General features: G+C 36.4%; 104 protein-coding genes, 1 pseudogene and 1 riboswitch. Of the genes and pseudogenes, 32 read left to right on the forward strand and 73 right to left on the reverse strand.

What is annotated here, in order from left to right:
• The first annotated feature begins 531 nt into the window (after positions 1–531).
• Positions 532–1,716: an MFS transporter gene (locus H7K77_RS14310; RefSeq protein ID WP_186578704.1), complete on the forward strand. Its 1,185-nt coding sequence runs from the start codon at positions 532–534 to the stop codon at positions 1,714–1,716.
• Positions 1,717–1,784: 68 nt separating this feature from the next.
• Here the strand turns inward: H7K77_RS14310 and H7K77_RS14315 are convergent, their stop codons facing one another.
• The 3 genes from H7K77_RS14315 to H7K77_RS14325 form a co-directional block, all read right to left on the reverse strand.
• Positions 1,785–2,693 (reverse strand): DUF1002 domain-containing protein, encoded by a 909-nt coding sequence (locus H7K77_RS14315; RefSeq protein ID WP_186578536.1) that lies wholly within the window; start codon positions 2,691–2,693, stop codon positions 1,785–1,787.
• A gap of 179 nt (positions 2,694–2,872) precedes the next feature.
• Positions 2,873–3,484: a hypothetical protein gene (locus H7K77_RS14320; protein ID WP_186578537.1), complete on the reverse strand. Its 612-nt coding sequence runs from the start codon at positions 3,482–3,484 to the stop codon at positions 2,873–2,875.
• 225 nt (positions 3,485–3,709) lie between these two features.
• Positions 3,710–4,087 (reverse strand): RidA family protein, encoded by a 378-nt coding sequence (locus H7K77_RS14325; protein WP_186578538.1) that lies wholly within the window; start codon positions 4,085–4,087, stop codon positions 3,710–3,712.
• 113 nt (positions 4,088–4,200) lie between these two features.
• Here H7K77_RS14325 and H7K77_RS14330 point away from each other — a divergent pair, with 113 nt between their 5' ends.
• Positions 4,201–4,602, forward strand: a complete 402-nt coding sequence (locus H7K77_RS14330; RefSeq protein ID WP_186578539.1) for a secondary thiamine-phosphate synthase enzyme YjbQ — start codon at positions 4,201–4,203, stop codon at positions 4,600–4,602.
• A 55-nt stretch (positions 4,603–4,657) separates the two neighbouring features.
• On the opposite strand, the gene H7K77_RS14335 is transcribed toward H7K77_RS14330, so the two are convergent.
• The 21 genes from H7K77_RS14335 to argC form a co-directional block, all read right to left on the reverse strand.
• Positions 4,658–5,383 (reverse strand): NAD-dependent protein deacylase, encoded by a 726-nt coding sequence (locus tag H7K77_RS14335; RefSeq protein ID WP_186578540.1) that lies wholly within the window; start codon positions 5,381–5,383, stop codon positions 4,658–4,660.
• A 108-nt stretch (positions 5,384–5,491) separates the two neighbouring features.
• The gene (locus H7K77_RS14340) at positions 5,492–7,411 is read right to left on the reverse strand and encodes a glycoside hydrolase family 127 protein (protein WP_235988945.1); all 1,920 of its coding nucleotides are present in this window, start codon (positions 7,409–7,411) and stop codon (positions 5,492–5,494) included.
• A gap of 675 nt (positions 7,412–8,086) precedes the next feature.
• Entirely contained in the window at positions 8,087–9,268 is a 1,182-nt protein-coding gene (locus H7K77_RS14345; RefSeq protein WP_186578542.1) for a family 43 glycosylhydrolase, read from the reverse strand.
• 30 nt (positions 9,269–9,298) lie between these two features.
• Entirely contained in the window at positions 9,299–10,510 is a 1,212-nt protein-coding gene (locus tag H7K77_RS14350) for a sn-glycerol-1-phosphate dehydrogenase (protein WP_186578543.1), read from the reverse strand.
• Between the two features lie 92 nt (positions 10,511–10,602).
• Complete coding sequence (locus H7K77_RS14355) at positions 10,603–10,866, reverse strand: DUF6171 family protein (RefSeq protein WP_186578544.1); 264 nt, start codon at positions 10,864–10,866, stop codon at positions 10,603–10,605.
• A 19-nt stretch (positions 10,867–10,885) separates the two neighbouring features.
• Complete coding sequence (locus tag H7K77_RS14360; RefSeq protein WP_186578545.1) at positions 10,886–12,364, reverse strand: alpha-N-arabinofuranosidase; 1,479 nt, start codon at positions 12,362–12,364, stop codon at positions 10,886–10,888.
• A 382-nt stretch (positions 12,365–12,746) separates the two neighbouring features.
• Positions 12,747–13,859 (reverse strand): GntR family transcriptional regulator, encoded by a 1,113-nt coding sequence (locus H7K77_RS14365; protein ID WP_186578546.1) that lies wholly within the window; start codon positions 13,857–13,859, stop codon positions 12,747–12,749.
• Between the two features lie 149 nt (positions 13,860–14,008).
• Complete coding sequence (locus H7K77_RS14370; RefSeq protein WP_186578547.1) at positions 14,009–15,127, reverse strand: GntR family transcriptional regulator; 1,119 nt, start codon at positions 15,125–15,127, stop codon at positions 14,009–14,011.
• Positions 15,128–15,360: 233 nt separating this feature from the next.
• A complete protein-coding gene (gene araA / locus H7K77_RS14375; protein ID WP_186578548.1) occupies positions 15,361–16,845 on the reverse strand; it encodes an L-arabinose isomerase in 1,485 nt (494 codons plus the stop codon).
• Positions 16,846–17,022: 177 nt separating this feature from the next.
• On the reverse strand, positions 17,023–17,715 hold the full coding sequence (gene araD / locus H7K77_RS14380; RefSeq protein ID WP_186578549.1) for an L-ribulose-5-phosphate 4-epimerase: 693 nt from the start codon (positions 17,713–17,715) through the stop codon (positions 17,023–17,025).
• Between the two features lie 425 nt (positions 17,716–18,140).
• Positions 18,141–18,497 (reverse strand): DUF2680 domain-containing protein, encoded by a 357-nt coding sequence (locus H7K77_RS14385; protein WP_186578550.1) that lies wholly within the window; start codon positions 18,495–18,497, stop codon positions 18,141–18,143.
• Positions 18,498–18,570: 73 nt separating this feature from the next.
• On the reverse strand, positions 18,571–19,572 hold the full coding sequence (locus H7K77_RS14390; RefSeq protein ID WP_186578551.1) for an NADPH:quinone oxidoreductase family protein: 1,002 nt from the start codon (positions 19,570–19,572) through the stop codon (positions 18,571–18,573).
• Between the two features lie 224 nt (positions 19,573–19,796).
• Complete coding sequence (locus H7K77_RS14395) at positions 19,797–20,591, reverse strand: C40 family peptidase (RefSeq protein WP_222599377.1); 795 nt, start codon at positions 20,589–20,591, stop codon at positions 19,797–19,799.
• 31 nt (positions 20,592–20,622) lie between these two features.
• Positions 20,623–20,799, reverse strand: a complete 177-nt coding sequence (locus H7K77_RS14400) for a hypothetical protein (protein WP_186578720.1) — start codon at positions 20,797–20,799, stop codon at positions 20,623–20,625.
• Between the two features lie 563 nt (positions 20,800–21,362).
• A complete protein-coding gene (locus H7K77_RS14405; RefSeq protein WP_186578555.1) occupies positions 21,363–22,010 on the reverse strand; it encodes a queuosine precursor transporter in 648 nt (215 codons plus the stop codon).
• Between the two features lie 47 nt (positions 22,011–22,057).
• Entirely contained in the window at positions 22,058–22,555 is a 498-nt protein-coding gene (gene queF / locus H7K77_RS14410; RefSeq protein ID WP_186578557.1) for a preQ(1) synthase, read from the reverse strand.
• 141 nt (positions 22,556–22,696) lie between these two features.
• A riboswitch (PreQ1 riboswitch) is annotated at positions 22,697–22,743 on the reverse strand.
• Between the two features lie 79 nt (positions 22,744–22,822).
• The gene (purU, locus tag H7K77_RS14415; protein ID WP_222599383.1) at positions 22,823–23,692 is read right to left on the reverse strand and encodes a formyltetrahydrofolate deformylase; all 870 of its coding nucleotides are present in this window, start codon (positions 23,690–23,692) and stop codon (positions 22,823–22,825) included.
• A 96-nt stretch (positions 23,693–23,788) separates the two neighbouring features.
• On the reverse strand, positions 23,789–24,976 hold the full coding sequence (locus H7K77_RS14420) for an acetylornithine transaminase (RefSeq protein WP_186578561.1): 1,188 nt from the start codon (positions 24,974–24,976) through the stop codon (positions 23,789–23,791).
• Positions 24,969–25,772, reverse strand: coding sequence for an acetylglutamate kinase (gene argB, locus H7K77_RS14425; protein ID WP_186578563.1), 804 nt, complete (start codon positions 25,770–25,772; stop codon positions 24,969–24,971). The genes H7K77_RS14420 and argB overlap by 8 nt, the downstream gene beginning before the upstream one ends.
• Before the next feature lie 14 nt (positions 25,773–25,786).
• Positions 25,787–27,025: a bifunctional ornithine acetyltransferase/N-acetylglutamate synthase gene (argJ, locus tag H7K77_RS14430; protein WP_235988946.1), complete on the reverse strand. Its 1,239-nt coding sequence runs from the start codon at positions 27,023–27,025 to the stop codon at positions 25,787–25,789.
• 12 nt (positions 27,026–27,037) lie between these two features.
• Complete coding sequence (gene argC, locus H7K77_RS14435) at positions 27,038–28,087, reverse strand: N-acetyl-gamma-glutamyl-phosphate reductase (protein WP_186578565.1); 1,050 nt, start codon at positions 28,085–28,087, stop codon at positions 27,038–27,040.
• Positions 28,088–28,434: 347 nt separating this feature from the next.
• Here argC and H7K77_RS14440 point away from each other — a divergent pair, with 347 nt between their 5' ends.
• Entirely contained in the window at positions 28,435–28,947 is a 513-nt protein-coding gene (locus tag H7K77_RS14440) for a GNAT family N-acetyltransferase (RefSeq protein ID WP_186578567.1), read from the forward strand.
• Positions 28,948–29,179: 232 nt separating this feature from the next.
• Here the strand turns inward: H7K77_RS14440 and H7K77_RS14445 are convergent, their stop codons facing one another.
• The 10 genes from H7K77_RS14445 to H7K77_RS14490 form a co-directional block, all read right to left on the reverse strand.
• Positions 29,180–30,115: a fumarylacetoacetate hydrolase family protein gene (locus H7K77_RS14445; RefSeq protein ID WP_186578569.1), complete on the reverse strand. Its 936-nt coding sequence runs from the start codon at positions 30,113–30,115 to the stop codon at positions 29,180–29,182.
• Between the two features lie 115 nt (positions 30,116–30,230).
• Positions 30,231–30,953: an amino acid ABC transporter ATP-binding protein gene (locus H7K77_RS14450; RefSeq protein WP_186578571.1), complete on the reverse strand. Its 723-nt coding sequence runs from the start codon at positions 30,951–30,953 to the stop codon at positions 30,231–30,233.
• Positions 30,950–31,606 (reverse strand): amino acid ABC transporter permease, encoded by a 657-nt coding sequence (locus tag H7K77_RS14455; RefSeq protein WP_186578707.1) that lies wholly within the window; start codon positions 31,604–31,606, stop codon positions 30,950–30,952. Before H7K77_RS14455 ends, H7K77_RS14450 begins: the two co-directional genes overlap by 4 nt.
• 178 nt (positions 31,607–31,784) lie before the next feature.
• Entirely contained in the window at positions 31,785–32,636 is an 852-nt protein-coding gene (locus H7K77_RS14460; protein WP_186578573.1) for a basic amino acid ABC transporter substrate-binding protein, read from the reverse strand.
• A gap of 249 nt (positions 32,637–32,885) precedes the next feature.
• Positions 32,886–33,779 (reverse strand): NAD(P)/FAD-dependent oxidoreductase, encoded by an 894-nt coding sequence (locus H7K77_RS14465; RefSeq protein ID WP_186578575.1) that lies wholly within the window; start codon positions 33,777–33,779, stop codon positions 32,886–32,888.
• A gap of 665 nt (positions 33,780–34,444) precedes the next feature.
• On the reverse strand, positions 34,445–35,350 hold the full coding sequence (locus tag H7K77_RS14470) for an AEC family transporter (protein WP_186578577.1): 906 nt from the start codon (positions 35,348–35,350) through the stop codon (positions 34,445–34,447).
• Between the two features lie 23 nt (positions 35,351–35,373).
• The gene (locus H7K77_RS14475) at positions 35,374–35,817 is read right to left on the reverse strand and encodes a threonine/serine exporter family protein (RefSeq protein ID WP_222599378.1); all 444 of its coding nucleotides are present in this window, start codon (positions 35,815–35,817) and stop codon (positions 35,374–35,376) included.
• A 26-nt stretch (positions 35,818–35,843) separates the two neighbouring features.
• On the reverse strand, positions 35,844–36,593 hold the full coding sequence (locus H7K77_RS14480; protein ID WP_186578579.1) for a threonine/serine exporter family protein: 750 nt from the start codon (positions 36,591–36,593) through the stop codon (positions 35,844–35,846).
• Positions 36,594–37,252: 659 nt separating this feature from the next.
• Positions 37,253–38,188, reverse strand: coding sequence for an alpha/beta hydrolase family protein (locus tag H7K77_RS14485; protein ID WP_186578581.1), 936 nt, complete (start codon positions 38,186–38,188; stop codon positions 37,253–37,255).
• A 6-nt stretch (positions 38,189–38,194) separates the two neighbouring features.
• Complete coding sequence (locus tag H7K77_RS14490; RefSeq protein WP_186578583.1) at positions 38,195–38,722, reverse strand: helix-turn-helix domain-containing protein; 528 nt, start codon at positions 38,720–38,722, stop codon at positions 38,195–38,197.
• A gap of 202 nt (positions 38,723–38,924) precedes the next feature.
• On the opposite strand from H7K77_RS14490, the gene H7K77_RS14495 reads away from it, so the two are divergent.
• Entirely contained in the window at positions 38,925–39,785 is an 861-nt protein-coding gene (locus tag H7K77_RS14495) for an ROK family protein (protein WP_222599379.1), read from the forward strand.
• Between the two features lie 325 nt (positions 39,786–40,110).
• On the opposite strand, the gene H7K77_RS14500 is transcribed toward H7K77_RS14495, so the two are convergent.
• The 5 genes from H7K77_RS14500 to H7K77_RS14520 form a co-directional block, all read right to left on the reverse strand.
• Positions 40,111–41,268 carry an MFS transporter gene (locus tag H7K77_RS14500; RefSeq protein ID WP_186578586.1) on the reverse strand — a complete coding sequence of 386 codons (1,158 nt, stop codon included), beginning with the start codon at positions 41,266–41,268 and terminating at the stop codon, positions 40,111–40,113.
• 188 nt (positions 41,269–41,456) lie between these two features.
• Positions 41,457–42,131, reverse strand: a complete 675-nt coding sequence (locus tag H7K77_RS14505; protein ID WP_186578588.1) for a CAP domain-containing protein — start codon at positions 42,129–42,131, stop codon at positions 41,457–41,459.
• Between the two features lie 110 nt (positions 42,132–42,241).
• Entirely contained in the window at positions 42,242–43,252 is a 1,011-nt protein-coding gene (locus H7K77_RS14510; protein WP_186578590.1) for an asparaginase, read from the reverse strand.
• A gap of 66 nt (positions 43,253–43,318) precedes the next feature.
• Positions 43,319–44,047: a ZIP family metal transporter gene (locus H7K77_RS14515; RefSeq protein ID WP_186578592.1), complete on the reverse strand. Its 729-nt coding sequence runs from the start codon at positions 44,045–44,047 to the stop codon at positions 43,319–43,321.
• 113 nt (positions 44,048–44,160) lie between these two features.
• Positions 44,161–44,604 carry an Lrp/AsnC family transcriptional regulator gene (locus tag H7K77_RS14520; RefSeq protein WP_186578594.1) on the reverse strand — a complete coding sequence of 148 codons (444 nt, stop codon included), beginning with the start codon at positions 44,602–44,604 and terminating at the stop codon, positions 44,161–44,163.
• Positions 44,605–44,764: 160 nt separating this feature from the next.
• Here H7K77_RS14520 and H7K77_RS14525 point away from each other — a divergent pair, with 160 nt between their 5' ends.
• The 3 genes from H7K77_RS14525 (at position 44,765) to H7K77_RS14535 (ending at position 47,931) form a co-directional block, all read left to right on the forward strand.
• A complete protein-coding gene (locus H7K77_RS14525) occupies positions 44,765–45,391 on the forward strand; it encodes a YitT family protein (RefSeq protein WP_186578596.1) in 627 nt (208 codons plus the stop codon).
• 353 nt (positions 45,392–45,744) lie between these two features.
• Positions 45,745–47,178: an amidase family protein gene (locus H7K77_RS14530; RefSeq protein WP_186578598.1), complete on the forward strand. Its 1,434-nt coding sequence runs from the start codon at positions 45,745–45,747 to the stop codon at positions 47,176–47,178.
• A gap of 162 nt (positions 47,179–47,340) precedes the next feature.
• Complete coding sequence (locus H7K77_RS14535) at positions 47,341–47,931, forward strand: hypothetical protein (RefSeq protein WP_186578600.1); 591 nt, start codon at positions 47,341–47,343, stop codon at positions 47,929–47,931.
• Positions 47,932–47,947: 16 nt separating this feature from the next.
• Here H7K77_RS14535 and H7K77_RS14540 read toward each other — a convergent pair whose 3' ends face one another.
• Both H7K77_RS14540 and H7K77_RS14545 read right to left on the reverse strand, forming a co-directional pair.
• Entirely contained in the window at positions 47,948–48,544 is a 597-nt protein-coding gene (locus H7K77_RS14540) for a cysteine hydrolase family protein (protein WP_186578602.1), read from the reverse strand.
• 292 nt (positions 48,545–48,836) lie between these two features.
• Positions 48,837–50,186: an MATE family efflux transporter gene (locus H7K77_RS14545; protein ID WP_186578603.1), complete on the reverse strand. Its 1,350-nt coding sequence runs from the start codon at positions 50,184–50,186 to the stop codon at positions 48,837–48,839.
• Between the two features lie 182 nt (positions 50,187–50,368).
• Here H7K77_RS14545 and H7K77_RS14550 point away from each other — a divergent pair, with 182 nt between their 5' ends.
• Both H7K77_RS14550 and H7K77_RS14555 read left to right on the forward strand, forming a co-directional pair.
• The gene (locus H7K77_RS14550; RefSeq protein ID WP_186578605.1) at positions 50,369–51,886 is read left to right on the forward strand and encodes an HD-GYP domain-containing protein; all 1,518 of its coding nucleotides are present in this window, start codon (positions 50,369–50,371) and stop codon (positions 51,884–51,886) included.
• Positions 51,887–51,960: 74 nt separating this feature from the next.
• Positions 51,961–52,188 (forward strand): hypothetical protein, encoded by a 228-nt coding sequence (locus H7K77_RS14555; protein WP_186578607.1) that lies wholly within the window; start codon positions 51,961–51,963, stop codon positions 52,186–52,188.
• Positions 52,189–52,201: 13 nt separating this feature from the next.
• Here H7K77_RS14555 and H7K77_RS14560 read toward each other — a convergent pair whose 3' ends face one another.
• Entirely contained in the window at positions 52,202–53,011 is an 810-nt protein-coding gene (locus H7K77_RS14560; protein ID WP_186578609.1) for a glycosyltransferase family 2 protein, read from the reverse strand.
• Positions 53,012–53,230: 219 nt separating this feature from the next.
• Between H7K77_RS14560 and H7K77_RS14565 the strand changes: the two genes are divergently transcribed.
• On the forward strand, positions 53,231–53,455 hold the full coding sequence (locus H7K77_RS14565) for a Fur-regulated basic protein FbpA (protein WP_186578611.1): 225 nt from the start codon (positions 53,231–53,233) through the stop codon (positions 53,453–53,455).
• 46 nt (positions 53,456–53,501) lie between these two features.
• Here the strand turns inward: H7K77_RS14565 and H7K77_RS14570 are convergent, their stop codons facing one another.
• From H7K77_RS14570 to H7K77_RS14600, 7 genes are all read right to left on the reverse strand, one after another.
• Positions 53,502–54,950, reverse strand: a complete 1,449-nt coding sequence (locus H7K77_RS14570; RefSeq protein WP_186578712.1) for an aldehyde dehydrogenase family protein — start codon at positions 54,948–54,950, stop codon at positions 53,502–53,504.
• Positions 54,951–54,974: 24 nt separating this feature from the next.
• Entirely contained in the window at positions 54,975–56,021 is a 1,047-nt protein-coding gene (locus tag H7K77_RS14575; protein ID WP_186578613.1) for a homoserine dehydrogenase, read from the reverse strand.
• Positions 56,018–57,241, reverse strand: coding sequence for a M20 metallopeptidase family protein (locus tag H7K77_RS14580; protein WP_222599380.1), 1,224 nt, complete (start codon positions 57,239–57,241; stop codon positions 56,018–56,020). The genes H7K77_RS14575 and H7K77_RS14580 overlap by 4 nt, the downstream gene beginning before the upstream one ends.
• A 47-nt stretch (positions 57,242–57,288) precedes the next feature.
• On the reverse strand, positions 57,289–58,485 hold the full coding sequence (locus tag H7K77_RS14585) for a cystathionine gamma-synthase family protein (RefSeq protein WP_186578615.1): 1,197 nt from the start codon (positions 58,483–58,485) through the stop codon (positions 57,289–57,291).
• Positions 58,486–58,530: 45 nt separating this feature from the next.
• Positions 58,531–59,739 carry a M24 family metallopeptidase gene (locus H7K77_RS14590; protein WP_186578617.1) on the reverse strand — a complete coding sequence of 403 codons (1,209 nt, stop codon included), beginning with the start codon at positions 59,737–59,739 and terminating at the stop codon, positions 58,531–58,533.
• Positions 59,740–59,999: 260 nt separating this feature from the next.
• Complete coding sequence (locus H7K77_RS14595; RefSeq protein WP_186578619.1) at positions 60,000–61,673, reverse strand: PucR family transcriptional regulator; 1,674 nt, start codon at positions 61,671–61,673, stop codon at positions 60,000–60,002.
• A gap of 141 nt (positions 61,674–61,814) precedes the next feature.
• Positions 61,815–62,138, reverse strand: coding sequence for a MerR family transcriptional regulator (locus H7K77_RS14600; protein ID WP_186578621.1), 324 nt, complete (start codon positions 62,136–62,138; stop codon positions 61,815–61,817).
• A gap of 204 nt (positions 62,139–62,342) precedes the next feature.
• On the opposite strand from H7K77_RS14600, the gene H7K77_RS14605 reads away from it, so the two are divergent.
• The 4 genes from H7K77_RS14605 to H7K77_RS14620 all read left to right on the forward strand — a co-directional run bounded on the left by H7K77_RS14605 (position 62,343) and on the right by H7K77_RS14620 (position 67,510).
• Positions 62,343–62,513: a Fur-regulated basic protein FbpA gene (locus H7K77_RS14605; protein ID WP_186578623.1), complete on the forward strand. Its 171-nt coding sequence runs from the start codon at positions 62,343–62,345 to the stop codon at positions 62,511–62,513.
• Positions 62,514–62,538: 25 nt separating this feature from the next.
• Positions 62,539–62,718 (forward strand): hypothetical protein, encoded by a 180-nt coding sequence (locus tag H7K77_RS14610; RefSeq protein ID WP_186578722.1) that lies wholly within the window; start codon positions 62,539–62,541, stop codon positions 62,716–62,718.
• Between the two features lie 619 nt (positions 62,719–63,337).
• Positions 63,338–65,428: a metallophosphoesterase family protein gene (locus tag H7K77_RS14615; protein ID WP_186578625.1), complete on the forward strand. Its 2,091-nt coding sequence runs from the start codon at positions 63,338–63,340 to the stop codon at positions 65,426–65,428.
• A gap of 78 nt (positions 65,429–65,506) precedes the next feature.
• The gene (locus H7K77_RS14620) at positions 65,507–67,510 is read left to right on the forward strand and encodes a bifunctional diguanylate cyclase/phosphodiesterase (RefSeq protein ID WP_186578627.1); all 2,004 of its coding nucleotides are present in this window, start codon (positions 65,507–65,509) and stop codon (positions 67,508–67,510) included.
• Between the two features lie 61 nt (positions 67,511–67,571).
• Here H7K77_RS14620 and H7K77_RS14625 read toward each other — a convergent pair whose 3' ends face one another.
• Positions 67,572–69,281, reverse strand: coding sequence for an ABC transporter ATP-binding protein (locus H7K77_RS14625; RefSeq protein WP_186578629.1), 1,710 nt, complete (start codon positions 69,279–69,281; stop codon positions 67,572–67,574).
• A gap of 329 nt (positions 69,282–69,610) precedes the next feature.
• Here H7K77_RS14625 and H7K77_RS14630 point away from each other — a divergent pair, with 329 nt between their 5' ends.
• The 3 genes from H7K77_RS14630 to H7K77_RS14640 all read left to right on the forward strand — a co-directional run bounded on the left by H7K77_RS14630 (position 69,611) and on the right by H7K77_RS14640 (position 72,882).
• Positions 69,611–71,977, forward strand: coding sequence for an immune inhibitor A domain-containing protein (locus tag H7K77_RS14630; RefSeq protein WP_186578631.1), 2,367 nt, complete (start codon positions 69,611–69,613; stop codon positions 71,975–71,977).
• Between the two features lie 305 nt (positions 71,978–72,282).
• On the forward strand, positions 72,283–72,462 hold the full coding sequence (locus tag H7K77_RS14635; protein ID WP_186578633.1) for an H-type small acid-soluble spore protein: 180 nt from the start codon (positions 72,283–72,285) through the stop codon (positions 72,460–72,462).
• A gap of 132 nt (positions 72,463–72,594) precedes the next feature.
• Positions 72,595–72,882 carry a HesB/YadR/YfhF family protein gene (locus H7K77_RS14640; protein WP_186578635.1) on the forward strand — a complete coding sequence of 96 codons (288 nt, stop codon included), beginning with the start codon at positions 72,595–72,597 and terminating at the stop codon, positions 72,880–72,882.
• Between the two features lie 276 nt (positions 72,883–73,158).
• Here the strand turns inward: H7K77_RS14640 and H7K77_RS14645 are convergent, their stop codons facing one another.
• Entirely contained in the window at positions 73,159–74,868 is a 1,710-nt protein-coding gene (locus tag H7K77_RS14645) for a formate--tetrahydrofolate ligase (protein ID WP_186578637.1), read from the reverse strand.
• A 190-nt stretch (positions 74,869–75,058) separates the two neighbouring features.
• Between H7K77_RS14645 and H7K77_RS14650 the strand changes: the two genes are divergently transcribed.
• Together H7K77_RS14650 and H7K77_RS14655 are read left to right on the forward strand one after the other, a co-directional pair.
• Positions 75,059–76,357 carry a helix-turn-helix domain-containing protein gene (locus tag H7K77_RS14650; RefSeq protein ID WP_186578639.1) on the forward strand — a complete coding sequence of 433 codons (1,299 nt, stop codon included), beginning with the start codon at positions 75,059–75,061 and terminating at the stop codon, positions 76,355–76,357.
• A 276-nt stretch (positions 76,358–76,633) separates the two neighbouring features.
• Positions 76,634–77,422, forward strand: coding sequence for a formate/nitrite transporter family protein (locus H7K77_RS14655; RefSeq protein ID WP_186578641.1), 789 nt, complete (start codon positions 76,634–76,636; stop codon positions 77,420–77,422).
• Positions 77,423–77,481: 59 nt separating this feature from the next.
• On the opposite strand, the gene H7K77_RS14660 is transcribed toward H7K77_RS14655, so the two are convergent.
• Complete coding sequence (locus H7K77_RS14660; RefSeq protein ID WP_186578643.1) at positions 77,482–78,483, reverse strand: iron-hydroxamate ABC transporter substrate-binding protein; 1,002 nt, start codon at positions 78,481–78,483, stop codon at positions 77,482–77,484.
• Positions 78,484–78,645: 162 nt separating this feature from the next.
• Here H7K77_RS14660 and H7K77_RS14665 point away from each other — a divergent pair, with 162 nt between their 5' ends.
• A complete protein-coding gene (locus H7K77_RS14665) occupies positions 78,646–79,695 on the forward strand; it encodes a FecCD family ABC transporter permease (protein WP_186578645.1) in 1,050 nt (349 codons plus the stop codon).
• A complete protein-coding gene (locus H7K77_RS14670) occupies positions 79,695–80,690 on the forward strand; it encodes a FecCD family ABC transporter permease (RefSeq protein ID WP_186578647.1) in 996 nt (331 codons plus the stop codon). The genes H7K77_RS14665 and H7K77_RS14670 overlap by 1 nt, the downstream gene beginning before the upstream one ends.
• Before the next feature lie 535 nt (positions 80,691–81,225).
• On the opposite strand, the gene H7K77_RS14675 is transcribed toward H7K77_RS14670, so the two are convergent.
• Both H7K77_RS14675 and H7K77_RS14680 read right to left on the reverse strand, forming a co-directional pair.
• Complete coding sequence (locus tag H7K77_RS14675; protein ID WP_407926439.1) at positions 81,226–82,389, reverse strand: aminotransferase; 1,164 nt, start codon at positions 82,387–82,389, stop codon at positions 81,226–81,228.
• Positions 82,389–82,886, reverse strand: coding sequence for an Lrp/AsnC family transcriptional regulator (locus H7K77_RS14680; protein WP_186578651.1), 498 nt, complete (start codon positions 82,884–82,886; stop codon positions 82,389–82,391). Before H7K77_RS14680 ends, H7K77_RS14675 begins: the two co-directional genes overlap by 1 nt.
• Positions 82,887–83,038: 152 nt before the next feature.
• On the opposite strand from H7K77_RS14680, the gene H7K77_RS14685 reads away from it, so the two are divergent.
• From H7K77_RS14685 to H7K77_RS14695, 3 genes are all read left to right on the forward strand, one after another.
• Positions 83,039–83,731: a class I SAM-dependent methyltransferase gene (locus H7K77_RS14685; RefSeq protein ID WP_186578653.1), complete on the forward strand. Its 693-nt coding sequence runs from the start codon at positions 83,039–83,041 to the stop codon at positions 83,729–83,731.
• A gap of 13 nt (positions 83,732–83,744) precedes the next feature.
• Entirely contained in the window at positions 83,745–84,566 is an 822-nt protein-coding gene (locus tag H7K77_RS14690) for a DUF2268 domain-containing protein (protein ID WP_186578655.1), read from the forward strand.
• 119 nt (positions 84,567–84,685) lie between these two features.
• Complete coding sequence (locus H7K77_RS14695) at positions 84,686–84,946, forward strand: hypothetical protein (RefSeq protein ID WP_186578657.1); 261 nt, start codon at positions 84,686–84,688, stop codon at positions 84,944–84,946.
• 112 nt (positions 84,947–85,058) lie between these two features.
• Here the strand turns inward: H7K77_RS14695 and H7K77_RS14700 are convergent, their stop codons facing one another.
• The 10 genes from H7K77_RS14700 to yeiL form a co-directional block, all read right to left on the reverse strand.
• The gene (locus H7K77_RS14700) at positions 85,059–85,871 is read right to left on the reverse strand and encodes a DUF817 domain-containing protein (RefSeq protein ID WP_186578659.1); all 813 of its coding nucleotides are present in this window, start codon (positions 85,869–85,871) and stop codon (positions 85,059–85,061) included.
• 49 nt (positions 85,872–85,920) lie between these two features.
• Positions 85,921–86,139, reverse strand: a complete 219-nt coding sequence (locus H7K77_RS14705) for a helix-turn-helix domain-containing protein (protein ID WP_186578661.1) — start codon at positions 86,137–86,139, stop codon at positions 85,921–85,923.
• Positions 86,140–86,151: 12 nt separating this feature from the next.
• Positions 86,152–86,634: a DUF2975 domain-containing protein gene (locus H7K77_RS14710; RefSeq protein ID WP_186578663.1), complete on the reverse strand. Its 483-nt coding sequence runs from the start codon at positions 86,632–86,634 to the stop codon at positions 86,152–86,154.
• A 206-nt stretch (positions 86,635–86,840) separates the two neighbouring features.
• Positions 86,841–86,993, reverse strand: a complete 153-nt coding sequence (locus tag H7K77_RS14715; RefSeq protein ID WP_186578665.1) for a hypothetical protein — start codon at positions 86,991–86,993, stop codon at positions 86,841–86,843.
• Between the two features lie 282 nt (positions 86,994–87,275).
• Positions 87,276–87,446 (reverse strand): aspartyl-phosphate phosphatase Spo0E family protein, encoded by a 171-nt coding sequence (locus H7K77_RS14720; RefSeq protein ID WP_186578666.1) that lies wholly within the window; start codon positions 87,444–87,446, stop codon positions 87,276–87,278.
• 210 nt (positions 87,447–87,656) lie between these two features.
• On the reverse strand, positions 87,657–88,199 hold the full coding sequence (locus H7K77_RS14725; RefSeq protein ID WP_222599382.1) for an NAD(P)H-dependent oxidoreductase: 543 nt from the start codon (positions 88,197–88,199) through the stop codon (positions 87,657–87,659).
• 378 nt (positions 88,200–88,577) lie between these two features.
• Positions 88,578–88,703: a hypothetical protein gene (locus H7K77_RS21555; RefSeq protein ID WP_268911921.1), complete on the reverse strand. Its 126-nt coding sequence runs from the start codon at positions 88,701–88,703 to the stop codon at positions 88,578–88,580.
• 173 nt (positions 88,704–88,876) lie between these two features.
• Complete coding sequence (locus H7K77_RS14730) at positions 88,877–91,282, reverse strand: ABC transporter permease family protein (protein ID WP_186578670.1); 2,406 nt, start codon at positions 91,280–91,282, stop codon at positions 88,877–88,879.
• Complete coding sequence (locus H7K77_RS14735; RefSeq protein ID WP_186578672.1) at positions 91,279–91,944, reverse strand: ABC transporter ATP-binding protein; 666 nt, start codon at positions 91,942–91,944, stop codon at positions 91,279–91,281. Before H7K77_RS14735 ends, H7K77_RS14730 begins: the two co-directional genes overlap by 4 nt.
• A 444-nt stretch (positions 91,945–92,388) precedes the next feature.
• Complete coding sequence (yeiL, locus tag H7K77_RS14740) at positions 92,389–93,060, reverse strand: transcriptional regulator YeiL (RefSeq protein ID WP_186578674.1); 672 nt, start codon at positions 93,058–93,060, stop codon at positions 92,389–92,391.
• A gap of 82 nt (positions 93,061–93,142) precedes the next feature.
• Here yeiL and H7K77_RS14745 point away from each other — a divergent pair, with 82 nt between their 5' ends.
• From H7K77_RS14745 to H7K77_RS14765, 5 genes are all read left to right on the forward strand, one after another.
• Positions 93,143–94,315, forward strand: a complete 1,173-nt coding sequence (locus H7K77_RS14745) for an MFS transporter (protein WP_186578676.1) — start codon at positions 93,143–93,145, stop codon at positions 94,313–94,315.
• Between the two features lie 748 nt (positions 94,316–95,063).
• Positions 95,064–96,143 (forward strand): iron-siderophore ABC transporter substrate-binding protein, encoded by a 1,080-nt coding sequence (locus H7K77_RS14750; protein WP_235988947.1) that lies wholly within the window; start codon positions 95,064–95,066, stop codon positions 96,141–96,143.
• Complete coding sequence (locus tag H7K77_RS14755) at positions 96,136–97,176, forward strand: FecCD family ABC transporter permease (RefSeq protein WP_186578680.1); 1,041 nt, start codon at positions 96,136–96,138, stop codon at positions 97,174–97,176. Before H7K77_RS14750 ends, H7K77_RS14755 begins: the two co-directional genes overlap by 8 nt.
• Complete coding sequence (locus tag H7K77_RS14760; protein WP_186578682.1) at positions 97,173–98,204, forward strand: FecCD family ABC transporter permease; 1,032 nt, start codon at positions 97,173–97,175, stop codon at positions 98,202–98,204. The genes H7K77_RS14755 and H7K77_RS14760 overlap by 4 nt, the downstream gene beginning before the upstream one ends.
• Complete coding sequence (locus tag H7K77_RS14765) at positions 98,204–99,019, forward strand: ABC transporter ATP-binding protein (RefSeq protein WP_186578684.1); 816 nt, start codon at positions 98,204–98,206, stop codon at positions 99,017–99,019. The genes H7K77_RS14760 and H7K77_RS14765 overlap by 1 nt, the downstream gene beginning before the upstream one ends.
• Before the next feature lie 441 nt (positions 99,020–99,460).
• Here the strand turns inward: H7K77_RS14765 and H7K77_RS14770 are convergent, their stop codons facing one another.
• The gene (locus tag H7K77_RS14770; RefSeq protein ID WP_186578716.1) at positions 99,461–100,030 is read right to left on the reverse strand and encodes a DUF1836 domain-containing protein; all 570 of its coding nucleotides are present in this window, start codon (positions 100,028–100,030) and stop codon (positions 99,461–99,463) included.
• Positions 100,031–100,162: 132 nt separating this feature from the next.
• Between H7K77_RS14770 and trhA the strand changes: the two genes are divergently transcribed.
• On the forward strand, positions 100,163–100,813 hold the full coding sequence (gene trhA, locus H7K77_RS14775) for a PAQR family membrane homeostasis protein TrhA (protein ID WP_186578686.1): 651 nt from the start codon (positions 100,163–100,165) through the stop codon (positions 100,811–100,813).
• 398 nt (positions 100,814–101,211) lie between these two features.
• Here trhA and H7K77_RS14780 read toward each other — a convergent pair whose 3' ends face one another.
• Positions 101,212–101,409 (reverse strand): transcription initiation factor TFIIIB, encoded by a 198-nt coding sequence (locus H7K77_RS14780; RefSeq protein ID WP_186578688.1) that lies wholly within the window; start codon positions 101,407–101,409, stop codon positions 101,212–101,214.
• A gap of 109 nt (positions 101,410–101,518) precedes the next feature.
• Positions 101,519–101,701 (reverse strand): annotated as a pseudogene (locus H7K77_RS14785) (IS1595 family transposase); the annotation flags it as partial.
• A gap of 187 nt (positions 101,702–101,888) precedes the next feature.
• Between H7K77_RS14785 and H7K77_RS14790 the strand changes: the two are divergent.
• On the forward strand, positions 101,889–102,977 hold the full coding sequence (locus H7K77_RS14790) for a mechanosensitive ion channel family protein (protein WP_186578690.1): 1,089 nt from the start codon (positions 101,889–101,891) through the stop codon (positions 102,975–102,977).
• A 23-nt stretch (positions 102,978–103,000) separates the two neighbouring features.
• Here H7K77_RS14790 and H7K77_RS14795 read toward each other — a convergent pair whose 3' ends face one another.
• Positions 103,001–103,474: a CBO0543 family protein gene (locus H7K77_RS14795; RefSeq protein WP_186578692.1), complete on the reverse strand. Its 474-nt coding sequence runs from the start codon at positions 103,472–103,474 to the stop codon at positions 103,001–103,003.
• A gap of 295 nt (positions 103,475–103,769) precedes the next feature.
• On the opposite strand from H7K77_RS14795, the gene H7K77_RS14800 reads away from it, so the two are divergent.
• Positions 103,770–104,411, forward strand: a complete 642-nt coding sequence (locus H7K77_RS14800; RefSeq protein WP_186578694.1) for a spore coat protein — start codon at positions 103,770–103,772, stop codon at positions 104,409–104,411.
• Positions 104,412–104,482: 71 nt separating this feature from the next.
• Here the strand turns inward: H7K77_RS14800 and treR are convergent, their stop codons facing one another.
• From treR to H7K77_RS14825, 5 genes are all read right to left on the reverse strand, one after another.
• Positions 104,483–105,196 (reverse strand): trehalose operon repressor, encoded by a 714-nt coding sequence (gene treR, locus H7K77_RS14805; RefSeq protein ID WP_186578696.1) that lies wholly within the window; start codon positions 105,194–105,196, stop codon positions 104,483–104,485.
• A gap of 14 nt (positions 105,197–105,210) precedes the next feature.
• The gene (gene treC / locus H7K77_RS14810) at positions 105,211–106,893 is read right to left on the reverse strand and encodes an alpha,alpha-phosphotrehalase (RefSeq protein WP_186578698.1); all 1,683 of its coding nucleotides are present in this window, start codon (positions 106,891–106,893) and stop codon (positions 105,211–105,213) included.
• 112 nt (positions 106,894–107,005) lie between these two features.
• On the reverse strand, positions 107,006–108,475 hold the full coding sequence (gene treP / locus H7K77_RS14815; RefSeq protein WP_186578700.1) for a PTS system trehalose-specific EIIBC component: 1,470 nt from the start codon (positions 108,473–108,475) through the stop codon (positions 107,006–107,008).
• A gap of 192 nt (positions 108,476–108,667) precedes the next feature.
• On the reverse strand, positions 108,668–109,012 hold the full coding sequence (locus H7K77_RS14820) for a hypothetical protein (protein WP_186578702.1): 345 nt from the start codon (positions 109,010–109,012) through the stop codon (positions 108,668–108,670).
• 126 nt (positions 109,013–109,138) lie between these two features.
• Entirely contained in the window at positions 109,139–110,842 is a 1,704-nt protein-coding gene (locus H7K77_RS14825; RefSeq protein WP_328701135.1) for a putative bifunctional diguanylate cyclase/phosphodiesterase, read from the reverse strand.
• Between the last annotated feature and the right edge of the window lie 469 nt (positions 110,843–111,311).

Raw genomic sequence — 111,311 nt, forward strand, 5'->3', positions numbered from 1 at the left:
TTATGGTTTCTCTAATTTCGCAACGTTAGCTGCCCTCTAACAAAGCGAAATCTTATGGTTTTTCTAATTTCGCGACGTTAGCTGCCCTTTAACAAGGCGAAATCTTATGGTTTTTCTAATTTCGCGACGTTAGCTGCCCTTTAACAAAGCGAAATCTTATGGTTTTTCTAATTTCGCGACGTTAGCTGCCCTTTAACAAAGCGAAATCTTATGGTTTCTCTAATTCGCGACGTTAGAAGTCCTTTCGATTCTCAATCCACAGCGTCGCATTTGCACTCAGTTAATTAAAGATTATAGTTACTGCGGATTTTATCTCTAATATGATAAACCCCATTCTATATAAAAAGTATCACTTATCATCTTGATCTTATATAGATCAGGGAATTATACGAATATCCTTAACATGTTGCAAATCACTTCATAATCTAAGTAAAGTTCGTTATCATTATTATTTAGTGTTACGAAATAACCGAGAAAGAAGTGATTTCCATTTCACAGCAAGAAAAAACGATAAAAAGAAACGTATTGATCATGTGGTTTGCAAACTTCTTCATTGCAGGAAGTATTACAATGGTTTTACCATTTCTATCTCTTTATATAGAAACACTTGGCAGCTTTTCAGATAAATATGTACAGAACTGGTCCGGTATTACATTTGGAGTCACGTTTGTTGCTGCCTTTATTTTTTCTCCTATTTGGGGTAAATTAGGGGACCGCTATGGAAGAAAACATATATTAGTTTTATCCGGTTTAGGGCTAGGTCTTTCGGTGTTTTTAATGGGTTTTGTGACGACGGTTTGGCAATTATTCTTATTACGGTTATTTATGGGAGTTTTTACAGGTTTTATTTCGATGTCCCAAGCCTTAATATCAACGCAAACACCGAAAAAGATAGCCGGAAAAGTATTGGGAACTCTCCAGACAGGGAGTGTAACAGGAAGTTTAATGGGGCCTCTAGTAGGCGGTGTACTTGCAGATACCTTTGGCTATAGTTCCACCTTTAAGTGGCTATCGATTATCCTTATTGCTTCTGCCCTTTTAGTTTTAATTGGTATTCATGAAAGTAAAATAAAGGAGGAAGATAATAGCAAATCTAGTTATTCTAGTAAAGAAGTAATCCATCATATCTTCCACCATCCAATGCTTCTCATGGTTATGTTGGTATCCATGTTTATTCAAATTGCTCATTTTAGTATTCAACCTATATTATCGTTATATGTTGGGGAATTACATGGTCCTGCAAGTATCGCTTTATTTTCAGGTATGGCTTTTTCAGCAGCTGGTCTTGGTAATTTAATGATGGCAAGGAAATGGGGGAAACTAGCCGACAGAGTTGGTTATATAAAAATACTAGTCACTCTGTTACTTTTAGCTGGTGTATTTTATTTTCCCGGAGCGTTCGTCACAAATATTTGGCAGCTAATCGTTTTACGGTTCCTACTAGGTATGTCTATTGGTGGGATTATACCTGTTAGGATCGCGTATATTAGACAAGAGGCTCCTATTGCTATGCAAGGTGAGGTGCTTGGCTACAATACGAGCATCCGTTTCTTTGGTAATATTATCGGTCCTGTTATGGGTGGTATACTTGCCGGTGCATTCGGATTTTCCTCTGTGTTTTTAGTTACTAGTATTCTTTTAATAGCATGTGGGGTCACTCTTTTTATAACACTCCAAAGACAAAACAGATTGCCACATGAGACACAATCCGTATAGAAAGAAGCATAAAAACAGGCATTATCCCGTATAGGATAGTGCCTGTTCATTTTCAACGTGCTAAAATATTATTTAAACAAATTACTAATGCTTTCAAATAAGTTTTCAAAGAAAGCAGCTACGCTTTTCCAGAAACCTTCATTGCCTGCAACTTCTTCAATTTTACCTTTTATATCCTTGGCTATGTCTTCTAATTGGCTAGAGACATTTCCAAAGTCGATATCAATCGCACGCATTTTTTCAAATAGGCTTGTAAGCATTTGGATATCCTCTGGACTTAATTCGATATTTAGCTTGTCTAATTGTGCTTGTACTATTTTTTCAATATCCTCTTTAGTAGCAGGATTCTGATCAGCAATTTCCTTCTTTATTTCGGTTAATAATTCACTGACCTTTTCTTGATTCATTCCTTCTTCGTCAGCAAGATCCGTCGCCACAGATAGCTCTTCATTAGCTACTTCCATTCGATCTTTATCTAAAGATTCACCATCAACATTATATGCTTTGTAAATACCTGTTAAAGCAGAGTGTCCACTTACTTTAAGTGGGGAAGCTACTTCTACTAATGCATTTTCAACCCCTGCAGTAAGTAGCGCATTTGCATACATCTCATTTGTAACCTCTGTAATATTTTCAGCATTTACAATGTTAACGACTAATCCGTAGCCTTCATCTTTCCGTGTGATTTTTGCAGATGAATAAAGGTTAGAATTCGGGTCACCATTAATATAATTAACAAGGTCTTCTGCTGTGATAATGTACTCTTGTACTGATTCAGGATCGCTAACATCAAGCAAACTTCTAACCTGTTCCTTTTGCGGCTCTGTTAACGATTCACCGTAAACAACGATAGGCTTTCCGAACTTTTCATCTATCGCTTCTGTTTCATCTCCATCACTAGCCATCACAACATTACTGAAGCTCAGTGCACTTGCTATAACTAAAGCTATGATTATTAGATACTTCAACCGCTTCATTCACAAATGTCTCCTTTTATCCTTATGATCCTATTAGGCTATCTTAGTTCCCATGCCCTTATGAGTAATAACAATAAAAAGATAGCAAAATTAGAAACCAACACGTTAATAATTTCCAAATCCCATTTCATAGGATTTACTATATATTACTTGTTTTTCATTGTAATGGAAAGAGGAAATTATACCTTTTCTAGTTTTAACTCTGCCTTATCCGATATATTAATAAACTGTTCATAACGATCTACTAGTAGGATAGAACTACCTTTTGGCAATAGATTGTGAACAAGTTTCCATTCTGTAAGCCAATCGATTTGTAATCCACTTACTGTACAACTTGCATTAGATAGTAGATTGTTTTCTTTTATTGAAATTCTCAACTTACCATGATTATCAGATTCACTTAACTCCTTAACCGCTATTATTATGTTAATAGGTTGATTAGTTTTAAATCTTTTTTCAAGTATTTCTTGGTAGATTTGTTTAATTTGAGTTTGAGGTAATTCCTTACAAATAAAAATACAATCTGCAGCAGGCAAATCTACCTGTTTCGCTTTTGATTTCCATTCTAAAAACTGCGACACTTCCAACCTTTTTTCTGCCAAGAAGTAAAACGTGCCGCTAGATTTTAGTATATTCAAAGCCATCTTAGTAAGGCTTTGTGGTACTCCAAATTTTTTTAACACATCTATGGTTAAAAAGGGTTGAAAATTCCCTTCATATGCCGAAAAATCTATTGCTTCAATCCATTTATTTTGTGTGTTCGATAATACTGCATCCGAATAAAAAATCATAAACAGCCCCCTATACATTTCTTACTTATACTATACGCGTAATCTTCCATTTTATGGTTAATAAATCGTTAATTTGTTGTAAATTTTGAATTTTATAGGATGGATAAGATTAAGTTCCCTCCTACCGATCCCTTGCTAAGATGAAGAAATTCTGGGCAAAGTTAAAGTATTTATATAAAAAAAGCCCCTCTTCCTATAGAAGAGAGACTCCACTTACTAACATTATTATCTTTTTGCAATTACATCGATTTCTACACCAACACCTTTTGGAAGCTTACTAACCTCCACACATGCACGTGCTGGGTATGGTTCACTTAGGAATTTAGCATAAACTTCATTAACCTTTGCAAAATTCTCCAAGTCTGTAAGGTAGATCGTAAATTTCGCAACGTTAGAGAACGTTAAACTTGCCTCTTTTAATACAGCCTCAATATTTTTCATTACCTGTTCCGTCTGTTCCTCAATACCTGTTTCCTCTACTTCACCTGACGCAGGATTAATTGGGATTTGTCCAGAAACAAAAACCAGATCTCCTAAATCTATAGCTTGAGAGTATGGCCCAATAGCCTGTGGAGCATCATTTGTATGTAATGCTTTTACCATAATTTTATCATCCTTCCTAATTCTATACTAAATAGATTTATTAGAATTTTAACATATTATTGATTTTTAGTAGACTATATAGGACAAGACATTTCGTGAAAGGATGAATTTTTATGATCAAGACGTTTCCACTAAGTACTTCTTACCAATCACAGATGATCGAGATTACTTCTGACATTCAACAGTTTATAAACGAACATGGAGTTACAGAGGGTATCGTCATTATATCCTCTCTCCATACAACAGCAGGTATTACAGTAAATGAAAATGCAGATCCTGACGTAAAAACTGATTTCCTTAGAAGATTGGATGAAGTTTACCCATGGGAGCACCCAAAAGACCTACATATGGAAGGAAATACTGCTGCTCATCTAAAAACAAGTACAGTTGGTCACGCTCAAACAATAGTTATTACCGACGGAAGGTTAGTACTTGGTACTTGGCAAGGTATTTATTTTTGTGAATTTGACGGACCGCGCCGTAACAGAAAGTATTTAGCTAAAATAGTTCAATGAAGCAATAAAAATACGCTTGGAAATATCCGAGCGTATTTTTATTTGGACAATTTTGTTATTTTAATGCTTGAGTAACTTTAAGTAGATCTTCGTGGATTACATAGTCAAAATATGAATCCATATGGGTTGCTTCCCTATTTATAAGGGCAGTTTTTAGCCCATGACCAATTGCTGCAAACGGAAGCTGATTAAACGGCATGACTTGAAGCGAAGTCCCTAGTACCAGGAGAAAATCACTATTTTCAATTATATACTCCGCTTCTCCATGCTTTATAATAGGATCACCAAATAATACAATATCTGGTTTCAAAACATCACCACACCCTAACGCTGAACAGAAGGGGACATCTTTTTCCATCACAAAATCCAGTGAATACTGTTCTCCGCAGCTTGGGCAAGTTGCTGTGTTTAAGCTACCATGATACTCTACTACATTCGAATTCCCCGCTTCTGTATGTAACCCGTCGACATTTTGAGTAATGATAGCTATATTTTTCTCCTTATCCTCTAGTTGCTTTAAATAACGGTGTGCTTCATTCGGCTCGTAATCTTTTAATAATTTCAGGTGAAATATTTCTTTATATTTAAGCCAAAAATCTTCAGGTTCCTCATAAAAATAATCACGAGACATATAGTATTCCCTTGAGTGATCTAATGTCCAAACTCCCGTTGTAGATCTAAAATCAGGAATTCCACTAGCTGTTGATACCCCTGCACCAGTTAAAACTGCTATCGATTTAGCTTGTTCGATTTCTAATGCTAACTCTTTCAACCTATTCATTTAAAGAGAGCCTCCTTTAATGACCTATTTTAAAAGAATTTTAGCATTTCATAAGAAAAATGCAAAAAGCAGTACCATCCAAATTTAGGTACTGCTTCTCACATCTATTCAATCTTCATCTATCCAGACAATCATTTCACCTGGTTCACGATTACACCACGCATAGTATGGTATCGCCTTAAAATCAGTAAATATTTTAGTTGGCTCATCTGTACTATATAATTCATTTCCCCATTCCGCTTCATCTACTCTAAGCGCCATCCCGGTTATGGTCACGATTCCCCCAAGCTGCGTTTCCTTATTAATTTGTAATTTACTACTTTTTGGTAGAGATATATTCCCCAAGTGTTTTCCATTGTCTACTTCTTCTAAGCAGTAAACTATTGGACCTCTTTGAAGTGCTACTTTCCCGGCATTAACCCTTACCTTTGGATTTGCTCTAATCCTTATAACTGGCATAGGTAACGTTAACGATACCTCATCTCCCTTTTTCCATAAACGATCAATATAAGCATAGCCTTTCTTAACTATAGAACCCAAATCAATTTGTTCCCCATTTATCTTAAGTTCTGGATTAGTACACCATCCTGGGATTCTTAACGCCAACGTGAAAGTACTCTCACTTTCAGGTGAAACCTTCAAGTTTACCTTCTCATCCCAAGGGTAATCTGTTTTTTGTTGAATCGATACAGGGATTCCATTCACAGTTACAACTGTCTCACTTCCAGCATATAAATGCACAAAAACGCTCTGTTCATCCTGTGAATAGACGTAATGTCCAATTGAGGAAATCATCCTCGCCAAGTTTGGTGGACAACATGCACAGAAAAACCATTTCTGCCTTACTGGTTTCACATGTCTTTTTTCAAACCTTGTGCTTGTTTCTGGCATTACCTCTAGCGGATTCACATAAAAGAATCCTTTCCCATCTAAATCCATACCACTTATTGTTCCATTATACAACGCTCTTTCCATCACATCTGTATATTTACTATTAACTTCAAGATTTAACATCCGGTTGGCCCAAAACACTAACCCGATCGAGGCACACGTTTCTGTATAGGAGACGTCGTTTGGAAGATCATATCCAAATGTGAATGACTCACCAAATTCACTTGAACCGATCCCTGCAGTTATATACATTTGTTGATTAGTCACATTATCCCACAGCGTTTCACATACTTCCCTTAACGAGTCATCATGCATTTTTTCAGCTATATCCGTCATTGCAATATATAGATATACAGCCCGTACTGCGTGACCAACTGCTTTATCTTGCTCTCTTACAGGAAGGTGTCCTTGGTGGTATCGGTGATCACCGTCAAAGAACCAATGTGGTTTCTCATCTCCACGTCTCTCAGCCTCTAAATCAAAATAATTAGGGTCTGTACCTCTTTGATCAATAAAGTATTTACTTAATTGTAAATACCGCTTTTCTTCTGTAACACTATATAGCTTCACTAAGGCCAGTTCTATTTCTGGATGACCAGGATAGCCTTTTAATTGTCCTTCATGATCACCGAACACTTCATCAATGTGGTCAGCAAACCTGCACATAATCGTTAAAAACTTTCTTTTTCCCGTCGCCTTATAGTAAGCAACTGCAGCTTCCATAAAATGACCTGCACAATACATTTCATGATTATCTCTAAGATTCGTCCACCTATTCCCAGGCTCTTTTACTGTGTAATAGGAGTTTAAATAGCCATCAGGCTGTTGCGCTCGACCCAACAAATCAATGACTTCATCAGCTGTTCGCTCTAACTCTTCATTCGGATCATTTTCTAAACTAAAGGCTACGGCCTCTAACCATTTAGCGACGTCACTATCTTGAAATACCATCCCATAGTATTCGCCTCTTGACTCTCCGGCAGCAATCCTAAAGTTCTCAATTGCATGACTAGGCTCCGTATCTGGCAATTGATCATTTAATGCCTTCCACTGGTATGGAATTACTTCATCCCTAACTACATCCATATAGGAACGCCAAAACTTATCTACAACTTTAACTTTTTCTATACCCTTCATTACCCTCACCTCATATAATTTAAATAATAGGCTCTTTTTCATAGCTATTGTTGCTTTGGCACACCATGTATAGAATCACCAGTAAAGTATTTTCTTATATTTACTTATTTGATGGGTGCGATCACTCGCTTCGGCAGAATACTCCGCTTTCCGTGGGCACGGCCTCAAGCCTTTCCGTGACGCAAAGAACGCTCTTCCGGGATCTTCGGACTCGTGCTGTTCCCACCGGAGTCTACGTATTCTGCCTACGCTAGATTTTTGTTATCTAGTCAGGTTTGGCTTAATACATGAAATGAATTAATTAAAACAGATCTCTCTTTTTAGGAATGTTATGCTAGTGGAGGAAATATACGGAGACTCCTCGAAAATACAACCCGATTTTCTTCGTGCGATGCATCGCTTCCGTAGCATCCCTTGTCCTGCGGGAACCGCGAAGACGATGAGACCCCACAGGGAGTGCTCTTTGCGACCGAAGAGGCTCAAGCTCCGCCCGCGGAAAGCGTAGTATATTTCCGGAACGGCTATCCAACATTCACTTAAAAAATATAGAACTTAGTTACTGCAGATTTTATCTCAACTCCGTCATTCCAAGAGCAATAAAAGTATGCTATTAGTGTAAAATAAACACCCACAAGAATACTTGAAGGTGTTTATTTGGTTTTCGGACAAAAGGCTCTATTTAACTGTTATTTTGGCTACTGCTTTTTTAGATGTTGTATCAATAGATTGTCCCGGGGCACCAAAGTACGGTGTTCCATCGTTATTCCAAAATAATCGTTGCACTCTCGCATGACGATTATGATCGTACAACGGATTTCCGACTATCTCCTTATATGGACGAGCATGGTAGACTAATAAATCTGTTTCTCCATCTTCCGCTACAGTAAAGCTATTATGTCCAGGTCCATATTCACTGTTTTCCTCACTGGAAACAAAAACTGGCTTGTCACTTTTTTTCCATGATGCAGGATCTAATAGATTACTATCCTGCGGTGCAGTCAATAACCCCATCAAATAACGATCATCAGTTGCACTTGCAGAATATGCTACAAAGATTTTACCATTTTTCTTAATTACAGCTGGCCCTTCATTTACATAGAAGCCTTCTTGTTCCCAATCATACTCAGGTGTTGATAATAAAACTTGCTCGCCTTTAATTGTCCATGGATTTTCCATTTCAGCAATATAAAGGTTTGAGATCGAGTCATTATCAACCTTTTGCGCCCATATTAAATAGCGTTTTCCATCATGTTCAAATGTTGTTGCATCAAGAGAAAAACTCTGGAATTCTGTGTTAACCTGACCCTTCTCAATCCATTCACCTTCTAGAGGATTCTCTGCACTCGATTCCAATACATATGGTCGTATTGCCCACACATCATCTCTTTCACCTGCAGCAAAGTGTATATACCATTTATCATCAATAAAATGTAACTCAGGAGCCCATATGTGTTCAGACATTATTCCAGATTCATGTTTTTCCCATAGCACTTTCTCAGGAGCTTCCTTTAAGCCTGCAATTGTTTTTGCTCTTCTTAAAACAATCCGGTCATATTCTGGATACGAACCTGTAAAGTAATAGAAACCATCTTTATGCTTATAAACATATGGGTCAGCTCTTTGCTCCACTAACGGGCTAGGATAGGATTGATTTTGAAGCGTACCCTCTATTTCAAAAGTACCGGCTTGCTTTAACTTTTCTTGCGCTACCTCTTCCCATGCCACTTTCAATTCAGCAGATATACCATTCTCAAAACTTACATTAACCTTTTCTGGAAGTACTGGATTTGTGCCTTGCTTAGTTTCTACTTCAACTTGTTCAACAGTAGTAAGCTTAAAAGATTGTGTTGTTTCCATTGTTAAGTGTCCTCCTAAAAAAATATTGAATTATTTAAATACTAGATTTGATATTGGATAGGTAATCTCTTCTTTTTTTAACTGATTAATTAGAAGTAAACCGGTACATCTATCACGTAGATTATGTGCTGTATTCAAACTTTCTTTGACGAGATCATTTGAAATTCCTAGTTCAGATGTTTGGCTAGGGCCTCCTACACATTGTAGCAAGGCTATTAATTTCTCTGGGTCCGGCAAAGCCTCTATTTGCTTTTTGATCTCTTTCCAATGCTCTTTTAGCGGTTGATAATAATCGGATAAGTTGAGTTCGTTATCTAAATCAAACTCTGAGGCAAATTTTTTATAAAGGGCTGTGATGATTGTCGTCGCCACTCCAACTTTCGCCCCGTGTAAAAGTTGCTCTTTATCCTTTTTTAATAAATCCATTTCCCACCAATGCGATAAGTGGTGTTCTCCACCTGAAGCAGGGCGTGAGAAGTCGAGAAGAAGCATGACTAGCCCTGATTCTATAAGGGCGTCGACTAGAATTTGAATCCCCTCTGTATCTGCATTAGCAATTTTATCTACATGACGGACGCAATTTTCGAGAGAGTCCCTCGTAATCTCAGCTGCTAGCTCATTATATGGCTCTTTACCAACTAATCTAGATACCTCCCAATCTAATAAGGATGTATATTTACCTAAGATGTCACCAAATCCTGCAGCAGTCATCTCTCTTGGTGCATTTTTTAAAATAGACAAGTCGGCAAATACAGCTAAGGGTGCTGTAGTTTGCACTGTTTTCTTCACACCTTTGAATATGAGCGGTGCACCTTTTGAAGTGAAACCGTCCACTGATGCAGCTGTTGGTACAGATATAAATGGAATATTCATTTTGTGACCAACAAAACGGACAACATCATGTATTGTTCCAGAACCTACAGCGATTAGTAAATCTGTCGTAGTTGGTGTTTCTGAGAACAACTGTATCATCGTTTCTTCATCTGCAATTACTTGACCATATTTATTAGGTTCTAATATAACAAGATGAAATTGTAACCCATCCTTTTTCAATCGTTCCGCTAGTTTTTCTCCTGCTACTTTGTTCGTTATTTGATCAGCAACTATAACCAGTTGTTTAAAGGAACTATCCTTTATATAAGTTGATACAGAATCGATACTATTTTCTTTCACTTCAATAACTGGTAACTTAAAATCCTTAACATGTAAACTCTCTGCTAAATCATTAATTTTAGAAGCCATCTTCTCCCTCTTTTCAAAAACAAATAGGTTGGGCTGACTAAAATTGTCTGCATTGACTATTAGTCAGCCCTTTTTACCTCAAACCTTATGCTTTATTTAGTAATAGTTAACCACCTATTACCACTTGGGTCAGGACAAGTCTTGTAAGCCAATTTCGCTCTAAATTGGACTAGGCAGCCACAATGTCCACATGTATTGGTATATGCTAATGAAGGACATTCCTGACATCGGCTAAGTCTTTCAATGTATACACGGTCATCAACAAGGTCTACTTCTAATGCTAATTGTTCTTTTACTAGCTGTTCAACCTCTGCATCCGTAACAATGACAGATGCTGAACATCCTTTACAACTCATTTATCCGTTCACCCTTTACTCAAACAGTTAGTAGTACGACAGACATAGGCGGTAATGTTACAGTTAATGTACTACCATTTACTTCTACCCCATTAAATTCAGTAGGCTTAACTGCTTCTGGGTTCTCAAATGTATTGCGGTCATTTTTTTCTTTACTTGTTAGGATTGTGCCTTTTACATTAGCTAGCTTTTGTTCATAGCCTCTTAGATCAATCGATACAGTAGAATTAGCATCCATTTTCACATTACATAATGTAATATTAACTTCTCCATTATTACTTTTGGATGCAGATACATGTACATCAGGTAGTTTATTTTTATCATTTTCTTCTATTGAGGTTTCAACCGATAACAATGATGCATCTTGGTGAACTTTATACATATCAAACACATGATAAGTAGGTGTTAATATCATTTCTTTACCTTCAGTAAGTACCATAGCTTGAAGCACATTGACCGTTTGTGCAATGTTAGCCATTTGCACGCGATCACTATGATTATTAAAAATATTTAATGTAACACCCGCAACTAACGCATCGCGGATTGTATTTTGTTGATATAAGAAACCAGGGTTTGTACCAGGTTCAACATCAAACCAAGTTCCCCACTCATCTACAATCATGCCAATGCGTTTTTCAGGATCGTATTTATCCATGATTGTACCATGCTTTGTTACAAGCTCTTCCATGTGTAATGCTCTTTGCATCGTAATATTCCACTCATCATCAGTGAAGTCTGTAGCAGAACCCTTACCTAACCAGAAATCACCCGGGATTGTATAGTAGTGTAAACTTAAACCATCCATAAATGGAGCAGAGTTTTTCATTAAAACTTCCGTCCAATTATAATCATCTATGTTAGCACCACCAGCAATTTTAAAGATTTTGTTATCACCATAGTTCCTTACATAAGTTTGGAATTGTCGGTATAGATCAGAATAATATTCCGGCCTCATATTACCGCCACATCCCCAGTTCTCATTACCCACACCAAAGTATTTCAATTTCCATGGTTCTTCTCTACCATTTTCTTTTCGCCAGTTTGCCATTGGAGATTCACCATCAAAAGTTAAATACTCTACCCATTCGGACATTTCTTGAACTGTTCCACTTCCAACATTTCCATTAATATAAGGCTCTGCTCCTAGCATTTCACACAGCATCATAAATTCATGTGTACCAAAATGGTTATTTTCAACAACACCACCCCAGTGTGTGTTAACCATACGTTTTCTACCTTCACGTGGTCCAACACCATCCTTCCAGTGGTATTCATCTGCAAAGCAACCACCTGGCCAGCGTAAAACAGGGATATTTATATTTTTTAATGCCTCTAACACATCGTTTCTGATCCCGTTCGTATTTGGAATAGGTGAATCTTCCCCTACCCATATCCCCTCATAAATACATCTTCCTAAGTGCTCAGCAAAGTGACCGTATATATTTTTGTTAATTGTTCCTTTCACAGCATCTGCATTCACGATAATTTTATTTGACATGCTTACACCTCTTTAAGTTATTTTTTTAAATTTAATCAAGGGTTTATTTCCTGAATTACGTTGTATGCGCTTCCAACTAATACAAATAGGTCTCGCTTGTAGAATTGAAACTATAGTATTATTTATTACCCCCCCAAACATAATTGTACGTATAAGTGGTTATATTTAAATTATATATACTTTACCTTGTCATTTCAATGATTTTACTGTAAATTACATTGTTACATATGTACTAATTTATAAAGGAGCATCTAAAATTAAATAAGAAACCTCATATATTGTACGTACATATTCAGATTTGATTGGAGGAATTGTTTTGTTTGATCGAAAATAAAAGTGATGACAAGTAATCCACCACTTTTTATACTCCTATCCCTTTTTATTAAATATTAAGCTTATCTAAGATATTTCTCGTAGATTGGCGTTCTACCAGTTCTGGTATATAGACTTTAGATGCCACTTCTTTCTTTCCCTCTATTAAATCTACTATCATTCTAGCAGCTACACTACCTAATTCACTCTTTGGATGTGAAATAGAAGTTAGTTTTACTTCAGAGATCTCGGCTAATATTGTGTCATCATAACCAATAACTGAAATATCCTCAGGTACCTTAATATTATTTTCTCTAAAAATATCTAATAAGTAGATTAGAAGTTGATCGTTATAACAGGCAATTGCTGTGGGTCGATCTCTTGTAGATGAAAGTAATAACCTAACGTCCTTGATCGGTTTATCGCGCTCCGTTTCTGTAGTAAACGTGACAATATTTTTGGGGTTTAAAGGGACTCCATAATTTCGATGTGCTTTGATATAGCCCTTTAGTCTTTTTTGACCTTGCGCATCATCGGATTTGTATATCCCAATTATTTCACGGTGGCCTTGCTTGATAAGGTACTCGGCTTGTATGTAGCCGCCACGTTCATCATCTACCACTACACTGTATGGATCTAGTTCATCGTATTTAGCGTTTATCATAACGTATGGTATCCCTTGTTTTTCTAAACTAATATAGTAGTTTAGATTCGGATTTCTGGAAGCACTTCTCGTTGGTTCGATAATAATTCCTTGATAATGTCCAGACAATATCGATTCTAAAACGCGTTTTTCTTGATCATGGTCATTATTAGTATTAAAAATACTTACATTATATCCTTTTTCACTTAAATAGGATTCTGCTCCTCTAATAATAGTCGGAAAAATATACTCCGATATATAAGTAGTCATTACGGCTATACTTTTTTGAGAATGAATCGTATGGTTCTTATCTTGAAAATTGGCTATATCTGTACTATAGGTACCAGATCCTTGTTCTCTATGGAGCCAACCTTCACTAACTAACTCCCCTACTGCTAACCTAACCGTATGTCTACTTACGTTGAACCGCTCCATCATCATACTCTCTGAACTTATTTTTTGGTTTGGAGCAATTAATCCTTCTAGTATCTCAGATTTTATCTTATTTTTAATTTTCTTATATTTTGGTTCCTGAGCCATACTAATCACCACCTCTTTGCATATGATTGCGTTTTCATTAACGCTAATGTTAAAATCCTTTATTCCCTTTTTATAAGGTAAGGAATTTTAACTTAACTGATTAAAGATACGTTCACTACAAATAGTAAAGGAGGCTTATTTTACACAAGCTATTTCTTAGGCTCTTTTGTAGAGTTTCGTACCACTAGTTCTGGTTGGTAGACAATAGATTCTACACTTTGTTCCATTCTTTTTACAGACCCGCTTTTTTCTTTAATCATATCTAATATCATTTTGGCAGCCGCCTCGCCCATCTCACTTTTTGGATGTTTTACTGTTGTTAATTTAACTTCAGATACATTAACCATAAAGGAGTCATCAAAGCCAATTATAGATAGTTCTTCAGGAATAGATAAATCCTTGTCACGAACAACATCTAGTAATTTAATCGCCAATTCATCATTGTAACTAACAATTGCAGTCGGTCTTTCTCCAATATTTAGCGATAAAAGTTTGTCTAATACAGCAATGGGTTTAATTGCTTTTTCTTCCGAGCTATACGTTACAATATTGCTAGGGTTGATCGCTAAACCGTTGGAACGATGCGCTTTTAAAAAACCCTTCATTCTCTTGGTTCCTTGAATATCATCATTCTTAAAGAAGCCGACGATGTTCGTATGGCCTAACTTAATTAAATGATCCGTTTGAATAAAGCCACCCTTTTCATCGTCCATCGTAATACTTATTGGCTCTAACTCATCATAGTAAGCATTAATCATCGTGTAAGGAATGTTTTGTCGTTCCAAATTTAAATAATAATTAATGTTTGGATTGGATAAAGCACTTTTCGTTGGTTCAATAATAACTCCCTTAAATTGCTGAGTTAAGATTGTCTCAAGGAATTTTCTTTCGTTTTCATGGTCATTGTTTGTACTAAACAAGCTTACTTGGTAATTTTGTTCACTTAAATATGACTCTGCCCCTCTAATAATCGATGGGAAAATATAGTCAGAAATATGTGTAGTTATAATCGCGATATTATTTTGGTTAGCAGCAGAAGCATTAGCATCTTCAGCTGACCGGTCAGCACAGAATGTTCCAGCACCTTGCTCTCTATATAACCATCCTTGGTTAACTAAATCACCTACCGCAAGTCTTACCGTATGACGGCTAACACCGAATTCCTTCATCAGTTCACTTTCAGAACTTATTTTTTGATGTGGTTGGAAAGTACCGTCTAATATCTTTGATTGAATTGCCTGTTTTACCATATTATATTTCGTTTGCATAGGACACCTCACAAAGTTCTCGTTAAACAAATACGTACAAATTATATAAATATTATATCATTTCTAGTACTAATACTATATATTGAATATCCTCTTCATTTTTAGGCCCTAAAATAATAGATATAATTTACTTAAAATGGAGGACAGATGTTTGTTTCTGTCCTCCACTATAATTTGTAATAGTATTCGTTTATGAGATATATGTTTCTTATGTTAGTTCATATGAGTTAGTTTTAGCCCCAGACTGCTTGGTTCCACTTTAGCTCATTTCTAAATTGTCTTATATTCGTGTCTTTATCGATTACAACACACTCGATCTTATTCATATCCGCAAAATCATAAAGTTGCTCTGTTGTTACTTCAAATGAAAAGACAGTGTGGTGTGCTCCACCAGCATAAATCCACGATTCTGTTGCTACACTTAATGATGGTTGTGGCTTCCATAACACTTTTGCCACTGGTAAATTCGGTGTTTCGATAGTAGGTTGCTCAGCTTTCACTTCGTTTATTACTAAGCGATATCTTCCACCCATTTCAACTAAAGAAGCGTTTACTGCATCTCCACCCTTCCCATCGAATACTAAGCGAGCAGGGTCTTCTTTTCCACCAATTCCTAAAGGATTCACTACTATTCTTGGTTTAGTTGCTGAAACAGTCGGACAAATTTCAAGCATGTGGGAACCTAAAATCATTTCATTGCCTGGCTCTAAGTGATACGTATAATCTTCCATAAATGATGTACCTTTATTACCAGAAATCACTTTCATAACACGAAGTAATGCAGCTGTTCTCCAGTCACCTTCACCAGCAAACCCGTAGCCTTCCGCCATTAAGCGTTGTGCAGCTAGCCCAGGAAGTTGTTTCATACCATGTAAATCTTCAAAGTTTGTTGTAAAGGCATTATAATTTCCTTTTGCAAGGAAAGATTTAAGACCTAATTCAATTCTGCCCTGTTCTAAGATAGAATCTCTAACCGGACCTGGCTCATTTGCTTCTGCAGGTAGATCATATAATTCTCCATATTCTTTGTATAAAGCATCTAATTGTTCGTCTGTAACTTGTTTCATTTCCTCAACAAGGTCACCAATACCATAATAATCGACAGTCCAACCAAATTTAATTTGTGCTTCTACCTTATCACCGTCTGTTACGGCTACATTTCTCATGTTATCACCGAAGCGCGCTACACGAACATTTTCACCTTCTGTTACAGCAACCGCCGTTTTCATCCAGCTTCCAAGTTTCGATGTGACCTCTTTGCTTTGCCAATGTCCAACAATTACTTTACGAGAAACGTCCATTCTAGTACCGATAAAACCATATTCTCTATCACCATGTGCTGCTTGGTTTAAGTTCATGAAATCCATATCGATTTCACCCCAAGGAATATCACGGTTAAATTGTGTGTGTAAATGTAGTAATGGCTTTTGAAGGATTTTTAATCCAGCAATCCACATTTTTGCTGGCGAGAAAGTGTGCATCCAAGTAATTAAACCCGCACAATTTTCATTAGTATTAGCTTCTTGTGCCAAGTTTTTAATTTCTGTTGCCGTCGTTAAAACAGATTTAAACACGACTGTAAATGGTAAATTACCTTCCTTATTTAATCCGTCTACTACTTGTTTTGAATTATTTACTACTTCACCGATTGCTTCTTCCCCGTATAAGTGCTGACTTCCTGTTACGAACCAAAATTCATATGGTTTTGTTGTTAACATTTAAAATTCCTCCTAGTATAAGGTTATCAATAGTTTCGTGTTTTATTTAGTAAAGTTATTTTACAAATTGCGCTTTCTAACGATCTCCACATCAAAATTCTCATGGAGGTTGCTGTACCCTTACCAATATTTTTCATCTATTGCTTCAATTTCTAGTTCCCGTAATTAATATTATACTTACTTCTTTTGTCCGTAATAAGCGTTTGCTCCATGTTTTCTTAAATAATGTTTATCAAGGAGCTCTTGATCCATCGGTGGTGTGTCCGGATTTATTTGGTATGCACGATAGTTCATTTTAGCCACTTCTTCTAGCACTACTGCATTATGAACGGCTGTTTTAGGATCTTTACCCCAGTTAAAAGGTGCATGACTGTGTACCAGAACACTTGGTATTTCTAATGGGTTAATGTCCTTAAATGTTTCTACTATCACATTTCCAGTTTCTAGTTCATATTCCCCCTTAATTTCTTCCTCTGTCATTCTTCTTGTACAAGGTACCGCACCATAAAAATAATCAGCCTGCGTTGTACCTAATGGTTGAATTGGTCTTCCCGCTTGTGCCCAACTTGTTGCCCATGGTGAGTGCGTATGTACAATACCACCAACCCCTGGAAAATTTTTGTATAAAACCAGATGTGTAGGAGTATCCGAAGAAGGTTTAAGGTTACCTTCCACAATATTACCTTCCAAGTCTAATACAACTAGATCCTCAATAGATAACTCATCATAAGGTACTCCACTTGGTTTAATAACGACTAAACCACTTTCTTCATCGTAACCGCTTACATTTCCCCAAGTAAAGGTTACTAATCGGTACTTAGGTAGATCTAAGTTAGCTTCTAGAACTTGTTTTTTCAATTTTTCAAGCATTAGCCCTATCACCCTTTCACCTATTATAAGGACTTTCTTGTCCGTATGTGTTTTGTTTGCTAATTTTATAATAATATAATTTGTACGTACAATCAATGATAAGTTAACATTTTATAAAAATTTTGCACAAACTAGTTAAAATAATGCACATTATTGGGGTTTTAAGCTAACCAAGTCACACAGTTATCTATAAATATGACAATCTTAATCAGGCTAGTCCATACAACTTATTCATTTACATTTAAAATTACTTCCTTTAATTCTAAGCTTTTTTCCATATAAGTGTAGGCTAAAAGACCTATTATGAACCTTGTTTATGTCATTAACGTTAATAAGTTCATCATCATTATTTATAAATATTTAACAATAACTATTCCTATTCCTATTGATTTAAAAAACTCCATCGAAATGGAGTTTTTTAACTATTATTCGTTTTCTTTTGGAGCTTTCTGATTCTTATGGTGGTGTTTATCCCATTTCGGGATAAAACCATCTTTCTCCATCTTTTCTAGGAACATATCTAGGTGTTCTTTCATTTTCGTAGCATCCGCTTCACTTAATACCCCGAATTCAACATATTTGTTGATAATTCCTTTTCTTTGATTAATTAAGTTTTCGTGGAGCGTTCTTAACTCTTCTACCTGTTCCTCTGTTAACTTTACTTCCTTAAACTCAGGCTTATCCATATGCTTACCTTCCTCAGCAGACAGAGAAGTGATTCCTGCACCAGCTACAGATAAAGCGATAGCAAAAGCAACTAAACCTCTAAGTAACTTTTTCATAGCATAGATCTCCTTCCTAAATTAGTCATTTTAATTTTTACTAACGGTTGGAAATCTATACACGGTTATCTAGTTAAGAATTAATTAAGTTCACAATCATTCTACCTTGCGCTCTCCCCTCAAAGATTGTTTTCAATGCAATAGGTAATTCGTCTAACTTTATTTCAGTAGCCATTTTTTCCATAAACCCATTAGGCTTCATATCACCAGCAATTCGATTCCAAACTGCCTGCCTTTCTTCCATAGGGCAATACACTGAATCAATCCCAAGTAAGTTTACACCTCGTAGTATGAATGGAAACACCGCAGTAGGCACGCTCGTTCCACCAGTTAAACCACTAACCGCAACGGAACCCCCATAACTTATTTTACTTAATACAGAAGCAAGCATTTGACCACCAACCGGATCAATTGCTGCTGACCAAAGTTGCTTATCTAATGGTTTCACTTTCTCTTCATATACATCTTCTCTAGAAATCACTTCACTTGCACCAATTTCTTTTAAGAATTGCTCGGCTGATTGCTTACCTGTACTTGCTACAACTTGATACCCCAACTTATGCAGCATAGCAACAGCTGTACTACCAACACCACCAGTTGCTCCTGTTACGAGAACCTTACCCTTATCAGGCATTATGCCACTATTCTCCAATCGATTGATAGAAAGTGCAGCAGTAAACCCTGCCGTCCCAAAGAACATCGCTTCTTTTAATGACAACTCTTCAGGTAATGGCACGATCCATTTTGAAGGGATCCTTGCATATTGACTATAACCACCATAGTGGGTCACCCCTATTTCATAACTTGTAGCGATTACCTCATCGCCTACTTTATAACGTTCATCTTTAGAGTCCACGACGACCCCAGCTAAATCAATTCCCGGTATAAATGGATATTGTTTTACGATCGTGCTTTTAGGCAAACTTGCCAGTCCATCTTTATAGTTAACACTTGAATAATGCACCTCTATCAAAACTTCAGCATCTGGTAAATCATTAATAGTTAGGCTTGTAACTTCAGCCGAAAAATTATCATCTTGCTTATTTACTTGGAACGCTTTAAATGTTTCAATCATTTCTATTTATCTCCCTTAGTATGTATTTCTCTTACAAAATTCTTCCGTGCTAGCCGTAAACAGGATGCTTTTTTTAAGCTCGGGCTAGTCTATAATACTGAAATGTTCAAGATGTAGTCGCTTCCCGGATAGGTTTCCGTACATTAACATTGTAGTTCATTCCATTCTAAGATAAACCTAACAACCTAATTGTAAAAACTCAAGTAGCGCAACCCTAAGGTGCGCTACGTATCTAACTGAAACTTAACATCCTTGTGTTCATAAACTTTTTCGAAATCCTTATTATCCTTTAAAATACTGTATAGATCCTCTGGCGAGAACCATAAATGATCATTAGAAAACTTATAATCCGCTCCGTTATAATAGGCCAACCATACTAGCTTTGAACAATAAATATATTCCCATGGATCTTGTAATGATTGCGATAAGTTAAATGAAAAAACCGGTTTTTTTGTGCCGTTTTCTACCTTCTTTTTATAGGAAGCTAAATATTCCTTTGCATAGCTAGCTGCAGCCTCACCTTGCTCCTTAGACTTTGGTCTAAACTGGGCATGCTGTGGATGTTTTTCTAGAAATTGTTGAACAGAATCCTTTCTAATAGCAGGGTATCCACCTGGGGATTCAATTAAGTTATTTTCATCAACAACTATCGCTGAGTGTCCCATATAACCGGTCATTATTTCATTAACGTTATCACTCGCAACTAGAATATCACCTGCTTTAAAATTTCTTTCGCGGTGTGCCTGACTCATGTTCACAGCATTTCTACTATACTCTTCCGCTACTGGAACCACTCTGTTATTGTTATAAGAATAACCAATTACCATTAATTGCTCTATATCTTGATTATTATCCCATCTGACATAGAATTTATTTGCTTGGGATGAGGTCGCCATTCGTTGTTGATTCACATAAACTTCAACATTGTAAATTGGGAGGTTTGAAGTATTTTCAATGTACAACCATTCTCCCTGTTGTATAACCCTAAAGTGTGTTTTTCTCATTTTACCACCGCCCATATATACCATATTCAGCAATAGTAAGAAATGTTCATTTCCCATTATAAGCAGTAGAGTATAGTAATTCTGTTATAATCATCACATTCTCTCTATATAATTGCATTAAATAGATCTTTTTGTGACCATGTACCTTTGTCAAAATATGTATATAATCACCAGTAAGTGGAGATGTTGATTTCCGCTCCGGGCAGTTGCTTTCCGTGGGCAACGCCTCAGCCTCCTCGGAAGAAAACGGCTTCCTGTGGGGTCTTCACCTGTTGTTTTTCCCACAGGAGTCAACTGCCCTCCGCTCCAATCAACAACAAAGGTGGAAAAATTGTAGGAGTAACAGTCCTTAGAATCAACGCTTTAGTTGGACGATTAGTGGTTAATGTTCTAAAGAGGTTAGAAATCTATCATAAGTGTAGGAAGAATACGGAGACTCCTCGAAAATAAAGTTCAATTTTCTTCGTGCGATGTATCGCTTCCGTAGCCTTCCTTGTCCTGTGGGAACAGCACGAGGTGAAGATCCCGGAAGAGCGTTCTTTGCGTCACGGGAAGGCTTGAGGCCGTGCCCACGGAAAGCGGAGTATTCTGCCGGAACGAGTTCAAGCACACATCCAAAGGTTCTTATAAGTTACTGCAGATTTTATCTCTAATGCGTCATTTTGATAGCGACAAGGTATGAGAAATGAACAAAAGCATAGTGCGTTGGCTTGTGACGTAAAGATATATAGATTGGGGTTGAGACAAGAGGATCACTGTTTCTTGACAACAAAAAACCGAGCTAGCTTACGCTCGGTTTGCGATATTTGCTTGCCCGGGAATCATTTCTGTCCCTTTTTCTTTCTTGGCCAATTTAACTAACAGGTAGGCAATTGGAGTATCCACAACTGCAATCATAAATTTAAAGATATATTGAGTTAGAACCATCGTAATTAAGACATTAACCGGAACAGTCCCAGCAAATGCGATCACAATGAAAATGGATGTATCCATCAACTGACTAGCCATTGTGGAGAGGTTATTACGTAACCATAACTTCTTCTCACCATGTTTCTCTTTTAAACGATGGAAAATAAAAACATCAAGATTTTGACTTACTAGATAGGCTAGTAAACTTGCTAACATTACTCTGAAGCTACTGCCTAGAATAGTAGAAAATTCCGGTTGTAAGCCGAATGCAGGAGCTGCTGGTAATTGAATAGCAATGTACACAAAAATTAACGCGATAACTTGTGTAAAGAATCCAGCCTGTACTGTCTTTCTCGCTGCATCTTTTCCATAAACTTCACTAATAACATCAGTTATTAGATAGGTGACTACATAAACAATAACTGCTGCTGGCAGCATGTAATCACCAACACTAAATAGCTTTACAGCTAAAAAATTAGATAAGATTAATAAACCTACAAAAATTGCATTTAAATATATAAACATTTTTTCGCTCCCTTTCCAATTTTGAAAGGAATCAAAGCTAACCCTCTTTAGCGATTGTCAATCTTTTCAGGATACATATCGTGATTCATCATACGGTGTTCAGCCATTGTTTCATATTTAGTCCCCGGTCTTCCATAATTGCAATATGGATCAATAGAAATACCACCTCTTGGTGTAAACTTACCCCAAACCTCAATGTAGCGTGGATCCATTAACTCAATCAAATCATTCATGATGATATTCATACTATCTTCATGGAAATCTCCGTGATTTCTAAAGCTAAATAGATATAGTTTCAAAGACTTACTTTCTACCATCTTTTCACTTGGAATATAACTAATGTAAACAGTACCGAAATCTGGTTGACCAGTCTTAGGACATAAAGTTGTAAATTCCGGACAATTAAACTTAACGAAATAGTCTCGATTTGGATGTTTATTATCAAATACTTCTAACACTTCAGGAGTATAGTCAAAAGCATAATTGGTCCCTTGGCTTCCTAGTAGTGTTAAATCCTGTAGATCTTCATCTCTTCTTCCTGCCATGTTGTAAACCTCCTTGTTAATTACTATTTTTAGAATCTGTCAGGCTTGGCTACTAACTAGTCCAATCCGTACGATTCCAATTAATTTTACCAATAAAAAAAACCATGCCCCTAGAGAGGACATGGTTGTATGATCACTAATATGTCCTTAGTTTTTTATAGAGGGTTTAAGCTAAGAACCTCTCCCGCTTCATGAACGGTTATATCCATTTACTCGACTTATTATAAAGACGAGATCCATAGAAGTCAATCTATTTTCTACCACATTTTAAAATACAATCGTCTTATTCCCGTGAACGATAATTCTGTCGTCTAAATGCCACTTTATAGCTCTTGCTAATACGCTACGTTCCACCGATTGACCAATCTTTTTCATCGCTTCCGCATTATCCCGATGATCAACACGACTTATATCCTGTTCAATAATTGGTCCCTCATCCAAATTATTAGTAACATAGTGGGAGGTCGCACCAATTAATTTCACCCCTCTATTATAGGCTCTCTCATATGGATTCGCTCCTATAAATGCCGGTAAGAAAGAGTGGTGGATATTAATAATCTGATGCTTATGTGATTCTACAAAGCTTGGTGTTAAAATTTGCATATATCGCGCAAGCACAATAACGTCAACCTCATATTCTTTCAATAATTGCAATTGCTTCTCTTCTACCTCAGCTCTAATATCCTTGTTAGCTGGTATGTAGTAGTATGGGATACCCAATGACTCAACCATCTCACGAGACGTCTCATGGTTACTTATTACCAGGGAAATATCGGCCATTAAGTCTCCGCTTTGCCATTCCCACAACAACTCTAATAAACAATGCGGTTCTTTTGATACGAAAATAGCCATTTTTTTAATTTCATCTACGTACATAAACTTCCAGTCCATATTAAACCGGTTGGCAATCTCTTGAAAGTCAGATTCTAATTGTGCTTGCTTTTGCTTCAGATTAGGGGATTCAAACTCTATACGAATAAAAAATTCTCCGCCTTCCGGGTCTGCTGAATACTGATTGGATTCAATAATATTAGCACTGTGCTCATATAAGAATTCAGAAACAGCAGCCACTATACCAGGTTGATCCGGACAATTAATTAATAAACGTGCTCTATTTTTATTATTTTGTTTAAACATGTCTATCTTTTCTTGTATATAACTTTTCACTATGGGATCCCTCTTTGCTATTATTAATACGTATTACTGTATGATATAGCGGAAAAAGAATCAAGTCTACTCAATCAGGAACACCTTTTCCATAACCTCTAAAAATTCATCCACTTCTTTTTTGTTTGTGGTCAACGGGGGCAATATACGCACCACCTGTGGTCCCGCAATTAAAATTAAGGTTTGATGTTCTTCTCTTGCCTTTGTGACATAATCAATCGCGTTTTCTTTAACAATTAAACCTAATAGAAGTCCTTTTCCTCTTACATTTATAATCTCATCAGTTTTGGCTGCAAGTGTATGAAGCTTTTCAAGAAGATAGCTAGATACTTCCTGGGCATTTTTTATAACTTGCCCTTCCGTTAACATCTTTAAGGTAGCAAGACCAGCTGTAGTAGCTACTGGATTACCTCCAAAAGTACTGCCATGACTACCTGGAGTAAAAGCCTTGCCAACATGCTGCTTTGCAATAATTGCTCCAATAGGAATACCAGAACCCAGCCCCTTTGCAACACTAATAACATCTGGCTCAATGTCATATTGCTCATAAGCAAATAATGTTCCTGTACGTCCCATGCCAGTTTGAATTTCATCAACCATCAATAAGATGTCATGTTCCTTACACAATTCACTCACTCTCGCCAACCAGGCTGGATCAGCTGGTAACACTCCACCTTCCCCTTGAATAACCTCCAGTAATACCGCACACGTTTCTGGTTTAACAAGATTATCTAATGCCTGGATATCATTGTAGGGTAGATAACGAAAGCCAGGTGTTAACGGAGCAAACCCATGTTGTATTTTCTCCTGTCCCGTTGCCGACAAGGTAGCCAATGTTCTCCCATGAAAGGAATTGCTAAATGTAACAACCTCATAAGCATCCTTGCCTTTAACATCCTGGGCATACTTTCTAGCTATTTTGATTGCAGCTTCGTTCGCTTCCGCACCACTATTACAGAAAAATACTTGATCACCACAACTATTTTCTACTAACAGCTTCGCAAGCTGTTCTTGTGATGGAATATGGTAAAGGTTAGAGCAGTGCCATAGATTTTGTAATTGATTTTCCACTTGCTCTTTTACTTGATTAGGTACGTGACCTAGGTTACATGTTGCAATACCTGATGTGAAATCTAAATACTTCCTTCCATTATTATCCCATACGTAACTACCTTTCCCTTTGGATAACGTTATTGGGAACCGACCATAAGTTTCCATGACCGGACTAACTGTTGAAATGTTGTTATTAGACATTTGGAACCTCCTTATCTAGCATAATTCTTGTACCCACTTCTTTACCGCTCATAAAATCTATCAAACTATTTACTTGTAACCCATTTACAATGGACACCTCTGGAACTCGATGCGCTAACGCTTTTAATGCCGATTGAACTTTTGGTATCATTCCACCATAGATCACTTCTGTTTCAATTAATTGTTCTATTTTTTCCTTACCAACATGGTGAAGGGTTTGCCTTTCACCATTCTCTTCTACACAGATACCTGAAATATCACTAATAAAGCATAGTTTAGCTTCAAGCGCTTGAGCAATGGCAGAGGCAGCCATATCTGCATTTATATTATATCTTTGCCCTTTTTCATCCATACTAATGGGCGATATAACAGGAATAAAACCCTGATCGATGATTTGTTCAATAAGAGAAACATTTACATTTTGCACTTCTCCTACATATCCCAAATTATTTTTCGAATTGGCTGGAACTGCCTGAAGTAAGGAGCCGTCAACCCCACTAATTCCGTAAGCCTTGCCATTAACTTTTGATAGATTTCTAACAATTTGCTTATTCATGGATCCACTAAGAGCCATTTCCACCACATCTAATACTTCATTCGTTGTCACACGTAACCCGTTCACAAATGTCGTGTGGACCCCCATTTGGGATAATAAGGATGAGATTAACGGTCCACCACCATGAACAATAATTGGCTTCCAATCTCCCTGTTGGTGAATCTCCGCAATATTTTTATAAAAGGATTCAGGTAAAGATTCAAAAACACTACCACCGCATTTTATAACAACATAATTCACCTTATATAACCTCCTCAGGTCCGATACGAAGCATTAATTCTGACATATTCATAGGAGAGGTCACAGCCCCATGCAGTTGCTTTCCCTTCTCCGTCACCTAATTCCGCTTTAATCACTACTGTTTCCTTCAGCAAATAATCCTTTGCTTCCTGTTCATCAAACGCAAACGGTACACCCTGTTTTACAACTTGAATTGGTCCTAAGTAAATATTTACCTTGTTAGGATCAAGCTGTTGGCCACTATATCCAATTGCTGTAATAATTCTTCCCCAGTTGGCATCCGCTCCATGAATAGCAGTTTTAACTAAGTTTGATGAAATAACAGATTTGCTAATGGCTTTTGCAGCATTCTCTGTAATAGCTCCAGTAACCTGAACCTCGACCAACTTACTAGCGCCTTCTCCATCTCTAGCTATTTCTTTAGCCATCAGCTCACACACGAGGCCTAATCCCTCTATAAATACATTCCATTCCGCATGTTCCGGAGATAGCTTTTCATTTTCTGCCTGCCCATTCGCTAAGACAAGAACCATATCATTCGTACTTGTGTCCCCATCCACTGTTATCATATTGAAGGATTTGTTCGTAATTGTCTTTAAAGCCGTTGATAGTGACTGTTCATCGACATTAGCATCTGTGGTTATAAAACTTAACATCGTCGCCATATTAGGATGAATCATTCCTGACCCTTTGGCTGCTCCACCAATTGTAACAAGCTTGCCATCTATCTCCATTTGAACAGCAACACCCTTTTCGTGTGTATCTGTTGTTAAAATAGCTGTTTCAAATCTACCTGATCCGCTATTTTCTTTGTCATGAACCCGACTAATTCCGTCCTGTATTTTTTCCATCGGTAATAATTCCCCGATTAATCCAGTAGAGGCAACAGCTGTGTATTTCTCGGATATCTCCATTACTTCCGCAAAACTACGTCTCATTTCATAGGCGTCTTTAAGACCCTGTTCACCCGTACACGCATTGGCTACACCCGAATTTACTATAATTGCTTGTAATTTATTTTCAGTAGCAATACTTTCTTGCGTCACCTTAAGCGGCGCGGCTTGAAAAGAATTTGTTGTATAAACACCAGCAGCATTCGCAGGTACCTCAGAGTATATCCATCCGAGATCTAGCTTTTGCTTACGAATTCCACAATGTAGACCTCCTGCCGAGAAACCTAGAGGTGTTGTCACATTTCCTTCTGTTAACAAATTAATTTTCTCCATCGTTGACACTTGGTTCTCTTGCTTCATTTCCGCACCCTCCTAAGGATAAATAGGTATGTTTTTCAGTCCAGTTGTAACGTCCCAACCGTTCATTATATTCATGTTTTGAATGGCTTGCCCCGAGGCACCCTTTACTAAGTTATCGATCACTGAAATAATCGTTAACTTACCTGTTCTTTCATCAGCATATAGCCCAATATCACAGTAGTTACTACCATAAACTTCTTTTGTAGAAGGAATAGTTCCCTCTGGTCGCACCCGAACAAACGGATGATCGCTATAATAATCCTTATATAAGTCAACTAGTTCTCTAGTAGTCTTATAATCTTTTAAATCCACATAGATCGTACTCATTATCCCTCTAGTCATCGGTACAATGTGAGGAGTAAAAATAACCTGTAAAGAAGTATTTGCCTCGTTCTTTAATAGCTGTTCAATTTCTGGAATATGTTTATGCTCCCCTAACTTATAGGCTTTAAAGTTTTCATTCATCTCGGAAAAGTGAACATTTAACGATAAACTCCTTCCAGCCCCAGATACACCAGTCTTGGCGTCAATTATAATGGTTTGATTATTAATAAATTCCTGTTTAATAACTGGCATCAAGCCCAACAATGTTGCTGTCGGGTAACAACCTGGATTGGCAATTAGGGTAGCGTTCTTAATTTGTTCAGGATAGATCTCGCTTAGCCCATATGTAGCTTGATTCACTACTTCTTGTGGCGCTGGTGTCGATTGATACCACTTTTCGTATTCTTCTGGTTGCTTCAATCGGAAATCCCCCGACAAATCAATGCACTTAATTCCCTTTTCCAATAGGGAAGGAATTATATTTTTACTGACGTTTGAAGGTGTTGCAAAAAATACAAGATCAATAGTTTGAGCAAGTACTTCTATATCTAATGAGTCCATTTGCCTGTCTGCTATTTCTATAATATGTGGATAAGTAGTGGATAACTCTGTTCCACTATTTGAATGAGAAATAATGGACGCCACTTCAACATATGGGTGATTATCTAAAAATCTTAGTAATTCAACTGCACCATATCCGGTGCCTCCAATAATTGCTACTTTCACGATCTTATTCACTCCTAAGTCAGAATGGGATTGGTTTATTATTATACTTTATTATGTATGTTTATACAATATTGTTTTCAAACTTTTTAGAGAAATCATATATAATTTCATTCTTTTATAATGATTTTTATTTATAAATTATGATAATAAACATATTTAATCCATCATGATCAGTTTACTACTTCTTTTAGACATGCTGAATATTTATCCAACAAAGAGTATATTTAATTTATATATTCTATTATTAAAATAATGTTCCTTAACTTTATTTTTTTCTAACTTTCGAATAGTAAAGATATGATAAACTGTGTAATAATCAACTAATTTTACGACTTTAAACTGAGGAAAGGGGACGTTGAATGTTTACTACAAGAGTATTAACTCCAAGTGATGGCGAAAGTTACCTTCAGTTAAGATTGCAAGCTCTTCAGAAAAATCCAGAAGCATTTGCATCCAGCTATGAAGAAGAAAAAGAGCAATTACCAGACAAATACGTTACACGGTTTCAAGCTAATAGTGGTTCGGTAACTTTTGGTGTATTGAATAACGGAGAGCTAGTGGGTGTTGTCACTTTAGTAAAGGAAAGACTTATTAAACTACAACATCGCGCAAACGTGGTAGCCATGTATGTTTCTCCTGATTACCGTCATAAAGGTTTAGGAAAGAAGCTATTATCCGAGGTTATCCAAGAAGCAAAAAATATAGAAGGAATTGAACAGCTTTACTTAAGTGTAGTGTCCACAAACATTAGCGCAAAGCATTTATACAAGTCATTCCACTTCGAAGTCTATGGTTTTGAAAAAAGGGCATTGAAAGTAGGAGAAAACTATTATGATGAAGAACATATGGTACTTTACTTAAACAACGTATGAGAGTTAGATATCCACACTAAACATAGGTTAGTGTGGATTATTCTAGCATTAATCTTTTATCCACATGTTTTACTAGTATGCATGTGAGTATTTTTCTTAGGAATTCCACTTTATCCACACGTTCTATCACTTTCTATTGATAAGACTCACTCTAATATCATAGTTCCTAATAAATATAAAAGAGACAGTAAGTACCTCACTGCCCCATTCCTTAAATATTTATTCACTTTGACTATTCCTCTACCCTGTTCTCCAATACCCCTATTCCTTCAATTTCCAATTTAACGATATCTCCATCTTTTAGAAATTGAGGTGGTTTCATTGCAAATCCGACTCCGTCTGGTGTACCAGTTAATATAATATCGCCTGGATTTAAAGTCATAATGTTGGAGATAAAGGCAACTAAATATGGTACGTTAAAAATTAAATGTTTAGTATTAGAACTTTGTCTTAATTGGCCGTTAACAAAGCTTTTAACATTTAACTTCGAAGGATCTACTAGCTCCTCTTTTGTAACTAACCACGGGCCTATCGGTGTACTTTTATCTAGTGACTTGCCTTGCAACCATTGAGGGGTACGCTTTTGTAGATCTCTTGCCGATACATCATTGCCAATCGAGTAGCCTGCCACGTACTCAAGTGCCTGCTCTTCCGATACAGATGAAGCTTCTTTACCAATAACCACTGCTAATTCTGCTTCATAATCCAACTTGTCAGTTATATAGGACTTCATGATCGAATCATCTGGTCCAATCAAAGCATTATTGAACTTGGCAAACAATACTGGGTATTCAGGAATATCACTCTTCATTTCTGCAACATGATCAGCATAATTCTTACCCACACATATTATCTTGGATGGGTTCGGTACTGGTGGTCCTAAAATTACATTTTCCCTTTTGTAGGATTGTGTATCATTTTTATTTACTATGTAAAACTGATAAGATGCTACTGCTCTGTCAATCCCTAATTGACCCAGCTTATAAAAATCACTAGGATCAGACGGTAGTAAATTTTCCGCCGCATAAGCCTCTTCTAGCTCCCCTTTACTCTTTTGCATTTCCCTAAATACTTCCTGTAGATCAACAATCACACCATGATCAACATCTATAAAACCAATACGATACAGTCCTGGATGTTGGTTTAACCGATAACTAACAATCTTCACGTGTACCCCTCCTTCATTTATATAATTATTTTAACACTCAGATAATTCATTCTCTATAAGCTTTGTGAATTGATGTTTCCATTCAAAAAAACCACCGATTAATCGGTGGCTTTTGTTACAGTATTTTGCTAAGAAAAGATTGTGTCCGTTCATGTTGTGGATTTCCAAATATAGCCTCAGGTTCATTTTCCTCAATAATATATCCTTCATCCATAAACACAACCCGATCACCAACTTCTCGCGCAAAGCCCATTTCATGGGTTACGACAACCATCGTCATTCCTTCTTTAGCCAACTGTTTCATAACCTCCAGCACTTCCCCAACCATTTCTGGATCTAGCGCTGATGTTGGTTCATCAAACAACATGACTTTTGGCCCCATTCCTAACGCCCTAGCGATCGCAACTCTTTGCTTTTGACCTCCTGATAGAGAATCCGGGTACACATCAGCCTTGTCAGCTAATCCAACCTTTTCCAGTAATGCAATAGCTTTCGTTTTTGCCTCTTGCTTATTCCATTTACGAACTACACTCATAGGTAATGTTATATTTTCTAAGACAGTCTTGTGAGGAAACAAGTTAAACTGCTGAAAAACCATACCTACTTCTTCTCTAACTTTATTGATGTCTACCTTTTTATCGGTAATGTCTACACCTTCAATATATACGTGCCCGTCTGTTATCGTTTCTATTTGATTTAAACATCTTAGAAAAGTGGATTTACCAGAACCAGAGGGGCCAATAACTACAACAACTTCTTTTGGTTCAATTTCTATACTTATGTCTTTTAGGACTTCTAGCGCCCCAAATGATTTCTTTAAATTCTTCACGGAAATCATTCTGTAGCAAACCTTCTTTCTAAATAATTTAACAGATACGTCAATGACAATGTCAGTATTAGATAAATAACAGCTACCATTAAATACGGTTCCCATACACGGTAGTATTCGCCAACAGCAGCTCTACCCCAATAGAATATCTCAGGTGCTGCAATGATCGCACCTAATGAGGAATCCTTTAGCAGCGTAATAAATTCATTGCCTAGTGGTGGTATCATTCGCTTAAACGCTTGTGGCAAAATCACATGTCTCATTACCTGTATTTTATTCATTCCTAATGAATGTGCTGCTTCAGCTTGGCCTTTATCAATCGATTGAATTCCTGCACGGAAAATCTCAGCAACATAGGCAGCCGAATTCAATGATAACGTTGCAATTACAGAAGCAATCGGGTTAACTGGAGACATAAATAATGGCATAACCGCGAAATGTATTAAAAATAATTGTACAAGAAGCGGTGTGCCTCTGAAGAAATTGATATACCAAACAAAAGGTAACCTAACAATAAAAAGCGGCGACATTTTGCCTAGTGCAATGAACAACCCAAGTATACAACCTAATAGAACACCCGCCAACGACATGCCAATTGTTCTTAATGCCCCTTGTAAAAAGAAAGGCAGATAATCTATTATAATGTCCCAACGAAAATCCATCATTACTTTTACTCCCTTTTTATCCAGCAGAATCGAACTGCCTAATTATTTCATTTTATTACTATTTATAATCTTGTTAACTTAATTTATTCAACCTTTTATTTAAGCTTAAACAAGAGTTACCGATCTAATCAGAAAAGGAAAAAGTAGCGCAACTATGTTACGCTACCTGTTTATGTCACTCCGCCGCCTTCTTCAAAGCATCTATATCAGCGTCATTCCCAAACCATTCTTTATAAATTTCTTGGTAAGTACCATTATCAATAACAGTAGCTAAAGCCTCACTGATTTCTTCCTTGTATTCACTACCTTTTGGAAACATAAAGCCATAATACTCTGACTCAAAACTAGCTTCATCTGTAATCATTTCAACACCTGCATCTGGATTGTTTTTCACATATTCAGCTGCTACAACATTATCCGTAACAACTGCGCTCACATCACCATTTTTCAACGCCATGAAAGCTAATGCTTGTGTTTCATATTTAGAGATGTTCTTGTTATTTTCTCCTAATACCTTTTCAGCAGCATCTGCTCCTGTTGTACCAGTTTGCACACCTACTTTTATTCCTTCTAAATCTGCTGCACTTGTTATATTCTCACCTTCGTTAAATACAATAACATGTGTTGATTGAAAATATGGTACGGAAAAGTCGTACGATTCTTTACGCTTATCATTAATCGTAATCCCTGCCACACCAAAGTCTAGGTCTTCACCTTGAACAGAAGCTAACATTGCTTCCCAGCCAACATTTTTAAATTCATAATCAAGTCCTGCTTCTTTCATGACAGCCTTTAATAAATCTGCATCAAAACCGACAATTTCACCTTTTTCCATATATTCAAATGGTGCAAAAGTTGCTTCTGTACCAACCTGTAAGACTTTCTTTTCAGCTGATTCACTGTTTCCTTCTGATTCAGAACCATTGTTTTCAGAAGAGTCTTTCGTCTCGTTTGTTCCACATGCTGCAAGAAATAACATTCCAATAAGTAAAAATCCCACATACAAAAAGGATAAGTTCTTTTTCATAAATATTCACTCCTGATAGTTTAATATTCATTTTACGTAATTCAAATAATAACTGCTAAACTCTATTTTTTCAATAGATTTTTGTAAAAAATATAAAATTAAACATGAAACCGTTTTGCATTAATATACATTAAAGTTGACTAAATATTCTAAAATTACCGAAAGATTAAATACTTTTTTAATACCTAATCTATAATGAACATCAAACGTAGTCCATTCACTTGGAAGAAAATCTTCCCTTGCTTTTATTTATAGTAACGTTTTATGAATCCAAATGGCTGCTTGCATCCCATCCCCCATTGCGATTGTCACTTGTTCTGAGTGTGCCACGACGTCTCCTGCAGCCCAAACATGATCAACACTCGTCATTTGTGTACGTGGGTTAACTAATATATGCTCATTAGTGTGGAGTTCTACCCCTAGCTGTTTAGCAAGGCCGGACATTACTTCATTTCCTCTAAAAGCGACAAATGCATGATTCGCCAATACCTTTTCCCCATTATTAAGTATGACTCCCTCAAGTCGATCTTCATTCGTCATGACTTGTTGTATTGATCCATCGAATATCTTTATTCCCATACTGTTTAATTTATGAATAGTCTCCTTATTGATATCAGCCTGATCATGATTAATAAAAATTAGGTTATTTGTCCAATAACTGAGTGTAAGAGCCATTTTCGCTCCAACATTCCCAGACCCCAATACTAGTGCTTTCTTTCCTTTAATTTCATATCCGTCGCAATCGGGACAAACATAGATACTCTTTCCTAAACAAGGAAATATATTCTTCGGCAGTGGTAGCCTATCTTTAACTCCAGTAGCAAACAAGATCCGCTTCGCCCTGTAGAATGAATGATTCAATCCCTCTAACAAGAAATCTGCACCATCTCTTTTTACAGTTTCAATCGTGTCATCTATGAAGGTAATTCCTAATTCTTTTGCTTGTTTTGTTCCAATCTCTCTTAAAGTTTCACCGCTGACTCCTTCTGGCCATCCAAGAACGTTGTGATAACACCTACACCAATTTGATCGCCCTTCTGATTTGGAGTCTATTACAATCACATTATGTTGATATCTTCCTAGCTGGATAGCTGCTTGAAGACCCGCTATTCCTCCTCCAATGACAGCACAGTCATATAACATTACTTTCACCTCAATAATTAATTTATAATCCTATTGTGATCCATTTCGTATATTTAAATCCAAATCATGATCAATTAACCGCTACACAAAATTATTCTTTGTTTATAAAAGTGATTGCGGTCGTTTTTAGACTTTCTCTATAGACCGATCATCACGTTTTCTCGATTTCCTTGTTTGCACAATAAGCTTTTTTCTGCTCGGTTAGGACCAAAAATCCTAGACACCTTTTACGTTTTGATTTTTTTTGTTGCTCCTATTTCGTTTCGTTAGGCTCTTATTGCATTCAAAAATGTGATGACTATATTTTCTATGTATAGTGGGTGGAGTAAAAGATCAGACTCTAGACTGAGCGTAATTCATTCTAACAACCGTTATGAAGAAATAGCGATGCGCTTATACTATAACCATAAGCTCATAACAAGGAGGTTTTACTATGTATAACGATTTCGATTTAGAATTACACGTTAATGACCGACGACCTAAGTAACGAGAAAGTCAATAATTAAAGTGAGGTGTAAAAATGTTCAACCAATATGAGATGTTTATTGCAGTCAGTGAAAGAAGACCGAAATAATAATTTAGGAGGGCTGCAATATGTTGATGCTAATACTAAGTTCAATAACGTAAAAAACCTCTTACCAACTGAATTGGGAGAGGTTTTTGTTTTATAATAAGATAGCTAACAATATCGGTAATGTAATGACACTTAATAATGTACTCGTTAATGTGGCACTTGAGACAAAATCTGGTCGAGCACCAAATTGAACAGCATACATGGTAGTATTAGCAGCTGTAGGCATTGCTGCCATTAATATCAAGATATCTTTAACCATATCATCTACAGGTAGAGGAATAGTTATTAAGTAGGCTATAACAGGAGCAATTGCTAGACGGATCAAAAGTGCTAACGATAATTTCCCTATTTCCAATTTTTTTAATGATATAGTTGCAAGCTGCATTCCTAGTACGATCATGATAGTAGGTATAGCAGCATCGGATACCATATCAACTGCTATCATTATGTCATTCGATAAACTAATAGAAGTTAAATTAAAAACAACACCTAAAATTGAACCATATAAAATCGGTACTTTTATTACTTCCTTCATTGGTGAGATTTTTTCTGTACGATTTTCCGCCCCACCTTGTGCAGCAAAGTAGATACCCACCGTACACATAATCAGTGTTTGTAAAACCATTAAGATAATGGCGTAGTGAAACCCTTTTTCCCCAAAAACTAATAGCACCAAAGGCGTACCGTAATTCCCATTATTCATGAATGAGGATGCCAAAATCATGCCACTTCGATTCGGATTATCCCACTTTTTAAAAGAACTAATAATATAGCATAAACCGACGTTGACTAGACACAAGAGGAGTAGAAAAGCACCTAGGTAAAAGTAATCCATATTTAATTCATTTTCATAGAAAGTCCTAAATGCCAAAAAGGGAGATAATAAATAGATCGCCATTGTCGATATAGGCTTTATATCAAACTTTAAAAGTTTCATTCCAATGAAACCTATTGCAAAAATCCCAAATATCGGTATTAGAACACTAATAAATCCCATCAAAACCACCTAATTTCATTTGACTAGCTTATTCTTTTCCATTTTGCTTTTCTAATAACTTGGTTTACTATTTCAGAAAACACAAGACCGAGCGCAATTGCTCCCGATATAAGAAGTGCTTTAGCAGCTAATTGAATGGCCATATTATAATCATTTTGAACAAAATTACGCATTGCATCATAAGCCAACCCACCAGGTACTAAAGGGATAATCCCTGATACAGTAAAAATGATGATTGGTGTTTTGTAAACTTTTGCACATATTTGACTCAATATCGCTACAAGTACAGACGCTGCAATGGTTGCCGGAACTGCATCAACACCTTCTTGATAAACAAGTATAGCGTACACACACCACCCCAACATACCTACAACACCACTTTGTATAAGAGACTTTTTCGGTGCATTAAACATGACACCAAAGGCCGCTGCAGCAAAAAAACTTGTTACTAATTGTTCTATTATCATTATTTTTATCATCCCAATTCACGTAGTTAAAAAGGGAAAACTGATACTACGAAAGCGATACCAGCACCTATAGCAAAAGCAGTTAGAAATGCCTCCGCTCCCTTTGATAGTCCAGAAACTAAATGACCTGCCATTAAATCACGAACAGCATTCGTAATCAAAAGTCCTGGAACCAATGGCATTACAGATCCTATAATTATTTTATCCATTTGTTGCCCCGCCCCAATATCTATAGATAAATAGGTCAGTAATCCAATAAAAAAAGATGCCAAAAACTCAGCAAAGAACCTAATCTCAACAACTTTATGAAAGTACACCATGGCAGAGTAACCAAATCCCCCAATAAAAAAGGAAGGGAGGAAATCTAACCATTGTCCCTCGAACATAATTGTGAAGCACCCACTGGCTATTGCTGCTGCAAGTATTTGTATTGCTATAGGATAAGCATGAGTTATAGACTCTACCTCTTTTAATTTAGCACTTGCGGCAGATACCGTTAGTTCACCGCCACTGATACTTCTGGATATACTGTTGACTATGGCTACCTTATGCAAGTCTGTTGAACGATCTAAAATTCGAATAAAATTAGTAGGTTCTATTTGGTTAATTGAAAACATAATGCCTGTAGGAGTTACATAGCTTTGGGCATTTGATTCTCCGAAAGATGAGGCAATTCTTGTCATAGTATCCTCTACCCTATACGTTTCCGCACCACTTTCTAACATTATTTTGCCTGCTAACAAACAAATATTAATAATTTCATTTTTATTTTCCATTATAGTAATCCCGTCATTTGTTTTTAGAATTTAATCTTAAGCCAAAGCAATGCCCTTTGCAAGAAAAGTAACAGAACTCTACCAACTGCCGCATCCATAATTTAAGGCTCTATTCGTGGCATTTTTGCTTTTGTCACAATATCTATAGACACTGCAGTAAGAAATAGGATAGGCAATCTAATGAAGTGAATTCTTATGGTTTCTCTAATTTCACTACGTTAGAGGCACTTTAACAAAGCGAATTCGTTTCGTTCCTCTTCTTTCGCGACGTTAGGAGCACTCTTACAAAGTGAATTCGTTTCGTTCTTCTATTTTCGCGACGTTAGGAGCACTCTTACAAAGTGAATTCGTTTCGTTCTTCTATTTTCGCGACGTTAGGAGCACTCTTACATAGCGAATTCGTTTCGTTCCTCTTCTTTCGCGACGTTAGGAGCACTCTTACATAGCGAATTCGTTTCGTTCTTCTACTTTCGCGACGTTAGGAGCACTCTTACATAGTGAATCCTATTTATACCACAAATCCTCAGCGTCTCACTAAAGCATGGATAAATTACTACACAATTTGTCTCATCTGCGTCATTCTGAAAGCAATCGAGTATGAGAGAAGAGACTAAATTCAAAAAGGGTAATAGCCCAATTTAGCCATCACCCTTATAACACTATTTGTTCCACCTCAATAACCAATCACTTAAAATTTCTATTAGTTCCTTATCAAGAGGTTGCTTTACCTGATCTTTATAATCTTTTAAAATGACACTAAAACGATGTTCCTTCTCCGTTTTCCGAAGCATGTGCGTCAAATCCTTCACTATCAATGCCTGACTTTCTCCTGATACTAATCTTGCAATATCATACACTTGCTCGGGTTTTACCTGAACATCCTTACTACCAGTTATCACTAACACTGGACAGGTAACCATTGGCAATAACTCAGCTACGTTATATGTTTGATGTTCTCTATCCCACTTTGCATTAATCTTTTTACCCTGGTACTTTACTACATCTTCGGTAGAATTTTTAACTTTATTCATTAGTTTTTCATTCATTTTATCTATTTTTTGATCTACCTTAAGTACACGTAAAATCCAGCCTTCGAACCCTTTCAAGGTACGCATATCCCGCTTCATTTCTTCCCTTTGCCACTTCGTTGTATCTGCTAATGGTTCTGCTGATCCCGCAAGTAGGATCATTCCTTGAACAGGTTCTTTTTCAAAGATAGCTGGAGCTATAATACTTCCCTCACTATGGCCTAATATTATAACTTTTCCTTCATCTATACTCGGATGATTTTTACCAAATCTAACCGCAGCAACTCCATCATTAATCAAGTCATATAAGCCCGTTTGGTAGAAATCACCCTCACTACTACCAACACCTCGTTTATCATATCTTAATGTTGCAAATCCCAATTTAACTACAACATCACTAATTTCTTTAAAGGCATTTATTTTTAATCTTTTTGTATTTTCATCACGATCTAGATCTCCACTACCATGTACCATTACAATTAATGGGTGTTTTTCTTTTTGATTGTCAGGAAGGCTTAGAGTTCCGGAAAGCTGATACTGCCCTTGAATAACAACTTCTTGATTCATATTTTTCTACTCCTTTGTCGGTAAGAAAATATTAGCTATTGTCCTCTTCTTCCTACCCTTAGAATTTTTATTCTCCATTAATCGTTCCATTAACTTCCGAAAATCTAGTAACCAATCATGAAATTCTTCGTCTGAGGCATAAACAGAAACATAACGGTAGCCTACCCCATCTTGTTCGAATTGTTTATCAGATGATTCTAGGTAACGCTTATATTCTGATTGAAGAAAACTTGTAAACAACAGGAAGTAATTAAGGTGTTCCTCATTTGAAATGTCCACAAAGTCATCGGGTGTTCGTAAAGCACCTATTGAGATTGCGTATGTCTTTTTTATTGTTCCTCTGATTTGCTGCTCATCCACGACTTTAATAAGTCCAATCTCTTGAAGCTTTTTAACATGTCGATATAAAGTAGCTGGTGGTACATCATCTAGCCTAGACTCAATCTCTTGAACGGTTAGCCTTTCACTCGGCATTAGCGCTTGAATAATCCGCATCCGAACTGGATGTAGTAAGTCATGAATAGAACTTGCCATCTAACCACCTCTATTATCAAATGTAATATTATTATCATTTTTGATTATAATGGTATTTTACTAATACCACAACTGTTAAATTGTTTTTATAAATTAAACAAACACTTCATTTTAGTGTACAATCTAACTGATTAGCCTTTCGTAATAAAAAAGCTAGTAATTCTAAACAGAGTTTAATGTTTTTTAAATAAGGAGGATGTATATGTATTATGGTGGTATAGAGGCTGGAGGTACTAAATTTGTTTGCGCTATTAGCAACGATAAATTTGAAATTATAGAGAGGGTAAGTATCCCAACAACGACACCAAACGAGACGATTTCGCAAGTATTTAATTTCTTTGATCAATATCAACTAAAGTCGATCGGGATTGGGTCATTTGGACCCATTGATGTTAATAAAGATTCCAAAACATACGGGTTCATTACTTCAACACCCAAACAAGGTTGGCAAAATTACAACTTTGTTGGAGATATTAAAAAGCGCTATAACGTACCAGTAGCATGGACAACTGATGTGAATGCTGCTGCATATGGAGAGAGTAAGAAAGGAAATGCCAAGAGTCAGAAATCGTGTATTTACCTTACAGTCGGTACTGGAGTTGGCGGTGGTTTCGTCACAAATGGGGATATTATCGACGGTTATGGTCACCCAGAGATGGGACATATCATCTTAAAAATACATGATCAAGATGACTTTAAAGGGAACTGTCCTTACCACAGTAATTGCTTAGAAGGCCTTGCTGCTGGACCTGCAATCGAGAAAAGAAATAACAAAAAAGGGCAGGACTTAGGTAAAGATGATAAAACATGGGAATTTGTATCCTACTACATTGCTCAAGCACTAGTTAACTATACCTTAACAGTACGACCTGAAATTATAATTTTGGGTGGTGGAGTTATGAAACAAGAGCACTTGCTTCCTTTGATTAGAGAACAGTTCAAAGCATTGATGAACGATTATGTAGAAACACCCGACCTAGAAAGCTATATTGTAAGTCCCGGACTCGGTGATAATGCAGGAATTACTGGTAGTTTGATATTAGCTGCAGACAAAGCAGAATAAACAACTATTAAAAATAGGTTGATTCATTCATTGAAAAAGAGGTGCAAATCCCTAATAGGGTTGCCACCTCTTTTTATATTTATATTCTCTGTCCCAGCTTCAGTCGTATCGAACTAACTGGAATGTACAGCTATTTCCCTTTTAATTTTAATATATCGCAACAATTGAAGTCGATTAGTAAAGGTATTCTTTTTCGACTCCAATTACCGCAACGATTGTAGACGATTAGTACAGCTTTTTCCTCTCTCTCATTAAAAAAAGAGCAGTGATTTAGACAACAAGTGCGCCGAGTATCCCCACTTACCCAAAAAGGAAAAAAACGGCATTACCTTATCGTTTTCCCAAATGGCAAGAAGTGATACACCGTTATCAGGATGCTACCAACGAGAGCCATCACCGCCATTGTTCCATAAAGATAACCCCCACCTAGGGAGTCAATTAATTCTCCTCCTAGCAAAGAACCGACAATGCCAGACAATCCAAAAAAGATGGAAACAAATACAAGATGACCGGTTGATTGGATCATTTTCGGAATCAACCTTGTTACATATTGAAAAGCTGCCAAATAAAAAACTCCAAAGGTTAAACCATGTAGCACTTGTAATAGTACAATGTAGACTGGATCTTCAATAACCGCATATATGGACCACCTAACCGCAAATAATAAGCCAGCAACTATTATAAAAATGAGTGGGTGATATTTACGAAACCATTTACCAGCAGTTGCAAAAATTATCGCCTCTCCAGCTACACCCGCAAACCACGCAAAACCAATTAAACTCTCACTTCCACCTAAATGGTCAATGTATATCCCTAAAAAACTATCATTTGCACGGTGAGTAATAGTAATAAACATAATTAAAATCAAAAATATAATGAAAGGAGTATTTCTTAACAATTGTTTTACATCACCTAATTGAATTGGTGGTGTATCCACTTTTACATCTGTAAGACGAAAGCTAACTAGGAGTGCAGCTGTTCCTAAAATTAAGTAAGGAATTAGCATATACTGAATCCCAAAATGCGATAATATCTGACCAATAACTAAGGAAGAGATGGCGAAACCAATTGATCCCCATGTTCGAATAGTACCAAAGGAAATACCTAATTGATCGGCCCTTCGTTGTGAAAGGCTATCTCCTAATGCACCAATAGGAGCTGTGAAAAAAAAGAAGACACCAGCCATCATTAATAGTAGTGTTAATGAGTTCATTTGAAAAAAGACAGTACTACTAACTAGTAAACCTACTAAACAGAAGGACAAAATCCGTTTTACCGTTTGATATTTGTCACTCATGAAACCCCAGAATGGTTGAGAAAATATTGAAACAAGTGGACCTATCGCTAGCACCCATCCAATTTCTTGCCCACTTAACCCTTTATACTGTAATAGCAACGGCATAAAACTAACAATAATAGTATTCGCTGCATGAAAACAAAACAAAAGCATCTTTAATGGTACGATAGAATCTTCTTTTGACACAGATAAATTCTCCCCCAACTTATTATGTATAATTTTTATAATATAAATTAATTTAAAAAAGAAACAATAAAGCTAATTATACTCATGTTACGCTTACAATGAAAGTTGTAGATTTAAATAAACGGTGAACTTTCGGATATATAGATTTAATAAAAAAATAAACGGTCAGCATCGCTAACCGTTATCTGCTACTTTTTTATAAATAACTGCGTCCAATAATACCCATCAATTGTATAACCAACACCAATGTGTGTGACATCTGGATCCATGATATTTTCTCGGTGACCTGGACTATTCATCCAGCCATCCATTACTTCTTGCGGTGTTTGCTGACCTAAAGCTATGTTTTCTGCTGCAGCAGTGTAAGAAATACCAAATTGCTTTAACATGTCAAACGGCGAACCGTACGTCGGTGATGTATGGGAAAAATAATCATTAGCTGCCATGTCCTCGGCCTTTTCTTGCGCTACTTTAGCAAGTGTTGGTTCAAGTTCAAGCGGTGTTAAACCATTTTCTCGTCTTACTTGATTTGTTAATTCAATAACTGCGGTCTGAAAATCATTTTTTGTATTATCTGGGTTATCAATATTTTGTGAAGGATTTGTAGTTTCCTCACCGTCATACACATTATTGTATGGCCCTCTGTTTATAGAAGGCCCTCCAAAAATATTCTGTTCTCTTCCTGGTCTTACCGGAATATTGTCGTTTCTTACATTAGTCACATTTAAATTGCCTGCATTTTCTTGATTAACACTACGAGTTCTATCGCTATCGTCCATACCTAGATTGGAACCTTCACTATTACATGCAACCAACAACAAACAAAATCCGACTACAACAGATATTAATAACTGTTTCTTCATCAAGTCACCCCAATAAAATTTATTCTGTTAATAATATCTGTCCAAACATCGAATTCTATTCTGTTTACAAATAAAAAAGACAGTAATAACTGCCTTTTAATTTTATAATTTTATAAGTAATTCAAAGTGAAGTTTGGTCTTATCTCGCCGATTTGTTCTTTTCTTGCATTCAACACTGGCGCATAATGATAATCACTTAGCATAGAAATAACACTTTCATCACCTATGTTCAGCTGCTTTAATACCTCCATTGAAGCTACATTTGTTGCTCTTTCGTTTCCATCCTCTACTTTTATCGCTACACCGATACCAGTTTTATGATCTGCAAAACAATGGACACCTTCTGCTCCAACTTTTGCAACTATTCTGTCACGGTAGGCTTTCATTAAATCAGTATCAAATCGTTTTGTACCAGCAACCATCTCCGGGTAGGTGATCATCGCTTTTCTAATTCGATTTAAAGCATCCACGCGCTCTGGTGTACCTTTAGACCACTTTCTTTTTGAACCTAGACGTGCAAAGGCTTTTGCAAGGTTAAATAGTGGCAACCTATGGACAGGTACACCACAACCATCAACAGATGTTTTTATTTTTTCTTGTGGATAATCACTTACATCTTCAATTACTTCAATGATTTGCTGTTGGTATGGATGTGTCACATCTCGGTAGGTTTGTAAATCGAAGCCTTGTTTGCTACAGGCAGCTAGCATCCCTGAGTGTTTACCCGAACAATTACTAAAAAATTGCGTAAGCTCCCCTCCACTTTTTAAAAGTTCTTGGTAGCTTTCGGTATCCCTAGGGATGTGCGTTCCACATTGTAAGTGATCCTCTTGTAAATGAAGCTTGTTTAATACTTCTTTTACAGCCTCTCGATGGATCGGTTCTCCATTATGGCTCGCACAGAACAACGATAACTCACGGTCTGTTAAATCGTAAGCCTCCATCGAACCAGATTCTACTATTGGTACAGCTTGGAATGGCTTCATTGATGAACGTGCAAAAGTTAATCGTAAAGGATCACCATAATAGGCATGGAGTTCACCCTTAGCATTTACCACAGCAACATGAATCTGATGGGAACTTTCTAAATAATTACCTCTATAAACTTGGATAGCAGTCATATGACACTCCCCTCTCTCTACTTTCATCATACTACTCTAGAAGAAAGTTAGGAATGCTTCTGTTTACTACATATGGTGCAAATACAAGGAAATAAAAACACCAATTGCTGTAATAAATCCTACACTAGGTCCTCCCTCTTTATATGCTTCAGGCATCATAGTGGAAGCAATCATTGAAATAATCGCTCCACCAGCAAAAGAACTCATCAAGGCTTTCCACATATCAGAAGCACCCTCTAGCAGTACTCCTAACCACGAACTAATAGCAGAAAACAAAACAACAAAGGACCATAACACAATAATCTTTTTCTTGGAATAACCACCTTTTTGTAATCCAACTGTACTGGATATTCCTTCAGGAAGGTTACTAATAAAAATAGATATTACTAAAGCGAAACTGACTGAGCCACCTCCAATTAAACTCATTCCTATCATCGCCGACTCTGGCAATGTATCCATAATCGTTCCTATAAAAATCCCCATACCTGAATTTGATGATTCGGATGAATGGCCTTCTGAATTCTTTCTTTGATGTCCGCCATTTCGAGAAATAACAATATCCAATATAGTAAAAATTAATGCTCCACCTAGAAAGCCAATAGCTATCTCTTTAAACCCACTTATTTCTAAAGCATCTTCTAGTAACTCATAAGTAGTAGCACCTATTAACGCGCCTGTTCCTAACGCCGCAATAAAGCCAATTATCCTATTTGGAATTTTAAACTTCAGCACAATCAACGCACCCAACATGGTTGCTGATGCTGCAATAGTTCCCCAAAGAATTGCATTCCACATTAAAGATAGGCCTCCTCTTTTTGGCTTTTTTAATCTCTTTTTAACCTCGTCATATAAGACTGAAAATATACTTAGAAAGCACTAGGAGAAGTGACTAGAATTTTGAAAACGATTCACTCTGTGTCATGCGGCAAAATATAGCGATACGAGACCGGTGAACTTAATACAGTTGATGTATTTATCGTGCCATATGGCATTAAACTATCGATTAATACCCTCATTTGATTCATATTTGATACTGCAGCTTTTAAATAGTAGCTAACATGGCCTGTGACTCGATGACATTCAATGATGTCATACTTCTGTTTAATCATACTTTCAAATTCCTGTGGTGATACCTTTAAGCCACTAACTTGAACGATTAACAGGATCTCTCTTCCTATTGCAGGTAAGGATACTCGAGCTGAGAATTCCTCAATAATCCCCTTTTCTTTAAGCCTATGTATTCGCTCCGTTACACTTGGCCTGCTTAACGCCAATAATTTAGATAGATCACTAATTGAAATCCGTGCATCTTTCTGCAAGATTTGTAAAATTTGTCTGTCTAACTTGTCCAAAACTATCTCCCTTTCAAAATGTCAGATTTATTGTTATATTGATTTCATTTTGTAAAATTAAATTGATTATATCATTCATAATTATATATGTAATCATCATTCATTATACTAAAATTAAATTATGGTATTTTTTTGAAAAAACATAAAAAGGAGATATGCAATGAAAAAGATATTAATGATATTTCTCGGAATCATTATAACAAGCTGTGGTGTTATTGTTTTAAAGCACTCTCAAATAGTAACTGGAGGTACTGCTGGTTTAGCGCTAAATCTCTCCTATATATTTCATTCCCCATTCTCTATTCTATTTTTTATCATAAACATACCCTTCTATATATTTTCTGTGTTAAGAATGGGTTGGAAGTTTACACTTTCAACGATGGCGTCTGTAAGTGTACTATCTTTAATCACAAGCCTTGATCAATGGATTCCTACCTTTACGATTGCTTCATGGTTAGGTGCTATTATCGGTGGCGCCTTTATCGGTATCGGATTATCAATTTTATTTGCAAATGGCTCTTCTTTAGGCGGGGCTAATATACTAGCTTTATTTCTTCACAAACGTTATAACCTAAATCCTGGTATAACCAATTTTGCTTTTGACTTTTTAGTCGTGCTAACTAGTATGTATTCTGTTGGATTATTTAGGGGAGTGTCCTCTATTTTATCTATTGCAATTACATCAGTAGTAATCAGTTATTTCAAAAATAAAATATCAGGTAAACAAGAAAAACCTGCTCGTGTCAAAAGCCAAAAGGTCCAACAAAAAGTGGCAGTTTCTCAATAATATACTATAAGTAAAACAGGACTAGATATGATCTAGTCCTGTTTTTAATTTCTTCTTTTTACTAAAAAAAGTCGTACTCTAATAGTTTAACCTTTATGATTATCTGCGCATATCTCACATGAAAAGGCGCATATCTGATGTGCGTTGACGCAAATCCTAGTCATTAGACGTATTAATGACACTAGTTGACGCAGATCCTACTTCGAAAGACGCATAAGTGAGAGAATTCTCCTCACTCACAAGAATGCACTCTGTATGAATTTGAATTGTTTTACATTCGACTAAAAACTGACAACAAACAACTGTTATTATAAAATATATGATAGAAGCTACACTTATAAGGAGGAGTCTTCATGAATTGGATTTTTGCAACAATAGAGGAATTACAAGCTGCAATGACAGAGGGAGAGTTAACCGCAAAAGAGTTAACGTTATTTTATTTACAAAGAATTGCTTCATACGATAAGGAAGGACCAAAAATTAACGCAATAGCTGAAATAAACCCTGATGCTCTCCATATTGCCGAAGCACTAGATGCGGAACGTAGTTTAACTGGTCCTAGAGGGCCACTTCATGGGATACCAATCCTTATCAAGGATAATATTGATTCTGGAGACAAAATGCATACTACAGCAGGATCTGTTGCACTGGAAAACCATTATGCTACAAAAGACTCCTTTGTAGCAAAAAAGCTCCGTGAAGCAGGTGCCGTTATTTTAGGGAAAGCTAACCTTACCGAGTGGGCTAATTTTATGACAGAAGGTATGCCTAATGGATATAGTTCTAGAGGTGGTCAAGTATTAAATCCATATGGACCTGGAAAGTTTGATGTGGGTGGATCGAGTTCTGGTCCAGGAGCTGCTATTGCCTCTGGGTTTGCTGCTGCAAGTGTTGGAACCGAAACTAGTGGATCCATACTAAGTCCAGCAAGTAGCAATTCCATCGTGGGGATTAAGCCAACAGTTGGTTTAATAAGTAGAAGTGGTATTATTCCAATTGCCCATAGCCAGGACACAGCAGGACCAATGGCTCCAACTGTAGCCGACGCTGCTATTCTTCTAGGCGCCTTAACTGAAACGGATGCTGATGATCCAGCAACCTTTATAAGTGAAGGCAAAGCACAAAAAGATTATACGAGTAATTTGGTGTTAGAGGGTCTTAATGGAGCACGAATAGGTGTAGATCGTAATTACCTTACCGAACTTGATGAGGAAGAATTACAACTTGCTAACGAAGCTATCAATGTGTTAACTCGATTAGGCGCTCAGGTAATTGATCCTGTAGAAATTACAACTGACCCATCCAATTACAGCGTGTTATACCATGAATTTAAAGCAGACTTAAATGCATATCTTGCTAAAGTTTCTGGGAATGTTCCTGTACACAATTTGAATGAATTAATACAGTTTAACCAGCAACATAAAGAAAAAGCTTTGAAATATGGACAAAGTATCTTGATTGAATCTGATGAGAAATCTGGATCTCTTACAGAGGCAGAGTATATAAATGCGAGAGTAGAAGACATAACATTGTCTCAAACAGAGGGAATTGATGCTGTGATGGACAAGCATAACTTAGATGCCTTGTTTTTTGTAAACTATTACGGTTGTGCCATTGCAGCGAAAGCCGGTTATCCATCTATCACTGTGCCTGCTGGATACACATCAGAAGGAAAGCCCTTTGGTATAACTTTTACAGGTAGGGCCTTTAGTGAAGATAAGTTAATCGAATTAGCCTACGCTTATGAACAAGCAACTAAACTAAGAAGAGCCCCTACATTCCATTAAAAAGTGACCTTAAAGGTCACTTTTTTCTATAGTTTCTTTCTTCTAGATCTACATTCTCCATTTTGTAAACAAATTTAGCTTGCTAGCTATTCAATAATTTATTTACACGTGAATAATTTCACATTATATTAGAGATATAATTTTGAGAGGAGGTGTAGCCATATGAAGCGAGTCACAGTAGCTATATTACTTGTAGTGGGTCTCCTGTTTATCGTAATGAAATTTTCAAACACAACTTCAGCTGTCGATAACATAAATGATGTTGAACATATAAATTATAAAAATACTTACAACATGAATGACGATGAATATATTGTGTATTTTTGGCAAGAATCGTGCAAATACTGCTTGGAAGTAAAGCAAGACGTAAATCAGTATTTGCAGCAATCTTCGGCACCCATTTATATTGTGGATATGAAAGATACTAGTAACAGTAATGCATGGTACAATTGGGAATTCCACCATCAAAAATATGATCAAAAGATTGGAACCATAAAAGATGGTGAAGAAGTTCTTGATGAAGACATAGATTTATCAGACTTTGAGAATGACAAAAATGTTGACTGGATTATAGAAATAACTGAATCAAATGAGTTAATCGCCCACCATAATACGCCTTATGCTAACTTGGAACCAAATTCCGTTGATGAACTTGAAATTACCGGAACCCCTACTATGCTTAAAATTAAAAATGGGAAATTAGAAGGTTATGCTGTTGGAGTTGAACAGGTAAGAAAACTATTAGTAAAATAAATAGTAGTGGTCATAATTATTGTACAAATAGCTGGTCGGCACGGTATACTTTCCCAAAATAGTTATCAATATTCCTTAGGGACATCTCATGCTCTTCATCAGAAAAGGCAGCTGTACAGTCCGATAATAAAGTAACCCCATAATCAAGCATAAAACCATCTCGAGCAGTTGATTCTACACAAACATTGGTACTGACACCCGCTATGATTAATTCTTTAATTGAATAAGCCTTTAAAACAGATTCCAGTTTTGTATGGATGAAAGCACTATACCGATGTTTAACAATGACAATATCATCTGATGACGGTGCAATCTTATAAAATTCAGATCCCCACTCTCCTTTTCTGCATAACCCACTTTGATCTCCCTTCATTCTACTTACCCATGTAGGGGAATCTGTACTTTTCTCATGAATTGTTTTTATAAAGATAATCGGCAATTTCTCTGCTCTTGCCCCTTCTATAAATGAATCTAATTTAGGTATCATCTGTTGTATCATATGGACAGACGAACCTTGCCTCGCTAAATAGCCATCTTCATGACAATAGTCATTTTGAATGTCCACAACTAGTACAGCTGTTGATTTATTACTAATCGATTGATTTAACTTCATGGTAAAAGGACCCTTCTTCCTCGTTACAGTGTTCTCTTACCATCTATTGTCTTCTATTTCCTCTTAATTATCACACAAAAAAGACAACAGTTATCATAGAAAGGTAATCCTTCTCTATGATAACGGCTGTCTTTTGTTAGTCTTGACTTCCCTTTTTTATCTTTATCTTCTAAAGTAACTTTAGCATATTAATTTATGGAATCCTATAGTTTTGTAAGATTTTCTTACAATGAAATAATTTTAGTTAACATAACTACTTGAGGCGAACTTCATTAGCGTTATTATGTCTAACCTACGAAAGCTTTTTACTAGGAAACAGTTGTTTTTCTTTCCATTTTCCGAATCGAAAATACAAATAGGCAAAAAGACTGCTAATTATAAAACTAACTCCCATTCCTAATGCTATTCCTTTTTCTCCAAATAGATCGGAGAACAAATAAGTTAACGGAAATCGGAGGATCCAGAAAGAAATTATATTAAGCACTAAAACTTGATACATGGCACCTGATGCACGCACTATCCCATTTAAAATAAAATTAATGCCTAAGAAAGGATAGAAGAAAGCGACAATCATTAAATACTGAGAACCAAATTCTACTGCTCTCGGATCCTGTATAAATAATTTAATTCCATATTCAGCTAAAAGGACAATTAAAAGTGCAAAAAAGAGCATGACTGCCAAATTATAAACAAGACCATAGATAGATATTTTTTTTACTCGTTCCCATTTGTTAACGCCAATATTTTGCCCAGCCATACTGTTTACTGCTGTACCTAATGCATGAGCAGGAAGCATAAATAAACTATCTAGCCGTTGCGCAGCACTAAAGCCTGCAACTACTGCTTCACCATGGGAGGTAACGACACTCATAATTGCAGCAGATCCAGCTGATATAACAGACATTTGCAAACCTGAGGGAATTCCAAGATTAAGTATAAGTTTTACTTCCTCAAATGCAGGGGTTGTAGGTATAGAAAAAGGTACCAACTTTTTTGATATAACATAAACAATACCGTAGATAAAAGCAATTCCTTGTGAACAGACTGTTGCATAGGCAGCACCATTGACCCCTATATTAAAGGCAGAAATAAATAAAGGATCTAAGACTATATTTAATAGCACAGCAATTAGAACAATACGTAGCGGTGTTCGGCTATCCCCTAAAGCCCTTAAGACAGTGCCAATAAAGTTATAGCCTAACAAAAACAAAATCCCTATCGCGTTAATTTTTAAATAGGATGCCGATTCAGATAACATTTTTTCAGGTGTACCCAAAATGTTTAAGATGGGTTCTGCAGCAAGGTAACCAACTAATCCTAAAACTATTGCCATTATTGTTAGCGTTACGACAAATGCATTTAAATACCTCTTTAGTCCTTCTTCATTATTTTTCCCTTTTTGTTGGGAAAGGACAGTCAACGTTGTATTGTTGATACCAATAATAAAGGATAAAATAGTAAAAATAACAGTTGAGGAAATGGCTACCGCACCTAATGCATTAGCACCTAATAAGTTCCCTACCCATAAGCTATCTGCAAATTGATACGACACTTGAAGTAGCTGGGTAAGCATGATCGGGCCTGAAAACAGAAGAAGTTGTTTCATAATATTACCTTCTGTAAAATCCTGTTGTTTCCTCATATACTACGACCCCTTTTCACAATAAAACATACCAATCTATTCTAGCAGTTTATCGATCGTTTATCATGGATATCACTTTGATTATACGGATTCATTTTTCTTTTTCTTCCCTTATATTAAGATTCCTTTTATAATAGATATACTTTATTTATTCTTTAATAGATTAAGAAAGTAGGATCAGCATGAATTTTACTCCATTTCAGAATAAACTCTTTCGAAACTATCTAATTGGTTCCTTTATAGCAGTCATGATTGTAGGAACTACTTTCATCTCCCATACCTTAATTGTACCCAAAAAAGATCTAGGGATATTGTTAGGTGTGCTTTTCTTCTCGTTAATTTGCATGTTAATAAGCGAATCGATTTTATATAAAAAACATGTGCGACCAATTAAAAATGTACTGGACCTTGATGTAGCATCATTGGAGGAATTTAAAAAGGCATACTTAACGACCCTTCGTTTTCCTGTATTATCTCTTAAACGAATCTTGCTACCGCACTTTTTGGGACTAGCTATACCTGCATCACTATTAACTATGTTTTTCATAAATCAACAAATCATTACCATACCAATCTATTATGTTGTATTTGCTTGGATAGGCGCTTTTTTAATTGCATTTACACACGCAATAATTGAATTTTTATTAACCTCAAAGGCGATCATTCCTGTATTAAAAACACTACGAAAAAAAACATTAGCCATTTATCAGGTAGATTTAAACGTAGAAAATTACGTACTCCTGTCAATAAAACGAAAATTTTTCTTTAGTATTCTGTTTATTGGAATTTTTCCTGTACTGTTGTTTAGCTTGGCTACTTTTATCTACCTAATTCAATTAGACAGGGCTATTATTTATGAGTATTGGCAATGGGCAGCAGCCATTATGTTAATTGTTGGTATTACTTCTATTTATTTTTCTACCTTATTAACTAAAGAAGTAGAAGAACCAATTAATCATCTTCAACAAGGGATGAAAAGTGTACAAAACGGTTTACTTCCTAAGATAGATGAACACTACACTGATGAGTTTTCTAAGTTAATGGCCGGTTTTAACCACATGTCTGATTCTTTAAGGGAAAAAGAACAACTTAACACTAAACTACTGAATAGTTTCTATACGGTTTTTTCAGCAACCTTGGACGCACGAGACCATTACACCGCTGGGCATTCTATCCGAGTGGCGAATTATGCAGTGGAAATTGGGAAATACACAGGCCTATCACCTAGTCAATTGGATTTGCTTCACAAATCTGCACTACTCCACGATATTGGAAAAATCGGAATTCGAGATGAGGTCTTATTAAAAGAGGGAAAATTGACCGATGAAGAATTTGCCCAGATCAAATTACACCCATCTATCGGAGCAGATATTCTAACCCAAATTCAACCAAAGGAAGCAATGGTTGAATTAATCCCTGGAGTTAAATACCATCATGAGCGTTATGACGGGAAGGGCTATCCTGATGGCTTAGCTGGAGAGAACATCCCTTTTTTTGGACGAATTCTAGCTGTTGCAGATGCATTTGATGCGATGACTTCTAATCGTCCTTATCGAAAAGGGATGAGTACTGCTAAAGCATTGTCAATCATTGATGAGGGAAAGGGAACACAATGGGACCCTGTTTACGCTAAACTTTTCGTGGAGTTAATGAGAGAAAAACAACAAGAGGAAAATGGGAAACAATACGCGGTAAAGTGATAACTTTAAAATACAAACATAAACTGTGTAATAGCAACATTGCTATTACACAGTTTTTTTAAAGGAGTGATATAGTGAAAGTATTTGGAAGAGGTGTTTTCTACATTCTTATTGGTTTAGGTTTATTGTCCTTGCTGGCTATTCTCACCAAAAGTCAACTCGCAATTCCTTGGTTTATTATACTCCCCATCATTCTCATTGCTTTCTTAGTAGCTAGTAAACAGGACAACATCGATGGTGGTGATAGTGGCGGTTTTCCTGAACAAGATAGTAACTATGATAGCAGTGGTGATGAAGAGTAAGATTAAAAAAAGTTTATAAGATTAACCTTGACCTAATTGGTTGTCCGTCCCAAATCACTTCACTTTCCGCTTGCCTCGCTATCACTTCAGGTTCTTTTAGTAATAAAAAGAAATTTTTAGTTGGTAATGGACCAAGTTCATGCTTCTCTGACAATCTATCCAAATATTTTCTCATTGATGTTAGATTTTTTGATTGATTATCTCCCTCGCTAGAAAACTCATATAGGACACCCGCAATTGGCACTCTTTTCACTTTGTAACTACTGGCAACTCTCAGGAAGAAATCCCAGTCCCAGTAATTCATAACCGCTTCATCAAAGTAACCTATATGGTCATGCAGCTGTTTACGATATAAACTCCCTGATGGTACAAATGTAGAAAACTTTTTCATCTCCTTTAGATCATAGTTATACGCAAAGAGAAGCCTACTCTTAGGAATCCTTTGGTTATTCACATGATTATAATCTACGATTTCTACATCCGAATATACTAGATCATAATGATTTAATTCCTCGACCATACGTTCAATGTGCGTTGGTAAAATAATGTCATCATCATCGATCAACATGATATACTCACCTATGGCATGAGAAACACCTACATTTCTAGCCTTTACATGCTTGCTATTCTGTTCTAGATTAATAATCTTACAATTAATTTCCCAATACAATTCCTTTAGCTCATCAACGCGGTTACCTGCGTCATTAACAATAATCACTTCAAAGTTTGTAAAAGTTTGCTTTATCAGAGATTCCATTAATTCTGCTAAAGAATGAATACGATTATAAGTAGGTATAATGATAGAAACCAGTGGCTGCTTCATGTTTTTTCTCCTTTATGACCTTCAATTAAATTCGACAATTATCAACAAAAAACGGGTGGTGACAGGCACCTTGTAAACTCCATTATACAAGAATTTGTGCTCGTTCACTAAATTGTAATTTTTTTTTTCTTTATTTTAGTTTATAACGGATACAATCTGGTTATAATTATAAATATAAGCGCTTACACAAAATAAAATACACGAAAGGAAGAATACTCAATGGCCTATTTAAGAGAAGCAGTTGAAAAGCAAAAAGCATATCTCATTGAACAATTAGTTAATCACGGTCATGCAACAAATGATGGTGAGGAACTGTTTAATATGACACTTAGTGAGTTAATAAATGAATATGACCAGTTGTTAGTTACTGTAGAAAAAAGTGACAAGAATACAATAAGATTCACACGTTCAATCCAGCTAGCTGATGATCCTCAGATCCATTAACAATGGGTAAGAAAAATAGGATGCATCCCGCATCCGTTAAACCTGACTACAAAAGGGGTTGTTTTAAGCGAAAACTAACTACCTTCTCTTCTGACATGGCTTTAATAGAGGAACGTACCCCTTCTCGACCTAGCCCTGATCCTTTTACACCACCGAATGGCATCTCATCAATTCGGTAATCACTACTATCGTTAACCATAACTCCACCTACATGAAGATATTTAATGGCATAGTAGGCCTTGTTAATATCCGAAGTAAATATTCCTGCCTGCAACCCATAATTAACATCATTTGATTTTTCTACTGCTTCATATACATTTTCCACAGGATAAATCAAAACAACAGGACCAAATATTTCTTCCTGAGCAATTGTAGCTGTATTGGGTACGTCTGTTAGAACGGTTGGATGAATATAAGACCCAGTCCTTTTACCACCACAACACACATTAGCCCCTTCGGAAACAGCTTCATCAATCCAGGCTTCTACCCGTTTAGCCTCTTTTTCATTAATTAGCGGGCCCATGTCCGTCGAATCGTCCAGTTTATCTCCTACATTTAGTAGGTTGGCTGTTTGAATGAAATTTTCTAGAAATATGGGATAACACGCTTTTTCAACATAGATTCGCTGGACACCAATACAATTTTGGCCTACTGCTGAGAATGACCCTGACACACAGGATTGAACGGCATCTTCCAGGCAAGCATCGTTTAGTACGATAACAGGAGAATTGGAGCCAAGTTCCATACTTATTTTTTTCAAACCAGCTAGTTTAGCAATTCTTTCTCCTGCCTCTAAACCGCCAGTAAAAGAGACCATTTTAATAGATGGATGTGTCACTAAGGTTTCCCCAATTTCTCGACCTGATCCTGTAATAATGGATAGAAGCCCAGCTGGTAATCCAGATTCCATGAACGCTTCTCCTAATAACAATGCACTAAGAGGTGTAGCAGAAGCTGGTTTTACAATGACTGCATTTCCGGAAGCTATTGCTGGCCCTACTTTATGCGCAACAAGGTTTAAAGGATCGTTAAACGGTGTAATGGCACCGACCACACCTATTGGAAATCGGTAGCTATACCCCACTTTATTTTCACTTCCAGGGCTTTGGTCAAAATTAATCGTTCTCCCATCGAGTCTTCTTGCTTCCTCCGCACTAATTTGAATAGTTTGAATCGCTCGGTCCACTTCGCATCTAGCTTCCTGAATGGTTTTACTACCTTCTAATGCAATAGTCCTTGCATAGCGATCTTTCTGATCAGTTATATATCTAGCAGTTTGTGTTAATACACGAATCCTTTCATGCGTTGGCCATGACAGCGCACCTTCATATGCTTCCTGTGCCTTCTCAATCGCCAATAACATATCCACTTTTGATGCTTTCGGTACTCGAGCAATAAGCTTATTATCCTGTGGATTCAGAACATCAAATGACTTCTCTGCGTCAATCCACTGTCCAGCTAGTAACATTTTTTCATCCTTCACTTGAATTTGCATCATGACCATCTCCCCCTTAGCTGTTTAAACTCTAACCTTTTCCTGATGGTAATGGATGAGATCCATCAATAAAGCATACCCCGTTTCTACTAATCCAGCTCCAGCACCTGTTAGTAAAATAGGCCCCGCCAAGTCACATTTATACATAATGGCATTTGTAGGACCAGAAACGGCTGCTAACGGATCACTACTGTCTAACAATTCCGGTTTCACCGTTGCATTCACTTCTCCATTCTTTTTCGTTATTCTTGCCAATAATTTCCACCTTTTGTTATCCTGTTTTGCCTGTTGGACCATTTCCCCTGTTATATTGCTAATCCCATTACACAAGATGTTTTTAGGGTGAATGGGCGTTTCCATTAAATAGTGTGATAGAATCGCCGCTTTATATCTTGCATCATATCCTTCTACATCACTTGTCGGATCAGCTTCAGCATATCCTAAATTCTGTGCCTTTTGTAATGCATCTTCATAGGTAAAGCCTTGCTCCATTTCCGATAAAATATAATTTGTTGTGCCGTTAAGAATTCCTCTTATCTCCTTTATTTCATTTCCAGCCAATGCTGTAATTGGCATCCTTAGTGCAGGGGTACCACTCATCACTGTACCTTCGAACCCCCAATACACATCATTTTCTTTTGCAATTTCTAACAGTTCTTCATATGCTAGAGCAACTGGCCCTTTGTTTGTTGTAACCACGCTTTTCTTATTTTGAAACGCTGTCTTTATATGATCGATGGCTGGCTGGCCTGTTTCCACATCTGTAAACGTTACTTCAACAATCATATCTGCATTGGTATTACGGATTGTTTCGATGCTATCTAACCCTTTAATAAGCCCAGATTGATCAGGATATGTGTCCACTCGATTCGTCTGATGAACTACGTTTAATAGTTGTTGTATATCTAATCCATCCGGATGATAGATTGCACCTTTCATCATATCGGTAACAGCTACCACTTTGATATCCAATCCATGTTCCCCCGACAATCTATCCTTTTGCTTAAAAAGCATATCAGCTAACGCCTGACCTACCCCTCCAAATCCTATAAAAGCAATGTTCAGTGTCACCTATATCCACCTCCATCTAAATAATTATCACCCAAGAGCTTTTGAGTACACGCAGTTAATATTGATACACCTATCGGAAGAGCATCCTCATTAATCATAAAGTCTGAAGCATGTAAACTCCCTTTATCGCCAACTTCTCTTGCACAGCCTAGAAAAAACATGGCCCCAGGGAATTTCTTTGTGATATGACCAAAGTCTTCTCCTCCCATGCCAAAAGCTTCCTCATAAATTGACATAGAAGGGTAAAGCGACTGAGCTGTTTTTCTAATTATCCCTGTTAGGAACGGATCGTTATTTAAGGCGGGTTCTCCATGCTCAATATCTAATATAAATTCACCACCCAATGATTCGACGATTGAAGCGATATTTTCTAATTCTTCCATAAGTTGTTTTCGAACACCCGTTGTGTAGGAGCGCAATGTTCCTTTTATTTGAACCACTTCCGGTATAACGTTAGCTGTATTTCCTCCATGAATTTCACCGACACTAATCACACCAACTTCTAATGGGTTTACCTTCCTACTAATAAGACCATAAATCCCTTGTAGAATAAAACTCGCCATCCAAATCGGATCCTTACTTTGATGTGGGTACCCACCATGGCCACCTTTACCTTTGATCTGAAGGGAAAAATTATCAATATTCGCCATACTAGGACCTTTATTAATTTGAATATCTCCTGTATTTCGCCAAGGGCAAACATGAAGGGCCAACGCCACATTCAAATCATCTATCACCCCGGCTTTCAAAAAATACGGGGCACCTGTTAACCCATATGCATCAGCACTTTCCTCAGCAGGTTGGAAAATGAGCTTTACGGTTCCAGTTAATTTACCTTTTTTGTAATCCTCTGCTAATAGCTTTGCAACACCAAGCAATATAGCCATATGTGCATCATGTCCACAAGCATGCATGACGCCATCATTATTAGATGAAAATGCTGCATTGGTTTGCTCCATAATAGGAAGGGCGTCCATATCTGCCCGTAGCCCAATAACTGGTCCGTCTCCACTTGATAAAGTTGCCACTATTCCATTACCTGCAATTCCTGTCTGTAACGTAAATACACCCATTGATTGTAAAATTTCAACAATATATTCCGCCGTTTCTTTTTCATGAAAACTCAATTCCGGATTTCCATGGAAATGGCGACGCCACTCCACCAGTTGGGCCCTAATCGCTTCTGATCTTATTTCGACATGTGACCGATCTTTCTGCAAGGGGGTAACCTCCCATCTTCAACAATATAAATGGACTGTCTAGTAAGTTATTTGCTAAAAACATGTTCAGGAAGGGATTGAAAGGCCTGTTCCAAGTCCATTATTAGATCATCAATATCTTCAATACCAGCAGAATAACGAATTAACCCTTCTGGTATCCCCATTGCCGCCCTTTCCTCTGGCGTACATTCCACGTGACTAGTCGTTCGGGAAGGACCTACCACTGTTTCTACTGATCCCAAGTTGGCTGCACGGTTCGCAAATTTTAGTTTTGGTAATAAATGACGCACGGTGTCTACTCCACCTTTGACGGAGAAGCTAAGCATGCCTCCAAAGTTCTCCATCTGCTTCTTGGCAATATCATGGCCTGGGTGATCCTCTAGACCTGGATAGAAAACAGATTCTACTACATTAACTGTCTGTAAATAGCGGGCAATCTGAATCGCGTTCTCACATTGCTTATCTACCCGAAGTTTTAAAGTTTTCATACCTCTGATTAACAAATAAGCCGCCATTGGGTCAAGAGTAGCACCATTGATTTCACGATAATGGTAAATGGCATCTACTAACTCTTTTCGACCACAAACTGCTCCTCCAAGTGCATCTGCATGACCCCCAAGAAATTTAGTTGCACTGTGAACGACTAAATCTGCTCCTAATTCGAGTGGTTTCTGATTAATAGGGGTCGCAAATGTGTTATCAACTATAACGATGGCACCAACTTCTTTTCCCGCCTTAGCCATCCTTTCTATGTTGGTTAGCTTTACGGTCGGATTTGTCGGGCTTTCTAGATACAATACCTTACAACCTTTTGCAACTTCTCGTTCTATTGCCTCGTGATCTCCTGTCTCACATAATTCAACTTCAACATTTTGTTTAGGAAGGAACTCAGTAAAAATCTTATTCGTCCCACCATACGTGTCTTTTATCGAAACAATTCGATCACCAGGAAACAGTAAAGTACCAAGTGTATTACTGATAGCAGCCATTCCAGTCGAAAAGCTTGTTGCCGCTTCTGCATCCTCCAATATTCTTATTTTCTCCTCGAAAGCTTGAACAGTTGGATTAGTGTTACGCCCATAAATATGACCAGTTTTATTACCAACAGCAACGTCGTACCATTCATCCATGTCATCATAACCAAAAGACACACTGTGTACTACCGGTACTTGCGTTGCTCCAAAAGCTAAAGAGTCTTTTTCTCCTGCCCATAAAGCACGAGTTGCCATACCTTGTTTGTTCATTTTTACTCCTCCTCAAGGAAAGTGAAGTTATCAATTAATAGTTAGCTAGCTGATTTTACCGTCCTGTTCATTTAAGCTAAAAGGGTCTTGAACGATCAACTTGCTCGGGAACTTTGTAAATGACTCACAACCAGATTCGGTAACACGGAAGGACTCACTAATTTCGATACCATAGTTCTCAAACCATAGTGCAGGAATTAAGTGAAAGGTCATGTTGGGCTGAAGGACAGTTGGATCACCCTTTCTAATACTCGCTGTATGTTCTCCCCAATCAGGCGGATAATTTAATCCAACCGAGTAACCTAATCTGGCCTCCTTTTCTATACCGTGTTGTTTAATACTTTTCTGCCAAATCCCTTCTATTTCTCCACAGGTCATCCCCGGCTTAATAGATTCTAATACTTTCGTTAACCCTTCTATTACAATTGGCGTTATGTTTTGTAACTCCTTTGATGGTTGCCCTATCGATACCGTTCTAGCCAGTGGCACATGATATCGCTTATAACATCCTGCTAATTCAACAACTACAGACTCCCCTTGTTCATATGTTCGATCAGTCCATGTAAGGTGTGGTGCAGATGTGTTTTCACCAGAAGGTAGCAGCGGTACTATGGCAGGGTAATCACCACCATAGTTTTCCGTTCCACTAATTAGTTCACGATAGATAGTTGCAGCCGCATCACACTCCCGTAAATTGGGTTTCATTGTTTTTACACCAACAGCCATTGCCTGATCCGCTATTTTTGCGGCACGTTTCATATACTCTATTTCTTGTTCAGATTTAATGATCCGCACGTAGTTGACAAGTAAATCTGCATCTTTAAATGTTGCATCAGGAAGGTTTTGCTGCAACATATAGTAGGCTTTTGCTGAAAAATAATAGTTATCCATTTCCACTCCAATATGCCGATTACCTTGCCCTATTTGTTTGAGGATGTCAGCAATGAATACCATTGGGTGATAATGGCTTGATTGCACATAATAATCGGGATATGCAATTATATTTTCATCATAAATCCACGTTGTAGCCTTTGCCCCGTGTGCATCCTGATACCTGCCAACCCATAGCGGTTGAGGCTCATCAATGATAATCACTAACATTTGATGCACATAGAAAGACCAGGCATCATAGCCGGACAAATAATTCATGTTTGCAGGGTCCGTTATTAGCAAGACCTCAATCCCTCTTTCAGACATTCTTTCTTTTGTCTTACATAAACGGTTTTGATATTCTACAATATCAAATGGAAGCATCAGCTTTCCCCCTCTCCTAAATGACGGAATTTTTCGTTAATTCATACTACTATCCTATTAAGAATAAAGTCTTTACGTAATGTTCAAACTGTATGATTTTAATAAATTCAAACTATACAATCTAAGCATAATCTTCGTGGGCTTCTTTGCTTTCATATATCAAGACAGCAAAGTATAGTCTTCCTTTTACTTATTAACATGGAGAAATATTCTCTTAAGCAACCAAAAAAAGCTTAGAGTTTTAAACCCTAAGCTTACATTTATTCGATCCTATTTAACTGACTTAACCTAACACATAACTCTAGTAAAAAATAATCGTCTGAATGATTTAGTAGTAAGTTCGTTAGCTTTTCAATGTTTCTTAGACGATATAATAAAGATTGACGGTGCAAATTTAACGCCCTTGCTGTCTGGCTCACATTACCTTTGTACTTATTATAGACTATGAATGTATAAATCAAATCTGTTTGCCTTTTATCGTCATACTCTATGAGAGGCCTTAGTGTTTCCTTAACAATTTCTTGTATGTTATCTTCACTTGATATGGCCATTAGTAAGCGATTTATTTTAGTGTTTTCAAAAAATGTTCTTTCTCCTATTTCATGTTGTTGAAGGCCAATTTGTAATGCAGTCTTTGCTTCCTGATAACTTTCAAAAAAGGGGAATTCCCCATCTTTTTGTAAAGCAACTCCCCAAGACAGTTCCATGTCGGCAAGTAACGCATTTAGACGTCTTTCCATTGTGTCTAAAAACTGGTGACAGGTTTCAACATAGGACTCCTCTTCAACCTCCAAAAAAATAATTACCATCCCATCCTCGAAGGTTGTCATTGTTTTTCTATCAAATAGTTCACCTGCATAATTTATTTCCTTCTGGATGTAGTAGTTCCAGCTTTTCAAAGACGAGGAATCAGGGTTATCCTTTTCCATAAGATTTGTAGATTCTTTATACTTTATATCACCCATAATACATGCATACAAGCAACCTAAGTCATACCCCAATAACCTTGCTTTCGAAAACGATTGATCATCTAGCCTCGTTTGATATTTCGCTAAATTGAGCACGAAATTATCCTTTAATTTTATTTCAGTAAGCTCAATCGCATTTTCCTTCACAAAATATAAGGCACAGGCCGTTAAAGCATGCTCTAATCCGTTCATCACTAACCATGTTAAAAGATTCCTATTACTAGGTTGAAAGATTAAGTAGCCTTGAATTTTATGATTATTTATTATTGGTAATTGGAATACCGTCGTTTTATCTAGTTCATATTCTTCAATATGGTAATATAATGGGTGTTCGATGAATGTTATTTCAGATGGAGGAATTTTGTAAAGGTTAGTATCTAGAAGCGAACTATAATTTTGTATAATGTCTTTTTTTATATTTTGGTTGGCTCTGATGACTCGGTTAGAGTCCGTTATTGCTAGAGGAATACGTATATTTCTATAAAATGTTTGAGCTATCTCTTGTAGACCTTTATCTTGGAGAACACAGTTGATTAATTGTTGCCTTAGTTTATCTGATTTTTTTCTTTCATCATAACGATCAATTGTTATTTGATGCATCACGCTTTGCATTACGTCACCAAAACGAATTTCCCAAGGAATATCTACGACAATCAATTCATTTGTATTTGCGATCTGTATAATTCGGTCAGGAATATTAAAAATGTACCTACCTGTAGCAACAGCTAGAACCGATGCCCCTGAACGAATAATGTCATTTACAAACTGCTCAAATAGTTTTGGTTCCTTTTCACAGCCAATACCAGTAGTCAAAACAAACTCATTTTTTCGAACAAAGTTCTCTACTGGTGTTTCAATAACTGAAATCCATTCAACTGTTTTATCTGATAAAATACTATTACTGGTTTTGACTTTGGAAGTTTTTAAAATCGGTAAGTCAATCACATCTTGTGCAGTTAACCCCATAAGTCTCACCTCGCACATAGGTTAAAAAAAAGAAACAACCATCAGCGGATTTATCAGTCATAACCAACGACAGCAAGAAATCACCTGTTATGTCATTATATGCTAGATACATAGGTTTATATCTATATAGCTAAACTTTTTCTAATCTTTCTGAATACCGAAACGCGCATTAATTTCACCACGTAATAGTTCTTTACGGTTCTTCTTCTCTTCCTTACGTTGGGCTTTAATCATTTCCTGCCTGATCTCATACGTTTGGACTCCTTCTTCTCGTTTATTAGCTATATCAATCAGTTGTTCTACATCAGCAAATGAATACTTACGGTTTCCTTTTGGAGATCTTTCGGGGAATATTAATTTTCGCTCTTCATAATATCTAATTTGCCGTTCGGTTAAACCGGTAAGCTCACTTACTACACCGATCGTGATCACTTTCCTTTCTTTATAAGAAGTGCTCTCTGCCATTTCTTCACCGCCACAACTATATTGATGTAATCACTTATTATGTATGATTATACATGGAAATTCTCACCATCTATATAGTTATGTAAGATTTTCTAACAATAAAAATCTGACTATAGCGAAAATAGTACGTAATGAAACTTTACAACTTTAATGAAAAAGGTTCACAACCTCCCTATACTACATGTTAAGAAAGGAGTGCGATAGATGGCTTATTTGAGAAAAGCCCTTGATAAGCAAAAGACATTCTTAATTAATCAATTAATTGAGGCAGGTGCCGTTGACCATACCGATCATAATATTTACAAGAAAACAATTACAGAGCTAGAACAAGAATATAAACTTATCCATAAGCACAAGGAAAACAGTTCAGTCTGAATATCGTATAAAGGAGGTAGTCTCATTGTCAGTAGCACCAAGTCTAAATGTAGTTTCTACTAAGCTTTCACCCCAGGAAGAGGCTTTTCAATTAGCACGAAAGATTGTGGAATTAGATCTATTGAGAGATGAAATATGGGAAAGCCTTGCATCTATTGCCGGTGACCATGCATATGAGGTACTAAGAATGATCCAAAATAGCTAAACCTAAAAGCTCCATTTAACGATTGTCATAGTTTGTATAGAATGTGTCGCAAGAATTATTCTATCCCTCACAATCGTTGCGGTATTTGGAGGTAAAAGAAATTTCATGCACTAATCTGCTTCAATCGTTGCGGTATTTTGGGGTAGAAGAAATTTCATGCACCAATCTGCTTCAATCGTTGCGGTATTTTGGGGTAGAAGAAATTTCATGCACTAATCTGCTTCAATCGTTGCGGTATTTGGAGGTAGAAGAAATTTCATGCACCAATCTGCTTCAATCGTTGCGGTATTTGGAGGTAAAAGAAATTTCATGCACTAATCTGCTTCAATAAGTTGCAATCTTCTTTGCGGAAAGGGATTGTAAAAAGTTAGTTTCTACGCATTTGCTCTCTACTTAGACATTCTTAAAGCAACGATTTATGATGAGTCCTTATTACAAACCACTTCCAGTTAAATCTCAGACATAAAAGCTGCTCACTCCGGAATTTCATTTCGGTGTGAACAGCTTTTTCGTTACAAATTACCTTCTAAATACCGATACAGCTCCCCATCCTCACACAAACCAACACTTTGATGAATAGGCTATAGTCAATCCTGTTATTAAAGTGGAGTGGTTTTACATGCAACTTCCTACTATATTATCGGGTCCAATTATCAGACGAACGGACCCATCAACGGTTAATATTTGGATAGCTACCAGTGTTGACCTAAAAGTAAAAGCTAAAATTTACCGTATTAATCATCGGAATGGATATAGATATAGCCTGTTACGAACAAAAACAATAAACGAAACAATCCAACTTGGGAAACGGTTATTTATCCATTTAATAAAAGTATCTCCAAAGCATAGACAGTTTCCTACAGATCAATTACTAGGATACAATTTGTTTTTTACTGATGTCTCAAATACGACTACAACCTTAAATAGTTATCATTTATTAGATCAACAGAACCCGCACAATCTTGTATATGGAGATTTAAAGTTACCTTCCTTCTATATAAATACAAAAGGAAAAAACAACCTATTATACGGTTCATGTCGAAAGGCATACAGTCAAGGATATGATGCTTTAGCAGGTGCGGATCTTCAGGTTGAGGAAAACTATAACCAAGTAGCTGAGCGACCAAGTACCTTATTTTTAATGGGAGACCAGATTTATGCGGATGACATACCAGATCCACTTATTTCATTTATCATCGATCTCGGTAAAGCATTAATTGGCGAAGAAGAAAACCTTATCGAGTTGGATGATCGCCTGAGCACAGAACCTTTTTTTACCTCTATTGATAAAATTCACGGCAGAGGATTTATAATGAAATACTTTGCAGAGTTTACCTCATCGAATGCAGATAATCATCTAATTCGGTTAGGTGAATACGCAGCCATGTATTTGCTTAGTTTTGGAACACAAATCTGGGAGTTAGCGAAGGAATATGGGGTGTTTGATGCTTTTGATAACGTTCTAGAAAACTATTACTTTATGTATCCAAATCTCCCCCATTCAGAGACAGAGTACCAAAAGGAATTAGAGCAACATCAGACAAGATACCGTGAACAAGTAGAACTAGTCTATCGTTTCCAGGAAAACCTTTATCATGTTCAACGAGTATTAGCCAATACTCCAACATACATGATATTCGATGATCATGATATTACAGATGACTGGAATATCACCCTAAATTGGGTAGAAAATGTGTGGAATGCACCATTAGGAAGGCATGTAATCTCTAATGGTTTAGCTGCATACTGGGCATTTCAAGGGTGGGGTAACGACCCTGATCAATTTAGTGGAGCGTTTAAGAAGCAATTTCAGCGTTATCTTAGTATCTTTAACACCCATTCATCCTCTTATCATGACTGGGTAGAATTACTTTGGGGATTCCATAATTGGCACTTTACTACCCCAACAATTCCTAGAGCATTATTTATCGACACACGAACAATGAGGGCGTTCGATCAACAACCAATTCCAACTAAAATAGGCACAAATATTGAAGAAAATATTAGTAGTCCACAGCTAGTTAGCGAGGACGGTTGGCGGCTCTTGGATCTTACTTTAAGATCTAGCAATTGGAGCGAAGGGGAGCCTTTAATCCTTGTGTCTCCCACGCCACTATATGGAATCGGATTAATAGAATCCACTTTGAATGATTACGTGTATCCTTTACGAACACTTGGTTTACCTGTCCAAACAATGGTAGACTTTGAGGCTTGGAAATATAATTCAGAAGGTTTTACCCAATTTTTACAACAGATTGCCGCATGGAATCCTAGTAATTGTTACCTTTTATCAGGGGACGTCCATTATGCTTTCGCAGCACAATCTAACGTAACTTTTGAAAATGGGCAGAGAATATCAATACACCAATTTACGAGTAGTCCTATGAATAATATGAGCTTTACTGGCATATGGGGTTCATTGATGAAAAAAATGGTATGGTTAAACTCCTACAGACGGAAAAGGCAACAAATATTTAGGCACTGTGATATGGAGAATAATTTGGTTTCGGAGAGTAATAGACTTAGCTGTCCATCCGATTATTATTGGCGAGAAGAGATTCAATATCTTACAACAGGAGAAAATTCAGTTATTCAAACAGACAATAACATCGGTTTATTATCCGTTGATCCGGACAATGTACAAAACTACTTGTTAAAATACTTCGGTTTACAGTTGGAAAAGAAAACGTATGAACCAATAAAAAGGTAACATTCCATAAATATTTATTCCTAAATTTCGACAAATCTTATATACTAAATCAATAATATATAAGAATGAGGCACCTATATGATAAACATCGAATATAACCTTTGGATTGTTTTTTTATCTTTTATAATAGCTATACTCTCGTCATACTCTGCTCTCAATCTAGCAGGTAAAATTTATCAAGAATCTGGAAAAGCAAAAGTAACCTGGTTATTTGCAGGGGCCTTTGTTATGGGCACCGGGGTTTGGTCCATGCACTTCATCGGTATGATGGCGATGGGCACTAACATGCCGATGAACTATAATATTCCACTTACCATTCTTTCAGCACTTGCTAGTATATTTGCATCGCTAATTGCCTTTCTAATCTCCTCCAAGGAAACGATTCGCAAATGGAACACTTTCCTTGGAGGTATTATTATGGGTTCGGGTATAATAGCGATGCATTACATTGGGATGAGTGCTGTTATTACAAACGTAAAGCTAAACTATAATCTAGCGTTGTTACTAGCATCCGTTATAATCGCTTATGCTGCATCTTATGCTGCACTCTATTTAATTAAAAAGTTTAGAAATAACACCCTCCATAGTCACTTAAAATTATACAGTGCAATTATTATGGCTATTGCCGTTTGTGGCATGCATTACACAGGGATGGCTGCAGCTAATTTTCAAATGGATAATCATGCAAAGCATATAGCTATACCTGGAACCACAACAGGTGATCATCGTACACTGTTAATCGCCGTAACAATTGGAACATTAATTATTATTATCGTGACATGGAGTGCCTTTTTCTTTGAAAATCATATATTAGAACGGATGGCATATACTGATTCGCTGACTTCTCTTGCAAATCGTAATGGACTTAATAAATATTTTAAAAAAAGGTTAGATAGTGGCTCGGTATTTTTTATAGACTTGGATCGCTTTAAGGTCATTAATGATACACTAGGCCATGATATTGGAGACAAACTGCTTATTGAAATATCCAACAGGTTAAGGGTAAACCGAAAAGCGTTTCGCATCGGTGGTGATGAATTTCTGATTGTAGCAAAAAACATAACTACAATTGAGAAAGCAACAGATTTTGCTAATACTATTTTAGATGAAATCCGTAAGCCTTTTTATATTGATGAAAATGAGTTATATGTCACTGGAAGTATAGGAATTAGTTTTGCACCTGAACATGGTACTCAAAGAAACGAGTTAGTAAGTGCTGCAGATGCTGCCATGTACCAAGCTAAAAAATCTAATGAAGGAAACATTGATATTTATTCCAATGATTTAGGCATAAAACATCAACGCCGTTTAGTGTTAGAGAAAGACCTTAGAAAAGGACTTGTTCATCAAGAGTTTTTCATCGTCTATCAGCCCAAGTATGATTTTTCTACTGGAAAGCTGGTTGGCATGGAAGCATTACTCCGCTGGCAACACCCTGAATTAGGATTAGTGCCTCCTATAGAATTTATACCTATAGCAGAGGAAACTGGTGTTATCATTCCGATGACCGAATGGATGCTAACGAAGGTATGTCAACAAAATCAGGATTGGCAAGCGCAACATTTGGTTGATAACCTTGTCATTTCTATTAACATGTCAGCAAGGATTTTCGAAAGCCAACGTCTACAAGGTTCAATTGAACAAGCATTAAATCAAACAGGTTTGAATCCACATCTATTGGAATTAGAAATAACAGAGTCAATTGCAATGAATAATATAAACAACACCATCGAACAACTAAAAGAACTACGCGCTATGGGGATTAAGGTTTCCCTGGATGACTTTGGAACAGGGTACTCTTCCTTGGGGAGTCTAGACGAAATGCCGATTGATATTATTAAAATTGACCAATCCTTTATTAGAAGTAGTAACATACCAACAAAACAAGCCATTATAAATAGTATTATATTAATCGCTAAGAATCTTAATATGGGGGTTATTGCTGAAGGTGTGGAGGAAATTAACCATATTGAGTTTTTAAAAAAGGCTGGTTGCTCCGTTATGCAAGGGTATTATATTAGTAAGCCACTTGATACAGAGGATATGAATAAATGGTTACGTGATCAACAAAAAATAAGTTAAGAAAAAAGAATTCCGATTTGGAATTCTTTTTTCATTTTATTCCTTCATTAACCTATCCTAGTTAATATTGCACTCGATGAAGATTAGCAAAGATTCCATCTTGTTTAATTAATTCATCATGGCTTCCTTGCTCTGCAATTCCATCTTCAGTCACAACTACGATGCGGTCTGCATTTTTAATCGTAGCTAAACGGTGGGCAATAATTAAGGTTGTTCTTTCTTTAGCTAACTCGTTCAATGCTCTCTGAATAATAACCTCTGTCTCTGTATCTAGTGCAGAAGTCGCTTCATCTAAGATTAATATTGGTGGATTTTTCAAGAACATTCGAGCAATCGCAATCCGTTGCTTCTGTCCACCCGATAGTTTAAGTCCTCTTTCCCCAACTTGTGTATCATAACCATCAGGTAACGATTGTATAAACGCTTCAAGGTGCGCTTTCCTCGCTGCGTCCGCTACTTCCTCGTCGGTAGCGTCTCTTTTGCCGTATGCAATATTTTCTCTCAATGTTCCAGTAAATAAAAAGACATCCTGTTGAACAATCCCAATCTGTGAACGAAGTGACTTTTTAGTCATACTGCGAATATCCATACCGTCGATTACGATTTGTCCATCACTCACATCATAAAACCTCGGGATCAACGAACAAATTGTTGTTTTACCAGCTCCTGAAGGACCTACAAATGCAACGGTTTCGCCTGTGCTAATATCTAGGTCAATATGATTTAAGACCTGTTTATGACTTTCATATCCAAAAGAAACATCTTTAAATACGATATTACCCGATAACGCAGTAACTTCCTCCGCATCTTCTCTATCCTGTACATCCGGTTCTGTATCAATTAGCTCTGTAAATCGTTTGAAGCCCGCCATTCCCTTCGGATACATCTCTAATAATGCACTAATTTTATCGATTGGTTTAAACAATACGTTCACATATAGTACAAACCCAACCAACTCACCATATGAAAGAATATCTCGGAAACTTAACCAAGCACCTAAAACGAGTACAACTAATACGATCAGACGAGTCATCATATAGATTCCAGAGGAACTATAGGACATAACCATGTAGGAGCTTAATTTTGCATCACGGAAATTGGAGTTGTCCTTTGAAAAACGTTCAATTTCATACTCTTCATTCGTAAATGACTGCACAACACGAACACCTGACACACTATCTTCTACTCTAGCATTTACATCAGCAATATCCTTGTACATTCTTTTCCACGCTGTATTCATTCGAATATTACAAAAATAAATTAACCAGATTAGAAAAGGTACTACTATAAGTATTACGAGTGCCATCTGTGCATTCACCGTAAACATGATCCAAAAAGCACCAACAAAGGTCATCACGGCAATAAAAAGATCCTCTGGTCCATGATGGGCCAATTCACCAATATCAAAAAGATCATTTGTAATCCGACTCATAATATGACCTGTTTTCGTATTATCAAAAAATCGAAACGACTGTTTTTGTACATGCTTAAATAATTGTTGTCGCATATCCGTCTCAATATTTATCCCGAGCTTGTGCCCCCAATAGTTAACGATGAACTGGAGAAAAGTACTCAAGATATATAAAACTAATAGGCCAGCACTCACCCAAATAATTGAATTCCAATCATTAGTTGGTAACAATGTATCGATAAACCATTGTACAGCCAACGGGAAAGCAAGTTCTAATAAAGCTACTATTACTGCACAACTAAAGTCAAATAGAAATAACTTTTTGTGTGGTAAATAGTAGGAAAAAAAACGTTTTATCACTAACATACACCTCTTTACCTTCTATAATGTTTTCACTTCAGACGAAGGACACACATAAAAGGATTATAAGTCTTCTTTTTAAGCTTGGCAATTCCAATTTGATACGTGTAAGTTACTTCACAAACTAGTTTTATGTTAATGTTTAGTCATTTAGTTAGTCCAAAAGAACTAAGTCTAACATCGTTTAAATACTCAGAATAATTAGTAAGTAATGTCTATTGACCATCCAATATGATAGTTCTTTTTTCCGTTTTATTTAAAATTTAAAGGATTTCACACAATTATCAGAGAATTATAAACTTTGTAAAAATATACGAGGGGGAGTTTGCTTGAGAAAGACAAAATTAGCATCAGCTGGCTTAGCGATTGCACTAGGATTTAGCACACTAACATACAGTGGATTTATTTCGAGTCCAACAGTTAGTGCCACAACAAAAGCAACCACAACAGTAGAAAGTTACGCAGGATCACCAATCGACTTAGGAATTGCGAATGATGAGAAGTTGATTGAAATGCTTATAGAAGAGGGTACAATTAGTAAAGATGCTAGTGCTGCAGAGGCAGAGAATGCTTTGCAGAAGTACTTAAAGTCAAAAGCAGAAAGTACAAAGAAGATGCAAGGTGAAGTACCAGGTAAGAAGCTTGGGGATGCACCAGAAAGTGAAACACCTGTAAAGAACAATAGTTTGACAAGCGGCAAAGGGAACAAGCTTGGACAAGCTAAAAAGAATAAAGTAGATTCTGTCAAAGAAGAAACTTATGATGGAGAAGTTCGTGAGGATAAAGTATTAGTCCTTGCAATTGATTTCCCTGATTACGAGAAAAGCTCGATTACAAAAGAAGAAACAGATATGTTTTATGAAGATTATACACACGATCATTTCCAAAACATGATCTTTGGAGAAGATGGATACGAAGGCCCAAATGGTGAGAACCTTGTATCTATGAAACAATATTATGAACAACAATCAGGTGGTAGTTATACAGTAGATGGTACAGTTGCTGGTTGGTACACTGCTGAACATCCTGCGGCATACTATGGTGGTAATTACCCTGGACCAGATGACAGTGACCATCGTGCAAGAGAGCTAGTTTACGAGGCACTTACCAAGGCAGGAGAAGATCCAAATGTTGATCTAAGTGAGTATGATATTTGGGATCGTGACGATTATGATGGTGACGGTGTATATAATGAACCCGATGGAATTATTGACCACTTAATGGTTATTCACGCTGGTGTTGGTGAAGAAGCTGGTGGTGGTAGTTTGGGTGCGGATGCTATCTGGTCACACCGTTGGAACCTTGGTGGACTAACTGCTGTTCCTGGTGGCACTTCTACTAGTGACAGATTTGGTGGTAAATTAGCGGCTTATGACTACACGATAGAACCTGAAGATGGTGCAGCTGGTGTCTTTGCACATGAGTATGGTCATGACTTAGGACTTCCTGATGAGTATGATACACAGTACACTGGTGAAGGGGAAGCTGTTTCTTATTGGTCATTGATGTCTAGTGGTAGCTGGGCAGGGGATATTCCTGGTACAGAACCCTCTGGATTTAGTGCATATGCAAAAGAAATGCTACAAGCTGATCATGGTGGTAATTGGTTAAGTGGTACAACTTTAAAAGCCGATGATATTACTAGTGAAGGGATTTCTATATTACTTGATGAAGCTGTAACAAAAGGAATAAATAACGATGCAGTTCGAATTGACCTTCCTCAAAAACAAACTTCCATAAATGAGCCTTTCAGTGGTCAATATGAATACTTTAGTGGAAGTGGAAACAATTTAGATAATTCCATGACTACTACTGTAGACCTTACTAATGCTTCTAGTGCACAACTGCAGTTTAAGGCATGGTATGACATTGAAACTGATTGGGATTATGCATCTGTAAAAGTTAATGGTGAATCTATAGAGGGTAATATTACAACTACTGAAAACCCATATGATCAAAACCCAGGTTTTGGTATAACGGGAACTTCAGATGGTTGGGTTGATGCAACATTTGACCTTTCTGATTACGTAGGTGAAGAAGTAGAGCTAGAGTTTAATTATTGGACAGATGTTGCTGCTGCAATGCCAGGTTTTTATGTAGATGATATTACTGTAAGTGTTGATGAAGAAGATGTCATTTTTGATAACGTGGAAAGTGAACCTGCTTTTGAATTATCCGGATTTAAGGTAGATGAAGGTATCCTGTATTCTGACCACTACTACTTATTAGAATGGAGATCACAGAACGGTGTCGATGAAGGTTTAGCACATATCCGCCGTGGCGCAAGTTTAATGAGCTTTGACCCAGGTCTTTTAGTATGGTACGTTGATGAAGCATATGATGACAACTGGACAGGTACTCATCCTGGTGAAGGTTTCTTAGGAGTTGTAGATGCGGATCAACATACACTGTTCTGGAGCGACAAATCAGTTGCCTCAACTCGTTATCAAATTCATGATGCCGCATTTAGTCTAAATAAATCCAGCAAGATGTTCCTTGATTACTCTGCAATTAACGGAACTACTTTAAAAGATAATTTCACGAAACGTAATCCACTATTTAGTGATAGTGCAGACTGGTCGAATCCAGGACTAGTTGACGCTGGACGCAACGTTCCTAACTACGGATTAAACTTCCGTGTTATAGGAGAAAGCAAGGATGGAACAGTAGGAAAAGTTCTATTGTTTAAAAAGTAATTATCTAAAGGCTCCGACTCAGGTCGGGGCTTTTTTCACTTTGGTTATTCTTTATTAAGAACGTTTGTTATAAAAAAATATCAATACCCTCTTCTGGATCAGCATTAAATTCATCTTTTATTATCATAGATTGTTTCCCCCATCACTTTTTAAATCAGTATATCTATACTTTATTAAGAATAATCTATTACATAAAGTGACTTTTGTAAATAAACTTAGACAACATTTTACTTATATTTTACAGATATTTGTATAATTTTGTTGACTTAGATCATAATATTGACAAATAACTAGGAGGGAATGTCATGGATATACAACGCGCCAAGGAAATTGTCGATTCCTTAAGTATGATTACTGTCACCTATGAAGGTAAACCTATCTTTATTCAACAGGTTCATGAGGAAAGTGATTCAGCACGTGTCTTTCCAATTGATCACCCACAACAAGAACAAGAAGTACCACTAGAGAGTCTTCAGGAACAGTAAGATGGTCTACATCTAGGAAGAAAGTTACTATGCTTTTTTCCTAAATGAAATAAATCTATTAATCTACTTAACTCATCTTTATAGTGATACACCTAATAATTTGGTATAGTTAGAGGGAAGGAGGAACTTACAATGAACATGTCAATAACTCAACCAGCCACAAATTGGTTTATAGAAGAAATGGATCTGCAAGAAGGAGACTATGTTCGATTTTTTGCCAGATACGGTGGTAATGGTGGTGTCCATAGTGGATTCTCCCTTGCTATTTCCAACGACGAGCCCAATGACCCTGGTGTACAAATAGAATCTCAAGGCATAACTTTTTACGTTGAAAATTCAGATATGTGGTATTTTGATAAAATGGACTTCCACATCAAGTTCTCAAGAAAATACAATGAAGTGGAATATGTAATAGGTTAATTTATAAAAAATTTAGCAAAACCACCTGATTCCAGGTGGTTTTGTAGTACGTTCAAAGATAGGACTATAGAGAGCGACGTAAGTGGATTTATTAGACCGTTGCTAGGTACCAAATTCTCCTTATCCCTCTTTCTTCGTTATCTAGTTGTTCAATCCGACTATAACTCGTTATACTCACCCTCATTTTATATACAAGTAGACAATGAAAGACGAGACAGATGTGGATGACGTTAATCAACTGTTAAGGAAGCAGTAATTTTGCAGAAAGAGCCTTTATTAGAACAAACCTAGAGCTAGTCCATTTTCATCCACATCCATGTTTAGTGCAGCAGGTGCTTTTGGTAATCCTGGCATTGTTAGTACTTCTCCTGTCAGGGCTACAATGAAACCAGCTCCAATTGACGGCCTCAACTCTCTTACCGTAATTGTGAAGCCCTCTGGTCTCCCTAACAGTAATGGATTATCTGACAAGGAATACTGTGTTTTTGCCATACAAATAGGAAGGTTACCCCAACCATTTTTATTTATTTCTTCTATTTGTAATTTAGCATTTGTTGTAAATTCCACACCTTTTGCACCATATACGGTTGTTGCAATGGTAGTTATTTTCGATTCAACAGATTGATCAACACTATATAAAGGTTTAAAGTGATTATCCTGCTGGTCTATAACATCTATTAGTTTATAAGCTAACTCCTTCCCACCTTCTCCTCCATGTTCCCACACCTCACTTAAAGCAACCTCTACCTTTCTTTCCTTACACCACTTCTTTAAAAAGGCTATTTCTCTATCAGTATCTGTTGAAAATTTATTTATTGCTACAACAACAGGCAACCCAAACGCCTCGATTGTCTCAATATGTTTGTTTAGATTGTGGACTCCAGATTCTAACGCGGGAACATTCTCTTCTTTTAGTTGAGCTAAAGAAACACCACCATGGAGCTTCAATGCTCGTATAGTTGCCACTAGAACAACAGCTTCTGGTTTTATATTGCCAATACGAGCTTTGATATCTAGAAACTTCTCGGCACCTAGGTCTGCTCCAAATCCCGCTTCTGTTATAACGTAATCCCCGAGTTTACTTGCGATTTTAGTAGCGATAATACTATTACAGCCATGGGCAATATTGGCAAATGGTCCTCCATGAATAATAGCAGGGGTATTTTCTATTGTTTGAACAAGGTTAGGTTTTAAAGCATCCTTTAATAATAAAGTTAATGCACCTTCAACACCTAAGTCACGAACGGTTACTGGTAGTCCTTCTATTGTATAACCAATTACAATTCGACTTAAGCGTTCACGGAGATTATCTAGTCCATCTGCCAGACAAAGTACAGCCATTATTTCAGATGCGACTGTAATCATAAAGCCATCTTCTCTCGGTACACCCTGTTTTGGTCCACCTAATCCAATAATTACTTGACGTAATGCACGATCATTAAGGTCGACAACTCTTTTCCAAACAACTCTCCTTGTATCAATATTACAACTATTCCCCTGAAAAATATGGTTATCTATAAACGCTGATAAGGAATTATTTGCTGCTGTTATCGCATGGATATCTCCCGTGAAATGGAGATTAATTTCTTCCATTGGCATTACTTGAGCGTATCCCCCGCCACTCGCTCCACCCTTTAGTCCCATCGTCGGTCCTAAAGAGGGTTCTCTTAACGCAATAATCGCGTTTTTGCCTATACGCTGGAATGCTTGTCCCAGTCCAACTGTTACCGTTGATTTTCCTTCGCCAGCAGGGGTGGGGTTAATTGAAGTAACTAAAATTACTTTTCCATTCGGTTTTTCTGCTAGCCTGTCCATTACATCTAGTGAAATTTTTGCTTTATACTTACCGTAGGGCTCCCACTCATCTTCTAGTAATTCTGTCATTTCAGCAATTTCTCTGATTGGTTTTAATGTCGCATTATTAGCAATTTCTAAGTCCTTGTTAGTAGACTGGTTAGTCACTTCTACTCGCCTCCATTTTTCCATTGTGTACTTGTTGTCTTTATGTGAACAATTGAACTATTGCCTCATTATATCATTTCTTCATTGTAGTTTTATCCATCGAAATGAACTAAGGTAGTAATTAGGATAATTTATTTAGTTCATTTTTACCCAAGATCTTCCATTTATCTACCTATTAAGATAGAATGAAGGAAAAACCAAAGAGAGTGATAGGGTGAAAAATCTAGGGGCGCTCATTAAATATCAAAGAAAATCTCAAAAGTTAACTTTACAAGAATTAGCTAAAGGAATTTGTTCTGTTTCCTATTTGAGTAAAATAGAAAATGGCAATACAAAATGTAGTGAGGAAGTAACGGAACTCTTACTCGAACGACTAGGAATACATCCCGGAACAATGATAAATGAAACAGAGGAAAATAATAAAAAAACAGTGCTCCAACGCTGGTATGGTACTATTTTAGATCAAGCTCTTCAGGCGGCGTCGATCCAGTACAAGCAACTTCATGAAGGATTAGGACAGATCAATAATTTAGAACTGAATATTCTGTTTCAGTTATTTACACTTCGCTATTATCTGCTTATCAAGGATTATCAAAAGATAGAAAGTAGCTTACAATCTTTAAATTCAATCTATTCTACTTTTACTAACATGCATAAATATTTCTATCATAAGTTTGTTGGTTTATATGAATATACCTATGGAAAGCAAACAAAAGCAAAAGATAGTTACTTGATTGCCTTAGAGCTTTTTAGAGATGAGTATTTAGATGAACAATTAATTGAAAAGGAAAAAGCAGATTTGTATTTTGTTATTGCACTGAATGAGTATCGACTTTTTAATTATAGTCTTTGTATGTATTATACCCAACAGGCAATCCAATTCTTCAATGAACAGTTCCAATATAAACGCTGTATCGATTGTTATATCATTCTTGGCCTAACATACAAACAAATTAGCCAGTTTGACCAAGCCAAGAAACAGTTTAATTTAGCAATTAATGCTGCAAATGAGCTAGAGGATAAGTCTGTTAAAGGAATGGCTTACCAAAACTTAGGTAATTTATATTACAAAAAAGGTGATTTTAAAGAAGCATTAACGAACTATATTTTGAGTTACAAATGTAAAAAAAATGCATCAACGAAAGCAAAACTCTTTTCAGTTATATCGATAATCAAAGTATATGATCATCTTAAAGAAACAAGTAACATTATTAAATGGACTAGAACAGGCATCGATCTACTAGATGAAACAAACGATCCAGATTACATCTCTATGCACTATATTTTATTTGTTTATAAGTACAAAACAGAAAATAATCTACAGCAAATGCAAAGAATGTTAATAGACTATGCTCTACCGCATTTTATAGAAAAAGAACAATTCCAATACAGCTATGAATTTGCCACATTATTAGCTGATTTATTAGGATCCAAACAAAAATATAAGCAAGCCTATCATTACTCCATTATCGCTAATCAGTCCTTAATGAAGCTTGCTAAGGTTAATAATTAACTCATGATCGTGTATTCCTTTTTTATCTTTTAGCACACAGGTGATTAAACAGATACATGAGTAACCTTAACGGGGTATATGACATAAAAATGGATATAGTTACGTGTGACTATATCCATTTAAAAATTAAATACTCTTTTTACATACATATTATGATACATAATCCACGATATTAGCAGTATATAGATTTTCAAAAACAATAGCAGCTTTTTAGCTTTATTACTATAATGGTATAATGGTATACAAAGTATTTATGATTAAGGTGATGTTAAAAATATGGAAGTACAAGCGTTATTAGAAGTAGAAAAACTCGCATTAAAGAAACAAACAGTATACAAACAGAGTCCTGTGAGGTACTTAGCACGAGCAGCTTTAGCAAGTATGTTCATTGGATTTGGGGTGATTGTCGCCTTTAAAACAGGAAACTATTTTTACTTAGAGCACTCTCCATTTACTTATCCATTTGCTGCTCTTACATTTGGTGCGGCCATTATTCTGATTGCGTATGGGGGCGGTGATCTATTTACAGGTAACACCTTCTATTACACAATTGCTGCCTTACGTAAGAAAATGCGTTGGCCATCCGTGTTTAAGCTTTGGACAGCCACCTATATCGGGAATATAATTGGGGCTTTGATATTTGCGTTCTTAATTTACACGACCGGTTTATTTAATGATAGTTCGGTAAATGGATTTTTACTGAGTGTTGCTGACAAAAAAATCCATGCACCAATTATTGAATTATTTTTCCGTGGTATTCTCTGTAACTGGTTAGTCTGTTTAGCATTCTTTATCCCAATGTCATTGAAAGGCGATGGACCGAAACTATTTACCATGGTTCTCTTTGTCTTTTGCTTTTTCATATCTGGTTATGAGCATAGTATCGCTAACATGTGTACCTTTGCTATTGCTTTAGTTTTAGATCATCCAGATACTATTAACATTGGTGGTGTAGTGAGAAACCTTATCCCTGTGACCTTAGGTAATATTATTGGCGGAAATTTCTTAATGGGATGGATGTATCACTTCGTCAATAAACCATTTATGGATATGGAGCAGAAGTAATTTTTCATCGTAAAAGAACCTAGTCTGTATGTAGACTAGGTTCTTTTACTTTGTTCTTCTTATTTCACAAGACTATTTAACATGTCATCGATCATTTGACCATTAGCAACTGGGCCTGTATATAACCAACTAGAAGTTGATTCAAACTCATAAATGTTATCGTTTTTCACAGCAGGGATATTTTGCCAAATTGGATCCTCTAACATTTTAGCTCCATTGCCTTTATCGCTGTTTATTAAGAAAATATGATCTGCATCTAGTTCAGCTAATTTTTCAAGTGAAATTTCTGACCAGTTAGATGTTGTATTAGCAGAGATCTCAGAAACTACATTCGGTGTTGTAAGACCTAAATCATTGTACATCACATCTCCACTAGATAATGACTCACTAACAACATAGAATGTATCATTAACTAACCAGATAGCTGCAGCAGATTCATCACCAATTGCAGATTTAATTTTTTCCTTCGCATCACTTGCCTTTTGTTCATAATCAGCTAAAATTTGTTCAGCTTTGTCTTTCTTACCAAAAACCTCACCGATTGTAACTAGCTCTTCACGCCAATCATTATTTTGCTCTGTTCCTACAACGTATGTAGGCGCAATTTTCTTATATTGATCATATTTATTTCCTTCTACCATGGATGCAGAGTCCATAATAATTAAGTCCGGTTCAAAGCTCGTTACTGCTTCGTATGGTAAGTCATGTGGGATTGTTGGAACTCCCTCAAGTGAATCTTGTAAATAATCTTGGATACTTGCTCCATCGGAAACTGACCACTGTGCAACAGGAGTTATTCCTAATGCTACAAGATAGTCCTCTAGGTAAGATGCAATTACTCGTTTTGGTTCAGCAGGGATTGTTACTTCATTTCCCATAGCGTCTGTTAATGTACGTTCCGTTGCTTCGCCTTCACTATCCGTATTCCCCTCGTGGTTTTCTGCATTATTATTCTCTTGATCTTTATCTTTTTCTTCTTCATTTCCACCACATGCAGTTAATAGCAATACAAAAGCAAGTAGTGTCGCGATGATATATATTCTATTATGTTTCTTAACCAAGTCTAGTTCCTCCTAGTATAGTTTTAATTTACTTGTAAATGATAACAATTCTCAATGTCATTTACAAGTAAATTATTCATCCTTTTATATAATTGCCCAAGATATCCATTTATACTATAATGATAACAATTCTCAATTTTTAATTAGTAGGAGTCCTAACTTATGTCTAACGGTACTATTTCGGAGGAAACAAAAAAAGCCCCAAGAAAAAATAGAACGAGACCACTAGTTGCCACTATCATTATATTTGGTGGGCTAACAGTTCTATTGTTATCGATAGGATTATCCATTATGTATGGAGCTGCGGATATTGACTTCCTTGTAATATGGCAAAGCATCACGCAATTCGACCCCACTTCAACTTCTCACCAGATCATCAGGAGTCTTCGTGTACCTCGGGCACTTGCAGCTGCTCTAATCGGAGCTGCACTAGCGATGTCAGGCTCGATAATGCAAGGCATGACTCGCAATGCGCTAGCCTCTCCTTCCATTATGGGAGTAACAGCAGGAGCAACATTTATGATGGCGGTAGCATTCGCTGCTGTTCCAGATGCTTCAAACGTAACCATTATGATATGGTCGTTCTTAGGAGCTGGTCTAGGTGTATTCATCGTATTTGGAGTAGGATCTCTATCGAAGAGTGGCCTTACTCCCGTGAAACTAGCACTAGCTGGTACAGCTGTAACAGCTATTCTTAGCTCCCTATCCTCTGCTATTGCCATCCATTTTAATATTGCAAAAGATATTAGCTTTTGGTATGCAGGTGGCGTTTCAGGTGTACAGTGGATTCACGTTCAACTTTTAGCACCTGTCGCAATAATTGGTTTTATTATCGCGCTATTACTTGCAAATTCCATCACTGTTCTAAACCTAGGAGATGATGTTGCAAAAGGACTAGGACAACAAACAGTGCTTGTGAAATTAACAGGAACACTAGTTGTACTTTTACTAACTGGTGCAGCCATTTCAGTGGCAGGCACAATAGGGTTTGTAGGATTAGTTATCCCACATATCACAAGGTTTTTAGTAGGGGCAGATTACCGATTAATTATTCCTTGCTCGGCTATTTTAGGTGGGCTCTTATTAGTTGTTGCAGACACCACGTCACGCATGGTGAACCCACCTTTTGAAACACCAGTCGGTACGATCACTGCTTTAGTCGGCGTTCCTTTTTTTCTATATTTGGCAAGACGTGAAGGGAGGGGCATCTAATGAAAAAAACATCGGTAATAACGATTATCTTATTGGTTAGCCTGATCATCACGTGTTTAGTTAATCTAAATTTAGGTGTGGTAAGAATTAGTCCACTAGAAGTATGGAATACCTTCATTGGACAAGGGACGGATCGGATGGCCATGGTATTATTCCATTTCCGTTTACCTCGAATTGTAATTGCTATCTTAATCGGGGCAGCCATGGCTATTTCTGGAGCTATTCTACAAAGTGTGACTCATAACGATTTAGCCGATCCTGGTATATTAGGAATTAATTCAGGTGCAGGTTTTGCCGTTATACTGTACATATTTTTCTTTCAAGGTAGTATTCCAGACCTAGGTGGTTTATCTGTTTATTTAATGCCCTTATCAGCGTTATTTGGCGCCTTGCTCGCTGCCACTTTGATCTATTCTATCTCTTGGAAAAACGGCATTTCCCCTATCCGCCTAATCTTAGTAGGTATCGGGATTAACTCTGCGTTTGCAGCCTTGATTATTGTATTCCAATTAAAAATGGACCCTAATGATTTCATGCGCGCTACCGTTTGGTTATCTGGGGATATTGCTGGTGCTGATTGGTCATATGTTTTAGCATTACTGCCGTGGGTTATTATTTTACTTCCTTTTTCACTAATGAAAGCACATGCTTTGGATACGATTAACCTTGGCGATGATGTAGCGCAAGGTTTAGGAACTAGTGTAGAAAGAGAACGACGACTATTACTATTTATAGCTGTCGCTCTAGCTGGCGCAAGTGTAGCAGTGGGGGGTGGAATTGCATTTGTCGGGCTAGTGGTTCCACACTTAGCTAGAAAGTTAGTAGGAGTTAAACACACTTCCTTTCTGCCAGTCACAGCTCTATTAGGAGCTCTTCTGCTGTTAGTAGCAGACACACTTGGTCGAAATATCCTTGCACCTTCCGAAATTCCGGTTGGCCTTATTGTTTCCACAATTGGTGGTAGTTACTTTATTTATTTGTTAATGAAAAGCTAACATTTTATGAGTTTTAAGTGCGACGCTGTAGAGTTGTTACGTAAAAGAATTCTAACGTTGCGAAATCAGCCAAACCTTTTGCATTCGCTTCGTTAGAGGGGTCCTTACATCGCGATATTAGCTAATCCCTATAAACTCGCTTCGTTAAAGGGGTTCTTACATTGCGGAAATAGTTAATCCTTATAAACTCGCTTCGTTAGAGAGCCTCTTACGTCGCGATATTAGCTAATCCTTATAAACTCGCTTCGTTAAAGGGGTTCTTACATCGCGAAATTAGCTAATCCTTCTAAATTCACTTCGTTAAAGGGGTTCTTACATCGCGAAATTAGTTATACCTTATAAACTCGCTTCGTTAGAGAGCCTCTTACGTCGCAAAATTAATTAATCCTTATAAACTCGCTTCATCAGATCGTTTATCCTACTTATTTCTGCAGAGTCTATAGGTATTGTTACAAAACAACAATAGTTAAGAAAAGAACCAAGTTAAAGAGTCAGGCTGACACCAAAGGGTGCTGCCTGACTCTTGTTCCATTCGTTATGAAAATTTGTGAACAAATCTACTTATCCGCTTCATTGATTCATCCAATTGTTTTAATGATGTTGCATAGGAGCAACGGATATAACCTTCTCCACTCTCCCCAAATACATTACCTGGTACGACAGCAACCTTTTCTTCCTGAAGCAAACTTTCCGCAAACTGTTCAGACGATAGCCCGGTTGCTTGAATCGATGGAAAGACATAAAAGGCTCCACCAGGTAAATGACAAGATAATCCCATGTCATTAAGTGCTTTTACTACAAAGTTTCGCCTTTGACGGTAACTTGTTTTCATTTCCCTAACACTATCTTCCCCATTTTGCAAAGCCTCTAGCGCACCATGTTGAGCCATAGTTGGCGCACACATAATCGTGTATTGGTGAATTTTTGTCATCGCCGCAATTATATCCTCTGGACCGCACGCATAACCTAGTCTCCACCCAGTCATGGCAAATGCCTTAGAGAAACCTGATATAACAATCGTTCGCTCCGACATCCCTTCCAAAGACGCTGGACTCACAAAGTTATCGTCGTAAGAAAGCTCCGCATAAATCTCATCAGAAAGTAATAGAAGGTTATTTTCTTTTATAACAGCAGCAATCTCTTCTAGATCTTCTTTTAACAAAACTGTTCCAGTAGGATTGTTGGGGCTACAAAGGATAATTGCCTTTGTCTTATCCGTGATTACTTCCTGGATTTGTTCAGGTCTGATTTTAAACTCATTATCTGCCTCCGCACTAACTGTTACTGGTACGCCACCAGCAAGAGTCACAGCAGGTGCATAAGATACGAAACATGGCTCTACTACGATAACCTCTTCACCCGGATTCAAAATAGCTCTAAGGGTGATGTCGATAGCTTGACTAGCTCCTACTGTAACAATAACTTGGTTCTCCGGATTATAATCCATTTTATAGTTAACGTTAAGATATTTACTAATCTGTTGTCTTAATTCTAATAAACCTGCATTAGCCGTGTATGCAGTATATCCTTGTTCCAATGAATGATAGCTAGCTTCGATAACATTCCAAGGCGTAACAAAATCTGGTTCACCTACACCGAGGGAAATGACATTTTCCATTTTCGACGCTAAATCAAAAAAACGGCGAATACCTGAAGGCTTCAATTGCTCAACACTTTTTGCTAAGAAACCACGCTCCATCATGGTGACACCATAATCCTTTTATCAGTATCATCGTCATCATCAAAAATGATTCCATCATGCTTATACTTTTTCAAGACAAAATGAGTCGTAGTTGAAATGACTGTATCTAAAGTCGACAATTTATCAGAGACGAACCTACTGATTTCCATCATTGTTTTTCCTTCAACTGATATAGAAAGATCGTAAGCACCAGACATTAAATAAACAGCTTTAACCTCAGGAAATCGGTAAATGCGTGAAGCAATCTTATCGAAACCTACTCCCCTCACAGGCGTTACTTTCACATCAATCATAGCTGTTACGCCTTCGTACTCTAATACATTTGACCAATTTACTAGCGTAGAGTAACCGATAATCGCATGTTCTGCTTCCAGTTTTTCAATCATTGCGACTACCTCTTCCGTACTTAACTCAATCATTTGGGCAATTTTTTCGGTTTCTAATCTACCGTTTCTTTCCAACAACTTTAGAAGTTCTAACTCTTTTTGTTCCATGTTGCACACCTACTTTTCCAAACAGAGAATTTTGATAATTTTATCTAATCTTACTACAAACTTTTCTAAATATAAACCATACAATCATTCTAATTTAGTTTTCCCATCTTATGCACCTCTTGCATAACTTATTTAAAAAAGGAGTATTAAACATGAACTTTACTTATACAGATTTCCTTGCTTCCATTGGAATAGATCGTGCCCATCCTGGAGGTAAATTAGCTACAGAAAATTGGTTGAAGGAAATTGATTTACCTCCTAATTCTGCCATTCTTGAGGTAGGGTGCGGGACAGGAAAAACACTCTGGGATCTAGCTTCCAAAACTTCAGGAACATTAGTAGGAGTTGATAAACACACTTCTATGATTGAACATGCAAAAAAACAGGTGAAAAGGATCCCCAAAATAAACGTAGTGAAAGCCAATACAGAATCCTTACCTTTTGAAGATGACTCTTTTGATTTGATTATTTCAGAGTCGGTAACGGCATTTACACATATAGAACAGTCTATTCAGGAATATAATCGTGTTCTCAAGCCTACTGGTCTTTTAGTCATGCTAGAAATGACTATTATAGATGAACTTGAACAATCTGAATATGACTATATTCGTAGCTTTTACGGAATTGAACAGTTACTTTCTGAGAAAGAATGGTTAAAAGTACTCAAGGAAAAAGGATTTAATCATATAAATGTTAAAAACAGTGAAATGTACTCTGAAGAAGAATTAGAAATTGATCCGTCTCTTTGGACAGATAAGCATTTTGATAAAATGGCGGAGCACTATGCTATTAATACGACTTACGGACATAAAATAGGAGCAAACCTTTACTTTTGCCAACGATAAGGGGGATTTTTTCATGACTATAGTCGATACCCATAATTGGCTAATAGCTTACACGAAAAACAAGAAAGATAAATTCAAGGATAATCTCCATGTTCAATGTGATGAGATTTGCGAACCATTGCTTCCTTATTTTAATGATGTAAATGCGTATGATATTCATCAACATCTGCTAAGCCACGGTCTTTTTATTCCTGACCCTTTGGATAAACAAATTATTAAAAAAATGATTAAGGATAATCAGTGGAAATCTGCTAATAAAGTCATAACACAGTTAAGCAAATTATGGGGTGGTCCTGATGTTCCTGTGTTTATTTTTCCATCTGATCACACGAACAAAACATTACGAACAGAGTTTAAAGGGCGTTCTGGTTTAAGCTATCACGATAAAGTTTTTCTTTTTATCACAGATACAACTACTAAAAAGGAATTACAGGCATTGATTACACATGAGTATAACCATGTAACAAGACTGAATGAAGTAAATATTCAGGAAGAAAAACTCAACTTATTAGACGCATTAGTACTTGAAGGGATGGCTGAACTAGCAGTTAAAAACGAACTTGGTCCCGATCACCTATCTAATTGGACTAGTATGTACTCTAATGAATTCGCTCATAAAGCCTGGAATAAATGGATAAAACCAAACTTAGCATTAAAAAAAACAAACTTAATTCACGAAAAAATCATGTATGGTTCCAAGGTGATTCCTAAATGGTTAGGGTATAATGTTGGATACCACCTCGTTTCCTCTTACAATCAAACCCACCAAACATCCATGTACGACCTTATTAGACTATCTTCTCAAGAAATTCTAGATGGCTCCGAGTTTGGTTAGTTCCTTCTTCGTTTGTACACTTATATGAAAAAATGTGTGATCGCCTTTGGCGGATACCCTCTACACTAATTAACTTCTTTCATACAATATATTAAACCTGTATGAAAGGAGTTGTACGAATGTCCCGTTATCATTCTGTCTGTAAAAGACATGTAGGACGCGCAGTAAAAATAACAACAGTAGATGGTAGAGTTCACAGAGGAATCATTCGAAATGTGAATAACACACATGTATTTTTAGAAGGAGTTCCAGCTAGAAACCTTGGTGGTTATGGGTATGGTTATTATCGAAGACCATACGGATATAGACCCGGATTTGGTTGGGGAGTTGCTTTAGGCTCCATTGCTACTTTGGCACTACTACCATTTTTCTGGTGGTAGAAAGAATAAAAGCAAAAACACCAACTTCCTAGAATACCAGAAAGACGAATTCCCTAAACCGAGAATTCGTCTTTCTACATTTTTCTACAAATATCGGGTGGTGACAGGCACCTTACATACTTCTTCCCTTGACTCGCTTTAAGGTTGCTACGATAAGAAAACTAACAATTACTAATAAAAGCCAAGAACTTACTTTACCTATATGGACAAGACTCCATGCTTCCGTTTGATTAGGGTATTCCCATGCTCCAAAAAAAGTTGCAATATTTTCTGCTATCCAAATAAAAAAACCGATAAGCACAAAGGAGAACGCAATTGGCATACGATAACGAATTCCACCCACTTCATAGGTAACCCATGATTGCCAAAAAACGATAATGACAAGCGCAGATAAATAAAAGCGGACGTCAATCCAATAATGGTGTGTGAAAAAGTTCAAATAGATTGCAGCAGCAAGAGGTACAACAACCCAGAAACGTGGCCATTTTTCCAGATCCACTTTTAGCCTTCTCCATGCCTGACAGAGATAACTAGCTACACTAGCATACATAAATCCGCTATACAATGGTACTCCAAATATTTTGGAGTATCCTTCCTCCGGGTAAGACCATGAGCCCATGTGTACCTTGAAAAGTTCTAACGCGAGTCCAATCAGGTGAAACAAGGTAATAACCTTTAGTTCATCACGAGTTTCTATCTTAAAATGAACCATTGCCCACTGCATTAGAAGACAAATAATCAATAGCCAATCATACCTTGGTAGAAAGGGAAAGGCTATGATTTTTGTAAATGCTAAGGAGAGAAAAATTACAACAGGAAACAAACATGATAGTGCTTGCTCCCACGCAAAACGTACTAGTTGTTTAAGTAAACGTAAGGATTTGACAGGTTTTTTATGAGTATCACTTTGAATAGTTAGATTCATGAGTATCCCCTTCAACTCTTTAGGTCAAGGCATCCGGAAGAAGAAACCGTTATTCTTCCCCATCTTCCTCACTACGATATTCCAAAACATCTCCAGGCTGACATTCTAATGCCTTACAAATTGCATCTAAGGTTGAGAGCCTAACTGCTTTTGCCTTGCCATTTTTTAAGATAGAAAGGTTAGCCATTGTAATACCAACTCTTTCCGAAAGTTCTGTAACACTCATTTTCCTTTTCGCTAACATCACATCTATATTTATAATAATCATTGTTTTATCACCTCAGACCGTTAAATCATTTTCTGACTTTATATCAATTGCTTCTTGAAGAAGTTTTTGGAGAACCGCAGCAAAGACCGCAATTACCATCGAAGCAAAAGGAACAATCAACCCAACAAATATGACTCCCGGTGCATCGTCTATTTCCGCAAAAAGATAAAAGAGCGGTAAAACTAGAACATGCAAAACACTAATCGTAATTGCACAGATTTTAATTTTCTTTAAAGCTTGCACAGAACTTTGCGAGAAAGCTTTATTTTTGTCAATATAGCGCAAAAGTTTGAAAGCCTGATATAAAGCAAAATAAAAAGGTATCGCAGATCCATAAAAAATAATCGAAACAAGATATTTGATTTGTGTAAAGTCTGGAAGTAACTCGACCGCAATCTCACTTAACTCTGGAACTAAAAAAATACACAAAGCAAGAACTGGAACTCCCAAAAATATAACCGCTATCTTTAGAAATAACGTTGTAACTTTTTTCATAAAAGCACCTCACTAATTAATTATCCATTTTAATTTACCATACAATTTATCGTTTTACAATAACTATGTATCGATTTCAGGTATAATTTTATTCTATATAGACCTAGAACAACAGTGAAAAGAGGGCCTATTTAAAAGTTGGGGTCTCCCCCCTTATTGCACTGCTTAATCATAGTTAAATATGATTATAGTAACCTAAACCTAAGCTAGTACCTTCTATTGTTAATTTCTTCTACAATTAAAGTCAAAAGATTTTCCAGGCTTCGATATTCATCATCTAAGAGGTAATATTCTATTCTATCTTGCATTACATATAATTCGAAGTCAGAAAAATTTTGGATAACACTTTTCACGTTCATGTCACCACCCCCTTTCTTTGGGGGAGACATATTAAATTTTAACAAAATATTACTTTTAGGTATGAAAATAAACCGAAATAGTACATATAATTTCTCATCGTGTAAATTAATAACAAACTTTGACAAATGAAACTATAAACATTACTATCCGGTTAATCGAAAGTATAGGAAGAAATTCAGAGGTTAAAAAACAGTGGAAGAATTACTTTTTCACACTCCAAGATAAATAAAGGAACATATAAACGCAGCGTAATACCATTTAATGCAGCTGCCTATAAGTAGTTATTTTATTATTTTTTGGTATTCATAGATAAAGTAATCTAATTCTTGACTAGCACGAACCGTCTTTTCATTATTCAATCCATGAACATCACCAACCTTGATTAATTCTCCTCTTAGAAATTCAATGTAAGATATGAGTTCCCCAGGACTTAGAACTAAATTTTTCGCCATAAAATCTCTCCTTTTTACAAAAAAATACAATTTTAAGTAATATTCTACCAGTTTATTACTAATTAGTGAATAAAAATATGTATGATTGCTGAACTTTATCTACTTATGAGATCTATTTAAATGTAAGTTGAAAGTATGTTTAAAAAATCACAAGAGAAAAACACCACTTGTAAGGTATACAATTGGTGTTTTTCATCATTTTATCATCAATTATCCATGTAATTTCTTTGCTGTTTCAGCTACTAGTTTGCCGTACTCTCTTCCAATTTGCATTTCTGTTTCATTCGGCTTGTTCATAGGTGCTTCTTGTGAGGTCTCAACTGGAATTACCGCTGTTGCACCATAAGGATTCCCATATTGCGCACGATCAGCGTTAATGGGACCTGCATTAGATACAATTACCATACCATGGTGTTGCATTGGAGTTTGAAGTGCTCTACACACGTTTTCCACGCCACCATGTTGTGTAGACGTAGTAGCGAATACTCCTCCAACTTTACCTTGAAGGGCACCTGTAAACCATAGCTGGCCAAGCTTAGAAAAGAAGGTTGCTAACTTTGGATTAGGTTCACCAAAAATGCCAGAAGATCCCCAAATAATACCTGCAGCATCCTTTAACTCATCTGGTTCTGTTTCATCAACAGATTTATATATCACCTCAGCACCCTCAACTTGTTTTGCACCTTCCACAATTGCACTTCCTAATACCTCTGAGTGTCCATACATACTTCCATGTAAAACTAATATTTTCATCATAAGTTACCCCATTTCAAGAATTAATATCCAGAATATTATGATCAAACATTACCCTAATTATTCCGAATATAATTGTCTAGATATGAAATTACATATTTTTCGTTATACCATTTTCTGCAACTTATATTAAATTTAAAACCACCTACTTTTTATGTAGATGGTTATGATACAGCCCATAATTTTAGAAGGGAAAGAATATATATTCATCAATTAGTCGAATCGCCAGAGGTATTCTTATATTTGTCTTCAAATACATCAATCGGTCGGACCACTTTTAACCCCTTTTGTAGTTTTACAGATTGATAGAAATAATATGAAGAATATTTATACTTTTTGCAATTAGAATAATACTCTCCTAATTGCATATAGCAATCATTAAAGATAACTATACTTCTTAGTAAAATGAAAGTAGTCTATTAATTCATTTAAGTTTTTCTTATAAGTATCTAAATCACCGATTAATGCGTAATAATGATAATCTGTAACCTTATTTATAGACATTGAGAGAACTATGAAAGTTCCTAGTTCCTATAACTCTTCAAGAACAAAAAAACTGCTACAATCCTATCCCCATCGGATAATAGATTTGTAAGCAGCCTTCACTATAATGAACTTTATAAATTGCACAGTATCCTGTTCTTCGTGTTTAATCTATTTTGCAAAATAGTTTCTAATTAAACTAGCCTAATTCGCCATATAATAATACTAACTGTTAAAAGAGAAGTTACCATTGAAACGAGCACTCCTAAAACAATCCAAAGGAAGCTAATTTGGAAAATAGTTAATATTACCACGGTTGTAAGGATACCTAAAATAATAGATGGAGCTACCCAAATAATTACTTCTTTCAAATGATGGATTCGTATTCTTTTCTTACTCCAACCAATTACATAATACATGTAATATTCGTTCTCACGTTTTCTTATCAACGCATAGAAACAATCACTAATACTTATCGTCGATAGTAAATAAACAATAAGTAGAATCGTAATTTGAATCCCATTTGTTTCAGATAATGCATATTTTCCTAGTGACGTAACGGAAGCTTTTGCAAAGTTGTCTCCTAAGACTGCCACCTGTAAACTTATGAGAATAAATGAAATTAGCAAGATGAATGCGGTTGGTATAATAGATTCCTTATAGTAAAGAATGGAATGAAACCTTTTGTATGGTTCCGTTCTCAGCTTGTTACCTAGCTTTCTATTCATCGTAACAGTAATAAATGTTAATGCTATAATTCCTAAACCAATAACTACAAAATAACTGTTTGTAGGCAAATGAAAAAAGTATATAAATATAAGAGAAACAAAGAAAGCAACAAGTAACAATAGATAATACTCCATACTGTTACGAAGCTTAATCTTTTTATTACTCCACCCAACTGTTGAAAGTAAATTATTTTCATCTTCTAATACATACTTCTCAAAGGTTAGTCGAATATATATCCATAATAATCCAAAAAATGAAAATAAACCAGTTGATAAAAGCGTAAATAGATTCCAACTTTCAGTAAGGGATTGTGCGATCCCTAAAGTAGTCCAATCTTCGGTAACTGCTCCAATTCCTTCTACATCGAGGGTCATTTTTTTAAAAGAGGACGCCGCTACAATATCAACTTCATAACCTTGTTCTAGTAATTGCCTAGCAACAAGGTCAATCTTTTCTTGACTTTGTTTATTATATTGTGTAATTCCAGCAACCTTTATTCTTACGGCGTCAATAGGCTTTTCCCCTTTAATTAGTTCCGCCATCTCCAAAGTTGTAACACCTGCAGCCGGTGCAGGGATAAAACTTCCTGGTATAGTAGTTGCTGTTAATTCTGTTCCATCGGCAGCTTCAGCTGTTATATCTCCATATATACCTAAAGGACTACTTGTCAGTTGAGGTTCTTTATTTTTAACTTCAAATTTACCCATCTGGTGAATAAGAAATGGAATCTCCGTCGATTCTTCCATCGATATACCATGTTTTTCTACTTGTTTATAGGAAGGTGGCTCTCCATCTCTAACAATACTAACTTTGGGTGTTGCTTTTAGATTTTTGTAGTTTGTCTTAGAAGCAGTGAAATAAATAGAGGTATCATGATCAGTCATAAATGAACCGTTCTCTATTACTTTCAAGTCTTTGGTAATTGCTAATGCCGTTCCATTGAAGGGACTTTGAAAAGCTGAGAGGTTAAACAGTTTATTCTGCGTGTTTTTAGCTGGTACTTTCAAAAGCTCCTGATACATTGGATTAAACTGTTCTAAGTTTACAGCTCCCTCCATTAACCAATTATCTTTTGTTAAGTCCATTTTATCTAAATATGTGTCTAATTGAACATTTATCGTGTCCAGCTGTAAGTCAATAAACAATGGTATATTTATATCTTTCCTCTGTAATACCTTAACAACTGGTGGATTCCCGTAATTGTCTAAAATACTCTGTAACATTTCTGACTCTGGATCTTTCTCTAACTTAGAGAAATCAATGTTTGTTAGTTTTTCTTCACTTTCTGGATCAATGGCAGCTAGCAAATAATAATTTTTTGGCATTATTACTGTCATTGCTATACTATTATTACTTGAGATCGGATCTCTTATATATTGAATAAGACCGGGTTTTGTTTCTTCAAAGTAAACAAGCTGATCAGGTTCCGTGACAGGGTATTGATTTATTCCATCTGATGTGAAAAATTGCCATTTAATCCTAGTAGGAACATCAAGCTTTGGAAGTTCAATAGACACCTGTTGACCTGTAAAGTAACCGATGGATGCTACAGGTGCTGCAACCTCTACGTTGGGATTCTTTTGAATGTCCTTCCAATCAGCAAGCGAGATACCACCTTGACCATCCCCAATATAGTTGTCCTCCACTACTTTTAATGTTCTTTCAACATTAGTCCTAGAGTTCTCGGGACGGACTAACAAATCATAGCTACCTCTTCCATATTTTTCAATAGTATATTTTATAGCAAGTTCAGATTCCTTTGACTGATGAATACCATAGGTTGTTAAAAATAATAAACTAATGAAGGCTAGAAGCATAAAAATAGAGGTGGTTTTTCTGTTTTTTAATCGTTGTATAATTAGGTGAATCATAGCAAAACACCTTCATTAATAAGTTTACCGGTAGATAGTCGAAATAGTTGGTCACTATGGGAAGCAACCTCTAAATCATGCGTTACTAAAATAATCCGTTTTCCTTCTTCTTTAAGACTCTTTAATAGGTTTACAACTCTATCTCTATTTTGTTCGTCTAAGTTACCAGTAGGTTCGTCACAAAAGAGTGTAGCGGGATTTGCAATTAGTGCTCTAGCTATAGCTACCCTTTGCTTCTCACCACCTGATAAGCCGTTTGGTAAACGTTTAAAGAGATTTTCATTTATCCCTACACGTTTAAGGAGATCAACTGCAATAGGATAAAGTTCCTTTTTAGGACGATCATACATTAGAGGTAGCATAACGTTATCTAGCACAGAATAATAAGGTAATAGTTTATAATCCTGAAAAATGAATCCGATGTTAAACCTACGATAATCACTTCTTTGTTTTTCTTGTAAACCAAACAAATCAACATCATCAAAGTAGACTTTTCCTTCATCGGGCATTAACAAGCCTGACAAACAATGAAGAAGTGTGGATTTACCCACACCAGAAGGGCCGATAATCGAAGTCCACGATCCTTTTGGCAGAGTTATATCTATCCCATTCAAAATACTTAACTTATTTTCAAAAGACTTATGTAGATTTCGTACTTTCAATAAAAAGTCACTCCCTTTGTGAGACTTTCACTTAAAGACTATGTATAAGTTTAATAACGTCATTTTATTATGCTTCCAAAAACATAGTAGGCTCTTCCGATTTAAGAAAATCATCCCATTAAATTCAATATTATTCCACAATAAATATACCTAACTTTTAATAGAATTAAATGAATCATTAAGTGAAATATGTACTACTTTTAACAAAATTAGTGAATTATCGACAAAAAGCTATAAATTCAATCTTTTCTCGACAACACCAATGTTATTTAGGGTTATATAGAAACTAAGAACACCTCTCTGACCATTCACTGTTAAAGATATAGAATGACACTTAACAAATCTTGTAAGAAAGATTATAGAAGAAAAAGTCTGGGTTAAATTAGGTAAATTAAATATATTGTTGGAAAGGTAAATGACACAATTTTTTCACAATATCCAATTTTACTCATTCCTCAAACTCTTAGCTAGTTCTGTTAATATGTCATGATTCTGTATATAGTAGGCTCTTCCTTGTTTTGTTAAATAACCCTTTTCACAAAATTGTGCCAATACATGTAAGAGATGTCGATAGGACACGCCCAAAAATTCACAAACAGTGATGTGCTTTTCTTTATACATACCATTATCAGCGGTTTGTAGGATAAAATCAGCAAGACGGTTTTCAAGTGGAAACGATAGACTTTGATAATATTTCTCCGCCATTTTCGTTGACTTCACACTAAGAAAATTAGCTAATTTACGTAGAAATTTATTATCTTCCAATAGTTGTTTGCGAAAACTATTGATTGGTATGGCAAAGCAAATGGTCTTAGTTGATGCTTGAATTCCCTTAGTGTAATAAACATCATTTAACAATTCCATTTCCCCAATAAATTCGTTGGGGTTAATAAAATTTATTAAAGATACCTTTCCATTTTGATGTGTAATATATATTTTAGCTTTTCCCTCTAGAACATAAAATAAGTAATGTGGTCTCTCACCCTCTTTAATGATCCACTCGCCCCTAGCATACTCATGGATTTCCAAAAACTCTTCCAATGATAAAGAAAAAAATTGTTCGATAGACGCTTTCTCTATATAAAGCTGTCTTTTCTCATTTTTATAAATTTCCATCTTTCACACCTCAAAATAGGAGATATCTCATATTATTTTATCTTTAACCAGTATATCATTTCTTTTAAGGAGATGGTTTTAAATGAATGTACAACGCTGGATGAGCAGACAATACTTTAGCTTCTTTCTAACTTGGGGAATTTTTCTTCCTTATTGGACTGGTTGGATGATTAATACGAAGGGAATTACTATATCAGAAGTTGGATTAATTATGAGTATTGGGTTGATAGCAAGAGGATTTTCCACTTTATTTTTCTTTCCGTTATCATCTTCCAGATACAGTAGTAAAACGGTTATAAATGGTGCAGCCGTAGGTACATTAATCACTTTACTTCTTTGTATCCTGGCAAATTCCTTTACTAGTTTGCTAGTATTAACGTTACTACTGCACATATTCTATCCTATATTAATGCCTGCGTTGGATAGTGCTGCTGGTATTTTAGCTAGAAATAAACAATTAAGGGATTATGGGAAAAGTAGGCTATGGGGTTCCATCGCTTTTGTTGTGGCAGGTTTAATCCTAACTGTTTTTACCGAGTCCTTTGGCGATGAAATGATTTTATTGTCTATGTTAGTAGGTATAATAGCATTCATCGTGATAGGCTTTATGCGTACCCCTAAGCTATTATTAGAAAAGCCGAAACCAGAGCGAGGCAAACAAAATAGTATGCTAGGTTTATTTCGCATTAAACACTTTGGCTTAGTACTTATTATTGTGATATTATTACAAGCTGCTCACGCTTCTTATTACAATTATGGTTATATATATTTACAAGAAATAGCAGTACCAGGTTACTTGATAGGTGTCATTATAAATATTGCTGTGGTTGCTGAAATCATTTTCTTCGCCATAGCAGATAAAAAGTTCAATAAATTCTCGGTAGGCTCTTTACTTATGCTAGCGGGAATGGGGTCAACTTTAAGATGGATATTAGTATTCTCCTTTCCAAGTATTATTATTTTCAGTATTTCACAAGTACTACATGCTTGTTCGTTCGCAATGGCACATTATGCTTTTATGAAATTCTTAATTAAAAATGTCCCAAATAGCCTGGTGCCTAAAGCACAGGGTATATATTCGGCATTAGCACTAAGCTGGAGTACTGCAGTTTTTACTACTCTTGGTGGATATTTATATGAAATGGAGCCAAGGTATGCATTCATTGGAATGGTTATCAGTACTATTCCTGCCCTGATACTTGCAATATTTTACCGAAACTTGCAAGTAAAACAAAAGGCAATCATTGCTACTTAGATATATTACTTTATAGGTGATCTCTAAACCCTTTTGAAGTGATCATAATTCAACCTGTCATGTATAGAAAGGCGATTCCTATTTTTTAGGGCTCGCCTCTGTATTATTAAACATTAATTTTAGTAGCTTAATTCACCTAAATTATACCTGTTAATGAAAGGCGGATTAGTAAAAATTTTCTTCGACCATACTCGTTAAAAGTAGTTTATTTTTCATCCCTTTTTATCTATTAAACTATTCCGAGGAAAATGAACCAGCTTTAGTAACACAACTTCCCCCATAAAATTCCTTAAAGCATATTACCCCTCCTATCGTAATCATTATGTAAAGATGGAATCTAGTAAAAGTTGAAGCTTATCTTTGGATAGTTTTAAAAATAGGGCACTTATTATAACAAATTCAGACAACATCCATCACATTTTCAGAACATCAAAATCCGTATATTAAAAGTATTCTGTTAAATTTATCTTGACATCCTGAAAAAGCACATATAACATTAATAATGATAATCATTATCATTTGAACAGAAGGAGAGATGTAAACCGGTAATGCTTAGGAACCAAATACATACCTGAATAACAACCCTGAAATTGTGAATTAAAAAACCCCACCATAATCTTCAATGGGGCCAAGTAAAAGCATTATTTTTTCTATATAACTATTTTAACTATGAATGAACTTACTCCATAATAAGTAAGTTTATCAGCACTATTTTATAATACATTACAAGATAAGGATGGATATGCAAATGAATGCAAAGCTAAAGATATCATTTATAACTTTATTAGTTTCACTTATGAGTGTCCTGCTTCTAATCGGTTGCTCGACACAGGACTCTGACTCCACTTCAACAAAGAGTGCTTCGGCAAATACAGACGAGAAGGAAGAAGCAAATTCCGATGAAAAGAATTCTGAATATCCAATTGTAATACAGCATGCTTTTGGCGAAACTGTAATTGAAAGCAAGCCTGAACGAGTAGCTACCGTTCAATGGGCAAATCATGATGTTGCCCTTGCTCTTGGCGTTGTACCAGTAGGTTTCTCAGCAGCAAACTACGGTGTTCAAGATGATAGCGGTTTATTGCCTTGGACAGCAGAGAAGCTTGAAGAACTTGGTGTAGACGACCCTAATATTTACCAGGATACAGACGGACTTGATTTCGAGGCAATATCTGATTCCAACCCTGACGTAATTCTTGCTGCATACTCCGGTATCACACAGGAAGACTACGATATCCTTAGTGAAATTGCTCCAGTTGTAGCCTACCAAACTGATCCTTGGATTACGACATGGCGTGATCAAGTTTTGTATAATGCAACAGGTATGGGAATGAAAGAGGAAGGCGAACAACTCATTAAAGATACAGAAAAATTAATTAAAGAAAAGGCAAGTGAATATCCTGAAATCAAAGGCAAAAAGGTAGCCTTCGCTAACTTCTCAGCAGATGATTTGTCTAAGATACATGTTTATACTCATGAAGATCCTCGTGGAGCGTTTCTAATTGAATTAGGAATGGAATATCCTGAAAGTGTAAAAAGTGCGATCACGGATCCTAGTAGCTTCGCTTTAACATTAAGTGCGGAAAATGCAGACGTCCTTAACGATGCAGATATATTAATTGGATATGGGGATGAAAGCTTATATCAAGCGGTTAAAGAGGATCCATTGCTTGGAAAGATTCCTGCTATTGAAAGAGGCTCTGTTGTGTTTATTGGGAATAACACGCCTTTAGCTGCTGCTGGAAACCCAAATCCACTGGCGATTGCTTATACTATTGATGAATACCTAGAACTAATCTCTGGAGCTATTGAAAAGATCGATGAATAGTTCAATAGATTCAAAGAATCATTTGTTAAAACCGCATATTCCAAGGAATTTTAAAGCGGTACTGGTGATTTGCTTTGTATTGTTAGTGTTAAGTGTAATTGCATCTCTAGTCTTTGGCTCTAGGCCTGTGAAATTTAGTGGTTTAATAGATGGATTATTTCACCAAAATATAGATACGTATGATGCAAACGTTGTACGTAAGAGGGTTTCGCGAACCATTTTCAGTTTGTTTTGCGGTGCTGCACTTGGTGTTTCCGGAGCACTTATGCAAGCCGTCACTCGAAATCCGATCGCAGACCCTAGTATTCTTGGTGTTAATACCGGTGCAGCTTTATTTGTTGTTAGTGGAATTGCATTCTTAAATATAAATACGGCATCTCAATATATTTGGCTTGCTTTAGCTGGGGCAATGATAACCGCTGTTTTCGTATTCGGTATAGGGTCTATGGGGCGTGGCGGTGCTACGCCCCTTAAGCTTGTATTGGCAGGAGCAGCAACAAGCGCTGCCCTTTCTTCTCTCGTTATCGCAATTATGATTCCACGCTCCTATGTGATGGATCAATTCAGGTTTTGGCAAGTGGGCAGTGTAGGATCAGCTAACTGGGGCACTATTACTACCTTTATCCCGTTTCTTATCATCGGTATATTGTTAGGGTTAATATCTACTTCGGCACTAAATGCATTGGCATTAGGAGATGAAGTAGCAACAGGGTTGGGCGTTCGAACGGGAATGCTAAGACTCATTGCAGCTCTTGCAGCTGTTCTTTTGTGCGGAGCTACTACTGCACTAGCTGGACCTATTGGCTTTGTGGGGCTATTATCTACTCATGTTATACGCCTTATCCTCGGCCCTGACCTACGGTATATTATACCAATGTCAGCTATTGCGGGAGCTATCATTCTAACTATTTCAGATGTGTGCGGAAGGCTCATCGGTAGCCCTGGAGAGCTTGAAGTAGGCGTTGTTACAGCGTTTATAGGAGCTCCAATACTGATAATACTTGCCAGGAAAGCGAAAGTGCAATCATTATGAATAATAAATCTATGGAAATCATTAGAGAGGGAAGACGTCACAGACGTCGCCGTTGGATAATTGTCACTGGTTTACTCACGGTACTAATGTTTATACTCTGCTCTGCAATGTTATTACTAGGCAACACCATCTATCCTATAAAAGACGTCGTCCTAGTGCTGACAGGTGAGCAGATCAAAGGCGCATCTTTCGCCATTAATACGATACGTTTACCGAGAATGCTAGCAGGTCTCTTTGCTGGGATTGCTTTCGGAATTGGCGGTAACACCTTTCAGACGATGTTACGAAATCCACTTGCAAACCCAAATGTAATTGGAATTACTACCGGCTCAAGCGCTGCTGCAGTTTATTGCATTGTCATTCTTCACACAAGTGATACGATAGTCTCTATAGCTTCCGTCGTTGCTGGTCTAGCTACTGTACTATTTATTTATCTGTTCTCTAAGGGGAAATCATTTTCAGTTGGGCGTTTAATCCTAGTCGGAATAGGTGCGCAAGCTATGCTAAATGCGATGGTATCCTACCTTTTACTAGTTGGTGATCAACAAGATATACCTGCAGCACTCAGATGGCTCAGTGGTAGCCTCAATGGTTCTCAAATGGAGGAACTTCCACCACTTGTTATTGCTGTTTTAGTATTAGTGCCAATGATTATTATGTTAGGAAAACAATTAAGTATATTAGAACTTGGGGAACAATCTGCCACTTCTTTAGGAGTTAATACGGACATGACAAGAATTTTACTTATTTTAGGTTCTGTCTGTATAATTGCATTGGCCACAGCAACAACTGGGCCAATCGCCTTTGTCGCATTCCTTTCGGGACCGATAGCAAAAAGATTAGTCGGAGTAGGATTTTCCAATGTAATCCCTGCGGGTCTTGTTGGCGCAAATTTGGTTTTAGCATCAGATCTAATCGGACAATTTGCTTTTAATGTCAGATATCCCGTCGGTATCATAACTGGCATAATTGGAGCTCCATATCTGATCTACTTGCTAATCCGAATGAATCGAAAGGGAGAATTATAATGAAACCAAATCATACTTTTCAAGCCGAAGAAATCGTGGCAGGCTATGATAACAAAACGATTATTCATGGAATAAGTCTCGAGATCCCAAGCAATAAAATAAGCGTTATCATAGGTGCAAACGCCAGTGGAAAGTCTACGCTTCTGAAAACGTTGGCAAGACTTATCAAACCAACATCAGGAAAAATAACCCTCGATGGAAGACAGTTGAATAAAATTCCACCAAAACAGTTGGCCCGCACTTTAGGACTTCTTCCACAATCACCTATTGTCCCGGAAGGAATATCTGTTGCTGATTTGGTTGGAAGAGGAAGGTTTCCACACCAATCACTTTTTAGTGGATGGACAAATAAAGACTATGAGGCAGTGGCAGAAGCAATGGATATTATGAATATCACGGAGCTTGCCAATCGTCATATCGATGAACTTTCAGGTGGCCAAAGGCAGCGCGTATGGATAGCAATGGCTCTAGCACAACAAACAGATATATTATTTTTAGACGAACCGACAACCTTTTTAGATATAACCTACCAAGTCGAAATTTTAGATTTGCTTACAGATCTCAACCGTAAACATGGAACAACGATTGTAATGGTGCTTCATGATATCAATTTATCCGCGAGATATGCTGACAATATCTTCGCTATCAATCAAGGAAAACTTGTCGCAGAGGGTGAGCCCTCACAGGTAATCTCAAGCAAATTAATTGAAGATATTTTTGGACTTCATAGTACTGTTATAAAGGATCCTGTATCAGGCTCTCCTTCTGTAGTACCAATTGGACGCCATCATGTTCATCATGAATTTACTCCTTAGTCTTAAACAGCAAATGATTAGTTTCCCACATCAGACTATGGAAGATTATTAAGCGTAATGTTGGTACACGAAATAAAAATTTCTCTCATAAGAAACCACGTATCTTAGCTAAAGATTCGTGGTTTTTTATGCTTACTTTTTTTCCTTCTTCTGTGTGGCTAAACAATTTAAATCCGATATCTGACATCCAGGTAGAGCTCCTGCTTTAATCTACATTGAGCCAGGTGTATAAATAATTATGATGTCACCAGGGTGAAGTGTCATTATTAATTTAAACTAGATGAATTAGCGTTAAGCTTTTGTTAGTTATCACTAGAAATTAGGTAATGATTGTAAAACTCCCCCTGTAAAGACGTTTTCGCGTTCCTTACAAAGTACATTTTCCTAAAAAACAAATGAGTGGCATCCCCCATTAATGGAGATGCCACTCATTTGTTTTTACTAATCAGATTGTTCTAATTCATCGACTAATCTTTCTGCGACACGCCTATACATGTTACTTGCATTTACAAAAGTGGATATCAACAATAGTTGTTCATGTTTTGCATCTAGTTTGTTATTAACGGTTCGCTCTTGCTTGACCATTTTTTCTAAATCATCCGCTTCCGTTATAAACTGTTTCGTTTTTTGTGTCTGCAAGGCAAGATAACTTGCATACAAAGCCTCTAAATTGCTCTCTTCTTCTTCAGCCTTATCATTCACACTATTTAAAACAGATTTGACATCATTAATAGATAGTGTTCCTTTTAAATGGTAAATGAGGCTAATTAAGATTAAATTATTCCTCGAATACTTCTTGTTTTTAATCGGATACAATATTTTACCTTTAGCATAATTATTTATCATCGTTTTCGTTAGAATTTTGTCTTCGTCATTTCGCTTACTAGATTCAAAAGTATTCTCAAACAATTGTGTCACTTGATCCATATATAAATCAATCTTCGGCATTTCTTCTAAAGTAAGGTGCTGGTTAAGATTAAGCTCTGAAATAATATCTTCCATTGTTTTCATCATTTTACCTCTCTTTATATCACTGAATTAAGTATAACTAAAATAAGGAGATACGTAAACCATTGACTATGTATTGTGACAGGTGTATCATATTATGTAGTTATTAAAACTACATGTGAAGGTGGATATATTTTGGTAAACAATTATATTAGAGAGCCAATTAACGGTTTAACGCATTTAGCAGGAGCAATTCTTTCCTTTGTTGCCTTATTAGCTATGGTGATTAAAGCTGCAAGCACTTCTTCCTCACCTTTAGCTATTTCAGCAGTTATCATTTTTGGAATTAGCTTGATACTACTGTATTCCGCATCAGCTACATATCATATGGTAATAGCTAAAAATAAAGTAATTGCATGGCTGAGAAAATTAGATCACTCGATGATCTTTATTCTAATTGCCGGAACTTACACCCCATTTTGCCTTATTACCTTAAGAGGCACCATAGGTTGGATTCTGTTTTCTATCATTACAATCGTAGCCATCTGCGGTGTATTATTCAAAATGATCTGGTTCAACTGTCCAAGGTGGGTATCAACTGCTTTGTATATTGGAATGGGTTGGATGATTATTTTCGCCTCTGCTCCATTATCAGAACGTATGGACCATATGGGTTTATTCCTATTAATTCTCGGGGGAGTCATTTATACCCTTGGCGGTGTTATCTATGGAGCAAAGCCGAAGTTTATTGAAACAAAATTTATGGGATTCCACGAAATTTTTCATATTTTCATTTTGCTTGGAAGTGTCGCCCACTTTTTAAGTGTCTATATTTACGTTCTATAAGAACAGGGTACTTTCTACCCTGTCCTTGTTTTAATTTAGATTCAATAATTAAGTTTATGGCTCTGTTATAGGTAAATGTTGATATTATAAAAATGGAACTTCCTAGTTTATGGAAGTTCCATTTTTATAATATTTGCTTGTTAAATAACTGCTTCGTTAGTACAAGAAATATTTTCATATTCCACCCATTCGTTATGTGGGGCTTTTTTTGTTATTTACAAAAAGCAAAACAACCACTAAGACAAATCCAATATTTTTTATTAAATCATATACTTTGGAAATGGCCATAAGAATTACGCTAACAAAAATAAGAATATTGTTCTCATTTTTATTTTTAATCGTTTTAGATAAGCGGTAAATTATAACAGCACTTATTTAAAAATACCCGACTAATTAAATTATTTAATAAACTTTTCTGGACTTTTAACATAGCTTTCTTTTATGTAACCACAGTCTGAGCAAAATACATGTAAAATCTCAGAACCCATATTAAAAATGCTTCTACCCTCTGGAAAGATATTACCTTGATTATACTGAACACCTTTTAAAGTGTTATTGTTTCCGCATTTTGGACATTCAGAATTTTGGTTATCCAATCTTATCCACTCCTCTAATATACATACGAATATATGTCATAAAAGTTCCATTTAATTTCCCATTCCTTCTTTTACATTCCTGCCTTTTTTAGTTAACAAGTAGTAACGTTTATATCGTGAATCTAGATAATCTAATCGCATCATACTTTTCCATATTTTTTATTAAATTCCCTTTAATCATCAAGTCATTCATAGTAATAAGATTCCTTTGGTGTAGAATGGATTCTAACACCTAAAACCAAGCATGGTAATTATTCAGATATTTAGATGCAACTCCATTAGTTTTCTGAATGGCTTCAAGAATATCAGTTGCTCCCATGTTCATCAACAACAGACTTTAACAGCGCCAAGTATATAAAAACGTTACCCGTTACTAATTCACTATATAAAATAGAAATTCTATACTTTCCCTTCTACTTAACCATATTTATGATACTATATATAAAACTAATTAAAGCTAGGTGATTTTATTGTTATTAATGAATAATTTATTCCGTGATTTTCATATAAGTCTTGAATGGATTAAGGTAGCGGCTATCTATATCGCTGTCGTCTGCCTTCTATTTATTTTACGCTGGGTGACCATGCACTTTATAAAAAGGTTAAATTCCAAAGACGTTGTGCAAAATATTCAAGCATTTCGAGTATTGGTTAATTGGGTGACAACCTACGGAATTTTGGTATTTACACTTATATATTTTTCTAAGTCAAAATGGATGTTTAGTAAAGTGGCATCCTTGGGGAAAGTAGAGATTTCTTTTTTCTTAATCATTGTTGCTATTTTAATCGTATCTTTTGCCAACAGACTATCCAAAGTCGTAACAAAATACCTTTTACCAAAAGCTTATGACCGCTATCAATTGGATAGAGGTGTACAATTTACATTTAATCGGATCTTTCACTATTGTATTATGATTATTGCCTTTGTTATTAGTTTAACGACAGTCGGCATTGACCTTAGTGCACTAACTGTATTCGCTGGTGTAATTGGGGTTGGGATTGGTTTTGGAATGCAGAACATAGCCTCTAATTTCATCTCTGGCATTATCCTTCTATTCGAAAGACCCATTAAGGTCGGGGATCGCGTCATAGTAAATGACATTATCGGTGATATAGAAAAGATAAATATGCGTGCAACCATCATTCGCACTATAGACAATGAACATATTATCGTACCTAATTCTTACTTTTTAGAAGAACATGTGGTGAATAGATCCTATAGCGATCCTACAATGAGACTAAGAATCCCCATTGGAGTTGCTTATGGAACAGATGTGGAAAAAGTTAGAGACTTGTTATTACAAGTAGCTGCAGAGGAAGCTTCTGAAGCAAAAGTCATCCTGTCCAATCCGGAACCATTTGTTAACTTCTCAGGATTTGGTGAGTCATCTTTAGATTTCGAATTGTTTGTTTGGATTTCAAATGCTAATCAAATCATCACTACTAAAAGTAACATCAATTTTCGCATTAATCGAGTTTTAGAACAGCATGCAATTGAAATACCATTCCCTCAAAGAGATTTACATATAAAAAGTGTAGCAGACGGAACATTCAAAGCATGGAAATAATAATGTGATTGAAGTGGAAACGATCAGCCTAAAATTTGCTGATCGTTCTTTTTATCGCTTATTTTTCGAATTAATTTCAAATTTGAAATAAGAATTAGAAAGAGGATTGGATAAAGGAAAGCAGAATACCAGAGTTTCCAAGTATTGTGGTAAAAGAAGTTGGTTTGCAATGAAATCCATTCAAAAAAGATAGAGAATATAGACCAACCTAATATATACAACACCTGAGTTTTACCTTTTTTATGAAAGGGAAATAAGTCTAGAAATAACGTATTAATGGAAGGATAAACTAAGAATTGTGCTAGGACACCTAAGTAATTAACACCTTCAATAATAAAGCCATACATATTATATTTAACATCCAAAAACGCATCCACTGTTCTACCAAAAGAAAGAGCAAAAAATGAGGTGGCATAGATCTCAATACTAGTTAATTGTTTTGGCACCTTGACAGCTATTAGATTCAAAAGAATCAGGCAGCCAAATATAAAAATCATTTACATATTCACACCCTCTAATAAAACATATTGGTTAGCTTACCCAAAATAATTTCACTTATTAAACGGAGCTTTATTACATTTATATTCTCGTATGCCACTTCTTTAATTTCTTTCAAGGGAAAATGAGCCAAACTAGTAAATTTTACGTAGATTTCATTATCAAATGCGCTTCTTACGTAATTTGATAATTCCCCACTCCATTTGAAAAATTAATCCAGTTATCTTTTCTACTTTTAAACACATACTGATTAAGGTAATAGCTCATTACCATTTAAAAACGGAGGGATAAGAAATGCAAAACCAACATTTCAACCAAAACCAAGGTATGCGTCAATCGCCAAATATGCAAGCACAAATGAATCACGGTGGACATGAGATTTTAGACAGTCATGAAGTATTATCATGTATGGTAAGCCTACTTGACCAGTACTTGATTTTTGACCAGTCAATACGTGACCAGGAGTTAAAATCAATTGTTAATCGTCAACGTAGCTTCATGACGGATCTTTATAACATTACGGTAGAAACGTTCTCAACTGGGCGTAAACCATCTCACGGTACTCAAATTTATAACATGCAACAAAGTAATGATGTGACTTACGGTTTAAGCCAATCACCATCTCAACCAAGTAGACCAAAAACGTCTATAAATGAGATTAGTGATAAGCATATTTCTGGCTTCATGCTCGGATTAGTGAAATCAACAGCTTCTATGCTGACAGTAGCTTCTTTAGAAGCAACTAACCCCGTGATGAGACGTGTTTTAGCCGATAGTGTACCGAATTTTATCGAGATGGCATATGAGCTATTCCTTTATCAAAATAAGAACCAATATTATCAAGTCCCTCAGTTATCACAGCAAGACATGAACCAAATGATGCAAGGTTATGCACCGGTTCAACAAATGCAACAACCAAACCGTTATCAAATGTAATGTACGAAAAGAAACAAGGCTATAGCATTTCTGCTATAGCCTTGTTTTTATATGAATAACACCGAATAGCCTCAATGATTACGCCTTGCAAAGTCAACGAAACGAAATTTATCCGGTCTATGTCTCGATTCCGTGTATTGAAAAAGACTTGCATCATCTAGGTAGACGTAATTTTTAATGACCACAATATTATGGAATCCTTCTAAATCCAATAAGTTACGATCCTCTTCTGTTGGTACATCAACAACAATTTCCTTTTTTGCAAAACTGATTGTTAGTTTAAGATCGTTTTCAAGATAATTGTAAATAGAGTCCTCGCATATTTCCCTGGTTAAATTCGCAACAAACGATTCTTTTAAATAATCTTTATCAAGAATTATTTTACTTCCACCAATTTCTCTGGTACGAATAACCTGCCAAACCAACTCTGCTTTGCTAGTGTTAAGTTGCTTTCTTAAATAGTCGTTTGGTTTGATTAGACTTAAGTCATTCACAATCGTCTTCGGACTTTTATCCATTTTTTGAGCTAATTCCTTAAAGCTAACGAGACCAGAAATCGGAAAGTCAAACTTACTTCTATCAATGACAACGGATCCTTTTCCGCGTATTTTTTGGATATAGCCATTTTGCGATAATAGATTTAATGCTTTTCTAATTGTCTCCCTTGATGTATCATAACGATCCTTCAGTTCATTCTCAGAAGGTAATAAATGATTCGGCTCTAAAGCCCCGGCATTTATTTGTTCAGCTATGTCATTATAAATCGTTAAATACTTATTATTCATTAGAATGTCCCCATTTATTTTCTTAAATAATACACAACCGATTCATATGGACGTAAATTAACAGTTTTCACATCCTTTGAGGAATCACTGTAATTTGTAAGTAGCACTTCACTCGAATACCCCTCAACACTTACATAGTCAGGGAGTTCAAAGGTAGTGTTATTTCCATAAAAATTGTTTATAACAACTAATTTTTCATCCTTACTATTTCGAATATATGCAAAAATTTCAGAATGATCTTCTAAAATTAATTGGTAGTCACCTTCTGTAATAATATCATATTTTTTTCTTAGGTTGTTTAATTTTTGATAGTGATAGAAAATGGAGTTCTTATCTTTAAGGGCATTCTCAGCATTAATTTGTTTATAATTTGCAGCTGGATTAATCCAAGGTGTGCCAGATGTAAAACCTGCATGTTCACTGTCATTCCATTGTACAGGCGTTCTAGAGTTATCCCTCGACTTTTGCTGCAACACTTCAATGATTTCTTCTTCAGAAATCCCTTCTTCTTGTTTGATATTATAAATATTCAGAGATTCTACATCTCTATAATCATTAATATTATCAAATTTTGGATTTGTCATCCCAAACTCTTCACCTTGATAAATATAAGGAGTTCCTTGCATCATATGGATAGTGGTTGCAAGCATTTTAGCTGACTCCTGATGGTATTTACCATCATCACCAAAACGAGACACTACCCTTGGCTGGTCATGGTTACACCAGAAAAGGGCATTCCATCCTCCACCTTTATTCATTTCTACTTGCCAAGTAGATAATATTTCTTTTAGTGAATGAAAATCAAAATCCGCCTGTGTCCACTTATCTCCATTGGGGTAATCCACTTTTAGATGATGGAAGTTAAAGGTCATACTTAACTCATCACGCTCTGGTTTTGTATATTTAATACAATTTTCTATTGTGGTGGAAGACATTTCACCAACAGTCATAATATCATATTTAGAGAATACCTTTTGATTCATTTCATGCAGGAACTCATGAACGCGTGGACCGTCAGTATAGAACCTCCTCCCATCTCCAGGAGGCACCGTTCCGTCATCGTTCGGAAAGTCTTGATCCTTCGATATTAGGTTAATAACATCAAGACGAAACCCATCGACACCCTTTTGTAACCAGAAATCCATCATGTCATATACTGATTTTCTTACCTCTTGATTTTCCCAATTCAAATCAGCCTGTGTAACATCAAATAAATGGAGATAATACTGTCCAGTCGTTTCTTCATACTGCCATGCAGATCCACCAAACTTTGAAGCCCAATTTGTCGGAACTTGCCCGTTATCCCCATCTTTCCAAATATAGAAATCCCGGTAAGGATTATCTTTTGAAGTCATGGATTGATAAAACCATTCATGCTCCGTAGAAGTATGATTAACTACAATATCCATAATAATTTTTAATCCACGATTATGGGCTTGACTCAACAACTCATCAAATTCCCCCATTGTTCCATACTCTTCATATATTTGATAATAATCACTTATATCATATCCATTATCTCGTTGCGGTGACTGATAGATTGGAGTGAGCCACAATACATCTACACCTAATTCTTTCAGATAGTCTAGCTTCTCAATGATTCCTTTTATATCTCCAACGCCATTTCCAGTTGTATCATTAAAGCTTTTAGGATAAATCTGATAAACTACTGCTTTTTTCCACCATGGTTGAGACACTACGTGCACCTGCCTTTATGATTTGAACATCAAGAAGCAACCATTTCCTAGGTTGCTTAATTGATTATTTATAGAAAAAAAGAGGGAAAGTATCCCCCTCGTTTTACTTGATTTATTTTCCTAACCTTTCGTATGCATTTTTACCCATTCTGCTTTTTGCAAAAATAAACGTTAGGATGATTGGGATTACAACAGCCACTATCATTGCTATGAAAAATTTAACCCAATCGTCTGCTTGAATGGATAAGATACCAGGAAGTCCTCCAACCCCAATTGAGTTAGCCATTACATCACTTCCTACTGAGATGATAGCTGCAATAGATGAACCTATCATAGCTGCCAAAAACGGAAAGACATACTTTAGGTTAATACCAAACATAGCTGGTTCCGTTACACCAAGATAACAGGAGATTGCAGCTGGAACAGATACTTGTTTTTCTTTCTCATCATTTTTATTAAGCAAGATCATAGCCACAACAGCAGAACCTTGGGCAATATTAGATAATGCAATCATTGGCCATAAATTAGTTCCGCCAAAGTCACTCATTAACTGTAAATCAATCGCATTCGTCATATGGTGCAACCCAGTAATTACAAGTGGGGCATAGGCAAAACCAAATATCGCTGCAAATAACCAACCCAATGTTGATGTTAAACCTGAATATACAACATTAGAAATCCATGTACCTATCTCCCAACCAATAGGCCCTAAAACGGTATGCGCAATTAACACTGCCGGGATTAGTGCAAAAAACGGAACAAAAATCATAGAAATTACATTTGGAATTACTTTTCTTAGACCTATTTCTAAATACGCTAACACAAACCCAGCAAGTATTGCCGGTATAACTTGTGCTTGATACCCAATCATATCTACTTGGGCGAATCCAAAATCCCAAAAAGGTATATCTGTCGCATTTGGAACTGCATATGCGTTTAGTAACTGTGGAGATACAAGCGATATCCCTAGTACAATCCCCAGAATTTGAGTAGTACCCATTTTTCTAGATATTGCCCAGGTAATACCTACTGGTAAAAAGTGAAATATAGCCTCCCCAATAAGCCATAGAAATGAATGCGTGCCGGCCCAGAACTGCGATACATCAACTAACGTCTTCGCACCTTTTTCGCCAAACATACCCAAACTAAATTCGCCTGCTTCTGTAAACATTCCAATACTACCAATAACGTTTCTAAAACCTAGGATAAGACCACCAACAACTAAGGCTGGAATTAATGGTGTAAAGATGTCAGCAAGGTGCGCAATTAATCGTTGAATGATATTCATGTTTTGTTTTGCCGCTTGCTTCGCATCATCTTTCGATGTATCGCCTACACCCGCTATTTTTGTAAACTCATTATAAAAGGATGGTACCTCATTACCTATAATGACTTGGAATTGACCTGCTTGCGTAAAAGTACCTTTAACAAGTTCAATAGCTTCAACAGCTTTAACATCAGCCTTCTGTGGATCATTTAAAACAAACCTCATTCTTGTTGCACAGTGTGTGACAACTGAAATGTTATCGCTTCCTCCAACATGCTCAAGTAATTCCTTAGCTGGAGATGTAAATTTACTCATTACTTTTTCCCCCTTTAATAGCGTTTTTTATTCTTATCTTGTGACAATTTTTATGAAATATTCCCTTGTAATTAAATAGTCATGTATATACAAGTTTTGATTGCGTTTTCATTATATCTTGTATATACATGTTGTGTCAATTGTTTTTATAAAGAAAAAAACAAAGGAGAGATTTCCTCCTTTGTTAATCTGTTAGTAAGTTGCATCCTTATCCACATAACCACCATGCTGCGCTAACGTGTTTAGCGCTTGATCTAACTCACCATCGTCCACGTAAAATTCTAAAATTTGTCTAAAATGCTTGCTATCAGCTACATCATTCAATTCTCCATCTTCACCTAAGGTTGAAAAAATACCATTGCCATTGTAAGTACTACTACTTATATTTCCATTAATCGCAGGGATTAAGGCCATTGTTTTACTATCCTCAGGGATTACATCAATTCTCAAATCTTTAATATTTAATTTGTTTAACATAGCATGGGCGGATTCTGCATCGTTCTCATTCCTAAAATAAGCTTGTACATGCTTAGACATTACAAACATCCTTTCCTTTTTCTATACTTTAACCCATTCTTGCATTTAGTAAACTTACTAATCATTTAGTATGTACAATCTGAAATATAATAAAATCCCTGAGTAACATTACCCAGGGATTTTAATTTATTGTTTATTATCGAAAAGCATTTTTTTCATATTTATATGATCTATTGGACGACTATAATAATAGCCTTGGATATAGTCACACCCATTTTCTTTTAGGAATTCTACTTGTTCTTTGGTCTCTGCTCCTTCTGCTAATATAGACAAACCGAGCGATTTACCCAACTGGATAATCGAGGAGAGTAATAAATTGTCCCTTTCAGAAAAAGGGATTCCTTTAACAAATGCCCGATCAATTTTTAGTGTATCAACAGGAAGGTCCTTCAAATAGTGAATAGAGGAATAGCCGGTACCAAAGTCATCGATAGAAACTAAGACTCCCAACTCCTTTATTTCGTTTAACTTATTGATAATTTGCTTAGGATCAATGATGAGCGTTTCTGTGATCTCAAGTTCTAAGTACTGCGCATGAAGGCCCGCCTTTTCCAGGGCCCTTTTTATTGTTTGAACAAAATTTGGATGCATGAATTGCAAGGCTGAGACATTGACTGAAACCGGAACAAAAGCCACGCCCTCATCTTGCCATGTTTTGTTTTGCTTGCAAGCTTCAAATAATACCCATTCACCCAATTCAATTATAAACCCTGTTTCTTCGGCAATTGGGATGAAATCTACTGGGCTTATTATATTTTCTCCACCATCATTCCAACGAATTAATGCCTCCATACCAACTAAATTAGATGTACTAGCCTCCACTTTTGGTTGATATAGAATAAAAAATTCATTCAACTCCAATGCTTTGAATAGCTTCTTTTCTATACTCATCCTTGTTTCAAGTCTTTCAACCAAAGCATTACTAAAATAAGAAATGTTAGATACAGAATTGTTTTTAGACTCCTTCATCGCCAATGCCGCATAGGATAATAATTGTTCAATATCGGTACCATTCTCAGGAATTTTACTGATTCCAATACTATAGTCAATAGAAACCTCCTCATTCGATAATATATATGGTTTCTTTAAAATACATTCGATTTCTAATAATACCGATTCTAACTCAGAATGTTTAGAGTATGAATAATAGACGATAAAGTCATCTGCAAAGCTTCGAGTAATGAAAGCTTGATTAAATACTTTCTTTAACCTAGCTCCTACCTCCATTAACACATTGTCACTAGCTTGTTCCCCATAGCTGTTATTTATATTCCTAAATCTGTTTAAATTTATGCGAAGGATAGCAGCCTTTTGTACCTCTTTATCTATGTGTAATTTTAATCTATCAATAAAAAAATGAATTTTCATTAGACCTGTTAATTGATCATAGTTAGATAACTCTCTTATTTTCTGTCTTGCATCCTTGCCCTCCTCTACTTCTTTAGTCACATCAAACTGTAGACCGATGAAATAGATTGGCTTTCCCTCCTCCGATACTATAGGACTTATGATGAATTGATTCCAAAAATAACTACCATCCTTACGATAATTCTTTAGCGTTACCGTTTCAGATTTCACTTCTCGGATTGCTTGCCTTATTCTATCAATTTGTAGTTGATCTGTATCTTCTCCTTGTAGAAAACGGCAATTTTTCATTATAACTTCTTCACTCTGATACCCGGTCATGCTTGAAAAACCTTCATTTATATACACTAAAGGTAAGGCTGATTTCCTAGCATCAACAATGGTAAAACCAATTCCCATTTTATTAATTGTGTTTAGAAATTCGGGCAATTCTATTGAGGATTCAAATTCTGAAATAAAATTCACGATGTGTAACCTCTCTTCAACAAACTGATAGGTCTTTTCTATTATTTCTATCTATATACTATTATCGGACACATTTACTGTATATATAAATTTAACTTTAATCTTAAATATGGACTACATTTCTAACTATTGTTGCTTATGTTGCAATATCTATAGGACTCTGTGTTAAGTAATAGGATACGCAATCTAACGTCGCGATTTTTTATGATTTCTCTATTTTCGCGATGTTAGGTGCTCTCTAACAAAGCGAATTCTTATGATTTCTTTAACTTCGCGATGTTAGGTGCTCTCTAACAAAGCGAATTCTTATGATTTCTTTAATTTCGCGATGTTAGGTGCTCTCTAACAAAGCGAATTCTTATGATTTCTTTAACTTCGCGATGTTAGGTGCTCTCTAACAAAGCGAATTCTTATAGTTTCTCGACTTTCGCGACGTTAGGTGCTCTCTAACAAAGCGAATTTTTATGAT

Source organism: Aquibacillus kalidii, from assembly GCF_014280935.1.
Classification (GTDB): domain Bacteria; phylum Bacillota; class Bacilli; order Bacillales; family Amphibacillaceae; genus Aquibacillus_D; species Aquibacillus_D kalidii.

What these genes read in the sequence shown, in the direction of transcription:
- H7K77_RS14645 (WP_186578637.1), bottom strand. Translation starts at nt 74,868, where the DNA reads ATGGAAAAATGGAGGCGAGTAGAAGTGACTAACCAGTCTACTAACAAG.
- H7K77_RS14440 (WP_186578567.1), top strand. Translation starts at nt 28,435, where the DNA reads ATGTTTACTACAAGAGTATTAACTCCAAGTGATGGCGAAAGTTACCTT.
- H7K77_RS14370 (WP_186578547.1), bottom strand. Translation starts at nt 15,127, where the DNA reads ATGCAAACGAAATATAATATGGTAAAACAGGCAATTCAATCAAAGATA.
- H7K77_RS14700 (WP_186578659.1), bottom strand. Translation starts at nt 85,871, where the DNA reads ATGAATCTAACTATTCAAAGTGATACTCATAAAAAACCTGTCAAATCC.
- H7K77_RS14460 (WP_186578573.1), bottom strand. Translation starts at nt 32,636, where the DNA reads ATGAAAAAGAACTTATCCTTTTTGTATGTGGGATTTTTACTTATTGGA.
- H7K77_RS14725 (WP_222599382.1), bottom strand. Translation starts at nt 88,199, where the DNA reads ATGAAAATATTAGTTTTACATGGAAGTATGTATGGACACTCAGAGGTA.
- H7K77_RS14465 (WP_186578575.1), bottom strand. Translation starts at nt 33,779, where the DNA reads ATGTTATATGACTGTGCTGTCATTGGAGGAGGAATAGCGGGTCTTCAA.
- H7K77_RS14455 (WP_186578707.1), bottom strand. Translation starts at nt 31,606, where the DNA reads ATGGATTTTCGTTGGGACATTATAATAGATTATCTGCCTTTCTTTTTA.
- H7K77_RS14635 (WP_186578633.1), top strand. Translation starts at nt 72,283, where the DNA reads ATGGATATACAACGCGCCAAGGAAATTGTCGATTCCTTAAGTATGATT.
- H7K77_RS14590 (WP_186578617.1), bottom strand. Translation starts at nt 59,739, where the DNA reads ATGCTTCCATTTGATATTGTAGAATATCAAAACCGTTTATGTAAGACA.
- H7K77_RS14760 (WP_186578682.1), top strand. Translation starts at nt 97,173, where the DNA reads ATGAATAATAAATCTATGGAAATCATTAGAGAGGGAAGACGTCACAGA.
- H7K77_RS14535 (WP_186578600.1), top strand. Translation starts at nt 47,341, where the DNA reads ATGAAGCGAGTCACAGTAGCTATATTACTTGTAGTGGGTCTCCTGTTT.
- H7K77_RS14450 (WP_186578571.1), bottom strand. Translation starts at nt 30,953, where the DNA reads ATGATTTCCGTGAAGAATTTAAAGAAATCATTTGGGGCGCTAGAAGTC.
- H7K77_RS14675 (WP_407926439.1), bottom strand. Translation starts at nt 82,389, where the DNA reads ATGGAGCGTGGTTTCTTAGCAAAAAGTGTTGAGCAATTGAAGCCTTCA.
- H7K77_RS14550 (WP_186578605.1), top strand. Translation starts at nt 50,369, where the DNA reads ATGAATTTTACTCCATTTCAGAATAAACTCTTTCGAAACTATCTAATT.
- H7K77_RS14340 (WP_235988945.1), bottom strand. Translation starts at nt 7,411, where the DNA reads ATGAAGGGTATAGAAAAAGTTAAAGTTGTAGATAAGTTTTGGCGTTCC.
- argJ (WP_235988946.1), bottom strand. Translation starts at nt 27,025, where the DNA reads ATGAAGCAAGAGAACCAAGTGTCAACGATGGAGAAAATTAATTTGTTA.
- treR (WP_186578696.1), bottom strand. Translation starts at nt 105,196, where the DNA reads ATGAATAATAAGTATTTAACGATTTATAATGACATAGCTGAACAAATA.
- H7K77_RS14680 (WP_186578651.1), bottom strand. Translation starts at nt 82,886, where the DNA reads ATGGAACAAAAAGAGTTAGAACTTCTAAAGTTGTTGGAAAGAAACGGT.
- H7K77_RS14405 (WP_186578555.1), bottom strand. Translation starts at nt 22,010, where the DNA reads ATGTTTATATATTTAAATGCAATTTTTGTAGGTTTATTAATCTTATCT.
- H7K77_RS14765 (WP_186578684.1), top strand. Translation starts at nt 98,204, where the DNA reads ATGAAACCAAATCATACTTTTCAAGCCGAAGAAATCGTGGCAGGCTAT.
- H7K77_RS14490 (WP_186578583.1), bottom strand. Translation starts at nt 38,722, where the DNA reads ATGGCAAGTTCTATTCATGACTTACTACATCCAGTTCGGATGCGGATT.
- H7K77_RS14320 (WP_186578537.1), bottom strand. Translation starts at nt 3,484, where the DNA reads ATGATTTTTTATTCGGATGCAGTATTATCGAACACACAAAATAAATGG.
- H7K77_RS14345 (WP_186578542.1), bottom strand. Translation starts at nt 9,268, where the DNA reads ATGGAAACAACACAATCTTTTAAGCTTACTACTGTTGAACAAGTTGAA.
- H7K77_RS14690 (WP_186578655.1), top strand. Translation starts at nt 83,745, where the DNA reads ATGACTATAGTCGATACCCATAATTGGCTAATAGCTTACACGAAAAAC.
- H7K77_RS14475 (WP_222599378.1), bottom strand. Translation starts at nt 35,817, where the DNA reads ATGATAATAGAACAATTAGTAACAAGTTTTTTTGCTGCAGCGGCCTTT.
- H7K77_RS14360 (WP_186578545.1), bottom strand. Translation starts at nt 12,364, where the DNA reads ATGTCAAATAAAATTATCGTGAATGCAGATGCTGTGAAAGGAACAATT.
- H7K77_RS14470 (WP_186578577.1), bottom strand. Translation starts at nt 35,350, where the DNA reads ATGGGATTTATTAGTGTTCTAATACCGATATTTGGGATTTTTGCAATA.
- H7K77_RS14390 (WP_186578551.1), bottom strand. Translation starts at nt 19,572, where the DNA reads ATGATTGAAACATTTAAAGCGTTCCAAGTAAATAAGCAAGATGATAAT.
- H7K77_RS14665 (WP_186578645.1), top strand. Translation starts at nt 78,646, where the DNA reads ATGTCTAACGGTACTATTTCGGAGGAAACAAAAAAAGCCCCAAGAAAA.
- H7K77_RS14820 (WP_186578702.1), bottom strand. Translation starts at nt 109,012, where the DNA reads ATGTCTAAGCATGTACAAGCTTATTTTAGGAATGAGAACGATGCAGAA.
- H7K77_RS14710 (WP_186578663.1), bottom strand. Translation starts at nt 86,634, where the DNA reads ATGAAAAAAGTTACAACGTTATTTCTAAAGATAGCGGTTATATTTTTG.
- H7K77_RS14335 (WP_186578540.1), bottom strand. Translation starts at nt 5,383, where the DNA reads ATGAATAGGTTGAAAGAGTTAGCATTAGAAATCGAACAAGCTAAATCG.
- H7K77_RS14595 (WP_186578619.1), bottom strand. Translation starts at nt 61,673, where the DNA reads ATGGGGTTAACTGCACAAGATGTGATTGACTTACCGATTTTAAAAACT.
- H7K77_RS14525 (WP_186578596.1), top strand. Translation starts at nt 44,765, where the DNA reads ATGAAAAAGATATTAATGATATTTCTCGGAATCATTATAACAAGCTGT.
- queF (WP_186578557.1), bottom strand. Translation starts at nt 22,555, where the DNA reads ATGGCAGGAAGAAGAGATGAAGATCTACAGGATTTAACACTACTAGGA.
- H7K77_RS14350 (WP_186578543.1), bottom strand. Translation starts at nt 10,510, where the DNA reads ATGGCTTCTAAAATTAATGATTTAGCAGAGAGTTTACATGTTAAGGAT.
- yeiL (WP_186578674.1), bottom strand. Translation starts at nt 93,060, where the DNA reads ATGGAAATTTATAAAAATGAGAAAAGACAGCTTTATATAGAGAAAGCG.
- H7K77_RS21555 (WP_268911921.1), bottom strand. Translation starts at nt 88,703, where the DNA reads ATGTCTATAAATAAGGTTACAGATTATCATTATTACGCATTAATCGGT.
- H7K77_RS14600 (WP_186578621.1), bottom strand. Translation starts at nt 62,138, where the DNA reads ATGGCAGAGAGCACTTCTTATAAAGAAAGGAAAGTGATCACGATCGGT.
- H7K77_RS14505 (WP_186578588.1), bottom strand. Translation starts at nt 42,131, where the DNA reads ATGAAGAAACAGTTATTAATATCTGTTGTAGTCGGATTTTGTTTGTTG.
- H7K77_RS14365 (WP_186578546.1), bottom strand. Translation starts at nt 13,859, where the DNA reads ATGGCTCAGGAACCAAAATATAAGAAAATTAAAAATAAGATAAAATCT.
- H7K77_RS14395 (WP_222599377.1), bottom strand. Translation starts at nt 20,591, where the DNA reads ATGGGCGGTGGTAAAATGAGAAAAACACACTTTAGGGTTATACAACAG.
- H7K77_RS14655 (WP_186578641.1), top strand. Translation starts at nt 76,634, where the DNA reads ATGGAAGTACAAGCGTTATTAGAAGTAGAAAAACTCGCATTAAAGAAA.
- H7K77_RS14560 (WP_186578609.1), bottom strand. Translation starts at nt 53,011, where the DNA reads ATGAAGCAGCCACTGGTTTCTATCATTATACCTACTTATAATCGTATT.
- H7K77_RS14730 (WP_186578670.1), bottom strand. Translation starts at nt 91,282, where the DNA reads ATGATTCACCTAATTATACAACGATTAAAAAACAGAAAAACCACCTCT.
- H7K77_RS14510 (WP_186578590.1), bottom strand. Translation starts at nt 43,252, where the DNA reads ATGACTGCTATCCAAGTTTATAGAGGTAATTATTTAGAAAGTTCCCAT.
- H7K77_RS14530 (WP_186578598.1), top strand. Translation starts at nt 45,745, where the DNA reads ATGAATTGGATTTTTGCAACAATAGAGGAATTACAAGCTGCAATGACA.
- araA (WP_186578548.1), bottom strand. Translation starts at nt 16,845, where the DNA reads ATGTTAACAACAAAACCATATGAATTTTGGTTCGTAACAGGAAGTCAG.
- H7K77_RS14695 (WP_186578657.1), top strand. Translation starts at nt 84,686, where the DNA reads ATGTCCCGTTATCATTCTGTCTGTAAAAGACATGTAGGACGCGCAGTA.
- H7K77_RS14705 (WP_186578661.1), bottom strand. Translation starts at nt 86,139, where the DNA reads ATGATTATTATAAATATAGATGTGATGTTAGCGAAAAGGAAAATGAGT.
- H7K77_RS14640 (WP_186578635.1), top strand. Translation starts at nt 72,595, where the DNA reads ATGAACATGTCAATAACTCAACCAGCCACAAATTGGTTTATAGAAGAA.
- purU (WP_222599383.1), bottom strand. Translation starts at nt 23,692, where the DNA reads ATGTTTAAACAAAATAATAAAAATAGAGCACGTTTATTAATTAATTGT.
- H7K77_RS14615 (WP_186578625.1), top strand. Translation starts at nt 63,338, where the DNA reads ATGCAACTTCCTACTATATTATCGGGTCCAATTATCAGACGAACGGAC.
- H7K77_RS14800 (WP_186578694.1), top strand. Translation starts at nt 103,770, where the DNA reads ATGCAAAACCAACATTTCAACCAAAACCAAGGTATGCGTCAATCGCCA.
- H7K77_RS14715 (WP_186578665.1), bottom strand. Translation starts at nt 86,993, where the DNA reads ATGAACGTGAAAAGTGTTATCCAAAATTTTTCTGACTTCGAATTATAT.
- H7K77_RS14750 (WP_235988947.1), top strand. Translation starts at nt 95,064, where the DNA reads ATGAATGCAAAGCTAAAGATATCATTTATAACTTTATTAGTTTCACTT.
- H7K77_RS14330 (WP_186578539.1), top strand. Translation starts at nt 4,201, where the DNA reads ATGATCAAGACGTTTCCACTAAGTACTTCTTACCAATCACAGATGATC.
- araD (WP_186578549.1), bottom strand. Translation starts at nt 17,715, where the DNA reads ATGCTTGAAAAATTGAAAAAACAAGTTCTAGAAGCTAACTTAGATCTA.
- H7K77_RS14310 (WP_186578704.1), top strand. Translation starts at nt 532, where the DNA reads ATGTGGTTTGCAAACTTCTTCATTGCAGGAAGTATTACAATGGTTTTA.
- H7K77_RS14315 (WP_186578536.1), bottom strand. Translation starts at nt 2,693, where the DNA reads ATGAAGCGGTTGAAGTATCTAATAATCATAGCTTTAGTTATAGCAAGT.
- H7K77_RS14795 (WP_186578692.1), bottom strand. Translation starts at nt 103,474, where the DNA reads ATGATTTTTATATTTGGCTGCCTGATTCTTTTGAATCTAATAGCTGTC.
- H7K77_RS14720 (WP_186578666.1), bottom strand. Translation starts at nt 87,446, where the DNA reads ATGGCGAAAAATTTAGTTCTAAGTCCTGGGGAACTCATATCTTACATT.
- H7K77_RS14540 (WP_186578602.1), bottom strand. Translation starts at nt 48,544, where the DNA reads ATGAAGTTAAATCAATCGATTAGTAATAAATCAACAGCTGTACTAGTT.
- H7K77_RS14685 (WP_186578653.1), top strand. Translation starts at nt 83,039, where the DNA reads ATGAACTTTACTTATACAGATTTCCTTGCTTCCATTGGAATAGATCGT.
- H7K77_RS14355 (WP_186578544.1), bottom strand. Translation starts at nt 10,866, where the DNA reads ATGAGTTGTAAAGGATGTTCAGCATCTGTCATTGTTACGGATGCAGAG.
- H7K77_RS14755 (WP_186578680.1), top strand. Translation starts at nt 96,136, where the DNA reads ATGAATAGTTCAATAGATTCAAAGAATCATTTGTTAAAACCGCATATT.
- H7K77_RS14495 (WP_222599379.1), top strand. Translation starts at nt 38,925, where the DNA reads ATGTATTATGGTGGTATAGAGGCTGGAGGTACTAAATTTGTTTGCGCT.
- H7K77_RS14570 (WP_186578712.1), bottom strand. Translation starts at nt 54,950, where the DNA reads ATGCAAATTCAAGTGAAGGATGAAAAAATGTTACTAGCTGGACAGTGG.
- H7K77_RS14565 (WP_186578611.1), top strand. Translation starts at nt 53,231, where the DNA reads ATGGCCTATTTAAGAGAAGCAGTTGAAAAGCAAAAAGCATATCTCATT.
- treP (WP_186578700.1), bottom strand. Translation starts at nt 108,475, where the DNA reads ATGAGTAAATTTACATCTCCAGCTAAGGAATTACTTGAGCATGTTGGA.
- H7K77_RS14545 (WP_186578603.1), bottom strand. Translation starts at nt 50,186, where the DNA reads ATGAGGAAACAACAGGATTTTACAGAAGGTAATATTATGAAACAACTT.
- H7K77_RS14385 (WP_186578550.1), bottom strand. Translation starts at nt 18,497, where the DNA reads ATGAAAAAGTTACTTAGAGGTTTAGTTGCTTTTGCTATCGCTTTATCT.
- H7K77_RS14745 (WP_186578676.1), top strand. Translation starts at nt 93,143, where the DNA reads ATGAATGTACAACGCTGGATGAGCAGACAATACTTTAGCTTCTTTCTA.
- H7K77_RS14325 (WP_186578538.1), bottom strand. Translation starts at nt 4,087, where the DNA reads ATGGTAAAAGCATTACATACAAATGATGCTCCACAGGCTATTGGGCCA.
- H7K77_RS14485 (WP_186578581.1), bottom strand. Translation starts at nt 38,188, where the DNA reads ATGAATCAAGAAGTTGTTATTCAAGGGCAGTATCAGCTTTCCGGAACT.
- H7K77_RS14420 (WP_186578561.1), bottom strand. Translation starts at nt 24,976, where the DNA reads ATGTCTAATAACAACATTTCAACAGTTAGTCCGGTCATGGAAACTTAT.
- H7K77_RS14480 (WP_186578579.1), bottom strand. Translation starts at nt 36,593, where the DNA reads ATGGAAAATAAAAATGAAATTATTAATATTTGTTTGTTAGCAGGCAAA.
- H7K77_RS14515 (WP_186578592.1), bottom strand. Translation starts at nt 44,047, where the DNA reads ATGTGGAATGCAATTCTTTGGGGAACTATTGCAGCATCAGCAACCATG.
- H7K77_RS14605 (WP_186578623.1), top strand. Translation starts at nt 62,343, where the DNA reads ATGGCTTATTTGAGAAAAGCCCTTGATAAGCAAAAGACATTCTTAATT.
- H7K77_RS14585 (WP_186578615.1), bottom strand. Translation starts at nt 58,485, where the DNA reads ATGAACAAACAAGGTATGGCAACTCGTGCTTTATGGGCAGGAGAAAAA.
- H7K77_RS14790 (WP_186578690.1), top strand. Translation starts at nt 101,889, where the DNA reads ATGAATAATTTATTCCGTGATTTTCATATAAGTCTTGAATGGATTAAG.
- H7K77_RS14670 (WP_186578647.1), top strand. Translation starts at nt 79,695, where the DNA reads ATGAAAAAAACATCGGTAATAACGATTATCTTATTGGTTAGCCTGATC.
- H7K77_RS14620 (WP_186578627.1), top strand. Translation starts at nt 65,507, where the DNA reads ATGATAAACATCGAATATAACCTTTGGATTGTTTTTTTATCTTTTATA.
- H7K77_RS14770 (WP_186578716.1), bottom strand. Translation starts at nt 100,030, where the DNA reads ATGAAAACAATGGAAGATATTATTTCAGAGCTTAATCTTAACCAGCAC.